The organism is Planctobacterium sp. R6, from assembly GCF_055755215.1.
Window position 1 is genome coordinate 115344 of the sequence record NZ_JBVTQY010000004.1, and the last position, 93172, is coordinate 208515.

General features: G+C 47.1%; 86 protein-coding genes, 1 tRNA gene and 1 other RNA gene (1 of these 88 running past the window's edge). 38 read left to right on the forward strand and 50 right to left on the reverse strand.

Annotated elements, in window-relative coordinates; translation table 11 throughout:
• The 3 genes from AC0J20_RS04375 to AC0J20_RS04385 all read right to left on the reverse strand — a co-directional run.
• A protein-coding gene (locus tag AC0J20_RS04375) for a DUF6844 domain-containing protein (RefSeq protein ID WP_473020757.1) crosses the window boundary here: on the reverse strand, positions 1–239 show its start. 1186 nt of this gene lie to the left of the window's left edge; only the first 239 of its 1425 coding nucleotides appear in the window; its start codon is at positions 237–239; its stop codon lies beyond the left edge, outside the window.
• A 75-nt stretch (positions 240–314) separates the two neighbouring features.
• Positions 315–935 carry a penicillin-binding protein activator LpoB gene (gene lpoB, locus AC0J20_RS04380; protein WP_473020758.1) on the reverse strand — a complete coding sequence of 207 codons (621 nt, stop codon included), beginning with the start codon at positions 933–935 and terminating at the stop codon, positions 315–317.
• Positions 936–950: 15 nt separating this feature from the next.
• A complete protein-coding gene (locus AC0J20_RS04385) occupies positions 951–2420 on the reverse strand; it encodes a COG3014 family protein (protein WP_473020759.1) in 1470 nt (489 codons plus the stop codon).
• 373 nt (positions 2421–2793) lie between these two features.
• Between AC0J20_RS04385 and AC0J20_RS04390 the strand changes: the two genes are divergently transcribed.
• The 4 genes from AC0J20_RS04390 (at position 2794) to AC0J20_RS04405 (ending at position 6693) form a co-directional block, all read left to right on the forward strand.
• Entirely contained in the window at positions 2794–3327 is a 534-nt protein-coding gene (locus AC0J20_RS04390; RefSeq protein ID WP_473020760.1) for a nicotinate-nicotinamide nucleotide adenylyltransferase, read from the forward strand.
• Between the two features lie 88 nt (positions 3328–3415).
• Positions 3416–4108: a substrate-binding periplasmic protein gene (locus tag AC0J20_RS04395; RefSeq protein ID WP_229528918.1), complete on the forward strand. Its 693-nt coding sequence runs from the start codon at positions 3416–3418 to the stop codon at positions 4106–4108.
• 213 nt (positions 4109–4321) lie between these two features.
• Positions 4322–6094 carry an aromatic amino acid hydroxylase gene (locus AC0J20_RS04400; RefSeq protein ID WP_473020761.1) on the forward strand — a complete coding sequence of 591 codons (1773 nt, stop codon included), beginning with the start codon at positions 4322–4324 and terminating at the stop codon, positions 6092–6094.
• Positions 6091–6693 carry an NADPH-dependent FMN reductase gene (locus AC0J20_RS04405; RefSeq protein ID WP_473020762.1) on the forward strand — a complete coding sequence of 201 codons (603 nt, stop codon included), beginning with the start codon at positions 6091–6093 and terminating at the stop codon, positions 6691–6693. The genes AC0J20_RS04400 and AC0J20_RS04405 overlap by 4 nt, the downstream gene beginning before the upstream one ends.
• Positions 6694–6747: 54 nt before the next feature.
• Here the strand turns inward: AC0J20_RS04405 and AC0J20_RS04410 are convergent, their stop codons facing one another.
• The 10 genes from AC0J20_RS04410 to AC0J20_RS04455 form a co-directional block, all read right to left on the reverse strand.
• Complete coding sequence (locus AC0J20_RS04410; RefSeq protein WP_473020763.1) at positions 6748–7026, reverse strand: GIY-YIG nuclease family protein; 279 nt, start codon at positions 7024–7026, stop codon at positions 6748–6750.
• Entirely contained in the window at positions 7026–8777 is a 1752-nt protein-coding gene (locus tag AC0J20_RS04415) for a hypothetical protein (protein WP_473020764.1), read from the reverse strand. Before AC0J20_RS04415 ends, AC0J20_RS04410 begins: the two co-directional genes overlap by 1 nt.
• Positions 8774–11053: a hypothetical protein gene (locus AC0J20_RS04420; protein ID WP_473020765.1), complete on the reverse strand. Its 2280-nt coding sequence runs from the start codon at positions 11051–11053 to the stop codon at positions 8774–8776. The genes AC0J20_RS04415 and AC0J20_RS04420 overlap by 4 nt, the downstream gene beginning before the upstream one ends.
• Complete coding sequence (locus AC0J20_RS04425; protein WP_473020766.1) at positions 11050–12153, reverse strand: BatA domain-containing protein; 1104 nt, start codon at positions 12151–12153, stop codon at positions 11050–11052. The genes AC0J20_RS04420 and AC0J20_RS04425 overlap by 4 nt, the downstream gene beginning before the upstream one ends.
• Positions 12150–13046, reverse strand: coding sequence for a DUF58 domain-containing protein (locus AC0J20_RS04430; protein WP_473020767.1), 897 nt, complete (start codon positions 13044–13046; stop codon positions 12150–12152). Before AC0J20_RS04430 ends, AC0J20_RS04425 begins: the two co-directional genes overlap by 4 nt.
• 16 nt (positions 13047–13062) lie before the next feature.
• Positions 13063–14073: an AAA family ATPase gene (locus tag AC0J20_RS04435; RefSeq protein WP_229528926.1), complete on the reverse strand. Its 1011-nt coding sequence runs from the start codon at positions 14071–14073 to the stop codon at positions 13063–13065.
• Between the two features lie 9 nt (positions 14074–14082).
• Positions 14083–14781, reverse strand: coding sequence for a DUF4159 domain-containing protein (locus AC0J20_RS04440; protein WP_473020768.1), 699 nt, complete (start codon positions 14779–14781; stop codon positions 14083–14085).
• 6 nt (positions 14782–14787) lie between these two features.
• Complete coding sequence (locus AC0J20_RS04445) at positions 14788–16155, reverse strand: TldD/PmbA family protein (protein ID WP_229528928.1); 1368 nt, start codon at positions 16153–16155, stop codon at positions 14788–14790.
• 31 nt (positions 16156–16186) lie between these two features.
• Entirely contained in the window at positions 16187–17815 is a 1629-nt protein-coding gene (locus tag AC0J20_RS04450) for a TldD/PmbA family protein (protein WP_473020769.1), read from the reverse strand.
• 185 nt (positions 17816–18000) lie between these two features.
• Positions 18001–18858: a DUF2306 domain-containing protein gene (locus AC0J20_RS04455; RefSeq protein ID WP_473020770.1), complete on the reverse strand. Its 858-nt coding sequence runs from the start codon at positions 18856–18858 to the stop codon at positions 18001–18003.
• Positions 18859–19031: 173 nt separating this feature from the next.
• Here AC0J20_RS04455 and AC0J20_RS04460 point away from each other — a divergent pair, with 173 nt between their 5' ends.
• A complete protein-coding gene (locus tag AC0J20_RS04460) occupies positions 19032–20117 on the forward strand; it encodes a helix-turn-helix transcriptional regulator (protein WP_473020771.1) in 1086 nt (361 codons plus the stop codon).
• A gap of 81 nt (positions 20118–20198) precedes the next feature.
• Positions 20199–20993: a hypothetical protein gene (locus AC0J20_RS04465; protein ID WP_473020772.1), complete on the forward strand. Its 795-nt coding sequence runs from the start codon at positions 20199–20201 to the stop codon at positions 20991–20993.
• An 87-nt stretch (positions 20994–21080) separates the two neighbouring features.
• Here AC0J20_RS04465 and AC0J20_RS04470 read toward each other — a convergent pair whose 3' ends face one another.
• Positions 21081–21974, reverse strand: coding sequence for a LysR family transcriptional regulator (locus tag AC0J20_RS04470; protein WP_473020773.1), 894 nt, complete (start codon positions 21972–21974; stop codon positions 21081–21083).
• Positions 21975–22076: 102 nt separating this feature from the next.
• On the opposite strand from AC0J20_RS04470, the gene AC0J20_RS04475 reads away from it, so the two are divergent.
• Positions 22077–22562, forward strand: coding sequence for an SRPBCC family protein (locus AC0J20_RS04475; protein WP_473020774.1), 486 nt, complete (start codon positions 22077–22079; stop codon positions 22560–22562).
• Between the two features lie 59 nt (positions 22563–22621).
• On the opposite strand, the gene AC0J20_RS04480 is transcribed toward AC0J20_RS04475, so the two are convergent.
• The 8 genes from AC0J20_RS04480 to AC0J20_RS04515 all read right to left on the reverse strand — a co-directional run bounded on the left by AC0J20_RS04480 (position 22622) and on the right by AC0J20_RS04515 (position 30490).
• On the reverse strand, positions 22622–23911 hold the full coding sequence (locus AC0J20_RS04480; protein WP_473020775.1) for a sensor histidine kinase: 1290 nt from the start codon (positions 23909–23911) through the stop codon (positions 22622–22624).
• 6 nt (positions 23912–23917) lie between these two features.
• Positions 23918–24616 carry a response regulator transcription factor gene (locus AC0J20_RS04485; RefSeq protein ID WP_473020776.1) on the reverse strand — a complete coding sequence of 233 codons (699 nt, stop codon included), beginning with the start codon at positions 24614–24616 and terminating at the stop codon, positions 23918–23920.
• A 42-nt stretch (positions 24617–24658) separates the two neighbouring features.
• Positions 24659–25780, reverse strand: a complete 1122-nt coding sequence (locus tag AC0J20_RS04490; RefSeq protein ID WP_473020777.1) for a type 1 glutamine amidotransferase domain-containing protein — start codon at positions 25778–25780, stop codon at positions 24659–24661.
• A 122-nt stretch (positions 25781–25902) separates the two neighbouring features.
• A complete protein-coding gene (locus AC0J20_RS04495) occupies positions 25903–27477 on the reverse strand; it encodes an ABC transporter permease (protein WP_473020831.1) in 1575 nt (524 codons plus the stop codon).
• Positions 27478–28372: 895 nt separating this feature from the next.
• On the reverse strand, positions 28373–29122 hold the full coding sequence (locus AC0J20_RS04500; protein WP_473020778.1) for an ABC transporter ATP-binding protein: 750 nt from the start codon (positions 29120–29122) through the stop codon (positions 28373–28375).
• Positions 29123–29264: 142 nt separating this feature from the next.
• A complete protein-coding gene (locus tag AC0J20_RS04505; protein WP_473020779.1) occupies positions 29265–29504 on the reverse strand; it encodes a TIGR02647 family protein in 240 nt (79 codons plus the stop codon).
• A gap of 235 nt (positions 29505–29739) precedes the next feature.
• Positions 29740–30102 carry an MmcQ/YjbR family DNA-binding protein gene (locus AC0J20_RS04510; protein WP_473020832.1) on the reverse strand — a complete coding sequence of 121 codons (363 nt, stop codon included), beginning with the start codon at positions 30100–30102 and terminating at the stop codon, positions 29740–29742.
• A gap of 31 nt (positions 30103–30133) precedes the next feature.
• The gene (locus tag AC0J20_RS04515) at positions 30134–30490 is read right to left on the reverse strand and encodes a winged helix-turn-helix transcriptional regulator (RefSeq protein WP_473020780.1); all 357 of its coding nucleotides are present in this window, start codon (positions 30488–30490) and stop codon (positions 30134–30136) included.
• 119 nt (positions 30491–30609) lie between these two features.
• Between AC0J20_RS04515 and AC0J20_RS04520 the strand changes: the two genes are divergently transcribed.
• The 7 genes from AC0J20_RS04520 to AC0J20_RS04550 all read left to right on the forward strand — a co-directional run bounded on the left by AC0J20_RS04520 (position 30610) and on the right by AC0J20_RS04550 (position 36979).
• Complete coding sequence (locus tag AC0J20_RS04520; protein WP_473020781.1) at positions 30610–31194, forward strand: NAD(P)H-dependent oxidoreductase; 585 nt, start codon at positions 30610–30612, stop codon at positions 31192–31194.
• A 56-nt stretch (positions 31195–31250) separates the two neighbouring features.
• Positions 31251–31634, forward strand: coding sequence for a cupin domain-containing protein (locus tag AC0J20_RS04525; RefSeq protein WP_473020782.1), 384 nt, complete (start codon positions 31251–31253; stop codon positions 31632–31634).
• 11 nt (positions 31635–31645) lie between these two features.
• Positions 31646–32299, forward strand: a complete 654-nt coding sequence (locus AC0J20_RS04530; RefSeq protein ID WP_473020783.1) for a DsbA family oxidoreductase — start codon at positions 31646–31648, stop codon at positions 32297–32299.
• Between the two features lie 130 nt (positions 32300–32429).
• A complete protein-coding gene (locus AC0J20_RS04535; protein ID WP_473020784.1) occupies positions 32430–33467 on the forward strand; it encodes an XdhC family protein in 1038 nt (345 codons plus the stop codon).
• A gap of 30 nt (positions 33468–33497) precedes the next feature.
• A complete protein-coding gene (locus AC0J20_RS04540; RefSeq protein ID WP_473020785.1) occupies positions 33498–33992 on the forward strand; it encodes a (2Fe-2S)-binding protein in 495 nt (164 codons plus the stop codon).
• Positions 33993–33995: 3 nt separating this feature from the next.
• Entirely contained in the window at positions 33996–36278 is a 2283-nt protein-coding gene (locus tag AC0J20_RS04545) for a xanthine dehydrogenase family protein molybdopterin-binding subunit (RefSeq protein ID WP_473020786.1), read from the forward strand.
• 11 nt (positions 36279–36289) lie between these two features.
• The gene (locus tag AC0J20_RS04550; protein WP_473020787.1) at positions 36290–36979 is read left to right on the forward strand and encodes a hypothetical protein; all 690 of its coding nucleotides are present in this window, start codon (positions 36290–36292) and stop codon (positions 36977–36979) included.
• Positions 36980–37091: 112 nt separating this feature from the next.
• Here AC0J20_RS04550 and AC0J20_RS04555 read toward each other — a convergent pair whose 3' ends face one another.
• The gene (locus AC0J20_RS04555; protein WP_473020788.1) at positions 37092–38240 is read right to left on the reverse strand and encodes an iron-containing alcohol dehydrogenase; all 1149 of its coding nucleotides are present in this window, start codon (positions 38238–38240) and stop codon (positions 37092–37094) included.
• A gap of 86 nt (positions 38241–38326) precedes the next feature.
• Between AC0J20_RS04555 and AC0J20_RS04560 the strand changes: the two genes are divergently transcribed.
• On the forward strand, positions 38327–39262 hold the full coding sequence (locus AC0J20_RS04560; RefSeq protein WP_473020789.1) for an AraC family transcriptional regulator: 936 nt from the start codon (positions 38327–38329) through the stop codon (positions 39260–39262).
• A gap of 88 nt (positions 39263–39350) precedes the next feature.
• Complete coding sequence (locus tag AC0J20_RS04565) at positions 39351–39788, forward strand: hypothetical protein (RefSeq protein ID WP_473020790.1); 438 nt, start codon at positions 39351–39353, stop codon at positions 39786–39788.
• A gap of 43 nt (positions 39789–39831) precedes the next feature.
• Here AC0J20_RS04565 and AC0J20_RS04570 read toward each other — a convergent pair whose 3' ends face one another.
• Positions 39832–41025: an MFS transporter gene (locus tag AC0J20_RS04570; protein WP_473020791.1), complete on the reverse strand. Its 1194-nt coding sequence runs from the start codon at positions 41023–41025 to the stop codon at positions 39832–39834.
• A gap of 117 nt (positions 41026–41142) precedes the next feature.
• On the opposite strand from AC0J20_RS04570, the gene AC0J20_RS04575 reads away from it, so the two are divergent.
• Positions 41143–42030, forward strand: coding sequence for a LysR substrate-binding domain-containing protein (locus AC0J20_RS04575; RefSeq protein ID WP_473020792.1), 888 nt, complete (start codon positions 41143–41145; stop codon positions 42028–42030).
• Positions 42031–42039: 9 nt separating this feature from the next.
• Here the strand turns inward: AC0J20_RS04575 and AC0J20_RS04580 are convergent, their stop codons facing one another.
• Entirely contained in the window at positions 42040–42990 is a 951-nt protein-coding gene (locus AC0J20_RS04580; protein ID WP_473020793.1) for a GlxA family transcriptional regulator, read from the reverse strand.
• 128 nt (positions 42991–43118) lie between these two features.
• Here AC0J20_RS04580 and AC0J20_RS04585 point away from each other — a divergent pair, with 128 nt between their 5' ends.
• Entirely contained in the window at positions 43119–43643 is a 525-nt protein-coding gene (locus AC0J20_RS04585; protein WP_473020794.1) for a cysteine hydrolase family protein, read from the forward strand.
• A 61-nt stretch (positions 43644–43704) separates the two neighbouring features.
• On the opposite strand, the gene AC0J20_RS04590 is transcribed toward AC0J20_RS04585, so the two are convergent.
• From AC0J20_RS04590 to AC0J20_RS04605, 4 genes are all read right to left on the reverse strand, one after another.
• Positions 43705–44238, reverse strand: coding sequence for a peroxiredoxin family protein (locus AC0J20_RS04590; RefSeq protein ID WP_473020795.1), 534 nt, complete (start codon positions 44236–44238; stop codon positions 43705–43707).
• Positions 44239–44338: 100 nt separating this feature from the next.
• A complete protein-coding gene (locus AC0J20_RS04595) occupies positions 44339–45109 on the reverse strand; it encodes a 2OG-Fe(II) oxygenase family protein (protein WP_473020796.1) in 771 nt (256 codons plus the stop codon).
• 8 nt (positions 45110–45117) lie between these two features.
• On the reverse strand, positions 45118–46455 hold the full coding sequence (locus AC0J20_RS04600) for an aldehyde dehydrogenase family protein (protein WP_473020797.1): 1338 nt from the start codon (positions 46453–46455) through the stop codon (positions 45118–45120).
• Between the two features lie 2 nt (positions 46456–46457).
• Positions 46458–47246 (reverse strand): CmcJ/NvfI family oxidoreductase, encoded by a 789-nt coding sequence (locus AC0J20_RS04605; RefSeq protein WP_473020798.1) that lies wholly within the window; start codon positions 47244–47246, stop codon positions 46458–46460.
• A gap of 86 nt (positions 47247–47332) precedes the next feature.
• Between AC0J20_RS04605 and AC0J20_RS04610 the strand changes: the two genes are divergently transcribed.
• Complete coding sequence (locus AC0J20_RS04610) at positions 47333–48220, forward strand: LysR family transcriptional regulator (protein WP_473020799.1); 888 nt, start codon at positions 47333–47335, stop codon at positions 48218–48220.
• Here the strand turns inward: AC0J20_RS04610 and AC0J20_RS04615 are convergent.
• Positions 48217–48795, reverse strand: a complete 579-nt coding sequence (locus AC0J20_RS04615; protein WP_473020800.1) for a TetR/AcrR family transcriptional regulator — start codon at positions 48793–48795, stop codon at positions 48217–48219. The two genes, AC0J20_RS04610 and AC0J20_RS04615, sit on opposite strands and share 4 nt — an antisense overlap.
• A 107-nt stretch (positions 48796–48902) precedes the next feature.
• Between AC0J20_RS04615 and AC0J20_RS04620 the strand changes: the two genes are divergently transcribed.
• On the forward strand, positions 48903–50060 hold the full coding sequence (locus AC0J20_RS04620; RefSeq protein WP_473020801.1) for an aromatic ring-hydroxylating oxygenase subunit alpha: 1158 nt from the start codon (positions 48903–48905) through the stop codon (positions 50058–50060).
• Between the two features lie 12 nt (positions 50061–50072).
• Positions 50073–51557, forward strand: coding sequence for an FAD-dependent oxidoreductase (locus AC0J20_RS04625; RefSeq protein WP_473020802.1), 1485 nt, complete (start codon positions 50073–50075; stop codon positions 51555–51557).
• Here AC0J20_RS04625 and arsB read toward each other — a convergent pair.
• On the reverse strand, positions 51529–52545 hold the full coding sequence (gene arsB, locus AC0J20_RS04630) for an ACR3 family arsenite efflux transporter (RefSeq protein WP_473020803.1): 1017 nt from the start codon (positions 52543–52545) through the stop codon (positions 51529–51531). The two genes, AC0J20_RS04625 and arsB, sit on opposite strands and share 29 nt — an antisense overlap.
• Before the next feature lie 274 nt (positions 52546–52819).
• On the opposite strand from arsB, the gene AC0J20_RS04635 reads away from it, so the two are divergent.
• Together AC0J20_RS04635 and AC0J20_RS04640 are read left to right on the forward strand one after the other, a co-directional pair.
• On the forward strand, positions 52820–53731 hold the full coding sequence (locus AC0J20_RS04635) for a diguanylate cyclase (protein WP_473020804.1): 912 nt from the start codon (positions 52820–52822) through the stop codon (positions 53729–53731).
• Between the two features lie 34 nt (positions 53732–53765).
• Complete coding sequence (locus AC0J20_RS04640; protein WP_473020805.1) at positions 53766–54473, forward strand: phytanoyl-CoA dioxygenase family protein; 708 nt, start codon at positions 53766–53768, stop codon at positions 54471–54473.
• A gap of 31 nt (positions 54474–54504) precedes the next feature.
• On the opposite strand, the gene AC0J20_RS04645 is transcribed toward AC0J20_RS04640, so the two are convergent.
• The 7 genes from AC0J20_RS04645 to AC0J20_RS04675 form a co-directional block, all read right to left on the reverse strand.
• A complete protein-coding gene (locus tag AC0J20_RS04645; protein ID WP_473020806.1) occupies positions 54505–55971 on the reverse strand; it encodes a tryptophan halogenase family protein in 1467 nt (488 codons plus the stop codon).
• A 13-nt stretch (positions 55972–55984) separates the two neighbouring features.
• Positions 55985–57004, reverse strand: coding sequence for a cupin-like domain-containing protein (locus AC0J20_RS04650; protein WP_473020807.1), 1020 nt, complete (start codon positions 57002–57004; stop codon positions 55985–55987).
• The gene (locus AC0J20_RS04655) at positions 57005–57730 is read right to left on the reverse strand and encodes a SapC family protein (protein WP_473020808.1); all 726 of its coding nucleotides are present in this window, start codon (positions 57728–57730) and stop codon (positions 57005–57007) included.
• Positions 57731–57817: 87 nt separating this feature from the next.
• Entirely contained in the window at positions 57818–60844 is a 3027-nt protein-coding gene (locus tag AC0J20_RS04660) for a TonB-dependent receptor (protein ID WP_473020809.1), read from the reverse strand.
• Between the two features lie 435 nt (positions 60845–61279).
• Positions 61280–62242, reverse strand: a complete 963-nt coding sequence (locus tag AC0J20_RS04665) for a Gfo/Idh/MocA family protein (RefSeq protein ID WP_473020810.1) — start codon at positions 62240–62242, stop codon at positions 61280–61282.
• The gene (locus AC0J20_RS04670; RefSeq protein WP_473020811.1) at positions 62239–63831 is read right to left on the reverse strand and encodes a sugar porter family MFS transporter; all 1593 of its coding nucleotides are present in this window, start codon (positions 63829–63831) and stop codon (positions 62239–62241) included. The genes AC0J20_RS04665 and AC0J20_RS04670 overlap by 4 nt, the downstream gene beginning before the upstream one ends.
• A gap of 34 nt (positions 63832–63865) precedes the next feature.
• Positions 63866–65056 (reverse strand): glycoside hydrolase family 26 protein, encoded by a 1191-nt coding sequence (locus tag AC0J20_RS04675; protein ID WP_473020812.1) that lies wholly within the window; start codon positions 65054–65056, stop codon positions 63866–63868.
• Positions 65057–65234: 178 nt separating this feature from the next.
• On the opposite strand from AC0J20_RS04675, the gene AC0J20_RS04680 reads away from it, so the two are divergent.
• Positions 65235–66851 (forward strand): glycoside hydrolase family 43 protein, encoded by a 1617-nt coding sequence (locus AC0J20_RS04680; protein ID WP_473020813.1) that lies wholly within the window; start codon positions 65235–65237, stop codon positions 66849–66851.
• A gap of 68 nt (positions 66852–66919) precedes the next feature.
• On the opposite strand, the gene xylA is transcribed toward AC0J20_RS04680, so the two are convergent.
• Positions 66920–68239, reverse strand: a complete 1320-nt coding sequence (xylA, locus tag AC0J20_RS04685) for a xylose isomerase (RefSeq protein ID WP_473020814.1) — start codon at positions 68237–68239, stop codon at positions 66920–66922.
• A 117-nt stretch (positions 68240–68356) separates the two neighbouring features.
• Complete coding sequence (gene xylB, locus AC0J20_RS04690; protein WP_229528955.1) at positions 68357–69811, reverse strand: xylulokinase; 1455 nt, start codon at positions 69809–69811, stop codon at positions 68357–68359.
• Between the two features lie 241 nt (positions 69812–70052).
• On the opposite strand from xylB, the gene AC0J20_RS04695 reads away from it, so the two are divergent.
• On the forward strand, positions 70053–71246 hold the full coding sequence (locus tag AC0J20_RS04695; RefSeq protein ID WP_229528956.1) for a XylR family transcriptional regulator: 1194 nt from the start codon (positions 70053–70055) through the stop codon (positions 71244–71246).
• Between the two features lie 115 nt (positions 71247–71361).
• On the opposite strand, the gene AC0J20_RS04700 is transcribed toward AC0J20_RS04695, so the two are convergent.
• Entirely contained in the window at positions 71362–72093 is a 732-nt protein-coding gene (locus AC0J20_RS04700; protein WP_473020815.1) for a 4'-phosphopantetheinyl transferase family protein, read from the reverse strand.
• 217 nt (positions 72094–72310) lie between these two features.
• Between AC0J20_RS04700 and AC0J20_RS04705 the strand changes: the two genes are divergently transcribed.
• Entirely contained in the window at positions 72311–72523 is a 213-nt protein-coding gene (locus AC0J20_RS04705) for a hypothetical protein (protein WP_229528958.1), read from the forward strand.
• A gap of 24 nt (positions 72524–72547) precedes the next feature.
• Here AC0J20_RS04705 and AC0J20_RS04710 read toward each other — a convergent pair whose 3' ends face one another.
• Positions 72548–74209 (reverse strand): response regulator, encoded by a 1662-nt coding sequence (locus AC0J20_RS04710; RefSeq protein WP_473020816.1) that lies wholly within the window; start codon positions 74207–74209, stop codon positions 72548–72550.
• A 247-nt stretch (positions 74210–74456) separates the two neighbouring features.
• On the opposite strand from AC0J20_RS04710, the gene AC0J20_RS04715 reads away from it, so the two are divergent.
• The 4 genes from AC0J20_RS04715 to AC0J20_RS04730 all read left to right on the forward strand — a co-directional run bounded on the left by AC0J20_RS04715 (position 74457) and on the right by AC0J20_RS04730 (position 78867).
• On the forward strand, positions 74457–75221 hold the full coding sequence (locus tag AC0J20_RS04715) for a substrate-binding periplasmic protein (RefSeq protein ID WP_473020817.1): 765 nt from the start codon (positions 74457–74459) through the stop codon (positions 75219–75221).
• Between the two features lie 143 nt (positions 75222–75364).
• Positions 75365–76666, forward strand: coding sequence for an amidohydrolase family protein (locus tag AC0J20_RS04720; RefSeq protein ID WP_473020818.1), 1302 nt, complete (start codon positions 75365–75367; stop codon positions 76664–76666).
• A gap of 345 nt (positions 76667–77011) precedes the next feature.
• Positions 77012–78175, forward strand: coding sequence for an AAA family ATPase (locus tag AC0J20_RS04725; RefSeq protein WP_473020819.1), 1164 nt, complete (start codon positions 77012–77014; stop codon positions 78173–78175).
• A complete protein-coding gene (locus AC0J20_RS04730; protein ID WP_473020820.1) occupies positions 78175–78867 on the forward strand; it encodes a hypothetical protein in 693 nt (230 codons plus the stop codon). The genes AC0J20_RS04725 and AC0J20_RS04730 overlap by 1 nt, the downstream gene beginning before the upstream one ends.
• A gap of 396 nt (positions 78868–79263) precedes the next feature.
• On the opposite strand, the gene AC0J20_RS04735 is transcribed toward AC0J20_RS04730, so the two are convergent.
• Positions 79264–79340: transfer RNA gene (locus tag AC0J20_RS04735), tRNA-Pro, on the reverse strand.
• A gap of 155 nt (positions 79341–79495) precedes the next feature.
• Between AC0J20_RS04735 and AC0J20_RS04740 the strand changes: the two genes are divergently transcribed.
• The gene (locus tag AC0J20_RS04740) at positions 79496–79669 is read left to right on the forward strand and encodes a DUF6435 family protein (protein ID WP_229529009.1); all 174 of its coding nucleotides are present in this window, start codon (positions 79496–79498) and stop codon (positions 79667–79669) included.
• Here AC0J20_RS04740 and AC0J20_RS04745 read toward each other — a convergent pair.
• Both AC0J20_RS04745 and dcd read right to left on the reverse strand, forming a co-directional pair.
• The gene (locus AC0J20_RS04745; RefSeq protein ID WP_473020821.1) at positions 79653–80852 is read right to left on the reverse strand and encodes a tetratricopeptide repeat protein; all 1200 of its coding nucleotides are present in this window, start codon (positions 80850–80852) and stop codon (positions 79653–79655) included. The two genes, AC0J20_RS04740 and AC0J20_RS04745, sit on opposite strands and share 17 nt — an antisense overlap.
• A complete protein-coding gene (gene dcd / locus AC0J20_RS04750; RefSeq protein ID WP_229529011.1) occupies positions 80842–81438 on the reverse strand; it encodes a dCTP deaminase in 597 nt (198 codons plus the stop codon). Before dcd ends, AC0J20_RS04745 begins: the two co-directional genes overlap by 11 nt.
• 206 nt (positions 81439–81644) lie before the next feature.
• On the opposite strand from dcd, the gene metG reads away from it, so the two are divergent.
• Entirely contained in the window at positions 81645–83672 is a 2028-nt protein-coding gene (gene metG / locus AC0J20_RS04755; protein ID WP_473020822.1) for a methionine--tRNA ligase, read from the forward strand.
• An 82-nt stretch (positions 83673–83754) separates the two neighbouring features.
• Here the strand turns inward: metG and AC0J20_RS04760 are convergent, their stop codons facing one another.
• The 4 genes from AC0J20_RS04760 to AC0J20_RS04775 are packed head-to-tail and all read right to left on the reverse strand — an operon-like array spanning position 83755 to position 88113.
• Positions 83755–84963, reverse strand: a complete 1209-nt coding sequence (locus AC0J20_RS04760; protein ID WP_473020823.1) for an FAD-dependent oxidoreductase — start codon at positions 84961–84963, stop codon at positions 83755–83757.
• Positions 84963–86198, reverse strand: a complete 1236-nt coding sequence (gene ubiH, locus AC0J20_RS04765) for a 2-octaprenyl-6-methoxyphenyl hydroxylase (RefSeq protein WP_473020824.1) — start codon at positions 86196–86198, stop codon at positions 84963–84965. Before ubiH ends, AC0J20_RS04760 begins: the two co-directional genes overlap by 1 nt.
• 29 nt (positions 86199–86227) lie before the next feature.
• A complete protein-coding gene (gene pepP, locus AC0J20_RS04770) occupies positions 86228–87535 on the reverse strand; it encodes a Xaa-Pro aminopeptidase (protein WP_473020825.1) in 1308 nt (435 codons plus the stop codon).
• 8 nt (positions 87536–87543) lie between these two features.
• Positions 87544–88113, reverse strand: coding sequence for a UPF0149 family protein (locus tag AC0J20_RS04775; RefSeq protein ID WP_473020826.1), 570 nt, complete (start codon positions 88111–88113; stop codon positions 87544–87546).
• Between the two features lie 171 nt (positions 88114–88284).
• On the opposite strand from AC0J20_RS04775, the gene AC0J20_RS04780 reads away from it, so the two are divergent.
• Positions 88285–88653 carry a cell division protein ZapA gene (locus AC0J20_RS04780; protein ID WP_473020827.1) on the forward strand — a complete coding sequence of 123 codons (369 nt, stop codon included), beginning with the start codon at positions 88285–88287 and terminating at the stop codon, positions 88651–88653.
• A gap of 76 nt (positions 88654–88729) precedes the next feature.
• Positions 88730–88911, forward strand: a non-coding RNA gene (gene ssrS, locus AC0J20_RS04785) — 6S RNA.
• Positions 88912–88953: 42 nt separating this feature from the next.
• On the opposite strand, the gene AC0J20_RS04790 is transcribed toward ssrS, so the two are convergent.
• Positions 88954–89646 carry a pirin family protein gene (locus tag AC0J20_RS04790; protein WP_473020828.1) on the reverse strand — a complete coding sequence of 231 codons (693 nt, stop codon included), beginning with the start codon at positions 89644–89646 and terminating at the stop codon, positions 88954–88956.
• A gap of 230 nt (positions 89647–89876) precedes the next feature.
• Between AC0J20_RS04790 and AC0J20_RS04795 the strand changes: the two genes are divergently transcribed.
• The 4 genes from AC0J20_RS04795 to AC0J20_RS04810 all read left to right on the forward strand — a co-directional run.
• Entirely contained in the window at positions 89877–90770 is an 894-nt protein-coding gene (locus AC0J20_RS04795; RefSeq protein WP_473020829.1) for a ribokinase, read from the forward strand.
• A 26-nt stretch (positions 90771–90796) separates the two neighbouring features.
• Positions 90797–91747 carry a nucleoside hydrolase gene (locus AC0J20_RS04800; protein ID WP_229529020.1) on the forward strand — a complete coding sequence of 317 codons (951 nt, stop codon included), beginning with the start codon at positions 90797–90799 and terminating at the stop codon, positions 91745–91747.
• Between the two features lie 714 nt (positions 91748–92461).
• The gene (locus AC0J20_RS04805) at positions 92462–92878 is read left to right on the forward strand and encodes a DoxX family protein (RefSeq protein ID WP_473020830.1); all 417 of its coding nucleotides are present in this window, start codon (positions 92462–92464) and stop codon (positions 92876–92878) included.
• A 130-nt stretch (positions 92879–93008) separates the two neighbouring features.
• Positions 93009–93172: transposase (locus tag AC0J20_RS04810; RefSeq protein ID WP_473020833.1), on the forward strand; the 164-nt coding region annotated here is incomplete at its 3' end.

The window sequence follows — 93172 nt, forward strand, 5'->3', positions numbered from 1 at the left end:
TTATCCCTGATGTATTGCTGGGCTTTTTCATCTACATAGGCTGCAGCATCCGCCGGTTTTTCTTCCTGAGCTTGCACGACTTCCTCACCGGTGGCTGCGGGTTGCTGTGCCTGTTCTTCAATCATCACGACATCGAGTATTTCTCCCGCCTGTGCCGAAGATTGCGCAACACTTTGGCTGGTGAACATAACAGGGGTCACCACCATAAACAGGGTTAAAAGTTTTTTAGTACAACACATAAGCATTCCTTTCTTTTTGTTTGTGGACAAACCGGAAAAAGGCTTGGGTAAGCCTTTTTCATCTGTTGCTCTTAGTTACCATGAAACTGAGTCGTTACGGCCCGTTTTGGCTATGGGGTATTCCCCTTCCCAATAGGCCAGCCCAGTTTCCAGCTGTGTCATGGTTAACTGAAAATAATACTCCACCAGTTGTTTTGAGTTGCTCACCTTGCTGGTACGCTGAATAATCTTGCCACTTAAGCTAAAGTCAGGCGCGTAAACCTGTCCATCTTTTTTGGTGGTATTTTGGTTCATCAGGCTGGAGTCTTGTAATTCCCGTGATTTAGCTGTGCTGCTGTCTTCGGGGCCAGCACCGGTAAAACTCACCGCCGTAGTGGTTAAAAACTTGCCGCTGTTTAACAGACCGACCCGGATCTTTTTCACCAGTTGATCAGTATCGATGCGCTGTGTGGTGTCGTTAATAATGTTGTAAATGGACAAGATATAACGCCCACCTTTATCAGCCTCAGGGTGAACTAACAATGGACTGGCAATAATCTCATCCAGAGCCTGGTTCGCTGCGGCCTCAAAATCTCTCTGCGACAGTCCCATTACAACGGTATCTTCATCATGGGTTGATACGTATTTAGTGGTTGACTGGCAACCTGACATCGCCAGTAAAACCGGTATAGTGGTAGCAATTAAAAGCTTTTTCATTTATTCAATTCCTTATTAAAGAGAGATAACTTCAATTCGAGGTGCAATATTTCGGTTGATCGCTTTCACATAAACAATGTTGTTTTTAGTAGGATCAATTTCAACACTCAAAGGTTGACTTAAGCCAGCTGAATCTATGCTGAGCGTAGATTGCCCGTCATTTTCCACCATCAAAGCCTGAAACGATTTAGGCAAAATACTCCAGGTGCGGGTATCGGCTTCGGTAGTCGCCGCCTGTAAAATGCCGGTGGCAAACCCCAGGTAGGCGTTGCTGTCATTCACCTGCTTTTGCGCCACGGTTTTTACAATTGTGCGGGTAATTTCGCGGGTCAGAATCAATGGAAACTCTTCTTTAAATTCCGCTTTGATGATCTTATCCATGTCAGCCACCACTTCCGAAGAAACGCCATTCACCATAAAGCCATTAAAATAATCAGGCTGGTCCACCAACTTCGGCAATGCCATTCCCACATAGTTCACATTACTGGAAACCAGGAACACCGGCAGATCAATACGAAACTCATCCAGTTTCGCCATTTCCCCGGCCTCAAAAATAACCCAGGTTTTATTAATGCTGTTAAGGTTAACATCACCAGACTGCACCTGTTCAGCAAGCGCCTGCGTATTGGCAGCAACTGCGGTATTGGTGATACCGGAAACCCGCTTGAAACTATCTACAGCTTTACCCAGATCCGCTGAATCTTGCGCGGTCAACATAAAAAACAAACCGTGCATGAAGGTAGAAAACGGGTTGATATAGCCATCGTACGCTGACCATTCCGACATATCGATGCCTTCTTTAGCCAGGATTTTTTCCGCTTCAGATAAACTCTTATCAACATTGTCATCAGACGATTTGTCACCTTCTGACTCCAACTTTTCCTTTTCTTCTTCAGCCGCTTTTGCCTGTGCGTCTTTTTTCTCGTTTATACGCTCAGCAAAAAAATCCGCAGCGCGACGCTGTCTGTCATCGGAGCGGTTCCATTCCACCCGGGCATTCGCGTGATCACCCAGCGCGGTAAAGTTAATCGCTTTGTAGGTGTTCACCATAATCGAATCGTACACCGACTGTTCATAGTCCAGGAAAGTATCATTGGTTAAAGAGGAAGCAATACTTTCGCCTGCCGACTCCACCATATTTTCCGTGTCTTCGCCGTACATAATGTCTTCTATGAGGTCAAAAAACTGATTGGATTGTACGTAATCCCCTTGCATGCGATAAATTGCTGCGGCCTGCATACCCCACAACTGGTCGTCCAGCAGCGATTTTTCGGCGTCGTATTCCGCTTCATCCAGTGCCAGTGTCAGCGCTTCATTGACGTTCCCGGCAGCAATGTGTTGACTAAATTTAGCGGAATCGCTGTCGGTCTTAAATGCCCCGCCTATTCCGGAGGTTAAACTGGAAAAGGGGCTGGAGCCGTTTCCTGTTGAGGCACAGCCCGACAGCGCCATTGCCCCCATCATGCAAAGAATTACTTTTTTCATGTTGTTTCCTAAAACTGGTGTTGAAAAACAGGGGGAAGGGTAAAGTCGAAAAGTCCCTTTCTTTTTGAATCCCTGAACGCAGCCTATTCACAATTGCTTACAAATCAGACCGACAGGTTGAATATACTCAACTTTTTTAAAGACTGTCAAATGGCATTGAGTGATCAGTCCTACCACTTATAAAAAGACAGACAATCAGAGCAATGCTGTTTTTTGCAAAACTTCCTTTGTTCACCGTGGGTTAAACTGCCTTTGCCCAACCAGATGGTTCGCGATAACTCAAGCATGAATTTTTAATGACAAGGACAATGGCTGATTGTGGTATCGTTGCACCACGATTATGGATTTCTGTTGTTACTCAATTTACCAAACGATGAAAATAGCAATTTTCGGTTCAGCCTTTAATCCACCGACTTTAGGTCATTGCGACGCCATCAACTATGTGCTGGAACAAGGTTATGAGCAAGTCTGGCTGATACCTTCTTTTCAACATGCCTTTGGCAAGCAAATGCTATGCTACGAGGCGCGCCTGAACTTGCTGAACGCCTTTCAGGAAGATTTGGCAAACCCTGCTGTAAAGGTGTGTGCCGTTGAGCAACACATTGCCAGGGACGAGCAACCGGTATACACCTGGGATGTCCTGAATCACCTGCAGCAGACCCACCCCGAAAGCGAATTCGCCTTTGTTATCGGACCGGATAATCAGGTTAACTGGCACAAATTCTATAAGGCCGATGAGATAACTCAGCGCTGGCAAGTTATTGCAGTTCCTGAACGTCAGGCCATCCGCAGTACCCTGGTGCGCCAGGCCATCAACGAAAATCGCCCGATTGCACAACTGGTCACGCCCTCTGTCGCAAACTTAATAATCACTAAAAAGCATTACCGACCCAACGCATCGCATTAAATATGTCATAAAAGCCACTTTTAATTGCGTTAATCTCAAGATTATACTTAACTAAATCTAAAACACCCTGCTGTGTAAGGTGTCGTCTGTGCGCATCAAAATACTGCCAAAATTGGCTGCCCTATTGTTATTCATCAGTTCGCCTGTATGGGCGGAATATCGTGTTGTGATGGAGCCTTCACCGCCGTTTCAATTTATTGTAGATAATGAGTTGAGAGGGCCGGTGGCGCTATCAGTTCGCGCTAAATTTCAGGCCGCCAATCTGACCGCCAGATTTGAAATGTATCCCTGGAATCGCGCCTACAACCTGGCTGCTACAGAAAAAAATGTTTTTATCAGCAATATCGCCCGAACACCTGAGCGAGAAAACTTATTCAAGTGGATTGGTGTGGTGCATTCTTTTAATTTTGCCCTGATCAGTATTAATGAACTTATCATTGCGGAAGAGCTGGACGACGTTCGCCCCTACACGATTGCCGTACAACGCAACGATATTGCGCACAACTATCTGAAAAAGATGGGGTTTTCTGAAGACAAAAACCTGTTCGTTACGGCTGACATCACGGAATCCTGGCGATTACTGAACAAGTTGAAAGTGGATTTTGTAGTAGAAGATATCGATATTATCGACGTGATGGCCAGAGACTACCTGACCGAAGGAAAGACCGTCGCCCATCGTCTGTTGCTGCCGGAAATGCGTTTTGACACCTGGCTGGCAGCCAACCCATCAATTAGCGATCAAACTATTCAATCCTTGACACAACTTTTCGAGCAGCCATGAGCCCTGCAAATGTAATAATGTAAATAATTCTTAACATTTAAAGTCAACGTCAAAGCCGCCGGTCTATTGTTGCAGCCGGCAAATTTCACTAGATTTGTGCCCCATTGTTAGCCGTCAGGTCTAAAATTAAACGACCAGCTGCAAATTGGCAGTATTCGCACTCTGAAAAGTGCGGCAGACGGCAAAGAGCCAATTTTATTCGAGGAATCCAAGGTGAATTCACAGCAAGAAATTATCGACAGCCTGCCCTCACATTTACGTCCCTTTATTGCATGGCAAGACTATCAGCTGTATACCCCCAGAGATCAGGCCGTATGGCGTTTTTTGATGCACCAACTGGTGCAAAATCTCAGTGAGTCAGCCCATCCAATCTATCTGGAAGGGTTGCGTAGAACCGGCATCAACATAGAAGAAATCCCCAAAATTGAGGTGATGAATGAACACCTTAATGACATCGGCTGGCGTGCAGCCGTAGTCGATGGTTTTATTCCTCCCGCCATTTTTATCGAGTTTTTAGCGCATCGGGTACTCGTGGTGGCAGTTAATATTCGTTCCTATGCGCATATGCTATATACACCCGCCCCCGATATTATTCATGAATCGGCAGGCCACGCGCCTTTCATAATCGATATTGACTATGCAGAATATCTGCAACGCATGGGTGAACTGGGTCGTCGCGTTATCACCAACAAAGGAGATATCGAGGTTTATGAAGCAATACGCGCTTTATCTATCGTAAAAGAAAGTCCCAATGCAAAAACTGAGCAAATTGATGCCGCAGAAGCTCACTTGAAAGACGCCATCGAGCGCAAAAAAGAAGAGCCTATTTCAGAGGCTGCCTTGATGTCGCGCCTGCAATGGTGGACCACTGAGTATGGATTAGTCGGTACTATTGATGATTACAAGATATATGGTGCCGGCCTGCTTTCTTCTCTGGGAGAGAGCTTAAACTGTCTGAACGATGAGAAGGTAAAAAAACATCCACTAACCCTGCGTGCCATCGCCACCGATTACGACATTACCCGCGAACAACCTCAGCTGTTTGTGGCCCGTAGTTGTCGTCACTTAAGTCAGGTAGCCGAAGAATTTGCCAGAAATCTGGCCTGTTACAAGGGCGGTAAATATGGACTGGACATGGCGATACAGGCTGAAACAGTCAATACCGCTGTGTATAACTCAGGTCTGGAAGTCAGCGGGTTGTTTACCGATGTGATGTACGATCCGATGGGCAACCCGGTTTACATTAAAACAACCGGACCAACACAACTGGCCTACGAGGAACAACAACTGAGTGGGCATGGCATCGAATACCACGAGCACGGCTTTGGTAGCCCGGTTGGCAAACTGGTGCAAATCACCAACTGTTTATCCACCTATCACATTGACGACCTGAGAGACCTGGGCATTGAAATTGGCAAACGGGTAACACTTAACTTTTTGTCAGGTGTTACCGTCAAAGGCTTACTGAAAAACATCACCCGTCGCGATGGTAAGAATTTGTTGTTCACCTTTGAAGACTGTCGCGTTTCTGATCTGGACAACAATACCCTCTTTGACCCCGACTGGGGCACTTTCGATATGGCCGTGGGCTTCAAAATAGATTCCGTCTACGGTGGCTCAGCAGACCCGGCCGCATACCCCTTGTATAACAATCCATCGGACACTGCGACTATTGCCGGGGATTATGATGAGAGTACGCAACAGTTGTTTAACTGGTATGAAAAAGCACGACGGTACCGGGAAGATGACAGCATAACCGCCGCTCAGGTGGAAGATTTGATCCGCTCCTGTCAAAATGCGGTAGAGAATGAGTGGTTATTGATTTTTGAGCTTTTAGAGCTGGCCGTAAAAGCCGGAGCTGATCAGGCATTAGCTGAATCTCTGGAAGCCAGATTAAACCACCTGTTAAACGATGAAACTGAAGAAAACCAAATTCTGATCCGCTATGGATTAAGCAGAATTGCAGCGCAAAAGGCAAATGCATGAATAAAATTACTATTATCTCCGGCAGTCACCGCAAAGGCTCTGAAAGCCTTAAAATTTCCCGGGTGATGAAAGAAAAACTGGAAGCCCATTCCAACTGTGACACGGTTGAGATTATTGATTTAGCTGAAGTTAAACTGCCCTTTTGGAGCGAATCGTACACCGCTGACGAGCAAGCCATCATAGATAAAGTTGCCGGGCAACTGGAATCCTCTGATGGTTTTGTGGTGGTGAGTCCGGAATGGCATGGCATGGTCACATCGGCCCTTAAAAACTTGTTTTTATTGTTTACCAGCAAACAGTTTGCCCACAAGCCAGGCCTGATTGTTTCTGTTTCTGCCAGCGTCGGTGGTAGCTATCCCATCAATGAATTACGTACCAGCAGCTACAAAAACAGCCGTCTGTGCTATCTGCCAGAACACTTAATTGTGCGCCACGCGGGTACTATCTTTAACGGTAAAGAAGACGACGACAAGAAGGCCGAAGCATACATTGGTAAACGCGCATTGGCTTGTGCCGGAATGCTTTTAGCTTATTCGGATGCGTTGCGCACTGCCCGTGAAATGATGCCGGATATGAGTGATTTTCCGAACGGTATGTAATACCAGTGTAAGCAAAATTAGCTCTCTAAAAGCACCACACATAGTGGTGCTTTTTTATTGCTCATCAGAAAAGTCAAAATACACGGGACTGGGCGCCTGTTTTACCAGCCTCTCCTTTTGTTTTTTGGTTAGCGCTTTAATCTGATATTCGTATTTTGATGCCAAGGAACGGCCATCGACGGCCATAAACCACGCCAGTTCAAAAGGTTTGTTGCGCAGGTATTTAGCACCAGTCCCTTTGCGATGGGCAGCCATTCGGCTCTCCAGATCGTTACTGATACCACAATACAGCGCCTGTGTTTTTTTCACCCTCAACAAATACACGAACCACATCAACGTTTTCGCCACCAAAGGTATGCGGCAGAAAATAACCACAACAGAGCAAACCAATAGGCTGCAAGCGGACGATAATAGGTCTCTGCTTTCTCCGGAGTTACCGAGCTGCGACGGTTTAATTCATCGATGATTTGATGTATCTGAAAGGCGCGGATATCAGCAAAGGCGTCAGGCTCATAGGCATAAACGGCTGAACTATGAGCCACATCTGCATTTTCTAATATCAACTGATACCAGCCGGATTGTGTTGGCCAGAAATAGCCACAGGCCATTGAATCTCGTTGAGGCGCTGCCGTCAGGGGAATAGCATATTGCTCAGTGCCGGATTTGATGCTGAGCCGGGCTTCTGGCGACGTTACCAAAGCACAAACCTTGGTGCGCCAGTTGACATGGTTAATGACATTGGGCTCCTGAGGCAAAATACGCCCATATGCATACAGTGGCAGAGCCGCGGAGATGAGTGTTTGCCAGTAGCGACTGTAAGCCGTACGTTGCTGTTCTCGCTGTAAGATAAAACTGTCTGACAACAGGCTAATGACAATACTGCCCGCCCCTAACCGGTGCTTCACCGCGACGGTCTGCCCCTGTCCGGTACGTATTAGTGTCTCCCCCATATCAGAATCCGGGAAACGCAGTTCGGCAACCTTTAGCGCTGCCTCAAACTGAAAATCAGATAGCCAGAACGGCTGCACATTCTGTTCACCCGGTTGATAATTTTCCAATTCTATGCCCAATTTCAATAACCAGTCAAAATCCACCAGGCTTTCATCCGCCAGCACAATGAGTCCTTTACCGGCACGCACCTCATTCTCAAGAGACCCCAGCTGAACCGGATTTAAGCGGCTCAGCTTGCGGCCATCCATCACCAAAAGTCGGCTGTTATCACGGTTTTGCCCGTCATCAGATTTTTGCGTCAGGGTTTTGTTTGTACTGATATCGATGTCAGTCATCACCGACTGAGCATCAGCCAATAACCAGTTTTTCAGATTATTGAGTTCTGCATTGGGGGCCGATGCCCAAATCAGGGTGTTTTCCTGAGTTCCGTTTTGTACGTATAAATGTAAATCTGCCAGCAAAGTATAGTCAGCACTTTTCAGTTGATAGTGTACCGGCCCCGCCGCTTTAGGAATAACCTGCAATCTAAAAGGCTCTCCTGATTTAACCGTAACACGCCCTACCGTTTCCCCTGCGATATCCAATAAATTCAGCTGCTGTAAAGACTTATCCAAAAAATGATAGCGACCTGCAATGGTTAACGTCTGGCCCAGATACAACTGTTTTTGCCAGTTGAGCTGGCTGAATCCCTGTTTGGGCACATTCTGCATAACACTGATGCTTTCGACGTTTAACTGCGCTACCTCTGATAGCGGAAATTGTGCACCATTCAACTGCAATTGCGACAGCGTTGGATATATCACTGACAGAGCCTCAAGGCTCATTACAGCAGACATATCAGGAAAATGAGGATTAACCCCCAGGCTGATGTTATCCCCTTTGGGTAACACCGGCATCGGATCTCCATCCGGCAGATGCAGGGTGACGACCTGCCCAACGGTATCCGCTATTTTGGGTTGCAGGATCAAACCACAGATCGCCAAAAAAATACCAAGATAGGCCAGTATCGTCAGGGTATTGGCAGCAACCGGGTATTGTCGGTGCTGCAATGTCAGGCGCACTGCAAAACTGCAAATCAGCAGAAGCCCTATTAACAACATCCACTGCCAGACAGAAGGCTGCTCGATAATCACTGTGCCTCCTGATACTGGCTCGTTGTCATTGTTTCGGTGCTCAAATAATTTCGCTGATGAATAAAGGGCTCGGCCTGTGGCTCAGCCAGCAGTTGCCAGAACTTTTGCACCAGCCGTTGCTGACAATCCGGACAACTCTGTGGTTGATATTGTTGATTGGCCAGAATCGTTTCTAATTGCACCTGGGTCTGAATCAAGGCGGGCCGATTGGGTACCTGAGATTTAATCCAGGCCAGTACCTCTGTTAACAATTTTACGGTATCAGTATCTGGCGAGCCACTGCCCATCGCAACGCCCTGGTAGGCACTTAGCAATAACGCCTGGCTGTTATCATCGGCCTGAAATTGCACGCCTGTTTGCGGGCTTAACACCTCATCGAGTTCGCCTGTTAATCTCTTCTCTTCTGAAACAGGTGGCGGTTCAAATCCCAACCGTTTAACGTAAATACGATCCGCCTGGCGGGCCAGTTTCAGGTATTTGAGCGCCTCTTCTTCAAAGGGCAGTGCCTTGTCCGGCTCTCCTAACATCAGGTGTAATTCGGCACTCCACATTTGTTCCACTGAACGCTTCATATAGGCCCTGGGATTATATTTAATGACGGGACCGATATCGGCGTCCCCATGGTTATGCCCATACTGACTGATCAAAGCCATCCTGCCACTCAAATCACCACTGGTGTTGTCTTCACCGTGCTCATGATGTGCATGTCCTGCCTGATGCGATAGCTCAGGCCAGGCGGATTGCTCTTCCTTTGAGTCATGCTCATGACTACCGGTGTTCAGATGCGGCGCAAACTGACTTTCTGACTCTTGCTCATGTGCTTTGTGATGCTGTTTTGAATGTTCGTGCTCATCCTCATGTTGCTCCACTTCCGACACCACATACATGTCCACACCTTCAAACTCATCACCTAAGTATTGTCCATAACGCTGCTTTAGGTCCGATTGAGCCAGTCCCAGCTGACGGGAGGTTTCATTAAACACGGTCTTGTCCAGTTGCTCTTTGTCCTGCATTAACTGCTTGGTCTCAATAATGATTTGTCGTTGGCTTTTGAAATACTCCAACTCGAGGTCTGTTACTATGCCCTCTGCAGTGATTACTGCGGCTTCTTCATCTAACCATTTCACAATCAGGGTAGGAGATTTACCTTCCTGTGCCCCCGAAGGTAAGTTGTCCCAGGCCACAATACTGAGATACAGTTCGTCGCCGGGTGTCATCTCAAGGTTTCGCAAATCCCAGTTTAGTTGCAAGGCCTGTTGTTTTTGACCTGACTGAAAGTTATCTAATGGCCGCTCCAGATCACGAAATTTCACCGCTTCACCACTGCCCCGGGCCAACGACATTCTCACTCTGGCTTCTGACAACCCAAAATCATCAGTGAGTACCACGCTCAACTGCAATTGCGGTTGCTGTTCTCTGGCAAAGACCAGGGTGGATGATGGCAACTCAGTAAAACGCACATTAGGCACTCTGTCAGGCTGTACCAGAATGCTGTAAAAGCCCTGTTGATACACCTCATCGCCTACCCGCAAATGATAACTCTGACTCTGGGTCAGCCGCGCATTAAATCGCGCTGTGTTACCCTGCCATTGGGGTATCAGAGTTTCACCGTCTGATAATTTTAAGGCGAGTTGTTCAACTTGCTGGTTGAAGCTCAACAGCCATTCAATATCGCTGTCCTGCCAGCTTTCGATGTTCAGCTGCTGAAACTGTTGTTCCGGCAGTTGCATGTAATCCGGAGCACTGACCCGCACCTGAGTCGATTCCAGTACCACAACGTTTGGATTATCGCTACGTACAGTGCTTATCGGAGTAGATGAAATTAACGGCAGCCAGAAAACAACTGCAGCGAATAGCAGCAGTACTGGCCACTGATACCGCACCGGCGGCAGTGTTTGGATAAATTGCGTTTTTGATATCTGCTCAAGAGCTTGTTGGGTCCGGGCTTTCTGCAGACTTTCCAATTGATTTAAAGCGTGCGGCTGCAACAACAATTGCGTGCTGTATTGCAGCGCATCAAAGTGTTGGTTTAAATGCCTGGCCAGTTGCGCCAGCGGTATCGCGCTAAACCCTCCGCGTAAAACCAGCACCAGAAACGTCAAGAAACTCAGGCACCCGGCAATGCCAAACCCCATCGAGAGTGAGCTTATCAGTTTCCAATCTATCAGTAGTTTGCACGTGGATACGAAAAATAACGAAAACGCCAGCCACATCAGAATTGTTTGTATCGCTCTACGTTTTCGCAATACAGACTGAAAAACTGTTAACCGAGTCATTCAGCCAACCTCTGTTTATTCAGTTTAAAACTCAGCAGACGCTCCCCTAACCACACCAGTAACAATGCTAAAATTAACAGTTCCTGCCAGGGCTGCTTTACCGGGTGACCTGATTGAGAACGCTGTAGTTGCTCACTCACCTGGTTTGCCGCAATTGCACCTTCGCGACCTGCATTGTGATACAGAGCCAATAGAGATGCCGCAAACCAGGGTTGCTCTGGCCATGAATCCAGTTTTGTAAGCAATTCAGGATGAAATAAATGATGTATCTGACCGGAGAAAAACCGGCGCAGTGTTATCGGCGAGCCATCGTCGTTAAACCCTGCCACCAGTGAGTGCACCTGAGGTTGTTCTGCATGGCTGAATATCTGAGCAGAAGCATTTAATAGGCTAAAATGCGATTCCTGCAATGGCTGTCCGCTGAGATTGATCAGCATGTCATAATTATGAGTTTCAGACCTGGTCGTTGAATACAACTGCACATCCACCTGTAACTTTGGCAAAGTCTGTAATTTCTGCGCCATTAGATTTGCCAGTGATTGCGTTGTACCAGAGGCTAAAATTAACCAATTTGCTGCATCGGCGGGCCCCCGATATTGCTCAGCGATATGCCAGAAAATATTGTCACGGCCTGCTACTCTGAATTCGGGCACCATAGCGGCACTATTGCGCACAAATACATGTTGAGAACTGGCAGCAGGCAACTGCGCCAGAGTGGCCATTAATTCAGCCCCACTTACGTCTTTGCGTATTAATGTGGCGCCCTCACTCAACAATTCTGCGTATTGGTTTTGTTGCTGCGTTGAGAAATACTGTGGCCAGTCTCCGGGCACCAACACATAAGATTGCGACGATTTAACTGCAGGTAATAACCACTGTGCCAGTAGTAACGCCATCAGCACAATCATCAAGCAACGCAGCAACAGCAACCACCATTGCTGAATCCGGTAATTGGGTTGTTGCGTTTGTTTAGCCTTCAGCAAAAATTGCAGGCTGCCCAGATAAATGTGTTTGCCTTTATCCGGATCTAACAAATGAATGATAACCGGCACCACTATCGCCAGCGCAAACAGCAAGCCCAGTGGCAATAAAAAGCTCATCGTCCTTGCCTCGTGCGTTGCTGCAAAAACTGGGTGATGGCTTCGCTAAAATCATTGTCCACCGACAGGCGTTGCAGATTAATGGCTCGCTGATCGCAATGACTGGCCAGTTGCTGTAGCCAGGCTTGTTGTTCTGCTAAAAAGCGCGTTTTAACGCTACTGGCATTGACCTTTCTGATCTCCCCGGTTTCCAGATCTTCAAATTTAATAAAGCCGCGGTAATCAAATTGCAGCTCCTCCTGGGAGTGCAGATGCAACAGCAGCACATCATTTTTCTGATGCTTTAACAGCGACAGGCAATCACTGATTTCGGAACCTGATTGATAACAATCACTGATAAATACCACCATGCAGGCTTTACTCACCAGCCCGGTTAAGTGTGATTGCCAGTGAGTACCAGGAAAAGCGCCGGTGCTATTGTGTTGCTGCAACGCATTCAACACCCGATACCAGTGAGCCCGGCCACTACCGGTTGCGGTAATATCCAGACCATTATTATCAATTAATGTCAGTGAAAAAGGATCGCCCTGTTTTTGTGCCAGATAAGCCAGCGCGCCAATCAAATACTTGCCGTAATTAAATTTACTGAGGGCCCCTTGTGACTGGCTGATGAAGTTCATGGAGGCGCTGCTGTCCAAAATAAAATGAATACTTCGTTCACTTTCCCGTTCGGCTTCCCGCACGAAGTACTTGTCACTACGGGCAAACAGCTTCCAGTCGATTTTGGCAGCTTCATCGCCCTGTTGGTACACCTTATATTGATTAAAATCGGTGCCTACGCCCTTGCGTACACTGGGATGATGACCACTTAAATAGCCTTCAGCGATGGTGCGGGAAATAAATTCCAGATCATCGTATTGCAGCAGTGCCAACAGCTCTTCGGGTAACGCCATGAAATTCAGGTCCGTATTACAAAAACGACTGGCCTTTGAGACTGTCTTGCCAAAGCTGTTCAACGATAGCATCTGCACTTTGTTTATCCGCTTCAGCATGGAAATTTAACAATATGCGATGTCGTAACACACTGGCAGCGACAGATTGTAAATCCTCCAGGGTTACTGCAAAGCGCCCGGCAATCAGGGCCTTCGCTTTAGCGCATAACACCAGTGCCTGCCCGGCTCTGGGTCCTGCCCCCCAAATCACATACTTATTCACCATGTCATGAGCGCTTTCTACCGGTCTTGTCTGACGTACCAACTGTACGGCAAATTCCAACAATTCAGGGGCAATCACCACCTCTTTTACCAGTTGTTGTAGCTCAATGATCTGTTCAGCATTCAACAGAGGTTTCAGCGTGGCCGAGTAGTTTCCCGTGGTTCGCTGCAGCACCTGCAACTCCTCTTCAGCGCTGGGATAATCCACTTTCACCAACATTAAAAATCGGTCCAGTTGCGCTTCTGGCAAGGGGTATGTGCCCGACTGTTCCACCGGATTTTGAGTCGCCAAAACAAAGAAAGGGTCAGGCAAGGCATAGCGCTTTCCGGCATAGGTAACCTGTTTTTCCTGCATGGCTTCCAGTAACGCAGCCTGTGTTTTAGGTGGAGTACGGTTGATTTCATCGGCCAGTAAAAAATGGGTAAACACTGGCCCTTTAATAAAGTTGAACTCACGCTTGCCGGTGGCGTGTATCTCCTCCAGTAATTCGGTACCTACGATATCGCTGGGCATCAAATCGGGGGTAAACTGCAGACGGTGAAAGCTTTGCTCCAGGGTTTCGGCCAATGAAGATGCCAGCAGAGTTTTTGCCAGACCCGGTGCGCCTTCCAGCAAACAATGACCCCGAGCCAACAAACACACCAGTACCTGCTCAATCACCGCTTTTTGACCAACGATACGCTTGCCAATTTCTTCAACGACGAGCTGGAGGCTATCAAGCGATTTGCGTTCCAGCGATGTGTGTTCCAACGGTTTGTTTTCCATTATTTATTCCTATGCGGTCAGTGCATACATGACGATATTGACAGCGAAACGAGTATTGTCGACGCGCAGCCAGCGCTTATTGCGAAAATCATAATCCCATTCGCAACCATAATCTTTATTGCTGTAAAGCACGGCGATTTTGCCGTTGATTTCTATGGCTTTGAGGTATTCATGCACCAAATCATCTCCCCAACCATTGAGTTCATAGGACGTCCGTGGCGGTCCGTCAAAAGCAAAAAAGCTGGAATACAATGGATGATCATTAGGGATTTTTTGTAACGCGGACTCACCAAAGATATCCGCCATTTGTTGCTCAAAGCTGCGGGCAAATAACCCGTCGATATCGTGATTGCAATCGTCCACAAACACAAAGCCGCCATTGCGCACGTATTGCTCAAAGTTATTGCGCTCTTCCAGGTTAAACTGCACCAGTTTATGCCCTGCCATATAACAAAATGGGCTGTGCAACATTCGAGGGTCCGCTAACGGTAAGATTAGCTCGGTTAAATCCACCCGCAAATGCGTATATTCAATGAGCGAGTTTAAGATATTTGCCGGCGTACGCTCATCCACATCCCAGTCGCCGGACTCATAACTCAAACGGGTAAAGTAAAAGTCGTAATCGTCAGCAAAACTCAGGGGTGGGAAAGCAGAAGCGGCCGATAAGGCCGCTAACTGTTGTAAAAAGCGTCGCCGCTCAGTGTGCATAACGACTTACACTGCGTCAGACAAACTACTGAAGGTAAAGTCGCGGATCTTCATGGGCGGAATCAGACCACCATTGATTCGCACCGGTTTACCCATGGCTTCGATGTTGTTCAACATGATGATAGGACTTTCATTGAAGCGGAAGTTCTTCACCGGATACTTGATTTCGCCGTTTTCCACATAGAAGGTGCCGTCACGGGTTAACCCGGTGTACATCAGAGACTGCGGATCGAGCTGGCGAATGTACCACAAGCGAGTGACCAGGATGCCCTTGCGGGTGTTTTTGATCATCTCCTCCAGCGAATCACTTCCGCCCTCCATGATGATCTGGGTATTACCGCCGAAAATGCCGCCCCCCGTATAATGAGTAGGCTTGTACTCCGTCCCGGTTTTTTGCGCCCAGTAACGGGAATTCGGCATATTCTTCACCACCCCTTTTTCAATCCACACGGTCTTATCCACCGCATGCCCGTCAGAGGCAAAAGGCGCAGTTGGGACTTCACTGTTTTGCGGATCAGAATACAGCGTGACCCGCTCATCAAACATTTTCTGTCCCAGCTTGTTTAGTGGGCCGTCTTCTTTGCGATCCTGGGGTTTGATACTCAAAAAGCTACGACCTTCATCGGCACTGCGCTGATCCATAGCGTTAAACATGTTGGAAATCAGCTGCACAGTGGCCGCTGGCTCCAGGATCACCGTGTATTTACCGGGTTCCATTTCCTTAGCATCCACTGAGCCTTTGGCCTTTTGAATGGCAATGTTAGTGGCTGACTTAGTATCCAGATTTGACGAGTCAGTGAAATCACGGGTTACCCAGCCAGAGCCTTTACCGTCTTCGGTACGCAATGTCGCGGTAAAATCAATGTTGGTATTGGTATCGTAGGCAAACAATCCTTTATTGTTCATGATGGCGACAAAGGATTCGCTGTCATTAATAAAGCCCGATACCACCAGCTTGCCTTTTTTCGACAGCGCAATGCTGTCATTGGCCATGTTAGCCCGGGTATCCGGGGTAATAGCCGCAGTAGTGGCGGAATGACCATTGACCTTTTTGTATTTTTGCGGCTCCAGTACCGGCATAAACTCCGGGTTTTCCGGGGCCAGCTTAGCCAGTTCTTCAGAGCGCCCAACCACTTTTTTCAGTGATGCATCGTCAAACTCATTTATCGTTGCCACACCGGTTTTCTTACCAAAAGACGATTGCACCACCAGGGTTACATCACTTACTTCGCCAGCGGTAGATACGGTATTCCTGGCATAACGCACATTGCCTTCCAGACTGCCGGATAAGTTACATTCACACTCATCGGCTTTGGAGAATGACAACACTTTCACCAATAATTCTTTTGCTTCTTTTTCGCTGATAATAGCCATTTTAAAAATCCTCTCTCATTGTTGTCAGTGCTTACACGTTACGCGCGGTGTTGATAACGTTGACATTGTTAAATCGGGTGGTGGGACAACCGTGCGATACGGCGCTCACCTGAGAGGGTTGACCTTTGCCATCAAAGAAAGAACCACCCAGGCGATAATCTGATTTACCGGCCATTTGGGCACAGCTGTTCCAGAATTCCTGAGTATTGGACTGGTAGGCAACATCTTCGATTTGGTCGGTGATCTTGCCATCTTTGATTTCATAAAATAACTGACCACCAAACTGGAAGTTGTAGCGCTGCTGGTCAATGGAAAAGGAGCCGCGACCGGCGATATAAATACCGTCTTCCACGTCTTTGATTACATCTTCTGCGGAGATATCTTTTTTATTGGGTCGCAACGAAACGTTTGGCATACGCTGGAACTGCACATCTGCCCAGCTTTGTGAATAACAGCAACCATGAGACTCTTTCTGATCAATCATGTGCACCTGATCTCGGGTGGCCTGGTAGTTCACCAGGATACCGTCTTTAACCAGGTCCCATTCTTTGGTTTTAACACCTTCATCGTCGTAACCCACATAGCCCAGAGAGCCTTCCTGAGTCTTGTCAGCAAACAGGTTGACGATGTCAGAGCCGTACTGGAATTTACCGGAGCGCCATTTATCCAATGTAGCAAAGCTGGTTCCGGCATAGTTGGCTTCATAACCCAGGACCCGATCCAGCTCCAGAGGGTGTCCTACTGACTCGTGGATGGTTAACATCAGGTGAGCCGGGTCCAGTACCAGATCATATTTACCTGGTTCAACGGATTTAGCCTTTAATTTGGCTTTAAGCTGCTTGCCAGCTTCGGCTGCATCTTCCAGCATATCGTATGAATTTTTATAGCCGATATTCGCGCCCTGAACCCGAATCTTGTCTTCTTCTTTTCCGTCCAGGTATTCAAAACCCATACCCACCGGATTACCCAGGCTGTTACGGGTTTTAAAGCCGCCCTCACCTACCGAAGTGGCGAAGAAAGGTGCCCATAAACGATGTACATCCTGATCAATGTAGGAGCCATCACTGGAGGCAAAATACTTCTGTTCATTCACGAGGAACAAAATTGAGGTGATGTAATTGGCGCCGTTAGCCATCGCAGCATCATTGACCGACAACAATAAATCCACTTTTTCTTTAATGGGAATTTCAATGGCGTTTTTCTTGATAGGCGATTGCCAGGATACCTCACCAACCCCTTTCACCGGAGCCAGTTTGACCGGTTCATCCTGAAATTTAGAGTTGGCTTTAGCGACAGCACAGGCCTGCTCGGCGGTTTTCGCAACTGAATCCGGGTCCATTTTAGAACTGGCAGCAAAGCCCCAGGTACCATTGACGATCACCCGAATACCCACGCCGGCAGACTCGGTATTAACGATATTGTCGACGTTCTTTTCTCTGGTGGTAACAAATTGATTCAGGTAGCGCCCTACACGCACATCACAGTAGGTAGCACCTTTTGCCTTAGCGGCATTTAACGCCACGTCCGCGAGACGCTTTTTAAACTGCACGTCCATGGGTTTATCCAGCAGTTGCTCTTCTGCCACTACGTTACCCATGACAGGTAACATCAGGGCGCCCGTGCCGACGCCGGCGATTTTTACAAATTCCCGTCTGTCCATTTCCAACCTCGTTGTCGTTAAGTGTTATTGTTCTATTTTTACTTTTTAGCAGCGTGTCAGACTGTCAGGATTCGAAACTTACGTCAACACAGGCTGTTGTCATTGGCGCAAGTTAATATTTTCAAAATGTTTCCACCAGTACTGAACACAACCTGAACAACAAATGAACCATCCCTGTTCAAACATTAAAGTAACGCAGTAACCGCAGCGATTTTGGGCCACCACATCATGATTGCGGCCGATATCACTCCAATCAGGGTAATAACAACACCTCCCCACATCAAAGCGGCAACACTCCAGACTCGCTCTGGCTGTTTTTGCTTCTTTGCCCAGAAATAGCATTCAGCAAGCAACATAGGTAATAAATAACAGGCAAAAGACAAAAAGATATCGGTTGGACCGTCCAGTTTGTTGCTATTGCCATTGGAGCCCTGATTGACCATATACCAGCCCATCAGATAGAGACGAAACGTCCACACGGCATTCACCAGGATAAAGCTGTGCACTGCCCACCGCATATGCAAATCCAGTCTTTTTTTAACGGCATAACGCCAGGCCATCGCGATAGCGAACAGGATTAATATTCCATTTAAGGTAATGCCCAATGAGCCTAAATCACTTAATCTTAAACCCGTAATCCATTGCAGATACAAACCGGTAACGGCACCGGAAATACCCAGTGAGAAAAACACCCGACCATTCCAGCGATGAAATGCCCGAAAGCGATTGCGAATCGCCGGGATCAGTTGCAAACAACCGAAAACAGACAGGTAAGCTGCCGGTAATATATGAGACAAAAAGACAACGAAATCGAAACCCTCAGCCTTTTTGTAACCTAAGGTAGGCGTTATCTCAGCGATATTTATATTGAGTGTCAGGGTTAAGGCATACACCATTAGAATGTATGTTGCGAATGCCCATTGACCTGCCAAAGCAAGTACCACCCAACTTTTTACACTTAATTCGAGAAATTTTCTGCCATGGGTTACCTTAAAAATGGCTTCGGCTTCACCAACATGCGATTGACTTTGTATACGATTCATTTTTCTATCCAGATGATTAAAGTGCCGTCAGTCTGTCGCCAAAAACACGTGATTACTCGCCGACTTCTGAATTCAGACCTACAAAGTTGATGTATTTTGTTGCAATAAGAAAATTGCCTGACATAACCTCAGTCGCTATGATGCCCCTACTGCAAGCACCAAAAACAAAGCCCATGGAAAAACTGACCAGCATTCAGCTAGCACTTTTAGCCACAACGTTAGGATTGTTGATGGCGCAAACCATGGTGAAGCAAAAACACACCATGCATTTATTGTTTGCTCTTTTTTTAGGCTCTGTGGCGATGGGCACAGCACAAAAATTATCCGGCGATATATTGGGGAACTATCGTTATCTGGTGGGCATGGGTGCCTGTGCCACCTGTAACGTATACTGGTTATTGTCACGTACGCTGTTTCGTTCGAAACAAGCCTTGTCAGCCCAGCACCTTTTGTTCGCCCTGGCCCTGGGCATACTCATCATGTTCAAACAAGGCTATCTGTTTCTGGACAACCTGTGGCAATTCGACAGCGCAACAAACCAAAATACCATTGCGATTCTTGGTGAGCTGACGATGATGTTGTCTTCCTGCGTGTTAATTCTCACAATATGGGAAGGTATCAATGGCTTTCAGCAGGCAACCAGCACTGAGAAACAACAACGCCTGCTGTTTATAATCACTATTACCTCGGCCATCGCTATCTGCAAAACCGTCACCTCCACGTCGTTTTTGACGCCTGATATGGCGCGATTTGTAGTAAGCGCTGTTGCTGTCTACGTAATTTGTACAACACAGTTGTTAATATTCTGGATTAGCCAGACAAGAAAGGCTGCACTAACAGGCTCCGGATTGACACAGCAGCATTCAGTCAACAATCCAATATCGGATACACAGTTAGCGGAACTGACAAAACGCCTGGATAACCTGCTTTGCGCTCAAAAACGCTTCTTACAACCCAATCTGAAAGTAGCCGACATGGCTCGCGAACTGGATGTTTCAGAATACCTGATCAGTCGGGCTATCAGGCACAATTCATACGGCAAAAATTTCAATCAACATATTAATGCCCTGCGCATCCAACATGCCCAAACCCTGTTACAGGATGCCGGTAAGCAACACTGGTCAGTGCTGGTGATTGCCCTGGAAAGCGGCTTCGCGTCAATTGGCCCGTTTAATCGGGCATTCAAACAAATATGCGGGGTTACACCCAATCAATACCGTCAGGAAGCATTACAACTGCAATCGCTCAATTGCCATTAGCCACGCTGTCGCTGTTTCACAAGGGTTTCACATTTACCCCATTAAGCTCAGTGTTTCTTCTTACCTGTAAAAGAGAACATTATGCTTGTGCAACGTAAAAAATGGCCCTGCGTCCTGCTCCTGGCCACACTGGCTTGCGGCCTGACAACAGCGGTTTCTGCGAGGGAAAATGTCAGTCCTGCCACTTTTTCTGCGACTAACTCCTTGCATCTGAAAACCATGATAACGGAGGCCATTAGTGCGTTTGAAAACACTGAGCGAAATAGCTGGTCGCACTACATAGACCGCTACGAAAACGAAGAAGGGGATATCAGCAGCAGCACTGAACACTATGATGCCGGGCAACCCGCTGGGCAGCGTTGGACACTACTAACACTCAATGGTGAACAGCCCTCTGACAAAGCCCAGCGCAAGTATCAGCAAAAACGACAAAAGCAACGAGAGAAGAACTCAGAAAACCAGGAGCAGAGCTTTTCGATCAGTTTACAGGAGCTAATTCAAACTGCTACGCTGACGTTAAACAGCGAAGATACACACTTTGTATACGCCAATTTTAAGGTTTCCCTGCCACGGATTGGTGAGGATGCGTCAAAGCACCTAACGGGATTGCTGAGCTATAACAAACAACATCAATTTATTGAATCCATCGAAATCAGCAACACGGCCCCCTTTTCGCCCATGTTCAGTGCAGAAATTACCGAACTTACCATTCAGTTTAATTTCCAGAAAATTGACAGCGCAGTCCTGCCTCTGTCAAACCAGATGACAATGAAAGGCAGTTGGGCATTTTTCACAGAAATTAATGAGGTTTCAAAAGATACCTATCGCGATTTCAACCGGATTTCAGACACCAAACAAAATGCTCAGGCCAAATGATACCGTTCTCTTCAATGCTGAAGCGCCCCGCCCGCAGACTCAACTCCCCGTTATAGTGTGGAGCCAGAAGCGGGGTGCTGTATCTGCTTAACCGGCACCCCGGTATTTATCAATGATAAAATTCTTAAAGGTTTGCAAATGCGCTGATTGATAACTCACTTTCCGGTAGACGAAGTAAAGCTGCTTGGCCGGCATCTTATTATCCTGAAAGAGAGGGACCACTGTACCATTGGCAATTAACTTAAAAAGACTTTGCGACAGGTGAAAACCAATACAACCGTGTTCAAGTGTCATTGATTTAATCGCATTTACATCATCCATGTAGTGATGTGTTCCGGACTGATGACTGAATCCATGCTTTTTGAGCCAGCCTCTTACCTCTGCGGACAGCATTTCGAAATGGGGTAACGCAACCCGATGTGTACTTAATTCTGACACCCCTGTTGGCTGCCCAAAACAGGCCAGGTAATCCGGCGTCGCATAAAACGTTGGCGATACCTGCATTAATTCTCGTGCAACAAGGCGTGTACTGTCAGCTAAAGTGCCTATCCTGAAAGCAAAGTCATAATCGCGTTCACTGAAGTTCTCCAGCATTTCGGAGTAGCTGATGGAAAAACTGACATTGGGAAATTTAAGTGCAAACTCATTGAGATATTGGGATAAGTTTGAGCCAATAAGTGATTTAGAAACCGTGATTCTAATTTGACCGGCAATGGTGCCCTTTTGCAGCTTTATTTGTCTTTCTGAATCTGCAATTTGCTTTAAAATTGCACTGCTGGATTGGTAGAACGTTGAACCATGACCGGTTAGCACCATCTGTTTATTGGAGCGATCAAACAACTGAACCTCAAGGTCTTGCTCCAGATTGGCAATGTGCTTGCTTAGCGCCGATGGTGTTCTGTTCAAACTTTCGGCAGCCAGTCTTAAACTTCCGGTTCTGACAATAGCGACAAACGATTCATATTGCGATAGTTTTGACACATCACTTTCCATTTAGGAAACACGGATGCAAGTATAGTTCACTTTTCGTTACCTACAAAGCCTCATATAGTTCGCCATAATTCAGGCAAACAGGAACTCTATATGAAGCAATTGGCAAACACTTCAATCAATGTGGCTGTCCCGGTGGACACTCTTTTTAACTTCGTAACCAATATGGAAAATTACGGGCTTTGGTTTCCCGGTGTTGTCGCGATCAGTTCCCACAACAAGTTAAAGCACGGCACCAAGGGTAAAATATACAAAGAGGTAATCGACATGCCGGATGGACAACACAACCTGCTGATAGAAGTCAAAGAAACCAAAACTAATGAGTATTTCTACACCGAGGGGGATCTGGCGCCACTGCTACCCGCTATGCAAATGCAGTTCAAGTCAATAAACCTGGAGCAGTCACAACTGAACCTGAGTTATTATTCAAGAAACAATAAATTGGATACCCATTCAGAATTGTTTAAAAGCATTACAGAAAATTTATCCGGGAGAGTTAACATCGCAGGGGTAAACCTACAGCAAATATTAAGCCCGCAGGGTGATCATGCTATCCAGGCCCTTAACAGACAGACTTAATTTGTGTGCACCATGTCAACTTCACGTAGCGTGATGTGCTCATTCAGCCAGGGTCAGATTCATTGTGCAAAACGAACCGTAACCCGGGTGCCCTGCTGGCTTTCCACCTGAAACTGCCAGCCCTGGTGCTCGCACAGCCGTTTTACAATGGACAACCCAAAGCCGAAACCGGTACTTATTGCCCCTTTAATACCGGCCTCAGTCAGCTTATCAGAAATTCCGGGGTCGATGCCGGGCCCGGAATCCTGAATGATTAAACTGTCATCGGCAAAGTCAATCAGCACTTCACCCGAATCCGTATATTGAAACGCATTACTGAGCAAATTATCCAGCAAGACTTTTAACATATCCGGAGAAGCATGAAGGAGCGTGTCACAGCGTCCGGAAACCTCAACGTCCACCGGCTTATCGTTTAGTAGCAAATGATTATCCAGTATGGATTTTTCTAAGACCGACAGCAATGAAATGGGCTGTTTTGCGGTGGCGCTATGCTCTTCTCTGGCCAGCATTAACAGCGCCTGCACCGTCCTTTCCATTTGCGTTGCGGCATCGTAAATGCGATTCAGAAGTTTTTCATTCGGCTGCGCCTCCTGCCCCACAACCCCGGCTTTCTGACTGCGCGCTAATTCCACGGCATTCTTTATCACTGCCAGTGGGGTGCGCAATTCGTGACTGACATCCCGTGTGAAGTGTTTTTCACGGCTCAGGGCAGCACTGATTCGGCCCAAAGTGTGTTCCAGCGTAACGGCCAGTATGCCAACTTCATTGTGCGGAAATTGTGCCGCAAATGATTTGGGAATCTGTTCAGGGGCGACACCGTCCACCAGTTCTGCCAGTTGTTTCAAGGGTTTGGTGGTTTTGCGAGCCACCAGCCAGGCCAACAGACAGGCAATCAACGACACCAGCACAGTACTGACAACCAGCAACACAATAATACCTTTGCGAATTTTGCGTACCTGCAGGTCCGCACTCACCTCTGCCAGTAAGTAAACCTCCGGATAGCCAGGTAACGCCATTGCGTGATAGTGTCGGCCCTGTTCACCATAAAACTCGATGCGTCTGGGTTCCAAAAGTGCCATCTCTTTGATTTCTTCCGGAAATGTGTGCTTAGAAAAGTGCAGGCTCATTCGCTCATTTTCCGGTTGGGACCACCTACCGGACGCCTCAAACTCAGTGATCAGACGGTTTGCCTGGCGCGCAATGTCTTTTTCGATAAAGTTATCCTCTAACACGTACATTAACAAAAAAGACAGTGCGCCAAAGATGAAAGAGAGCACCACAGTAAACAAGCAAAATTGCACAACAATGCGCGTACTCAGACTGTGATAACGTTTGCCATTAAACTGCATTGCCTGTCACTCCGACTGTTCAATATCCAGCGTAAATCCGACACCAAACACGGTTTTAATGACCGGTCTGGCGAAGGGCTTATCCAGAAGATTGCGCAATTGATAGATATGGGAACGCATCGCATCTGACTCGGTGGGTTCGTCGCCCCATAATTTATGACTTAGTTCAGAGCGGCTAACCACCTGCGGGTAGGCGTCAACCAGCACCATTAGAATGCGAAACCCCATGCTATTCAGGGCCACAGGTTGCCCGTCCCGCGACAGCGTTTTGCGCTTTCTGTCGATGCACAAGGGTCCCAGTTCAATCACATCATGGGTGTTTAGCCTGTGTCTGCGGGATAAAGCCAGGCAGCGAACTTCCAGCTCTTCCAGGGAAAAGGGCTTAGTCAAATAATCGTCTGCCCCACTGTGAAAACCCGAGACTTTATCCGCAATACTATCTCTGGCGGTCAACATCAAAACCGGCACATGACGATCGGCTTTTTCGCGGATATGTTTACACACCTCTACCCCATCCATACCGGGTAAATTGAGATCCAATATCACCAAATCATAATAATTGTTTAATGCCAATGCTAATCCCTGTGGCCCCTTTTCCGCAAAATCCATAACATGGCCTTTTTGCTCCAGAAACTCAGCAATGTTCCGCGCAATGCTTAATTGATCTTCCACGATCAGGATGTGCAAAGAAGGGGCTTGTGTCATTCTGTATTCCGTATTTCGGGTTATCCGTTCGACAATGCCAATTTACAGCGTTAAGGTTTTAACCAGTGCTTTGGCAGGCTCAAACTCAGGATTAGTGGCCAGTATGGCGTGTAAGGTAGTTAAAGCCGCCTGATTATCACCCAGTTTATGTTGAGTTTGCGCAATTTGCATGTCCAGTTGTGGGTTAGCAATGACTTTTTGAGCCACCTGCATCAGCTTCAGCGCATTGTGCAATTGCGAATCCGTTTCGGCAAGTGCCTGATAATAGTAGCCATACATACCGGCCAGCGGAAGGTGATAATAGGCTTCATCAGAGGCCAGAACCTGCAATGCCTCGCTGTCGCCTGCTAAAAATTTCGCCACCAGATCCAGGGTGCGGTCATCGCGAAAAGATTGCATCGGTGTCGGCGCAATGCCTAACGCTTTCACCAGCTTCTGTGCCACAGATATTGTAGAGGAAGGGTTTTGCCCGGTGATCAGACGCTCATCAACTGCCACATGATTCAGCATAATATCCGCAGACTGGAACTTCCCGCCGCGCTCAATGAGTTTATCCTGCAACAGAAACTCAAACTCAGGTAACCATTTTTTGCCAAACAATTGCTCTTCCTGATTAGTAAAGCCATTCACCGCTTTATTGGTCACCAGATATTTGCCATTTGCCAGTTTGACATCCACCAATGCCGCAGGCCCATGACACACGGCCGCAACCACACCCTGTTGCTGATAAATATCGGCAATCAGGGATTGCAGGTTTTGGTCTTTGGGTAAATCAAACATGGCACCTTTTCCGCCGACAATGAAGATGGCATCGTAGCGTTGCGCCTGCAGACTGGATAACGCCAGTGTGTCGTCAAGTTTCGCCATGATTTCGGTATCTTTTAACACCAGTGCATTGTAAGGTTTTTCCGGATCATACTTATCGGCTTCAACTTTCCCCCCCTGAGGACTGGCAATATCAACTGTCAGGCCATTTTGATTAAACACCAGATACGCCTTTGAAAATTCATCAAATTCATAACCGGGCTGCACGCTCCCCTGTTCCTGGCCATAGCCACTGAGCACCATCAAAACTCGCTTTTGCGCTGTCGCCTGGGCGTTACTTACTGTCAATAATCCCAAAAGCACTATCAGGACACTGAGTACCGATTTATGTAGGTTCATGTTCAAATCTCCGTAATTGTTGCTGTTTTAAACGTTAATAAAGATAAAGTCAGGAGCGTGAAACAGATGTGAAAAATGGCTCCTGAGTTGAGCCATTTTTAGATTGATAATAAAAGCCGGTATCAGTCTGTCATGAGTTCTCTGACGGAACTGGATAGACTGTGTTTACTGGCCAGTAGCCCTACTACCACCACCGAGCCGGTAATGATTAACAGGGTCAATCCCAACCACAGAAAATCCGGTTGCCAGGTCATGGAGAACTGCGACTGGTAAATCAACCAACCAGCCAACCAGGAGCCAAAAATGGCGCCACTTGCTGCAATAATTCCGGTGATTAACCACTCCAGAAATGTCAGTTGCAAACAGGTCTTACGTGAAAAACCAAAGCTCAGGATGATGCTGTTCTTCTTCCTGTCCTGGCGTTCGCCCGCCTGAATCGAAGACAAAATGACAATTGCGGCCAGCAATACAATTAATAATGCAAATCCGCTCACCACCTGAGTTACCATGTTCAACATGTTGTCAAATCGTTGCGTCATTTCCTGTAAGGAAACCATGCGCAATGACGGATGCTTTTGCCACAACTGTGACAGCATCGGAAAGTCATTGTCTTGCAGTTCCAGGCTCGCCATTGAATAGGCTACGCCGGACAAATGAGCAACGGCACTCGTCGGCATTTGAACCCAGAAGGTGATTGAGCCTGCGCCGGGTTTGTAACCATGGCTGGCCACGATATCGAATTCTGTATAGTGCTCGCCAATAGCAAAGGTCATTCGGTCACCGATTTCCAGCCCAAGATCGGTCAGTACCTCCTGTTCCACCGATATTTGCTGCCAGCTTTGCGCATTGGCGGTCCACCATTGTCCCTGCAACAATTCATTATTTGCAGGAATTTCATCACTCCAATGCAATCGAATTTCCCGTTGCAAGGTGGCCAGGCTGTCACTGGGTTTTTGGCTAAAATCTGCCAGCGATTGGCCATTTATGCTGATCAGTTTGCCATACATAAACGGCTTGCTCTGACGAATGCTAATGCCCCGATTATCAGCCCAATGCACAATGTCCTGCATTTGTGCATTGCTGGCCTGAGAAACCAACAGATTGCCGTCGTGCTGTCGCTGGTAATTGGCCATGCTGCTACCCAAATCGCGCAATAACATCAAGGTAAACAGCAACAGAAATGCACACAGTCCTACACCCAGGATCTGCGTGCTTTTGGTGATTAATCGCTGCTTCATAATAAAAAAGGCAAAGGGTAACAACCCCGAAACATTGCGGGTCAGCCATTCACCCAGAGTCATCACCAACCAACTCAACAGCACAATCAGCATAATGCTGACACCCATGGTGCCAAGCACCATCGCCGTTAACAATCCGTTATCTGAATAGGCTACAGCAATCCCCGACAGCGCCACCAGGGCACACAACCAGGCAACCCCCTGATTTAACCTCTGAGCCTGATTGAAGAGTAGTTGCAACACTGAGGACTTAGCCACGCCCAACCAAACGGGTAACTGAAACGCGGCAAATAGCATGATCAGCACAAAACTGGTGGACAAAGCTAATAGCCAGTCTGGTTGCCAGTTCAATCCGTAAAAAGTGTCAGCCAGCCACTGCAATAACGCCCAATGACAGCCCAAAGAAAGTAGTAGCACCCAGGGCACCATGGCCAGTGACTGCAGTAACCACTTAACCATTGAAATTTGAAAGATTGCAGATTTAGAGGCTCCCAGACTTTGACAGATCGCGCCAAAACACTGCTCTTTTTGCAGTTTTACTTTGGTGAGTTGCTGCAGTGCAATCGCCGCCATAAAAAACAGAATAATAGATGCCAAACCAATAAAGTTCTCGGTGCGTTGCCAGAACAAAGCCAGTGGATGCGCCCCTTTTTTATGGTAAAGAATAGCGGCGGGTAGCGCTTGCTTTTGCCAGTCCTGTAGTTGTTGTATCTGATCTGCAGAAGCCGCCACCAGGTAGCGATACGTAAACCTATCTTCTGAAAAATTAAGCAAGGCCAAATCATACTGATTTATCAGCGCCCGCATCTGCACGTTGTGCCCTTCCATCAGCCGATCTGGCTCATGCAACAACACTTTAGTTACCTTAAAATTCGTTCCGGCTATGCGGATCTGGCCGCCTGGCTGCGCTGACAACCCGGCCATTAATCGGGCATCCAGCCAGATTTCACCGGGAGCAGGCCCCTGCAACTGCCTTGCTCCGACATCAACAGAATCACCGGCGCGCAATTCACCTTGCAGCGGATAATCCTCTGCTACAGCCTTCAGTGTTGCCCGTTGCCACAGGTTATTACGGGTTAACGTGGTATCAATGCTCTGCGTTAACACCCGGTGTTCAGATAGCGAGTCAACGCTTTGCAGTTGTTGCACCGTCAATGGGCGGCTGTTTTGCAATACCAAATCAGCACCCAGTAAATTGTTCAGATTACCGGTAAGGTAAGATTGAATTGAGGCACTGGTTAAACTCAACGTCACCATAAATACCATCAAGATCATTTGAGTCCAGTTGATAAAACGCTGCCAGAGATGACGTTTTTCCTGATGATAAAACTGCCAGGCCAACCCTATATTTTGTTTAAGCATAGTGCACCGCCCTGGCGGCTACAGCCTGATCTTGCGCGGTGGATTGCTCAGTTGCCGTACATTCCTGTGACGCCCAATGTAAATTACCTTTGTTAAACGCCAGTACCTGTTTCGCCTGAGCGGCCAGCGATTCACTGTGCGTCACCATCACCAGCGCAGCGCCACGCTCCTGACAACAGGCAAACAGTATATCGGCCACTTCCTTTGCCGAAGCACTATCCAGATTGCCAGTAGGCTCATCGGCAAAGATAAACTCGGGTTCAAATACCAGCGCTCTGGCTATCGCTACCCGCTGTTGTTCGCCACCACTCAGTTGCGCTGGCTTATGAGACAGCCGATCCCCAAGCCCCACCCGTTCAAGCCACTCACCAGCACGTTTAGTGGCATGGCGTAGCCCACGCAATTTCAGGGGCAAGGCCACATTGTGTAGTGCCGTTAATTCCGGTAACAAATGAAATTGCTGAAAGATGAACCCCACTTTGTGTCTGATTTCTGACAAAGCCTGAATGCCGTGGCTACCGTGATACAAACAGGAGCCGGTGCTGGGCGGTGCCAAACCAGACATCAGAGTTAACAAACTGGATTTTCCTGAACCCGACGGGCCAGTTATAGCGTAAGAACACGTTGTATGTACCGTTAAATCGACGTGACTGAACAGGGTTATTTGACGTCCCTGGCTCTCAAAAGACTGGCTGACCTGGTTAAGTTCGATATAACCGGAATGGGCATTGCTGACTGACATATTTACGACTCCATTTTAAGGACAATGTCAGCGTAAATAACCGGGTGTGAAACAGTTGTGAAAATTGAGTCCAGTATATCCTGGCGAAATCGCTATTAGTCATGGCTACTCCGAAGTGAGCAGCCTGATATGTTCGGCGCAATTAGTGCCCTTTTAAGGCGGTGATGAGCGTAGTGGCGTGTTCCTGCAAGTCGTGCCCCAAATGGGTAAGATAACCGCCATCGACTTGGGTAATAATGCCTTTTTGGAACAGTCGCTGTGCGGCGTCAACCATGGCTGGATCTGCGTCATGATGAATTTTCAGGCCTTGATCCAAGCTTTGATTTGGGAATTTCAGAATCAACTCAATTTCATCTTTCATTTCTGGTGTTATCTGATTCATATAGTTCTCTTGTTGATAAAGGGAAATAATCGGCTTCTAGCATGTTACATCTTTTTAACAAATTCAAATGATTTCATTTTAGAAGCTGAACCTTTGTTGGTATACACTCAATTCTCAGGCTCTCAATATGTTATGAATAAAGACACTGCACCAGGAATACGGATATAGCTGTATTTACCCTAATCATGCTCAAAAGACGATTGCTTAATGCCCGAGGGTAAGCCTGCTAAAAAAGCTATTCCAGCAATCCCAACTCTCGTTGTTTTTTCTTTGTCAGCCCTTTTGCCACCAATACGTAAGAATCATAGATATACTCTTGCAGTTTTTCTTTGGATAAATAAGGCTCGCAATGATGTTGTATCCATTTAAATCCCCGAGATGCCAGATAAGGAGCAGGACGAAACCCGGGTTCATCTTTTAGGATCTCAAAATTCAGCTCAGAGGTTTTAAAGGTAATTGCGGGGCCATCCGCATTTTCCCAGCCGCCAATGGCAAATACTTTGTCATACACTTTCCATACGTGGCAACCGCCCCACTGCACCACATGACTGGTCTGTTGCAATGACGCGCAATAGTCATTGTATTCCTGATAGCTAATCATAACATTCCTCATTTACCGGGTTGTGCTGTCAAATTTGGTGTTGCTCAGACCAAATCCGCAACTGCTCTAAAATACTTAGTGCTGAGCGGCCAAATTCAGTCAGGCTATATTCCACTGCTAAGGGCCGGGTGTCCATCACTTCCCGGATTACCATGCCATTGCTCTCCAGCTCTTTTAAACGCTGATCGATCATTTTTTTGCTGGCGCCCCCCAGCATTCGACATAAATCGTTAAATCTCACCGGCTGATTTTTCAAATGATAGATAATAGAACCCGTCCATTTTCCCCCAATCATGCGCATTCCACGTTCTACTGAGCAGGGTTCTGTACAGGCATTTAAAACTATTTTCCGCCCCTTAGTATCTGTTTTTATTTCACTTTTCATAATTCTGCCTTCCTAAAACAGGTGGTTACCAAAAGTAAACTAATTGTTATTAGTATCGAGGTTACTAAAATATACCGCAATTAACCTGTTAATTCATCAACGAATTGGAGTAATTGACTATGAGTAACGTTTTAATCATCAATGCACACGAAAAATACCCTTTTTCAGAAGGCCGTTTAAATGCCACTTTAGTAGATAAAGCCGATAGCTTTTTGCGTGCTAAAGGTCACGATACCCGTATTGTAACTATGCAGAATGACATTGATGTCGAAAAGGAGTTGGAAAACCACACCTGGGCAGATGTCATCATTCTACAAACCCCTGTCAATTGGATGGGAGTGCCATGGTCATTTAAAAAGTACATGGACATTGTTTACACCGCAGGAATGGGCGGTGCCCTGTGTCACGGTGATGGTCGTACGGCAGAAAACCCTAAAGCAAATTATGGTGCAGGCGGCACATTAACCGATAAGAAGTACATGTTGTCACTGACCTTTAACGCCCCGGAAGAATCCTTTAATGACCCTGATGAATATCTGTTTCAGGGCAAAAGCGTAGATGACTTATTTTTGCCTATGCACATGAATTTCCGATTTTTTGGTATGCAAAGTCTGCCGACATTCGCCTGTTACGACGTAATGAAAAAAGCAGACGTTGAAAATGACTTCGAGCGCTTTGAAGCGCATCTGAAGCAAGTTTTTTAATGTCTTCCGGCTCACCATCAGGTGAGCCCGTCATTTATCTAACACGGAGAATTTGCATGACTGTATCGCGTTTAAAGACCTTCCTGTTCGCATTAGGTTTGGTTCCTGGTATTGCCACTATGGCGCAATCCGAATTGCGCCAGCAAGAGGCGGCCCATGAAGCTTCACCTCAGCATTACCAAAAATTATTGGAAAATGATCAAGTGCTGGTTTTAAAGATGGTTCTGAAACCAGGTGAAACGGACAACTGGCATTACCACAACAATGAAACCGTGTATTTCGAGCAAGGCGGGACACTGCGAATAGCAACGCCGAATAGCCCTGATATCCAGGAAGAGGTGCCCAATGGTCACGTTATGTGGCATCAGGCATGGCAGCATCAAGTAAGCAACCTGGGTAATAATGATGTTGTCGCCATTATTGTTGAAGCCAAACACTGAGCTACATCGCTATGAATAAAACGCTAATCAATCTTGATATCGTGTCGGATGTGGTTTGTCCCTGGTGCATCATCGGCTATAAACGCCTGGAAAAAGCACTAGAATCTTTTTCTGATGACATTCAGGCAAATTTGCAATGGCACCCTTTTGAACTCAATCCCGGTATGCCACAGGGCGGAGAAAACCTGCGTTCGCATCTGGCGGCCAAATACGGAACCACGTTGGAAGGCAGCATTAAAGCGCGAGCAAACCTGACGCAACTCGGCACTGAGTTAGGCTTTCGCTTTAATTATTTTGATGAAATGCGTATGTACAACACCTTTAAAGCCCATCAACTATTGCACTGGGCAGGTGAATATAACAAAGCACTACCATTAAAAATGCGCTTATTTTCAGCCTTTTTCTCGGAACGAAAAGCCATTGATGATCCTGAAGTATTAATTGCAGAGGCCGCAGCAGTGGGACTAGCTCCTGCCCAGGCAGAAGAAGTGTTAGCTTCTGAGCGCTATGCTCAAGCAGTACGTGATGAACAGCGCCATTGGACATCTCTTGGAATTCAGGCAGTGCCTGCATTTGTCTTTAATAAACAACAACTGCTATCTGGTGCACAACCCGTCGAAACCTTCCAACGTGTTTTGCAGCAGCTCGTCAAGGGCAAAAATTAGCCATGCCAAACAGAACATCAACCAGTTATTTCCCTGAGGGGTTACAAAAAAGTAACCGGTTATTTTTTATACCGCCACAGCTAATCTCAGATCTAATTCGAATGGCACTACACTTTAGCAAGAGGGGCAAATGAAAACCGTACATTCATTGCAGCAAATGCTGGCGAGCTGGGTGCCGGAAAAAGACAACGCCGACTGGGTATTGGGCGTTATCTACAAAACTGAGGGCTCATGCTACCGCAAATCGGGTGCCATGATGCTATTTAGCTCTGATGGTCATCAGTTGGGTATTTTAAGTGGTGGTTGCCTGGAATCCGACGTGCGCCGCAATGCCAGAAAAGTGATGCAGAGTCAGAAAAGTATAGATCTTCGCTATGATGACAGCGACGAAGATGACGCGGCATTTCAACTGGGCGTTGGCTGTGGTGGAGTGGTCTATCTACGTCTCCTGCCCATCAACAAAGACAACAATTATGCCGGCTTAACCCAAACCCATAAAGCTCTTCAACATGGTCAAAGTGTGCATTGGCAGCTGCAATTCGATAGAGCAGCTGAAGAGGTTAATGTGCGAATTGCAGAACATTCACTGGGCTCTTCAAAAGGCAACGGTTTGGTAGCAGAGGACCAGCAACAATGGCTACAAGTGTTTATTAAGCCTGAGCCTCATTTGCTGGTTGTTGGTGGCGGCACAGATGCCATTCCCATGACATTGTTTGCAGCGCAGTTAGGGTGGCGGGTGACACTGTGGGATCCGCGCCCCAGCCAGGCCAGAGCAGAACACTTTCCACATGTTTCTCAACGATTACAACTTACCTCTGCTGCAATGCTGTCTAACTTTGTTCGTGAGCAGCAGGTCAATGGGGCCATATTGATGTCTCATCATAAAAGCATTGATAGTGACGCATTACAGGCCATACACGATGCTCCTTTGGACTACATTGCCATGTTGGGGCCAAAACATCGCAAGCAAGAAGTGATGCAATTAGCTGGCGTACAAGAACATCAAATAAAGGCCCTTTTTAGTGGACCAGCGGGATTAAATCTGGGTGGAGAATTACCCGAAAGTATCGCGCTGTCTATTGTCGCCGAATGTCATGCCGTGTTGCACCAGCAACGGGGCAACATGCTCAGTCTGAATCTCGAAGATACCAAGGGATATGCAGCCTGACACACTAACTTTCCACCAGAGGAATAACCAATGCAGGAATTTACTTTAAACGGGAAACCGGTGCGCTCCGAAGTGAGCGATGATACACCGTTATTATGGGTGATCAGGGACGAATTTGGCCTCAAAGGCACCAAGTTTGGTTGTGGTGTCGCCATGTGTGGTGCCTGTACCGTTCACATTGACGGTCAGGCAATTCGCTCCTGTTCTTATCCGGTCTCCATGGTTAAAGGCAAAGCCATTACCACCATTGAGGGATTAAACAACGAACACCCATTGCAACAGGCCTGGATAGATGAGCAAGTGCCACAATGTGGCTACTGTCAATCCGGTCAGATTATGCAGGCCGCAACACTGTTGGAACGCAACAGCAATCCCAGCGATCAGGATATTGTTAACCACATGAGCGCTAACTATTGCCGTTGTATGGCTTACTCCCGCATTAAAAAAGCCATTAAAACCGCTGCTGATCGTCAACAAAGCGCAGTACAGCATTTTGACCCAAAGTCTGAGCTTGTCGGAGAATAAGTCATGAAAAACCCGTTAAGGAAAAAAGATACCATTAACCTGACTCGACGCAACTTTCTGATCGGCAGTGTCAATGCCAGTCTGATGATGGCATTTACGCCGGGTCTGGTTTCCACCGGTTTATCCGCCGCAGAATCCCTAGAGCAAAAAGTCTTCTCCCCCACTGTCTGGTTTGAAATTAATGACCGTGGTGAGGTATTAATTAATATCGCTAAGGCGGAAATGGGCCAGCACATTGGCAGTGCCCTGGCCAGAATTGTGGCTGATGAACTGGAATGCGACTGGCAAAAAGTTTCCATTCACCACGTAGACACAGATCCTAAATGGGGTTACATGGTAACCGGAGGCTCCTGGTCAGTATTCCATTCATTTAAGCCTTTATCTCAGGCTGGTGCTGCTGGGCGTATCGCACTCATCGAGGCTGGAGCAGCTATATTGGGTGTCACTCCAGAGCAATGTCAGGAAAAAAATGGCATGGTCAGCGCGGGTAATCGCAGCGTGAGTTATGGGCAAATCGTCAAAGAAGGTCAATTTAATCGTACCTTTAGTGCTGATGAAATTGCTGCATTGCCAATAAAAACCGCCAGCAAACGCCATCTTGTTGGCACCACCTATCAGGCCCTGGATATTCCCCCTAAAACCAATGGCAGTGCGGTGTATGGTATCGATGTAGAAGTGCCAGGTATGGTGTTCGCCCGTCCAGTACTTCCACCTACCCGATACGGTAGCAAAGTCACTAAGGTAGATGACTCTGCGGCGAAAAAACTGAAGGGCTATCAGGGATATCAGGTACTCACTGATCCAAGCGATACTTGTCAGGGTTGGGTCACTGTTCTTGCAGACGATTATTACACCGCTATAAAAGCCGGCGATGCCATAAAAGTATCCTACCAAGCCGGTGAAACTGCCTGGGTATCAGAAGAAGATATTCAAAAAGAGGGGGAACGGCTGTGCCGCGACCGCAATCAGGGTGCTTTTCTGGTGGATGATGGGGACGTCAGTGCAGCACAGGCGGAGGCAAAAAATACTATAGAGGCTTTATACACCACAGCAACCGCCAATCATTTCCAATTGGAGCCTCTCAATGCTGTCGCTGAATACAAAGAAGGTAAGTGGCATGTTCACACAGGCAATCAGTGGCAATCTCTAACTTTGCCCACGCTTGCCAAAGCCGCTCAGGTGACAGAAGACAAGGTTATTATGCATCAGTATTATCTGGGCGGTGGCTTTGGTCGCCGTCTTTATGGTGACTGGATTGTACCCGCCATATTGACCTCCAAGGCCATTAATAAACCCGTGAAGTTGATCTTCACCCGACCTGACGACACCTTGTTTGATCAAAGCCGCTCAGCGTCGACGTCTTTGTTACACGCATCTTTTAATAACAATGGCGAATTTACCGGTCTTGAGCACGCTTTTTCCGCCGGATGGCCAACTAAATCAATGGCGCCAGGGTTTATGGCCGATGGGGTACATAAAAAAGGCAAAATTGATATGTTTTCAGCATCTGGAGCTGACCACTGGTATAGCATGGAAAATCACAGGGCCCGTGCCATCAATAACCAATTGGCTCAAAAGACCTTTTTACCAGGCTGGTTACGCGCTGTAGGCCAGGGTTGGGTTGTCTGGGGACTGGAATCCTTCATTGACGAAATCGCTCACCAGGCAGGTAAAGATCCTGTGCAATTCCGACTGGATATGCTGGACGGGCAAGGCAAGCAAGCCGGCAATGCTCCGGAGAGTGTGGGCGGCGCGAAACGCTTACACAATGTGCTGAGCCGTCTCAGAGACAAGGTAAAATCTGTTCCTATCGGCACGGACGAAGGTATTGGTTTCTCTATTTCAGCCGGTCAGGAACGCACTATGCCAGCCTGGATTGCGACTGCCGCTCATGTTCATGTCAATCGTAAAAGCGGCAAGATTACCTTGAAGAAGCTGTACGCTGTGGCAGACGCGGGCATCATTATTCATCCCGACGGTGCAATGGCGCAAATGGAAGGTTCATTACTGTGGGGCACCAGTTTAGCGTTACATGAACATAACCGTTACCAAAATGGCCAACTTAAATCCCGCAATTTTCACAGCTACCTGCCCCTGCGCATGAACGATTTACCAGACATGGATATTGAGCTGGTAGACAGCGACGAATTCCCGGTTGGCCTGGGCGAGCCCGGCGTTATCGGTGTAGGCCCAGCTATCGGAAACGCGGTTTACCAGGCTGTGGGAATTCGCCTGCGCGATTTACCCATGCTTCCAGAGCACGTAAAACAACAGTTGAACGCCTGATGGAGAAGAGCATGAAAAAACTAAAAATCAGTTTCAATCGCTGGCTCTTAGCTGCCGCACTGCTGACTTCGCCATTGGCATCTTTGGCTGACCAATACAGTGAATTTAAAAAATCACCGGATGCCGATAAGGCATTCAAATATCTGCATCAGGTGGCCACCCACCCGCGTTGTGCCAATTGTCATGGTGTTGTGGACAATGGTATCCATCATCCCACTGTGGGTGATGAGCGCCGCCCGCATCCCATGAACATCACCAGTCTGAATAACCTGAAAATGGGGTTCAAAGACGGTGAATTTGTTCAGCTGGGGGAAGCCAATGCAATAAATTGTCGTGGCTGCCACCAAAACGACAATGGCAAGGAGCCGGGTATGCCACCGGGAGCTGCAAATGATTTGATGCCGGGGTTTGTCTGGCACATGCCACCGCCGACGATGGCAATTGAACCAGGTCTGTCCGCACAGGAGCTGTGTAATAACTGGCTAGATCCGGCGAAAAACTCTTTTCTGGCATTTCGCGGAAGTCGCCACCAGATGGATATTTTCAAAAAAGAATTTGAACATCATGTTAAAGATGATCCTCTGGTGAGATGGGCCTGGCAACCTGGCCCCGAAAGAACACCTGCTCCGGGCACCCATGAGGATTTTGTCAAGGCGATGAAAATCTGGATAAAAGCCGGGGCGCCCTGCCCCAGTGCTTAACAGCGCAGGCTCTTAATAATATCAAAACTAAAGGCCAGCAATGCTAATTACTGGCCTTTGCTTTTTCATGGGCATTGCGCCGGATATGCGGCTCTTTGCCCAGATATGTTAGTTAAGCGATAGCTTTTTCCAAAATCTCACGCGCGATATCCGGGGTGATATTTTGGTTTTCTGATAAAGCCGTCATATTGTGTTTTTGTAACTGCTCAAGCACCGCCTCTATCGCGGCATTCTTATCATCACCGTGTTCCGTCAACTGCGTTGCAACTCCCAGAGAATGATAAAAAGCTTCAATTGCATCGATAGTCTCATTGGCCAGATCATCACTACTTTGCAAGCCAAACACATTACGCCCCATTTGCTCCAGTTTTTCGCGTTTAAATTCAATCTGATTACGCAGTAACGAAGGCTGTACTATTGCCAAAGAACGCGCATGATCAACGTGCCAAAGTGCAGTTAGTTCATGGCCTATCATATGCGTGGCCCAATCTTGAGAGACGCCGCTACCAATTAAACCGTTGAGGGCCTGATTGGCCGCCCACATCAGGTTACTGCGCCAAAGGTCAGAATCTCGCTGCTCAAACTGTTCGCCTAATTGCTTCAAGGTTTTCAACAATCCTTCAGCGTAAGCATCCTGCACCAGCGCTCCTTCAGCTTTAGTGATGTATTGTTCACAAACATGCACCCAGGCATCTACAATACCGTTTGCCAGTTGCCTTTCCGGCAGGGTTTTCATTACATCCGGATCCATCACAGCAAATCTGGGTTGCACGCAGGCCGCGGAAAAGGGCAGTTTTTCACCGGTTTCTGCTTTGGTGATTACCGAATTAGTATTTGATTCAGAACCGGTTGCAGGAATCGTTAAGATTACCCCTAATGGTATGGCCTGTTGCGGTTTGTATGTATTGGTTAAAATGTCCCAACCATCTCCCTCATACAAAGCTGATGCAGCCACATATTTAGCACCATCGATAACTGAGCCTCCACCGACAGCCAGGATAAAGTCGACTTCTTGCGCTTTAACCAGTGAAACCGCTTTATCCAGCGTTTCTTTGGTTGGGTTGGCTTCCACACCAGAGAATTCTATCCAATCGGTGTTAGCCAGGGCTTCAGTAACCTGTTGATAAACCCCATTGCGCTTAATGGAGCCTCCCCCATATATCACCATGACTTTGCGATAATCGCTAACGGCCTGGTCAATGCTCTGAATCTGACCTTGTCCAAAATGGATCTCTGTGGGGTTGTGAAAAGTAAACTTCATTAATAACTCCGCTTGCTAACAAATGACAATGATATGCATAATAGTCTCAGCAAGACAGAGATAACAGACCAAAACATTTAAAAAACATGCCTATTTCTACTAAAAACGACATTTCCACAAAGGCTCACAGCCTTCAACCTCTGATGCAGCGTTATGTCGAATACAAAAACCTGCATTCGCTGGAAGGGATAGTCTCTACCGCCATAGCCGAAGTGCGATTTTTTCGACGAAGCACTGGCTATCCCCGCCAGCCTATGACCCACGAATCCGGTATCATTATCATGGGACAGGGTTATAAGCATCTCTATGCTCAGGGTCAGGTGCTTAAATACGGCGATGGCGATAGCCTGATAATAGGTGCGCCACTACCGCTGGATTGTGAAGCCATAAATGCACCCGGTGCACCTTTACTTGGTATCACCATCAACGTCAGTACAGTTACTTTACAAAAACTGGCTACAAAACTAAGACAGCACCCACAACGTCCCCCATTAGATAAGTCACAAGAGCCAATGTTGTTGCGTAGCAGCAAAATGACAACGGACATGCTTGATGCCACGATTAGGTTGCTAAAGGCTATAAATGACGATTTAGAAGCGGAACTATTTGGTGATAGCTTAGTGGAAGAAATCATTTATAGGGCATTGCTAAGTCCTGCGGGTTTACCATTGATGTCGCTTGCTGACCAGGAAGGCCGCTATGCCAGAATCGCCCGAATTCTGGAAAGTATTCATAAAAACTACGCCGAGCCACTAAACGTTGACGAGCTGGCTTCCAATGCCAACATGAGTGTCTCAACCTTTCACACCACCTTTAAAAAAGTTACTCGGGAGTCCCCCATTCAATACATTAAAAAGCTGCGTCTCAACAAAGCACGAGAATTGATATGTTTCGAGGGAAAGCGGGTCAATGACGCTGCACACAGAGTGGGATATGCCAGTACTTCCCAGTTCAGTCGGGAATTTAAGCGGTACTTTAATGAATCTCCCAAAGAAGCCGCGCAAACAACGGCTACAATTTGAGATATAGACTATATTTAGGAAGTTAATTAAATTTCGACATTTGCAGCGAGATTTTTAAGCTATTCAGAAGAAGTTATTTTGAGAATTAATGATGAAAATCTTTGCTAACCCAAAAGCGGCTGTAAAAAGTAGATATGGTCAATACCAGATTGCGGTTTTGAACAATATCATTGCTGTTTTCGCGGAAGGCGTTGCCAGCAAAGAATCCATTGAACGTTACGTACAAGATATATCCGAAATCGTTTTAAATATGGAGCAAAAGCCATGGGCCTTTTTGGGTTTTCTTCACGGCACGGCTTTGCTCACCAAAGACGCTGAAAAAGATCTACATAAATCCGTATTATGGCGAGTCAGCCGTGGCATGACGACCAGCGCCCTGGTAACGCAAAACACCACTATTGAAGCCATGGTTAAAGCCCAGTTCGAAAGAGTGTACGAAAATGCTCAGGTTAAACTCGGTATTTTCAGCACGGAAAAAGGCGCCATAGACTGGCTCGCAGAGCAAGGGTTCGTGGCAGATATATAACCCTGGTTTTGGGATAAATATCTGCCAGATTTAAATAACTGGATTAATTATCCCACTTTGGTGAGAAATCCGGATTTGTCTGGCGCCTGTCTAAGGCACCTGAATAGCGAGTAACCAGTAAGGCACTCACCGCGATAGCAGCACCAATCCAGGCGGTATCACGCAAAGACATACTATCCACAATCAGGCCGCCACTGACCGAACCCACGGCGATACCGATATTAAAAGCAGCAATATTAAGACCAGACGCCACATCCACTGCTTTAGGCGTATAGCGCTCAGCTAACTGCACCACATACACTTGCAATCCGGGCACATTACCAAAGGCAAACGCCCCCCAAATCAGTACCGTGATAACCGCAGCAAACTTAAACGACATGGTAAAACTGAATACAAATAGTACCAGGGCCAGGCCGGTAAAGATCAGGCTCAGGGCTTTTATGGGACCGTGTTTGTCTGCCAATTTACCGCCCCAGATATTGCCCACAGCAACTGACAAACCATACACCAGCATGATCCCGGCGACTGCCGAAGAGGCAAATCCGGCCTCCTGTTCAAGAATGGGGGCTAAAAAAGTGAATGCGGTAAACGTACCACCGTATCCAAGTATCGTCATGGCATAAACAATCAACAGCCTCGGTTCAAGCAACACCTGTAACTGCTCTTTGATGCTGGCACTGGCAGATTGCTTAAGATTGGCAGGTACTAACAAGGCGCTACCAATCAGCGCGATTAACCCCAACGCTGATACAGTTAAAAAAGTGGTTCGCCAACCAAATCCCTGTCCAATCCAGGTGCCCAACGGCACACCTGTGACTAACGCCACGGTCAGTCCGGTAAACATAATAGCTATGGCACTGGCTTCTTTCTCTTTGGGCACCAGGCTGGTCGCAATAGTAGAGCCAATGGAAAAGAAAACGCCATGAGCCAATCCGGTTAAGATCCGGGCAATTATCAGCGTGTTATAACCTGGCGCTTGCCAGGCAAACAGATTCCCCACCACAAACAAAGCCATCAGCGACAGCAAAACATGTTTGCGATTCCATTTACCGGTAAGCGCAGTTAGCACCGGCGCACCAACTGCAACCCCCATGGCATACAGGCTCACCAATAAACCGGCAGAGGGCAAGGAAACCCCAAGGTCCGTGGCAATCGTCGGCACAAGACCGACAATCACAAACTCCGTGGTTCCGATAGCAAAGGCGCTGAGCGTCAGTGCAAAAAGAGCTAAAGGCATAAATACTTCCTCATAAACAACGTTAATTTTTAATGAGGCGTATTTTGCAGCTCATGACTATTGCAAAAAACACCAACAATGACAAAATATTTTTGTCAATTTTGCAAAGGTTTAAACATGCCGGTTAAATCCAAAACAGAAGATTTGGAAGCATTTATCGCTGTAGTAGACAGCGGTAGCTTTTCTCACGCTGCAGACTTGCTGGACTTGCAGGTGGCGAAAGTATCCCGGGCGATTTCCAGACTGGAAAAGGTGCTCAACTGTACCTTGTTAAATCGCACCACCCGACGGCTCGAACTCACCGAAGAAGGCAATGTATTTTTAGAACATATCCGTAGTGGTCTGAATGCCATTGAAAGTGGAGAAGAAGCTATCAAGCTGCTTAAGGGAACACCTTCGGGCCGGTTGCGAATTGATGCCGCCAGCCCTTTTGTCCTGCATCAAATTACCCCACTGGTGCGTGACTTTAATCAGACTTACCCCAAGGTGGTTTTAGACATCACCTCAAACGATGACATAATCGATTTACTGGAACGCAAAACCGATGTGGCCATTCGTATCGGCGAACTGGAGGATTCCAACCTGCATGCTCGTCTATTAGGTAGCAGTAGCCTACATTTGGTTGCCAGCCCGGAGTATCTGACAACAAATGGCAGTTTAACCGGGCTCAATGATTTAACTCGCCATCAACTTATCGGTTTTTCTCGTGTGCCCAAACTCAATAAATGGCCGCTGAGTGAAGTGCTGGATTTGGAGTTTCACATGTTTGCCAGTAGTGGTGAAACCGTGAGACAACTGTGTCTGGCGGGACTGGGAATAAGTTTATTGTCTAATTTTATGTGTCGCAGTGATATACAAAAAGGAAATCTGGTAGAGGTATTGCCCGGAAGTGTGGTGTCTCCCAACCGGCGGGAAAGTGTCAATGCCGTGTATTACCGAAACAGTGCTGTATCTTCACGCATACAGGCATTTCTGGATTTTATTCAGCCCAGATTGTCACTGTAGCAACATGACCTAACTTCGAAACGCTTTGCGCCATTCTCCGGGCGTCACCCCAAAGCGCTGACGAAAATGATTGCGCAAACTCAGGGCGGTGGCAAAACCACTGCGTTCGCTTACGTCTTCTATAGATAAATTACTGCTTTCCAATAAAGACTGCGCATATCGCAATCGCTCCCCGAGCAACCAGTCGCCAAAAGACACTCCGGTTAGTGCCCGAAAATGCCGGGTGAAGGTACGCCGACTCATGTTCATTGTTTCAGCCAGCAGATCAATCTGATAGGAGCTTGCCAGATCTTTGCGAATATCATCCAATAGAATTGCCAGCTTTTCATCACGCACCGCCTGAGGCACAGGTAACTGAATAAATTGTGCCTGGCCCCCCTGTCGCTGGGGTGCAGTGACCAACAGCCGCGCTACACGATTAGCAACTTCAGCGCCCAAACGCTGACGTAATACATATAAACAACAATCAATGGCCGCGGCTGTGCCCGCCGACGTGAGTATATTATCCTGCTGATGATATAACTGATCTACTACTGTACTCACCTGCGAAAAGCGTTGCTGAAAATCCTCTACATAAGCCCAGTGTGTCGTTGCCTGTTTTCCATCCAGCAAGCCGGCGTATCCCAGGGCATATGCCCCAATGCACAAGCCAATCACCAGCGCTCCACGAGCATAGGCTTTACACAGCGCTGACTGCAATTCATTGGAAGGTTTTGTATCTGCCTCTGGCCAGCTGGGCACCACCAAAATATCCCCTTGCGCAAACCGCGCTAAGTCGCCTTTCGCCTGAATGGCAAAACCTGACACACTGTCTATCTGGTCAGCTTCCTCGCTGCACACCTCAACAGCGAACTCATCAATACCCGCAGCTTTTGCGGCATCGCCAAATACCATACAAGGCACCGACAGGTGAAAAGCACTGATATTCTCAAAAGCCAAAATCGTCACCAATGTCGTCATAAATAACCTCGTTACACAGTATGACCCAATAGTAACCAAACATGACCTATGGGTCACTATCTGCAAAAGCCTTAGTCGCCCACAATCCCCTATCCCTTCACCAATCATTTAAAACAGGAGATTTTCTTATGACTGATACCGCATTGCTGCTTATCGATTTACAACAGGACTATTTTGAACAAGGGGCTTTTCCATTGTGGCAAGCCAGCGAAACCAAAAACAAACTGGTAGAAATTATTGCTGAGGCTAAAGCAAAGGGAATTTTACCTGTGCACATTCAACATATAGCTGACCCCGCCCAGGGAGTAGCCCCGTTTTTCAACGAAAATACGCCTGGCGCAGAAATCCACCCGGATATCCTGGCTGCGGCTCCGGATGCACCGATTGTCATTAAATCTTATGCGGATAGTTTTGAGCAAACCCGACTGGAGCAGGTTCTGACAGAGAATGGCATTAAAAAACTGCTGATTGCAGGAATGATGACGCAAAATTGTGTAACCCACACCGCCATTTCTAAGGCTGCGGAAAAATATCAGGTTTCAGTGTTTACCGACGCCTGTACAACGGTCAGTGAAATGTTGCATTTGATCGCACTGCACGCTTTATCCCCCCGTATTACACTGCTGGATTCAGCAACCGAACTGCAGCCCTGATGACCTTTCACTAATTCAATATCCCCGGCCTTAACCGGGGATATTGCTGAAGTGATGCGTTTTAGTAAGCTAATGTACCCCGAATAGGATAGTGGTTGTTTGGATCACGTATCCAGGCCAAACCATTAGCCAACGCTCCCAGCTCCGGACGTACAAATGGATTGTTGGAAATATCCACTACATGCAAGTTGCCTTGCTCGTTAACCACAAACAAGCCTGGTTCAGCAAAATTATGATCGGTTTCCTGCTCGGAGCGCGGTACTGAGATATATACACCCAGTTGCTTCATGCTATCTTCGCTCAATCCGTAAGCAATAGGAAAATTAATATCAACCTGTTGCAACTGCGCTTCCAATTGCGCTTTTGAATCGGCAGACACAGCAATGATATCAACACCCGCATCAGCAAAGGCTTGTTGATATCCCGCTAATTGATTCAGATAGCGAGTACACAGTGGACAATGGCGCCCGCGGTATACAAACACCGCCTGCCAGCTATAACCTTCGCGTGGCTTGCCTAAAGTCACTTCTGAACCCTCCAAGGCCGTGGCAGTAATGTGTGGAAAGCTATCTCCGGCATTAAGTTTTAAAGACATATCAAATTACTCCTGTGAATTAATTAAAATTTTAAACATGTTCAGTGTTGTGCTAATGAGCATAAAAAACAACCAGTGTTATTTTGGTAACTACCCGGATTTACAGCTCAAATAATAAATCCGTGCGAATGATGTACTTGACCCCTTCAGTGATGGCCAACGAGCTATGCAAACAGTGCAATTCGTGACGACCGTGAGGGAACAACAGCACACCACCAGCGGGGGTTCTGACATCCACTTCGGCGGTTTTGTCGCCTCGGCGGTTTGGTTTTCCGGGATTATCTGCATTCACTAAGAAGCGTGTTTCTCCACCGCGGAATTCATCAGTAAGCAAAATTAAAAAGGTCATTTTGCTGTAGCGATCCGGGTAGCCATTGTGCTGTAGTTTGCCATCGACGATCCTGGAGCCTGGCCAGTCACCATCAATGTGAAATTTAAAGTAATCCCCTTGTTGATAGCGATAAAAGCGAAATCTGGCATTGATGCCCAATGGCTGCTTGTTTTCAAAAATTTTCAAGTTTTGCGCCACCCAAGGGGCTACCCGCTGCCAGATTAAGCGCTCAGTGACTTCATCCACAATTAAGGTCACATTGTCGTTGTGACGCACTTCTCGGGGTAGCGACACAGCTGCATCTTTCAGGTATCCAAGCGATTCTGATTGCTGAATAAGGCGAGCACATTCAGCTTCAGTAAAAACATTCAGTAACTGATAGGCACCTGGTACCTCTTTAACTTCGCGTCGCACCACCTGCTCTGCATTCAATTGCTCATCCAAATCAAAAACGTTGTCTCGTGCAGATGCCCAGGTTGGAATGGACGGGTTTTGTGCACCTGACTCTCGGGCGACGACATAAAAATCATCTTGTTGCATAATTCCTCCTATGCACTGATAACGCGTAATTGCGTAAACTGGCGATGTCCTTCCACCCCACCATGAAATCCAAAACCACTTTGCTTTGCGCCAACCCACGGGGCTTCGCCACTGCCGACACCGCCATTAACTCCAATCATGCCGGCTTCTAACTGTTCAGCTACCTCATATACCCCGTCCATACCAAATACCACTGCCCCTAACCCATAAACCGAATTATTGGCTCTGGAAATGGCCTGTTCATGACTCTCCATAGCCGCAATCGCCACTACAGGACCAAAGGTTTCCTCGCTTTCCAGCAACATATCTGGCTTAATCCCGGTCACCACGGTGGGCTGAATGTACGGAGGCAAATAGTGAGCCTGCCCTAACGCAAAATGAGCACCTTTAGATTGAGCATCTTGCAAATGACGCAGTACCTGCTGATGCTGCTTCTCGTTGACCAAAGGTCCGTAATTCACTCGAGGCATATCCCAGGGGCCCACTTTGTATTGCCCGGCAATTTCCACTACTCGCTGTACAAATTCCTCATAAATATCCTGATGTACATAAACCCGCTCAGTGGATGTACACATTTGCCCGGCATTTTCAAAAGAACTGGCCACTGCAAATCGCGCAGCCGCGTTAATGTCTGCGTCCTTCAGCACTAACATGGGATCATTGCCTCCTAACTCCATAACCAGGCGGTGTAACCTGGGGGCGGCACTTGCCATAATGTGTCGACCAGCCTGAAGTGATCCGGTAAAGGCCACCATATTGATATCGCTGGCAACCAGTGTTTTACCCGCCTCAGCATCACCGTGAACAATATCGATAACGCCCTCGGGTAAACGGGCCTTCAATGCCTGAATAAATTGCTCAGCTACCAAAGGTGTGTCTTCTGAAGGTTTGAGAAGCACGGTATTTCCCGCCACCAACGCCGGAATCAACAAGTTGTTTGCCATGGCCAGTGGATAATTCCAGGGCGCAATTACGGCGACAACACCAAGCGGCCGATACTGGATCTGTGTACCTCCTGGACGACGCATTGGTGCAATTGCGCGCACCACTTCATCGGTCAGATAGGGGGCACTTTGGAGTACCCCCATGACTTCATACCCCGCTCGGCGCTGATCTTTACCCATTTCCTGAGAAATCAATTCGCTCAAGGTGGATTCAAGCCCTTTGAGATGGGCAAAAGCATTATTTACCTGACGCTGCCGCTCCTCAGGGGCAAGTTTCCCCCAGGCCAGCCGTGCCTGACGGGCCTTTTGCACCAGCTCCTTTATTTTCTGCGGCGAGCTGATTTCTACCCGGCCCACTTCCTGATTATCCAGTGGGTTTCTGGATATAAGATATTGCGTCATTATCAGTCTCCAAACACGATGGCACGCAGCTCCAGGCTGCTACGCGGTGTTGCTGGGGCGCCGTTTCTTTGAGCGAAATCAACAGCCGAATGCGGTACTCCAAACACACCGTCACGCATCTGAGAATCAAACACTTTAAACAGCAAGGCTTCACCTGGTGCCATTTGTGACTGATAAAACCAACGATGCTCAGGATTGTGTTTAATAACGGAGATTTCACCAATACGGTCCGGATAAATCAGCTTTAGGCGTCTGAAGTCTTCAGCTTTTACCGTAGATAAATCTATCAGAGCCAATGGCGACTCTTGCACAACCTGGTGCACTGGAAGCCATAAATTCAGCAACTGATAAGAGCGGTTGCGCCATTCTGGATGACTTTCTGTCTCGGCTAACATACGATCATGAGCTGATTTATCAGTGTAATCGTTGTGCACCGTCTTCACCGGCGCCCGGTTATAAATCGTTTGTGCTTTGCGCGTAGTTGAGCGGAAAGTATGATCAAAAATACGAATATCGCGACGCGCTAATTCCTGTTGCAAGAATTCGATCACCTGCGGATACAAAACCTGTTGGATCGCGCTATCATCATCAAAGGCAGTAAATTGGGTTTGGAATTTAACCGGCTTAAACCCCTGCTCTTCTAGTGAAAACGGTTTCTCCTGAGTGCGCATGTCGGCAATATCCACAAGACGAACGTCAACCGCATCTGTTAGCGATGTTGCCCCTGGCCCTTTGTATGTTTGGTCGTACTCCAGTTCAGCATTTTCCTGAACATAATTTACTGAGAACATGATCTTCTCCTAAACAAGATTTGATGCCATGATCATAGAGACCTAAGAGAGGGAACAGAAACAAGTAATCCCTGTAAGAGATACAAATGAATTTACTAAACCGCTTAGATATCAGACAGTTAACAACGCTCGATGCGTTATTGCGAGAGAAAAACCTGTCGCGGGTTGCCGATCAGTTGGGGATCACACAACAGGCGGTCAGTGATCATCTTAAAAAACTGCGTAATACCTTTGACGACAGGCTGTTTATTCGCAATGGCACCGGAGTGCAACCTACGCCATTTGCTTTGTCCTTAGCCCCGAAACTACAACAAGTGATGGCATCACTGGAAAATCTACTCACGCCGGAAGAGTTTAACCCGGCCACTACGTCGGCGACCTTTATCATTAGTTGCACCGATTATGAGCAAACCTCATTGCTGCCACATGTATTGCATGAAGTCCGGCAAAAAGCCCCCAACCTGAAAGTCGCGGTGAAAAAACTAGAACTGGATAATATGGCAGCCGAGCTTATGTCGGGAGAAGTGGATTTAGTATTGACCAATCCAGCGTTTGCTCCTGCGCAATACCCCTCTGAAGTAATTTATGCCGAACATTACGAGTGCGTCGCCGCTAAACAAAATACCAAAGTTCAGGAAAACATGAACATTGCTCAGATAGCGGCTATCCCGCAGGTAGTCGTGTCGCCATCTCGGGGAGATTTTACCGGTGCTGTGCACCAATGGTTTGAAGACAAAGGACATCCCAGAAATGTATTAATGACCTTTCCTACTTTCAGCGCAGCCATTGCCACCATTGCCAAAACTGATTTGTGTGGCTTTATCCCCTCCCGGCTGTTACCTGACCCCCGACTACAGCGCATAATCCTGGACACCAATGTACCGGGATTTGACGTTATTTCGGTGTGGCATCAACGCTCTTCGCAAGACCCGTTAGCGTTGTGGATGCGAGATATGATCAAGGCTGCGGTTTAATCCAGCATCGCCTCCAGCAATCGGATATGTTGCTGCTGATGCAGCGTTCGTTCAGCCTCATCATACAAGCGCTCCAGCGTAGGCTGTGACACCAGATAATATTGTGCAGCTCCCAGCAGCTGATAAACAAAGGCCAAAGAATGTTTGTCGCCAAAATGACCGCGCTTTTTGCCTTCCTCAACAATATCAGTCAATGCGTCTAAAAATGGACGCAAAAACCACTGCTGAGCACTCTCAGCCCGCTCACGGTTATCCAGCAATTCTCGAATCAGCAAAATTACAACCTGCATCAGCGGGGTATCGGTATTCGACATTTCCAATATTACAGCCCGAAGCTGCCCTCGTGGTTCAGACATTTTGTCCCGGATACTGGCGACAAAATCCTGCAACTGCTGCGCAGCACGTGCCAATACAGCCGCATACAACTTTTCCTTGGAAGGAAAGTGATGCAAAACCGCTTGTTTGCTTACGCTCAGGGTAGTCGCGACATCATTAATACTGGTGCCGTAAAAGCCATTTTTAGCGAACAAAAGCTCAGCCTGTTGCAGCAATTTTTCTCGGGTGTTTTTCTTCAAGGTCTGACTCTGAGTTAAGAAATTGTTGACAGCTTACCACCTGGTAAGTATTTTGTAAAAACCTACCGACTGGTAAGTTTTTACATTTTACCTACTTGAGGCCAGATATGAATACTGACATTGAGATTGAATTGATTGAGAGTGCACGTCGCAATATCGCCAACAAAACCACATCGCTACGTGGCTCAGAGCAAAAAGTAGCAATGGAACGCTATATCTCAGAAGAGCGACTCAACGCAGAGCGACAAAAGATTTTTAATCAACTGCCCAGCCTGTTGCTCCATGCCTCAGAATTACCCACTCCTCATAGCTATCTTTCAGTGGAAACCACCTTAGGATCACTTTTGGTAACCCGTGATGCTGAAGGACAAGCCCATGTGTTTCGCAATAGTTGTCGTCATCGCGGTGCGAAACTGGTTACTGGCAAAGGCTGCAACAAACGCCTGGTTTGCCCCTACCACGCCTGGTCTTACAGCACGGCCGGAAAACTCAGCAATGTGCCAGGCCAGAGTCAATGCTTTCCTTCCCTGGATAAAAATCAAAACAGCCTTATCAGTATTCCTTGCGCGGAGAAATACGGTTTCATCTGGCTATGTCCCCAAGCAGCAAACACGGAACACGCGGAACTGATGCTGGACTCTCACCTGGGGGACATGACACCCCACCTTAAATGGATGCAGGGCAACAAGCTAAAAGCTTTCAAACGCTTTGATAAAGTCTGGAACGGCAACTGGAAGTTGTTTGCTGAAGGTGGATTGGAAACCTATCATTTTGCTTTTGCTCACAAAGCAACAATTGCTCCTTTTTTCCACAACAATATCGCGGTGATTGATCAAATCGGACTGCATTTCAGAGTTGTCATGCCCACCAAAGCTTTAGCTGCTAACGCTAATTCATCTGAGCAACCACTGTCTTTACATGATTGTAGCCACACCCTGTTTTTGTTGATGCCGGGCGTCGCCATGTTGGTACAAAAAGAACATGTAGAATTGATCCAGTTTCGCCCCATCAGCGTGGATAAAACCGAAATTTCCGTCACCACACTCATACCAGAGTCTGCCGACCTTGAGGATGATAAACAGCGCGCTCATTGGCAAAAGAACCACGACATCACCAATGCTACACTTAATGAGGATTGGGAGTTGGGTGTATCCATTCAGGCATCGATTAACAGTGGTGGCTTACCTTATCTACAGTACGGTCAAAACGAGTGGGCATTGCACGAATTCAATCAGGTAATTGCTCAGCTTTTGGAAAATAGCTAAAGGAGTTTAAACATGTCTGATTTCAAAATCTGGGAATGTCAGGTTTGCAACTGGATATATGATGAAGCTAAAGGTTGCCCCGAAGAGGGTATTAAACCTGGCACCCGCTGGCAGGATATCCCTGATGACTGGCATTGTCCGGAATGTGGTGTAGGCAAAGCCGATTTTGATATGCTGGAAGTCAGCCAATCAGACAGGTCGCAACCATCAGAGGACACGCCAGCGATGCAGCAGCAAACAGATACAACGCCGGTGCCACAAGTAGCTGAACAATCACCGCTGATTATCATCGGCAGCGGTCTGGCAGCCTATCAATTATTGAAAGAAATTCGCAATCAGAATTCACAACTCAACATAGTATTATACACAGCCGATGATGGCAGTTATTACTCCAAGCCACAGTTATCAAATGGTTTTTCCGCCAACAAAAGTGCCGCCGCTCTCATTCTGTTTAGCGCTGAAACAATGGCACAAAAATACCAAGCCGAAATCAACATTTATACTGCTGTAACTAAAATAGACAGCCATAACAAATGCATTCATCTTAGCGAGGGTGGCACCCGTAGTTACAGTAAACTGATATTAGCTCTGGGCGCTCATAGCACTCAGGTGCCCCTTGCCGGAAATGCGGTAAGTAAAGTTCATCGGGTTAATGATTTGCAGGACTATGCCCGCTTCCGCACCTTGCTCAAACCCGACAGTAGGATATTGATTTTGGGGGGCGGATTAATCGGCTGCGAATTTGCCGATAACCTCACCCGCACCGGTCATCAGGTTTCGGTTGTCGATCCCTTATCCGGCCCACTGGCTGGTTTGCTGCCAGCTGAGGCGTCACAACACCTCCATAGCCAACTACAAGCCGCGGGAATTAATTTTCATTTTAAGCAGGTGGTTAGCGCCTTAAACCACGATACGAAACACCAGGTTATTGCAGAACTGCAGGACGTCAACAAAGAACAGGGAAATGGTAAAACAATCGCTGCTGACATTGTACTGTCAGCAATTGGTCTGCGCCCCAATTTAAATCTGGCTGAAACTGCAGGTATTGAATGTGAACGCGGCATCGTAGTTAATAACATTATGCAAACCTCACAACCCGATATTTATGCGTTGGGAGATTGCGCTCAGTTTAACCAACAGGTTTTGCCTTATATTGCCCCGTTGAATATTCAGGCCAAAGCACTGGCAAAAACACTGTGTGGAGATATTCAGGAAGTGCGCTATCCGGTTATGCCGGTGATGGTGAAAACAAAACTTTGTCCGGTAGTGGTTGTGCCGCCATCTGAGCAAGATAAAACCAACGGACAATGGCTAACGGACACGCAAACAGAAACGGGCGTTCTGGCCCGCTTTGTAGATGCCGACGGTCAACTAAAGGGCTATGCCCTTACAGGTGACCAATGCCGATTTAGCAACAAGCTGGCCAGGCAGATGTCAGGGCCGCATCAACCGTCGGCCCCTCCCTTCGCTATTGAAACCAATGGCGAGTGCGATTAGCAAACCATACTAATGACAACATCACAGGTACTTCCACCAGCACGCCCACTACGGTAGCCAACGCTGCACCGGAGTGCAGACCAAACAGAGAAATCGCCACCGCCACGGCCAGTTCAAAGAAATTGGAGGTGCCAATCATGCAGGCCGGTGCAGCCACATTGTGCGGTAACTTCATTTGTTTTGCCGCAAAATAGGCAATCGCAAAAATGCCGTAAGTTTGAACAAGTAACGGGACAGCAATCAGGCCAATTACCAGTGGTTTTTCGATAATGGTTTGTGCCTGAAAGCCAAACAACAACACCACGGTAGCCAACAAACCGATGATGGACCAGGGTTTGAAATTTGCAATAAAGGCATTTAATCGGCTGTGATCATTGGCTTTATCCAGCTTTTTACGGGTAAGTGCACCGGCAATGAGTGGCAATACCACATACAAGCCCACAGATAACAGCAATGTTTCCCAGGGTACCTGAATATCGCTGATCCCCAAAAGGAACGCCGTGATAGGCGCAAAGGCAAAGATCATGATGATATCGTTAATGGATACCTGCACCAGCGTATAGTTGGCATCCCCTTTGGTCAGTTGGCTCCAGACAAATACCATGGCCGTGCATGGGGCAACACCCAGCAAGATCATACCGGCAATATATTCACTGGCTGACTGCGGGTCCACCCAGTCGGCAAATAGGCCTTTAAAAAACAACCAACCCAACAGCGCCATAGAAAAGGGTTTAATCAACCAGTTTATCACCAGGGTCAGCACCAGACCCTTGGGCTTTTTGCCGATATCCTTCAAGGAAGCAAAATCGATTTGAATCATCATCGGATAAATCATCAGCCAGATGAGCACCGCCACTACCAGATTAACGTGCGCATATTCCAGTTTTGCTAACTGGTTAAACACGTCTGGTACAACATTGCCCAGTATCACCCCGGCGGCTATGCAAAGTGCCACCCATAGTGACAAATATCGTTCAAATAATCCCACTGACCTTCTCCATCACTGATGCGAAAACATTAATTCATTATGCAACACTAACTGGTGTTAATGACCCCTGTGGCTGGCAAACAAACCAGCGACACATACGAAAAATCATATATATGTTTTTTCATATGTCAAATGTTATATCGCGAATCTTATCTACGTCCTGAAATCATCGTGACGAACAGCTCGTTTACCGCGATTGACCAAGGTAAAGCAATCTACCGGGAACAAAAAATAACAAGTTGATTACGTTTTTTTGACATAGGAAAGCAGCCCATTGTTGCGCAAACTTTCAGAGTCGAAATTACATAACAACGCTATGAAATTACCTTACATTGCCCTGTTTACTGCACTGATAACTGTTCATATAACGGGTGCAGCAAGCCCGCTGAAAATACCTGGCTCGTCAAAAGTGAGTACTTTGCCTACTGATGTATTACACGAAGTCGTAAAGCGCTCAGACAAATTTAGCCGCATTGACTATGTGTATGGCGAGCAGGGAGATGCCTCTTTCTCCAGAACCCAGGAAGATGTTATCCAGGGCAAACTGGATCTTATGTGGACAGCCACCTCAGAGTTTTACGAAACACATTACAGCGCTATCTATTTTCCTATTTACCGGGGCAGCCTCGGGATCAGAATTGGCATCATTAAGCAGGAAAATGCCGCACAGTTTGCCAACCTGACAAGTTTGCACACGTTAAAAACCTTTACCGCTTGTCAGGGAAAGCTCTGGGCAGACACAAAAATACTCGAAGCCAACGGAGTTAATGTGGCCGCAAGCCACAAGTACTTTAACCTGTTTCCAATGCTTGAAGGCGGACGTTGTGACTATTTTCCGCGTGCCTTTTTTGAACCCTGGAGCGAAATTGAACGGGAGAGCCAGTACCGGCTGACAGTGGATGAGCACATGCTGATCCGATACAAACTGGCGAATTTTTTCTTTGTTAGAAAAGGTAACCTGGAACTGGCCAGACACATCTATGACATCCTGGTGCAAATGCACAGGGATGGCAGTTATGAAACTATGTTCAGGGCCGACCCCGATGTGCGGCGGGGGCTTCGCTTTGCCAAGCTCGGCAACAGAGAGGTGTTCGATTTTAACAATCCATACCTGACTGATGCAGTCAGAGAAATCCCTGCAGAGTTTTGGTTAAACCTGGAGGATGAGGCGTTTTCCGCCCCCTAATGTAACCTATCCAAAAACACACAAAGGTAAAGTTATGCAGCAACAATACAAGCAGTTAATCGCGCAATTTTGGCATCAAGGTTATCTGGTATTGGAAAACTTTTTCGAGGATGAACTGATGCAAACTATGCATCAGGAAATCCTGGCTCATTTTGGCCAGGCGCCGGAATTTCAGCACTCTGAAGAGTTTCTTAAAAAGTCGGCCACTGAAGTGATCCCCTGGTTCCCGCAACGCGAAGGAAACCCGCTATTTGACAGTATCGAAAAGCACGCAGGATTCTGTCAGTTAACCTCTGCGATTTTGGGGCCATGGCAATCCCAATATTCGATGGTGATGTTTTCAAAAATGGGCACAAAAGGTCAGGCCTGGCATCAGGACTGCCCACCTGAGCAGAGTACCCAGTTTAATCTCAATCGCCTGGTTTACACCATGGACATCAATGAAGATACCGGTGGACAGGTGGTGATCCGTCCCAAAACGCACATGAACGGTGCTCTGTCTGCGGGTCCGGTGAATGAAGACTTTGAAGATCAGTTAGTGCTAAGCCCGAAGCGCGGCACATTAATATTATTGCATGGCCATTGCTGGCACAGAATTACCCCCATTAAAGGGCCGTATCGGGTGTCCACCAATTACCGTTGCGCCCCTGAAGGCGTTCCGGACGACATCACGGATATTTGTGTTTACCGCAATATGCGTTTTCAGTTTTCCACCAATTTGGTACTGGAAGAAAGGGCCTGAGCCTGAACGCCAATAGCCCTTTGGCCGAGGGCTACTGGCAATAGCGCGTCAGGTACTGCTGGTGTTCGGGTAATGCCGACACCTGACGGTGGTGTGAATTGACAATATTATCCAAAAAAGCCTTTAGTTCATGAGCTTGCATTTCATCTGCGATGCGATGATATTTTTCCGGAATAAGCCCCTGCCCAATCATAACCTGCAGCCAGGAATCCACGAAGATCTCTTCATGGCGCACAATAAACCGGCCGGTTTTGCGAAATAAACTCATGCGCTCCTGCAAACTTTCGGGTATTTCCATCTGTTTGCAATAGCGCCAAAAGTCAGAATCATCTCGCTGCGTCTGGCAATAGTGAAGTACAATGAAATCTCTGATTTGTTGATAATCAGACATCCCAGACTTATTAAACTCATCAATATCGAGCTGCTCAATGCCCTGCGATGGAAAGAGCTTAATTAAGCGCAGGATCCCCTGCTGAATCAAATGAATCGCCGTGGACTCCAAAGGCTCAATAAAGCCTCCCGACAACCCGATCGCCACACAGTTTTTATGCCATAACTGTTCTCTGTGCCCCGTCTTAAATCCGATTAATCTTGGCTCGGTTATCGGCTCCCCCTCAACCGTGGACAACAGCCGCTCGCGCGCGGTGTCATCATCCATATATTGGGAACTGTACACGATGCCGTTGCCCATACGATGTTGCAATGGTATGCGCCACTGCCATCCTGAATCATGCGCAATGGAACGGGTGTAAGGCACCGGCGTATTACTGGTTTTCGTTTGCACAGCCCAGGCCCGGTCACATTTTAACCACTGACCATAGTCATTAAAGGGAACTTTAAGTGTTTCATTGATAAGCAGCCCTTTAAAACCGGAACAATCAACAAAGAGATCACCGGCCACATGCTCCCCACTTTCCAGTAATAAGGAAGAGATAAACCCCGTCCCGGCCTCACAGTTAACCTTTGCCACCTTACCTTCAATACGGGTCACGCCTTGCTTTTCCGCCACACTTCGCAGCAGTTTCGCGTACAAGCTGCTGTCCAGATGAAAGGCGTAATTCAGACCATTTTTTGACTGTGCAAACCGGTTCGCACCCGCTGCAACAGCTTCGATGTTATAGGCGCTAAAATTGTCACTGATCCCCAGCTCCAGCCCCTTTCGCCAAAAATCGTGAAATCCGGCCGCCCATAAACTGCGGCCCGTAGAGCCAAATGCATGGAAATAACTGTGCTCCTGCGCTGCCCAGTTTTCAAACTGTATACCCAGTTTATAGGTACCCCGGGTGTGTTTTAAAAACGTATGGGAATCAAGATCGAGCAAGCCATTAAAAAACTGCATGGTGGGGATGGTCGCCTCACCAACCCCTATCGTTCCGATTTGCTCAGACTCCACCAGCGTAACCTTGACGTTTGACAGCACTTTGCTCAGTGCCGCGGCTGTCATCCATCCGGCAGTTCCGCCCCCTAAAATAACCACATTGTTTACGATTTTATTCATATTTTTTGTTCGCTTAACGATTTAACGCAGCCAGTATCTGCGCCCGTAGTTTTCGAGCCGTAAGCTCGTCCAGTTCCCCCAATACCCCTTGTACAGAATGAGGAATATGCGCAAAATTTCTGTCTTCAAACACAAACTGCTGAAACAGGTGTTGCCACGCCTGCTTTTGCTCTGCCGGTAGCGCCTTCATTGTCATTAAGGCTAAGTTTAACGCCTGCATCGGTGATGGCATCCAGGCGGGTGTCGGTTTCCACCAGTAGTTCATCAGCAAATTAAAGTCCGAACAGGCACGTATCTGATGCCACCACATACTGGGAATAAATAAGACATCACCCGGCTCAAGTACAACTTCAATACTGGCAGCTATAGCCTGTTGATATTTTGGATATTTGTCAAAGTCCGGCGCATCCGGATTTACCAAACTGATAGCCGGACCGGCCGGATTGAAATCCAGTGGCCCGATATAAAGATTATCCACCTGCTCCGGTGGAAACAAAGTAACTACCCGGGTGCCAGAAAGATTGCAGGCAAAATTATTCGGGAAATCGAAATGGGCAGCGATTAACGACTGATTACCCAGCCACAGGTTCGCCACTGTATCAGTTTTCGAAATACCAAACTCCAGTTCGTTTTCATCACGCAAACCGGGAAAATATTTTTGGATATTGGTGGACCCCATGTACAGTGTCTGATGTTTTTTAGCGATGGCCGTTAAAAATGCTGGCAGGTTCATCGTCAGCTTCTCAAAGTTCATTCCACTAAAGTCATCATTGTAAAAAATACGCCCATCAAAGCGTTTTTCCAATGCAAAGGTTAACATTTCAAGGCCGGCGTCAAAACGACGCAAATAAGCCTCTAAATCCAACTGCGATTGCTGCGCCGCCTGCACAATTGGCCAGTCTGCAATCTGTTGTTTTAACAATACCGGAGCCTGTGCTTTAGTGGCGATAAGCTGCAATTCTCCATTACTGCGTTTTCGGAAATCGTTATCTCCCGCAACCTGGTGCATTTTTGCTGACAGGACAGAAGTCACTTAACGGGTAACTTGCTGTAGGCGCTTTCGACTTAGCAAGTCAGAAAAGGCGGTTAAAGAAGCCATGCAGAAATACGCCAGCTGCAGAAAGCCCGACTGATTCAACTGCTGTAATTGCCCGGCATTTAGTCCGGCCAGTTTCTCCTCATCAATACTCAAAAAACCCGACAAGCGAATATTGTTTTGCTCTGCCAGTTGCGCTTCCAACACGAACGGCTGCAACAAATCATGCTGTTGCAATTCCTCGCAAAATTGCCCGGTTAGTGCTCGTTCTTCATGCAGGCGATACAGCACTTCGGCCATAGACTGAGTATAAGGAGCGTTGCCGCCATGCGCTAAAAATAGCGCCTCACCGACTTTGTCATTTATCCTTGTATCGGATAAATCCACACTGATCACCCTACTCTCCGTACCGTCAGATTGACGCTGATGGCCAATCTGAAATGGGCCTTTGCGCAACATTAACGGCTGATAGATGCCGCCTGGCCATTGCCCATCCCGAATAAACAGGTTTTCCCCTTGTTCAAAGCCAAAAATCGCCACCGGGAACAGCTCACCACTGTCGGGCTTCTGGTGAAATACAATTGGAAAATGTCGCAAGGCCTCTCTTAATTCACTGAGTACCAGAGATGTACAAGCGGGTGCAGATGAATCGTCAACCAATACCTTATCAAGTACTTTTAAATTCAGGTGCTCAACATTGTTTAAAACTACATATTCACTCATAACGTACTTTATTTAAAACCCTTACCAAGAAACACAAAAACGGCCAGCCACCTGACGTGACTGACCGTTTAACTGCATTACACTAACTTAAAAATCATAGCGAACGCCGAACGCATAGCGCGCACTTTGTTCATTGGCATAGATGATCATGTCATCACCCCGGGCATGAACCCTTCGATTTTCTTCAGTGATGTTAATGCCTTCAAAAGCGAGGGTCAGATTCTCGGTCACACTGTATGAAACGCTCAAATCAAGCTGTGCGTAAGACTCGGTGTATGCCGGTTCTTGCTGGCCATTGCCACCGGTGGTGGAATTCAGGAACTTATCCCGCCAGTTATAGGCCAGTCGAATTTGCAGTGCATCCTTTTCGTAAAATGCCACCAGGTTTGCAGTATCACTCAACCCCAATAAGGCAAATTGGTCTTCGCCAATGGTAGTGTTGTCATAAGTCACGTCACCATCAACCGTTGTATAGTTGGCCTGGATACCAAACCCGGATTCCCCAAAAATGTGCTGAGCGGCAAATTCAAAGCCGTCAACAGAGGCGTCATCCTGGTTTACCGGGATGGTAACCGTATAATCCAGCGGATCATAAACACTGAGATCACCGGTTAAACTGCCATCCGTAGCTACCCAGCCCTGATCCACATAGTATTGTCTGATTTCCTGTGCCGCATTGCCCGGATTAACCACCGCACCCTGCGCTTCTTCGAACCGCTCGCCCGATGCAGGGTTAACCAAGTTCGGATAGATAACCTGATTAACGACACTGGTACCGATAAAGTTCTTCACGTCTTTTTTGTAGTAACCAATGGCGGCATAACTACCCTCACCATAATAGTATTCCAGTGAAATATCGAAGTTATCGGATTCAAAGGGTTCCAGATTTGGATCGCCGGAAGCCGCCGTAGAATTATCGAAGGTTCTGGCCTGACTACTGGCCGGTACCGCACCTGCCTGCAGGTCGTCATAGGCGGGTCGTGCGATGGTTTTACTGACTGAGATACGACCAATCAGATCTTCAGTCAAATCAATACTGAAATCCAGGTTGGGTAACGTGTGACTGTAATCCCCTTCCCCTTCGGCAAACACGCCTCCATTTTGTTGCAGGATGAGTTCGTTAGCCGTAAGCCACGACAAACTGGTATAGTTAGGGATTAGCGACTCAGATTTAACATCGGTTGCTTCATGTCTTACGCCCACAATCAGCCGTGATGGCATGTCACCAAGTTCAAACTCAAGGTTGGCCTGAACGTAAAAAGCCAGTTGCTCTTCTTCCAGCCGTAAGTCGTTGGCGTATTCCGGGTTAGTACACAAAGTTCCGGCGGCGCAGTTCCCAAACACATTCCCAGGCAAAGTGGGATTTGCCGCATAAAGGGCAGCAATGTCACTGCTAAACTGATCAAAATCAACCCATACCATCTGCCCATTGGCACCAATATTGTCACCGGAAAGGTCATTCAGATCGGCGACCGTAAAGGCACCATCTGAAAAGTTACCGTCACCATCACCCGCTGGCGAGTTCCAGCCACCGCCTGTGGTATGGCCGGTAAAGCCCATTCCGCCCCAGTCTCCCCCCTGATTAAGGCTAAAGGCTGTACGGTTGTTCATGGTCAGATGAGAAACACCAAAGTTCACCTTGCTGACAATTCCGGCGTCGAAAACGTACTCACCGTTTAATTGCACCTGGTCAATCTCGGTTTTCATGTAACCGTTTCTAAAACTATTGCCCGATGCGATAATAAGACCAGGGTCAATGGCTTCATTGCCTGACGCGCCGGCATCAAAAGGGGCTTCCGTGGGGGTCAGAAAGACCTGCATTTCCGGCACATATTGGGAGAAATCAACGGTGGTCCGGTAGCGACGGAACGTACTGGCCGTCACAACATTGTTACTCCCCCGGTGATCCTTTGGCTTTGCTTCTGCTTTGGAGCTATGAGCATCCAAAGTCAATACCAGGTTGTCATTCACTTCATATTCGAGATTCAGACCGATGGAGTCATTCTGATTGGTAGTCCCCCAGGCACCCACTCCGTAGGAAAGATCACAACAATCGCGATTATTCAGCATCAGTGGCGACACCACCCCGTTGCTGTCCACTTCGGTAAAGACCGTATCGGCATAGCTGCCTGCCCCAAACCAGGCTGAAAACTCCTGACGGCCAACATCTTGCTCCAGTTCGGAATAAGTATAATCCAGCGTCGCTTTCAGCTTGTCTGAAGGGGCAAACTGCAAGGTTAACTGTGCGTTGGTGCGTACCCGGCTGAAATCTTCAAACACGTACATGTAGTTTTGCGGAGCAGCAAAAATAACACTACCGCTACCAGCGTTGTATACCTCATTACCAAAATTATCCAGTTGTTGTCCGCTCAGATTGCTGGTGTTCCAACCCGATGTCACCTGACCGGATGCAATGTAATTGTCCCGCTCAGAGCGACTGGCAACCAGTGATATCCCCACCTTATCATCGTTAAAGGTATTGGAAATAATGCCCGACACTTCCGGGGTGATATCATTGCCTACGCGGGTATCGTCACTGATTGCTTTAGCGCCGATACTAGCCATAAAACCGGGATTGTTAAAAGGCTTGTGAGTTTGAATATTGATTGTTGAACCAATGCCGCCCGTAGTTAAATGGGCCTTACCGGTTTTGTAAACCTCAACCCCCGACACGGACTCTGAGGCCAGATTCGCAAAATCAAAAGAACGGTCAGTGTTGACATTCAGACCGCTGAGATTTGCTGCAGGCATCTGACGACCATTCAGGGTGATCATATTAAATTCCGGCCCCCAGCCACGTACAGTCACTCGTGAGCCTTCGTTGTTTTGGCGGTCAATGGCCACCCCGGTAATGCGTTGCAGCGATTCAGCGAGGTTAGTATCCGGGAATTTGCCGATGTCCTCGGCAGAAATAGCATCAACAACACCATCGGAGCTACGCTTAATATCCATCGATTTAATTAGACTGCCGCGAATACCGGTAACTTCGATCACTTCAGTGCCATCGTCTTCGACGGTTTCCTGAGCCAATACAGCTTGTGGATTCGTCAGACCAAATACCGCCGCCACTGACATGGCAACAAAGCTTGGCCTGAAATGTTTTTGTATCTTCATCAATATGTTCTCCATCCACTTTCATGCGATTTCAGTTGCAGGTCGGTAACTGACATGTCAGCGGAAACATTTATAAATTTTTTAAGTGTGTTCGTTAACCCGGTTTAAAAAGAGACGACGTAGCATTGCCGTTGTAAACCAAATGTTAACAATGACAACATAACGCGACCTGACAACAGGATCGATTACGATATTTTTTGCTTTGTTATGTTTTTTCACAAATAGTTAAACACATGAATTTGCTGGGGTAAAAAGCGATTTTCATAACGAAAAAACAAGAGAAATTATTTTCTTTAGTGGTATTGGGCTATCTCAAATAAGCACGACAACACTGCAGGCGTTAACAACCTTGTAACAGGTTCTGAGTTAAAAAAAACCAGGTCTTGCCTGGTTTTGCTCTTTTAATGAAGGCGATAATAAACCGCCAGTAACACGTCAGAATGCCGCTAATATTTGTTGAATATCCTGCTGAAACAGCAAACTGTCTGCGTGAGTTACCACGGATGACTCTTTTTTGTTGTTCAAAATACTATCAACTGTGTGCTGAATCTGATATTCGAAACCACTGCCTGAACGGTTATCAACAAAGCTGTCGATACAATTGTCCAACTCGTACAATTCCGCGGTAGTCGCCCGCCAGAAATCAGGGATAGCAATATAGCCTTGTGTGCCAACAATGTACGCCCAATTGCGCAATTTACTCTCAAAGCTGGCGCCCAGTAACGCTGAGCTGGCATCGAAGTCAAACAGCACATTAATTCGCTTATCAGCACCATTGTCAGCGCGTTTACCAACGACACTCATCCGCACGGGGTCGCTGCGATGGAACAGGCGATTCAATGCAACCGGATAAATGCCCATTTCAAACGTACATCCCCCTGCCAGCTCTACATTCCATTCGCGCTTATCTGGACCATATTCTATGGGATAACCAAAATCGGCCTGGATTTGCGTTATTTCTCCAATTCGGCCCTGTTCAACCCAGCGCTGCGCCTGTTTTATGGCCGGTAAAAACCAGGTCCACATGGCTTCCATTAAAAACAATCCCTTGTCTCTGGCGAGGCTTGTTAAAGTTTCGCACTGCTGTGGTGTTACCACAAAAGGCTTTTCACAGAGTACGTGTTTTCCCGCTAACAAGGCATCACGGGTTTGTTCAAAGTGCAGGGTATGGGGTGTAGAAATGTAAACGGCGTCGATGTTGGGATCGGCGAACAAGGTATCATAACCTTCATAAGCACTGGCAATGTCATGCTTTGCAGCAAACTGCCGGGCATTGTTTAGTGAGCGCGCAGCCACTGCAGTAATTTTAGCGTGTTCAACCCAGGTCATATCCTGCACAAAAGTGTTGGCAATTCTGCCTGCGCCTACCAAACCCCAGCGTATTGTATTAGTACTCATTTGCCTGTTCCTAATTCCAGTTCCAATTGTTCCAGACTCTTGCCTTTGGTTTCAGGAAATAAACGCCAAACCAACAACAGCCCCACCAATGCAAACATCCCATAAATGATGAACGTCAGCGCTGCCCCGATATTAAGTAACTCCCAGGGGAACATAAATTGTACCGCAAAGCTGGCGATGCTATTGATAACTCCCACAAAAGAAACGGCCAGCCCTCGTACGTGGTTCGGGAATATTTCAGAAAACATTACCCACATTACCGGCCCCAGTGAAATTGCAAATGAAGCCATAAAGCCCAGTATGCCTGCCAGAATTAGTTTTGCATTCATGCTGGTTGCCAGTTGCAACAGGTCGCTCTGTATTTTGTTAAAATTTTCTGTGCCAATCTGCTCCATAACACGGGCCTTAAACACCACATCGGAATCAAATTGCCTGTTTTGCAATTGCTTTAGCGGTGCAAGTTGCAGGTTTTGATGCTTGTTTTGCAATATGCTGATGTGAGATTCATCCAGGCGGTAACTGGCTTTGTAAAACCCATAACCGCACAACGACATGCTCAGGAATACTCCCGACAAGCCTATTATCAACAGGGGTTTACGGCCCAGTTTGTCGATAAGAGACATCGCCAGCAAAGTAAAAATAATATTAATAATGCCAATCCAGATAGCCTGCGCAAACGCCGCGTTAGTACCAACACCACTTTGTTCAAAGATGGTGGGGGCGTAAAACGACACCGCGTTAATGCCCGTTACCTGCTGAGTGATGCCAATAATGACCCCAATTACAACGGCGAATCGCATCTTATTGCTGAACAGAAATTTGATTCTGTCTGCTAAGCCAGATTGCGTTTTTTCCTGGGTGGTTGATGGCTCAGATCGCATCTCACTGAGCACTGGCGCACAGACCTCATGACTGGCATTGCGGGTTAAGCCCAGCTTTGCCAGCGATAATCTCGCTTCGGTTTCCCTGCCTTTTTGCAATAGCCAGCGGGGACTGCGTGGGATCAGAAACAGTAACCCAAACCAGAGGATGGCCGGAAAGGCTTCAATGCCCAACATCCAGCGCCAGGTGTGCTGCTGAATACCGATCATGGTGCCCCATTCACTCGCAGACTGAGCCCACTGTAAAATGTAGTAATTGGAAAAATAGGCAACAGAAAAGCCCAACATAATATTCAGTTGATTAATGGACACCATGCGTCCCCGCTCTTCAGCCCGGCTAATTTCAGCAATGTACATAGGCGCAATCATCAGCGAACAAAACGCCAGACCGCCAATAAATCGCGCAGCGACGAGAAAGTTGTAACTGGGTGCAAAGGCGGAAGCCACAGCAGATACTGAATACAAAAAAGCGATAATAATCAAAAAATTGCGCCGCCCTATGGCATCGCAAATTATCCCGCCGGTTAAGGTCGCTATGATAGCGCCCAGCGTTGGTGCGCCCACCACCAGCCCTTGCTGCATCGGGCTAAGCTGAAATTCATTGACGACAAAGTTCAATGTGCCGGAAATCACGGTGGCATCAAATCCGAAGATAAACCCACCCAATGACGCGATCAGGGTATAAATTAGCACTGGCGATATTTTCATTTTTATCCTTTGCGTAAGCGCACTTTCAGCGGCATTAGTAAGCACCGCTTTGGATCCACAGCGCATCATTGTTAACCTGCTCTAACCACTGAGCCTTAATAAAGGGGTGGCCTTGTACTCTGCTGTCACCCCAATTACCTTCCGGGCACTGGGGATCAGGAGGGCTGGTATCAGGCGCACAGTACCAGCGGGACTGACTTTCCCAATGGGTATTAATGTAAGCTACAGCACGAATTACATCCCGGTTGTCGTATATAAAATCAAAAAAGCGTTGATACCAGTCCTGCCAAATCTGTTCCGCGGGTAAAGGAGTTTGGGTATTTAATGCGATAAAACTCTGAGTTTGTTTTTCTGTGCGGTATGACTGTGGCGCGGCTTCAGAAATCATCAAGGGGATCTGTTTCGCGCGGGCAAAATCCACATATAACTGTTGCGCCTCAACCGGATGAATTGTCAGCTCAAAGTTAAAACGGCTGTCATCGCGATAAAATGAGGAGATACTGATCCAGTCCACTACATCATCACCCGGGTACCATTTTGCGATGTGCTGTGGATCGTTGTGATCATACAAATGGGTACGGTCACCCGCAAATTGCGGTGCTGGCCAGGCAGCCGACTGCCAAACCATGGCAACGTTATCAGCGGCTTTCATCGCTTGCGCGATATGGCGAAAGGCCGCTTTATAGGTTGCTGGCTCATAACAATTCCACATGCCGTCGAATTCATACCCGGCCCGCAACAGCACTTTTCGGGGCGCAATGGATTGCAGATAGTCCACCAGGGTTTGCAGTGACTTATCATAATGACCGGCAGCAATATTGGCACTGTGGTCCTCGTCATTGCAATCGTCAAACGCCAGCCCTATGGCCAAAACGGCATCAGGAGCAGCCTGCAAGGTATCTCCAAAATTAACATCACCTGAGTTCCAGTTTCCGGTGGAGAACACCCCGTGAAGTGTTTGCTTAGGGTCCGGTGATTTAAGCATGGTGTAGAGTGTCACGCCTTCCAGATTATCTTGTGGCACGGCACGCTGATAGTCGGCAATGGTTTCGCTGTCCTGACCTATGATCATCAGGGTTTTGCCCTCTGGCGGTGTAAATTTGCCCGTGATGATGGGCTTAGCCGGGTCCGATGTTGCTGACGCCGGTTCGCCGGAGCAACCGCCCGAAACCAGCATTAAACAGGACAATATTAAGATACAATGGGTTTTTGGAAACCATTTCATACAGCGTACTCATTTGTTGTGTTTTTGTTGTTTTAACCCGAACTGTCGACACTATCCAGTGGCAATTCGCGGATAATTAAAAATGGTTATAGTATTGATTAATATGATAATTGAGAGGCGGCGCTAAATTACCCACTCTTCCGGAAACCCTTTTATCTGAAAGAGAACATTGCAGAGCATGACAGTGATTAACAATCCCATTTTACCCGGTTTTCACCCGGACCCTTCGATACTGAGAGTCAAAGACGACTATTATATTGCCACATCCACATTTGAATGGTATCCGGGCGTGTGCATCTATCATTCTAACGATTTAGTTAACTGGCAACTGGTGGCATTACCCCTGAACCGCTTGTCGCAACTGGACATGCGAGGTAACCCGGACTCCTGTGGTGTCTGGGCGCCCTGCCTGAGCTATAAAAACGGCCTGTTTTATCTGGCATTCACCGATGTAAAGCGCTTTGCCGGTGATTTCAAGGACACCCACAATTACCTGGTGACCAGCCCCTCCATCTGCGGCGAATGGTCTGAACCGGTATATTTGAATTCCAGCGGGTTTGATCCGTCGTTTTTCCATGACGACGACGGCAAAAGCTATTATCTGAATATGCTATGGAACCACCTGCCGGCTGCGGGTCGCAATAACTTTTCTCCCGCCAAATATTTCGGCGGTATTGTGATGCAGGAATTCAATACGCACACCCAGCAACTGACCGGTGAATCAAAGTTAATCTATTCCGGTTCACCCATTGGCCTGTCAGAAGGACCACATCTCTACAAACGCGATGGCTATTATTATTGCTGTGTCGCCGAGGGTGGCACCGGTATCCATCACGCATCCACCTTCGCCCGCAGTAAAAAACTCTGGGGGCCATATGAAACCGATCCGCAAGGCCCGATGGTAACCAGCCATTATGCGCCACAAGCGTCACTCAAACGCGCCGGACATGGCGATTTAGTCGAGTCAGCGTCCGGAGACTGGTACTTTGTGCATTTGTGTAGTCGTCCATTGCCCTATCGGGGGCGTTCAGTTATGGGCAGAGAAACCGCAATCCAGCCGGTGCGATGGTCAGAGGATGGCTGGCCAAGATTAACAAGTGGTGGCCAGTATCCTGACTCGCAAGTGACTGTCGCCAGTTCTGCAAAACCCCGGACTCATCGTGATCAACGCATCGAGTTTAATGGCGCGCCTTTGCCTCTTAATCTGCAGTCACTACGCTATCCCTTGCCAGAAAACGTAGCAACACAAGCCGAGCGACAGGGCTATCTGCGTCTGTACGGCAAAGAGTCCCTGGGCTCCTGGTTTGAACAAAGCTTATTAGCCAGAAGACAGCAGGCTTTTTGTTTTAGCGCGCAAACGCAATTGGATTTTGCCCCTTCGTCTAAACAGCACATGGCGGGTCTGGTGTGTTACTACAACAGCAAGAAATACTTTTATCTGCATATAACCCACGACAAAAAGCTGGGCCGGGTGTTGGACGTTGCAATGTGCTGCAACAACTGGCACAGCCAGTATCCACTGGCGTCGCCAATTCAATTACCAGAATCCGGTGAAGTTACCCTAAAAGCCGATGTGGTCTACGACCGCCTGGTTTTCAGCTATGCTACCGGTGATAAATTCACCGAGCTGCCACTGGAACTGGACTACAGCGTGCTGTGTGACGAAGTGGGTGACGGTGGCGCAGACGCCAACTTTACCGGTGCCTTTGTAGGGATAGGTTGTCAGGATCTGGACAATCAAACCCGGTACGCCGATTTTGCCTGGTTTGATTACAAGGAGCACCCGCCTGCATAGCTGGTGCCAACCGCAAAAAGCCTGTCGATGACAGGCTTTTTTATGGGTTTCAAGGGTGACGGAAATTGTCAGGGGTATAAAACGCCGTTGACATGGTTTTCCAGCAACTCCTGCTGACCACTTTGATGTTTTGGCGCAAGGGCTTTATCCGCCACCAATTTTCGCAAAGCGGCAATGGATTGATTACCCGACATGATTTGTTTCCCTAAATCACCGCTCCAACCCGCATAACGACGGGAAACCGCCTGTGCCAGAAAGTCGCTTTCGATCATTACCGCCGCCTTTTTCAGTGCGATCGCAATAGTATCCATGCCACCGATATGACCATAAAACAAATCATTCGGATCGGTGCTTTGTCGGCGCAACTTGGTATCAAACATCATTCCACCTGTGGTAAAGCCGCCGGATTTTAGGATCTCATACATGATCAGCGTCATTTCTTCCACGCTGTTGGGAAATTGATCCGTGTCCCAGCCCAACTGAGGGTCGCCACGGTTGGCATCAATACTGCCAAACAATCCCAGCGAAAACGCTGTTGCAATTTCATGCTGAAAAGAATGGCCGGCCAGGGTCGCATGGTTTCCTTCGATATTCACCTTGAATTCTTTTTCCAGGCCAAATTGCTTGAGAAAGCCATATACTGTCGCCGTATCATAATCATACTGATGTTTGGTGGGCTCCTGAGGTTTTGGCTCTATTAACAAAGTACCTTTAAAGCCAATCTTTTCCTTGTGTTCTACCACCATCTGCATAAACCGGCCCAACTGCTCCCGCTCCTGACGTAAGTCGGTATTGAGTAGCGTTTCGTATCCTTCCCGGCCTCCCCAAAGAACATAGTTCGCCCCGCCTAAACGATGGGTGGCCTCCATAGCATTACACACCTGACCGGCGGCATAAGCAAAAATCTCAGGGTCAGGGTTTGATGCAGCGCCTGCTGCAAAGCGCGGATTACTGAAGACATTGGCTGTACCCCACAGGAGTTTCAGGCCCGTTTCTTCTTGTTTTTGCGCCAGTACCTCTGTCATTTCCGCAAAATTGCGTTGATATTCAGCAAAGCTGTCGCCTTCCGGACTTACGTCAATATCGTGAAAGGTATAATAATTAACGCCCAATTTTTTAAAAAACTCGAAAGCGACATCAGCTTTTTGTCTGGCTCGCTGCATTGGCTCTCCTGCCTGTAGCCAGGGTCGACCAAAGGTTCCCTGACCAAACACATCGGCACCATCCCAGCAGAAGTTGTGCCAGTAGCATGCCGCAAACCGCAAATGCTCGGCCATGGTTTTACCCAGAACCACTTCATTTGCGTCATAGTGCTTATAGGCTAATGGGTTGCTACTCTGTGGACCTTCGTACTTGATAGCATCCACATTTTCAAAATACTGCGACATGACTTTTCCTCTTTTTATCTCGCGTTTTCGTCCTTGGATAATGGAAGTAAAGCGACACGGCCTCAATTACGATTTTTCCATTCCTGTTTGAGCTTTTTGGGTAGCAAGCAGAGTGAATCAAAATAAGTCTTTAACCCTGTGATAAATCTGCTGATAGCGAATAAAGCGCTCAGCAAACAATTGACTGCGGGCCGCATCGGGTTGATGGGTTGCAACCAGTGGCGGAACCGGGCAGATTTGGCGAATATCGGTGCCGGGTTTATGCCCTAACAACGCCAGTCTCGCGGCGCCAAGCGCGGGGCCAACTTCGCCACCACTGCGACATTCCAGCGTCAGGTTTAACACGTCTGACAGCATTTGCCGCCAGTAACCACTTTTACTACCACCGCCAATCAGGGTAATGGAGCCGGGTTTCTGCGTCGCCTGATGCAGCGCCTGTGCCCCCTCTTTTAACGCAAAACTCACCCCCTCCAGAACTGCGTAAAGCAAATGTGTGCGATGGGTTTCATGGGTTAGTCCAAAGAACATGCCCCGGGCATTGGGATCGTTATGTGGAGTGCGCTCGCCCGACAAATAGGGAATAAAAACAGGACACTGCTCTGTATTGATTTCGCTGTTTTCTAACTCTGCCAGCAGGGTATCCAGAGGGGCTTTGGCAATGGCATCGGCAAACCACTGCAAACAACTGGCCGCGCTCAGTACTACCGACATTAAGTGCCAGGTATCAGGTAAAGCGTGACAAAAACTGTGCACCGCTGAATCAGGATTGCTGGTAAAGCGCTCGCTCACCGCAAAATAAACGCCTGACGTTCCCAACGACAACATGGCCTGGCCGCTGTGAATTACCCCAACGCCGATAGCGCCTGCGGCATTGTCTCCGGCACCCGCCACCACCGGCACCGACTTCATTCCCCATTGTTGCGCAACGTCATCAGACAAATATCCGGTTATTTCCGACCCTTCAAACAAGGCTGGCATGTGATTTTTATTCAGCCCACAAGCTCTTAGCATTTCGGGCGCCCAGTCCCGTTTAGCCACATCCAGCCAGGCGGTTCCGGCCGCATCAGACATATCAGTTGCAAAATCACCACACATTCGGAAGCGCAAATAATCTTTGGGTAACAGAATCTTGTCGATGCGGGTAAAGTTTGCCGGTTCGTTTTGCATCAACCACAATACTTTCGGCGCAGTAAACCCTGGCATAACGATATTGCCGGTTATTGCTCGGGCTTCAGTGATTTCCTGTTCAATCTGGCGGCACTGCTCAGCACAACGTCCATCGTTCCACAAGATTGCAGGCCGAATAACACTCCCCGCACTATCCAGAAACGTAGCGCCATGCATTTGCCCTGACAAGCCGATAGCGGCAACCCCGGAAAGATCACCTGCACCAGCCAGTTGCTGCATACAATCCTGCAATGCCCGCCACCAGGCTTCCGGGTCTTGTTCTGACCACAGCGGCCTGGGACGACTCACCGTCAACTCGCTGCTGGCAGTTGCGGCTATTTCGCCATCGCCGGTCATCAAAATCACTTTGATACCGGAAGTACCTAAATCTATGCCTATATACATTCGCCTTCGACCATCTTTTTAACTAGCAATATTTGTTCACATAGTGACGAGCAGAACGGCGCCCGGCAATTACGAAATTTCATAAAAGGATTGTTAATTATTTGTAAAGAATTACAATGCAAGCCAACTACAATAAGGCCTGCATCAAAAAAGCAAAAAACATAATACAAAGAAAAGATAATATACAAAGAAAAGAAAGTATCGTGAGTCAGGCCCAGAAGATTGTTAGAGCGAGGTAAATATGTTTGATACCAGACACAGTATTACATTGTTATTTAATGCCAACAAAGTTTACGACCGGCAGGTGATTGAAGGTATCGGGCACTATCTACAATCATCCAAAGTAGACTGGGACATTTACCTGGAAGAAGACTTTCTCTGTCGCCTTGAAAACATCCAGGACTGGGCGGGTGATGGCATCATTGCTGACTTTGACGATATTGATATTCAACGGGCTCTGGAACATAGCGATATTCCCGTAGTGGGGGTTGGCGGTTCATACCAAAATCCGGAGGATTACCCCAAAACCCCTTATATCGCTACCGACAATTATGCCATTGTCAAAGCAGCATTCGAGCATTTACGCCACCGAGGCCTGGAGCGCTTCGCCTATTACGGTGTACCTACTGATCAGCACCATCGTTGGGCCAATGAACGGGAATTAGCAATCCGTCAAATCACCAAAGAAGAAGGCTACGAATTGCAGTGCTACCGCGGTCATACTACCCACCCGGAAACCTGGCAATATTCCATGAACCGGCTAACAGACTGGATTCAAAGCCTGCCAACTCCCATTGGTATCGTGGCAGTAACCGACTCGCGGGCCAGACACGTTTTGCAGGCCTGTGATCACCTGGGTATTGAAGTGCCGGACCGTATTTCTGTGATTGGGATTGATGATGATGATATCGCCCGGCACCTGAGCCGCATCAGTTTAAGCTCAGTGACTCAGGGCTGTTTCGAAATGGGTTACCGGGCAGCAAAATTGTTGCACAAACGCCTGAACAATATCGACGTACGTGGCAAAAAAATCATGATCCCACCGGTGGGCGTTGCCAGTCGTCAATCCACAGATTTTAAGTCGTTAAAAGATGCGAATGTAATTCAGGCCATGCATTTTATTCGCCAGTACGCCACAAAGGGCATAAAGGTCGAACAGGTAACCGATTATGTGGGAATCTCACGCTCTAATCTGGAAAATCGCTTTCAGGCAGAGCGCGGTCACAGTATTCACACCGAAATTCACAATGAAAAACTCACCAGAGCCTGCAAGATGCTGGAGGAAACCAGTGTATCCCCGGCTGAAATTGCCAATATTTGCGGTTACCCTTCTTTGCAGTATATGTACGCGGTATTCAAGAAACACTTTAACCAGACACCCAAAAGTTACCGGGAATCCGTTATTAACAGTCAGAAACGGGTGGCTAATTTTTGAGTGTGTAACAAACGAGTTCAGGTATTTACCAGGGTTATCAACCCCGGTGATCACCTGAATAGGCAACGCCAATAATTGGCGACTACATGGCAAATGCGAACATAATGCAGTGCAGTTAAGCGGCTTGCAGCAAACACCAACTGTACAGCAGTGACGCCTGAACACGGAAATGTACCGCAATCTTTGCGCCTACCCCGTAGCCCGCTGCCAGCGACTCTGTCACTTCAAATTGCAAGAGTTCCCGGTCAGCATCGATGCCTGTCAAGTTCACCGCACTAAAATCAAAAAAGCGACGCACACGGGGATAAAGGGCTTTGTAAATTGCCTCCTTTGCAGAAAAAACCGCGGTAAACAGGACATTGTCCGCCAAAACGCTGAATTGACGCATCAGCAGGGACTCCTGCTGATTGACAATAGAAGTGCGGATTTCCTCAACGGTTTTTACCGCCATGATGTTTTCTACATCAACTCCCACTCCCTGAAAAAGGGTATCCGGTGCGGTGATACAACAGGCGACCGCATCAGCGTGACTGATTGACCCAACCACGCCTTTTGGCCATTGTGGACAGCGCATTTCATCGTTAACAATGTCAAACCCCCGCACGCCCATTAAAGCCAGGTTATGCCCGGCCAGAATGCGGCCTGCCAGAAACTCTGATTGCCTTTTTGTTACCGAGCGACGGATATCTTCAGGGAAATATATCTCATGAGTGTGAAACAACTGCTCGCTAAACTCACCTTGCCCGAACCTGGCTCCTATCCCTGTTACCCCCTGGGGTAATATTGCGGGAAATGGCTGTGGCCTCAGAAAATCAGTGGTCGGCAGGGCGATGTTCGGGGAATTCATTGTATCCTTGCAGAATCAGATGGTGTGCTCAACAGGCAAATTGTCTATTGCACAAATTGTTTATTGCATAGTTAGCGCGCATTTATAGCAATTTTTTACCGATAAGAACAATTTTCAGTTTGTTGGCGGGTTACAAACTTTTAATGTTTACTATTTGACCAAAATAAGTTTTTGGTTTATTTTTTTACCCCAACTCTGTTTTCGGTAGAGGCGAAGTATGTCTTCTTTTATTGTGAGTTATGAACTAAATTCAGAACAAAGCGACTGCACCGAATTGCACAATCGCATCAAATCTTATATTGCCTATTACCACTGCCTGAACTGTACCTGGATCATCAAGTCAGAATTTAGCGTCGAACAAATTCGCGAACATCTGCTGGCGGCACTGCATAAAAACGACCGATTACTGGTGGCCAAGATTCAGGCATAGCGGCAATGCGGGGCTATGCCCCATTTACTGTAAACTGGTAGAGAGTAAATCCAGTTCATTGATCTCACCAATTTGCTGCCGATAATAACTAAATTCTTTTTGCTGCTCGTTATCCAGGTCAGATTTTCTCAGTAAGATAATCGCATTGTTGATCGTGCGTTTTTCATCATTATTCAGGGTTTCCCGCTCACTCATAGACATGCCCACTTTCATGATATTCATTGCCAACGCGGTATTCTTCGGCGACAAACGAAATGCCTGTGACAGCATCGCAATGGCCTGATTGTACTTTTCCTGGCTGTGGTAGGAAGCCGCCATCGCCGTTAACTCTTTGGGGGTAAAATGGATACTGCTGCGTTCATCAGTTTCCTGCTCAATATATTTGTTGAGGATCTGACCTGAGAAGGAATCGTTTTCCACCAACACCTCCGATTCGGCCAACAAGCGCAGGCAACCCTCTCTGTCTCCGGCTTCATGCCTGGCTTTGATCAAATCAAAATTCAAATCCAGGTTGTTCGACTCTTCCGGCTCGATGTTTTCCAGCACTTTTTCAGCTTTGCGTTTGTCTCCCTGAGCGCACAAAATTCTGGCATTAATAACGTCTATCGCGACTTTTAACAGTCGATATAACTTCGGATTGGTGCTCAGTTGCGTAAGCTGCTTTTGCGCCTTGTGCAACCAACTATTGCATTCATCATCCTTAAGACTGTTGGCTAAATCAATGTAGGAACGGATCACGTTGAGTGTCAGCTCCGGTGAATCATGAATGCTGTTTTTGGCATACTTTGCCATATTGATGGTGGCTTCCAGTTGCCCTACTCTGTCGTGATTTAGCCTGGCTAAATCCCAACTGCGCTTGTTGCGCTCAATGTTTCTGGGTGCCAGTTTTGCCGCTTCAATAATTTCGGTATAAGCCTGTTCATAGTCGCCTTTTTCCACATAATGTTGCGCCAGCAAATCGTGAATCGCACAGCGACTGTCCTCCCGGAGTTTGAGCTTATCCACCAACTCCTGTGCCTGCTGATACTTTTCTTGTTTTAGCAAGCTTCTGGCAAGACCAATATAAACCCAGTTGTATTTATATTTAGCGAGCACCGCATTGAAATGCTTTTCCGCGTCGGCGTACTCCGACAGAGCAAACAGGCAGTTGCCTTTAATACGATGCAATCTGGGATGAAACTCTTTTAGCTCACTCAGCGCCAACAGCCGATCTGAGTAATAAATGGCTCTGGAATAGTCCATTTGATCGGCAAAATACAGTGGCTTATGCAGCTTTTCTTTGATGCTCAATAAAAAATCCAGGCGTCTGTTAACACTTTTAATATCGAAGGGCTTCAACCAAAAATCATCGGGCTGCATTTCTACTACACTGTGCACCAAACCTTTTTCGGTATCTGCGCTTAAAAACACCACTATGGTCTGGTTGGTTACATAGCCTTTAAACTTTAGCTCTTCCAGCAGGTGAAATCCGTCTTTATCGCGACTCAGGTTGAACGACACAAACACTAAATCAAAAGGCTCAGTGCGAAATGCCGACAAGGCCTCAAACGCATTCGAACACAGCACCACACTTCTGACACCGGCCTGCAACAACACAGACTTGAGCGAATCTCGAATAATAGCTTGCTGATCAATCACGATGGCGCTGGCTTCGTTGATTGATTTAGGCGCGGGGATTTCAAACATCTAATAAACCCTGAAATTGGTGCCAATTAGCGAACGTGAGTGAACTTAAGCGATAAAGGCCTGACACCAAACTTCACAAATATTGCCTTTATCTACCCCGATATTAAAACAAAACCATGGCCTGCTAACAGCCTGTTTATTTCTGATTTATTTCTACCATTAACAAGACAAAGATGTTGTCCCGATCTTGAGAAAAATGTTTTCCTTAACTAAAATTTTAGCTACTCAGTAGCTCGAGATAATGTGTATGCGGCAACGGCTGCCTCTACTTTTATGCTTCATATTTTCCTTGTGCTCACAGGCAGAAACACTACGCTTTGCCACAGATTCCTGGTGCCCTTACATCTGTGATCCTCAGTCACCACGACCTGGCATTTTGGTGGAAGCCACCAGTGAAATTTTGCTCTCCACCCGGTATCAGCCTGAATATATCCGTATCAACTGGGCGCAATCAATCAAACAGGTACGCTGTGGCCAACTGGATGCACTGATGGGCACCTATATCTCTGATGCGCCGGATTTCATCTTTGGCAACACGGCCTTTATGCAGTCGCAGATGTGTTTTTTTGTGCCACAAACTGATACCTGGCAATACCGCAATCTGCTCGATTTGGACAACCGCCGAATCGCCATCATGAATGGCTACAGCTATGGCGTACTCATGGACAGTTACATTCTCAACAATGAAAACAGTGGCGAGCAGAACATTATGCGGGTCAGCGGTGATGAAGACCTAAAAAGACGCTTAACCCTGCTAAATCGCGGCCGTATCAACACCATTATTGAAGACAAACGGGTGTTTTCATACTTCGTTTCCCAATCAGGGCTTGGCTCGCAATTTAACACAGCCGGATGCCTGAAACCGGAAGCGGTACACATTGGGTTTTCCCCCAACCTTGAAAGTTCATTGCAGCGGGCCGCGATACTGGAAGAAGGTATCAAACAACTGGAAAAAAACGGCCGTCTGGAGCAAATCATTCAGTCGTATCTCACAGTGCACCAGGCTTTTTAGTCATCTTTGTGGGTAGGCTTTGATTTCTTTGCAATACCAGGCAGCCGTTTTGGCCAGCCTGCATGAGTTTACATCTGCTGATTTGTCTATAACATGCCCACTGAAATTAACATTACATGCGCAGTATCAGCAGAGGAACATTGATGAATCGTCAGGCCAACAAAAACAGGGAATATCTCAGAACAACACTGCTTTTTATCAGCATTTTGGTTTTGACCTTTTCAGGCATTGCCAGTGCCAAAGACCTCGATAAAACTCTGTTGTTAAACCTCAATATCGTAGATGTTGAAAACTCAGTATTGCTAAAAAAGCACTCGGTATTAATTGCCGGTGACAAAATACTTGCCATAAGTGACGACCCTAAAGATTTTGCACAACAAGCCACTACCACCATTGATTTGGCAGGTTATTATGCCCTGCCGGGTTTGTTTGATATGCATGTGCATCTGGCAACCTCCCCGTCCTCTTACGACAATATTGAAGACGTTAAAAAACGGCTGAGCTTTCTAGCAAAAAAAGGGGTAACCGGCGTAAGAGACATGGCAGGAGATGTCAGACAGCTGAGCTATTTAGCCCGTCAGGCCATGCTGGATGAAATCACCGCCCCCGATATTTATTATTCTGCGTTAATTTCCGGCGCATCATTCTTCTCAGATCCCCGAACACATGCATCAGCGAAAGGACTCATTCCAGGTCAGGTGCCCTGGATGCGGCAAGTTACAGACAGCAGTGATTTTCAGGCCGTGGTGGCAGAGGCAGCCGGTACAGGTGCATCAGGTCTGAAGCTTTATGGCGACCTGACGGGAGAACAGGCCCGTCAGGTAATCAATGCGGCACAAAAAATCGGACTGCCCACCTGGGGACACGCCGCAGTTATTCCGGTAAAACCGCGTGAACTGGTCGATGCGGGTATTTCCAGTGTGTCTCATGCCAGTTTGCTTGCCTGGAGTTCCAACAATCAACAACCGACAGCAGCAACAGCACGTTATAGCGATTTTGAAATCGATTTACAAAACCCTGTGTTTAATAGTGTACTGGACGACATGGCAGCTAAAAACATCTACCTGGATGCCACCATCACCACCTTTGCAGACCACAATTCCGAATTTGTTTACAGTAATGGGATAAAAGCGGCAAAAGCCGCATTCCAGAAAGGTGTGCCCTTTGTTGTAGGGACAGACAACCGCTTAAACTACTGGGCAGACTATCCTTCGCTGATTGACGAAATGCTATTCCTGCAGTCTGAAATCGGCCTCTCTGCGATGCAAGTTATACAGGCCGCCACGCTCAATTCAGCAAAACTGTTAAACATTGATGCCCGGTCAGGCTCAATTGCACCCGGTAAAAAAGCGAACTTAGTCATAGTACAAGATAACCCTGTTACCGATCTGGCAACACTGAAAAAGGTAAAAATGACCTTTAAAAACGGCAAGTTGATTGATTAGAGCGGGTTGAGACAAGCATTCGCTATCGCGAGCTGTAAACAGAAAACTTGACCAGTTGGGTGTCCCTAAGTTTGTACCTCATGACTTACGTCGAACACTTGCGACGAGGTTGGGCGATGCTAATATCGGAGCCGATCCGATAGTGGTTGAAAAAATACTGAACCATCAACTTCAAGGTGCTCAATAAGTTTACAATTTGCAGGAATATATGGATAAACGACTCATAGTCCTTGAGCGATGGGCAATTAAGATGCAGACTAGTGAGTCAACAGAGTTAGATAAAATATAACTTTCTAATGAATGCTCGAGTCATTCGAACCACATTAATAAAGGATTTTTAGTAAAATGATAATCAAAAGCTTGTTTTTTAAAGACGACATTAACGGGCTTTGTATTGAAGAAACCTCTTTTTCAGACCTTACTATTTTTGTAGGTACTTCTGGCGCAGGTAAAACCACAATAATGGACTCTTTGGCCACGGTAGTGGGTATTGCGAAAGGCCTCTCTTCACCTGGCGATGAATGGGACTTAAAATTTTTTGACAATGAGCATCGAGATATTAGATGGCAGGGAAAATTTTCCAGTGAAGTGGAACAAATACAGTCAGACGAAAATTATGAAGATGATGATGAGGATGTTGCGAAAGTAGAGAGTGAACGTCTTACTATCGATGGTAAAGAAGTCTTTAAACGAAATGATAACGTAATCACATATAATGGCGAGAAGCTTCCACAAATAGAGAAACACAAAAGTTTACTATACGTCTTTAGAGACGATAACCTTATCGAAAAAGTTTACTCTTCACTGATTTCAATAAAAATTGCATCAAGTCACTCTCGTGAGTTTACTGATTTACGATCAATTCCGCTGGTTTATATTAAGTCTGAATCAACAGTAAACGTTCTGATTAATACCGGCAAAAAGGGTATTATTGGCCTTACTGAAAAGTATCCAGAATTAAATTGCCGAGAGAAACTTTACTATGCAAGTAAGTATGACCCGAGCGCGTTTGAAGAGTTCGAGTTTATTTATAGCAATATATTTCCCAATGTAAAAAAAGTAAAAATTTCGCTACTCGATAGCATCCGAGGAGGCGTTCCAAACAAAAACAAAAATGGAATTCACATAGAAATTGAACTTATTTGTGGGACAAAAGTAAATCAAGGATCAATGTCATCAGGCATGTTCAAAACATTGACAATTTTAGCCGAACTTTTATTTTCTTCTGGAAATGAAGTGTTAGTTATTGATGAAATCGAGAATAGCTTAGGTGTAAATTGCCTTCCTGAAATACTTAGTTATATTCAGGACAATGATTCTCAAATTGTTTTAAGCACTCACCACCCTAAAATCATTAATAATATTCCTGCTAAGTTTTGGAGAATAGTGACAAGAAAAGGTGGATGTATATCAACTCAATATGCGGAAGCAATATCGGAATCTACAAGTAAGCACGATAAATTCCTTCAGCTTATAAACAGTGACATTTATCTGCACGGAGCAGATTAATGAAGATGTATTTCTTAGTAGAAGGGAATAGCACTGAGAAAAAAGTTTACCCTAAGTGGCTAAAAATTCTAATCCCCGGTATTGAACAACACCTTAGTTACGATGATTTTAAAAAAAGTGAACACGGCTTTTTTTTATTTTCCGGGCAAGGCTATCCTTCTATACTAAACCATATTTCAAATTCAGTGTCGGATATAAACGATGCTGGTGATATTAACTTTTTCTTAGTTGTATTAGATTGCGATGAAAGTAGCGTTGAAGAACGAGAAAAAGAGGTTATTGAAAAGGTTACGAGCGCTAATTTAAGTGAAAATACTGAATGTCATGTGATTGTGCAGAAACGATGTTTCGAGACGACGCTGCTTGGCAATAAAAAAGTAATATCGAGGCAACCTAGCACTGATAAAATGCGCAGATATTCGCAATATTACAATGTAGTTTTAAATGACCCAGAAGAGATGGGTAACTACTCAGATAGATTCACACATTCCCAATTCCACGAAGCCTATATTAGAGCGGCACTTGTTGAAAAGCGTGTAAAATATAGCAAAAGCAATCCTAAGGAAATAATGTCTAAGACATACTTTGATGAACTAATAAAAAGGATATCTTCTACAGAACATCTAGAGTCATTTAACAATTTTTTTTCTAAAATATCTCAAATTAAAGAAGCTTACATGCCAGAAAATTAATTCAGTTTTGATTAAGTCTTCATTAAATAATTTTTTTTGAACTCTTCTACTTGCAGTGTTTGCAACCTGTTACATTTTTTAAAAAGTAGTGAATTGAGTTGGTCGCTTCGAAGATATTAAAAACAACCGCCCTAATTACGTTAGAAGTTCTGCTAGATGACCCGTTAAGTGGGTAGATCCGAAAATTACAGGTTAAGAGTAATGACTCATTGTGGTTGGGATGGAATAATCAATAGAACAAGATGAATGCTGATCCCCCGTTTATGGGGTAGAGCCGAAATTATGTAAGAGTAAACCAAGCTACATATATGCTACATGGTTTAAATTATCAGAATTTCATTTGCTACATATATTGGGGTCATTATCTGTAACTTTCTGATTACTATAGATATAGATTGGTCGGTGTGAGAGGATTTGAACCTCCGACCCCTGACACCCCATGACAGTGCGCTACCAAGCTGCGCCACACACCGACCGAAGGCCGCACATATTACTCAAAAATTTTTGAATTGCAAACACTAATGCCCATTGTTACATTCGACTGCTGAAACAATCATCAAATCAGTTACTGGAAGTGAACTTCTGGCCTGTTCGTTCAGTAAAACGGTATAAAAGTTGAGGTGCACTGATGTTTGGTTTATTTAAATCTGATCCTGTGAAAAAGCTGCGTAAGCAATACGACGACAAGCTGGAGAGTGCCATGTTGGCGCAACGGCGTGGCGATATAAAAAGCTATTCGCTGCTGACCGCTGAGGCAGAAAGCCTGTGGCAACAAATCGAAAAACTCAAAGGCTCGCATTAAGGGCGTGCAGTTTACGGCTGTAGCGCCGCGCAAAACCTTCGCTATTAGCGGTTTCTCTGGCTTTGTTGAGGTAGCGCCTGACTGATTCCTCATCCTCTTGCTCTGCTGCCACTCTGGCTAAGCCAAACCAGGCGTAATGGTTGTTTTGTTGCAGCCTGAGGCTTGCATAAAAGGCGCTTTCAGCTTGTTCGTACTCACCGTTTACCAGATAACGGTTACCCATGCGCACATGGTAATTGGGGTTTTTGTTGCGCACCCTCGTCAGGCGCTGACTTATCTGGTCAGCATCTTCGGTATTGTCGATCTTGCGGTATAAGCCTGCCAAATTTTCCCATGCGGTGTAATTATCGGGGCGCAATTCTGTCGCCACTTTAAAGGCATCCACGGCTTCAGAGTTGGCGCTCTTACGGCTTAGCAGTAACGCCAGATTATTCCAGGCTGAAGAGTCTCGGGGATACAACAACAGTGCCTGTCGAAAGTTTGCCCATGCTTTGTTGTAGTCTTCTTCGATGAGTGCTTTAGCTCCGAGATTGGAATAAAAATATGATTTGATAGCGGTCTGGCTGAGTTGTTTTGTTTTAACCCGCCCTTCGCGGGATTCCGGAAAAAAATCCACTGTGTAGGTCAGCTTTCTGGATGGCAGACCGGGCACCTGTGAAAACCGGGGTTTGCGGGCAATCAGTAAATTGACATGACCATTGGCTAAATCAAACTCTCCTGCCTGATTCCATGATTCGTCTTCAAACACTTCCTGAAAACTCACTTCCAACCCGGCCTCCTCGGCCATGGCGTAGGCCAATATAGTTAAACTTAAACAGTTTGCCGTGCCATTGTCGAAGGTTTCCTGGGCCACGGTATTGGCACCATAAACATAATCCAGTGCCAGTTGTGAGGGTGAAAACAGGTCATTGATTAAAGCTAAGGCTTTGTCATCGGTAGTTTCCGCTAATGCGGCACGTTCCCGCACGTACGCTTTAGCGTCGTTATTAAGCCAGAATATCTGGGCATCAGGCACGATGTCTGTTGCCTCAAAACCGGGAAAGTAATGATCGTATCTCTGCGGCTGAAAGTTAACCTGCACTGGTTTTATGGCGGCACAGGCAGATAACAAAAGCAGTAAAACAAAGGTGCAGGCAAACCGAATAGTTTGCCCGATATTCGAGTTTGGGACGTTAGGATTCACCCTTTTCATCATCGCTGATGCGGCTGGCGATAGCACCGTCCTGGCCTTTATATTTGGCGTCCAGACGGGCATTGTAAGGACGCTCGGCGTAATCGGATAACACTTCGAAACTCAATGCACCGATTTTCATTTTTGGGCGCAACGCCAGGGGTAATTTACCGCTGTTAAAAAATTCCAGCACGATATTGCCTGACCAGCCCGGATCAATGCGATGCGCGGTAACGTGCACCATCAAACCCAGTCGCGCCAGCGATGAGCGACCATCTAACCAACCTACGATATTGGCGGGCAAGGTTACTGATTCATAGGTAACCGCCAGCGCCAGTTCTCCAGGGTGTAAAAAGAACGCTTTGCCGTCTTCCAGCTCTATTTCATCGCTCATCACCGCTTCTAGTTGCGCGGCTACTTCGGCTTTGGGGCCACTGAGATCGATATAGGGCGCCTGATGATCCTCAAACACCCGAAACTTGTTGCCCAAGCGAATGTCTACCGTCACACCACTCACCATGTTATCTGTGGGAGCCGGGGAAATTTTGATGGAACCCTCATTCAGGTGTTTGATTATGTCCTTGTCGCAAAGCCTCATTCGCTTGAGATCTCTTATTTCAGTGGATTGTTGGGGCAATGATCAAATGCCAATGGCGCTGCGTCAACTGATTTTTGTTACCGGTTTTGTTTGAGCAGAGTAACTTCGCCGGATTTACCTGAAATCAACCCATATTCTGTGATGAAATCAGCGGCTTTTTTCTGTAAACTCTCGCCCTCTTTATCCAGTAACAATTTCAGGTAATCATGACCACAGAAACTCGTAAAATTCTGGTAACCAGTGCTTTGCCCTATGCCAATGGTTCGATTCACCTTGGCCACTTGCTTGAGCACATCCAGACAGACATCTGGACGCGATTCCAAAAACTACGTGGCCACGAGTGCTACAGCGTGTGCGCTGACGATGCCCACGGCACTCCTGTCATGTTAAAAGCGGCAGAGCTTGGTATTACCCCAGAAGAAATGGTGCGCCGCACCCAGGCCGAGCACCAACAAGACCTGGCGGACTTTTTAGTGTCCTACGACAACTACCACAACACGCACTCTGAAGAAAACAAAGAGCTGTGTGAAATGGTGTATTTACGCGCCAAAGAACGCGGCTTTATCAAGCAACGCACCATCAGTCAGTTGTTCGATCCCGAAAAGCAAATGTTCCTGCCGGACCGTTTTGTCAAAGGTACCTGCCCGCAATGCAACGCCGAAGACCAAAATGGCGACAGCTGCGATAGCTGTGGTGCAACCTACAGCCCTACCGAATTAAAGAATCCAAAATCTGTGGTATCCGGTGCCGAGCCAGTATTAAAAGACTCTGAGCACTACTTCTTCGACTTACCACAGTTTCAAGACATGCTGCAGGACTGGCTGAATGGCTCATCCGTGCAGGCAGAAATTGCCAACAAACTGCAGGAGTGGTTTGAGCAAGGCTTACAACAGTGGGATATCAGCCGTGATGCCCCTTATTTTGGCTTTGAAATTCCCGGTGCACCCAACAAGTTTTTCTACGTTTGGGTAGATGCGCCTGTGGGTTACATGGCCAGCTTCAAGAACTTCTGTGCCGGTAACAATCTGGATTTCGACAGTTTCTGGAATAAAGATTCCGACGCCGAGCTGTATCACTTCATCGGTAAAGATATCACCTACTTCCACTGTCTGTTCTGGCCTGCCATGTTAGAAGCAGCAGAATTGCGCAAACCTACCGGCGTTAATGTGCACGGTTTTGTGACGGTGAACGGTGCCAAGATGTCAAAGTCGAAAGGTACGTTCATCAAGGCGCGCACCTATCTTGATCACCTGGAGCCGGAATATCTGCGTTATTACTTTGCCTCTAAGTTGAATGATGGTGTTACTGACATCGATTTAAACTTTGAAGACTTTGTGCAAAAGAACAATGCCGATCTGGTAGGTAAGGTAGTGAATATTGCCAGTCGTTGTGCCGGTTTTATCAGCAAGAAGTTTGACGGTAAGTTGGCCGAAACCTTGTCGGATGATGCCCTGATTAAAGAATTCCAGGCCGCATCGGAAGGTATTGCGCAATCATTTGAGTCTCGTCAGTACAACCGTGCTATTCGCGACATCATGGCACTGGCCGATAAAGCGAATCAGTATATTGATGCGCAGTCTCCCTGGGTGACTATTAAAGATCCGGAGCTTCAGGAGCAAACCCATCAGGTGTGTTCGTTAGGTATTAATCTGTTCCGTATTCTGATGACCTGGCTGAAGCCGGTATTGCCAGTGTTGGCAGAAAAAACCGAGCAGTTCCTGAATACCGAACTTACATGGCAAGGTATTGAAGCACCACTGTTAGGCCATGAAATCAATAAATTTAAAGCATTGATGCAACGTATCGATGCGGAAAAGGTAGAGAAGATGGTAGAAGCATCGAAAGAAGATTTACAGGCGAAAACCACGCTGGATCCCAACAGCCCGTTAGCTAAAGATCCGATAGCAGACACTATCGAATTTGCTGATTTCGCGAAAGTGGATTTACGCGTGGCGCGCATTGCTAAAGCCGAACACGTCGAAGGTGCTGACAAGCTGTTGCGCTTTGAACTCGACCTGGGTGGTGAAACCCGTCAGGTGTTTGCTGGTATCAAGAGTGCTTACCAGCCAGAAGACCTGGTAGGTAAAATGACGGTGATGGTGGCCAACCTGGCACCGCGCAAGATGCGCTTTGGCATGTCAGAAGGTATGGTATTAGCCGCAGGACCTGGTGGCAAAGACTTGTGGATAATGGAACCTCATGAAGGCGCTCAGCCCGGCATGAAGGTAAAATAAATCAATTTTATAACGACAAAGGCCAGCAATTCGCTGGCCTTTTTGTTTTCTGAGTTTAAAAACAGTGAATAAACAAAAACCTCTAGCTTTGCGCCAGTTTTGGCAGCTTGCCGGATAGGCCCATCGCCTGACGGATAATGTCAGACTTTAATGGTGTGATTTCATTCACCAGTGACATACCAGCACCTCGCAACAGCTTTTTAACCGGCTGGTCATCCGAAAACAAACGTTTAAATGCTTCCATAGTGGCAGTCATTTTTGCCGCTTCGGCCTTACGCCAGCGCTCAGTGGGACGAAGCTGACGCACAGCGGCAAAGTCTTTATCTACCGTCACCAGCTCATTTATCCGTTCAGCTAATGCCGCTGCATCCAAAATGCCGAGATTAGCCCCCTGTCCTGCCAGGGGATGAATAGTATGCGCAGCATCACCAATAACCATGGCACCATCGGTCAGCCATTGCCGGGCGTAGCGCATTTTAAGCGGAAAAGATTTACGTTCAGAGACAAGTTTTACCTGGCCCGCCTGCATATCGAAGGTCGCGGCCAACAATTTAGCAAAGGCTTGCTCATCCATGGCCAATAACTCTGTTGCTTTATCGCTATCCTGCGACCATACAATAGAGCACTGATTATCCTGCCACAATGGCAACAGAGCCAATGGACCACTGGGCGTAAATACCTGGCGGGCGGCATTATTATGGGGTAGTTCAGTTTCTATGGTGGCCACAATGGCGGTTTGCTCGTAGTCCCACCAGGTTTGCGCAAAGTTCGCGGCTTTGCATACCAATGAGTTGGCACCATCGGCACCCACTACCAAACGGCTGGTCAACAATGTCCCATTTTGCAGTTGCACCACCTGGGTACTGTCGCTCAGTGATATTTTATCGATGGCACTTTCAAACAGTAGTTCAATATTCGCCACTTGTAGCGCCGCAGTAACAAGCGCAGACGTCAGGTGGCGATTTTCAATAATGTGCCCCAAGTCATCACTGTACACCTGCTGAGCTGAAAAACCGATTTTGGCAAAGCTATCCTGCTCCCAAACCGTCATTTCGGTGTAAGGCCTGATTCGCTTTACGTCAAGGTGTTGCCACACCGACAGTCTTTCAAAAATCCGTTGACTGGCTTTGCTGATAGCGCTGACCCTCAGATCCGCCTCACCTTCTGGTTTGCCGGGTATTGGCGCAGCATCCACAACCGCAATATTCAGCCCGGATGAAGCCATGGCAAGTGCGCATGTCAGTCCGACAATACCCGCTCCAACAATAACGATATCTTTTTGTTTTACCATTATTCTGTTCCGCTTTGTTGTCCCATGGCTACCCGGGCAAAATTATCTTTTAAAAAGCTGAAATTATTCATTAGCAATAATCCTGCATTGCGGCCAGCGGTCAGTAAGGGGTTATTATTTGAAAAAAGATACACCAGAGAATCCGTTAATCGGATTGTTTGCTGCTGGTCTTTTTTACGCGCCTGCTTTAATGCCGATAATAGCCGAAAGCTTCCTGCATCTTCGTTGTTGTTCTTACTACGGCTAACATGCGCAGCCAGCTGCCAGGCATCTCTCAGGGCAAGATTAAAGCCCTGCCCGGCAATGGGATGCAAAGTTTGAGAGGCGTTGCCAACACAGACAACCCGATGGCAAACAGCATCATCCGTGGTGATTAGTTTAAGTGGATAAGCCTGCCGTTTTCCGGTTTTCACCAGTTTGCCTAATCGACAGCCAAATTGAGTTTGCAAGGCGCTGAGAAAGTCCTCATCTGACATTGCCATAACCCGTTCAACATCTGCAGAATCAACCGACCAGACAACGCCACTACGCTGTTCTGTCATGGGTAAAAAGGCCAGAGGGCCAGCCGCGGTGAAGCGCTCAAAAGCGGTATTATCGGGGGAATTTTCAGTGACAACATTGGCGATAATGGCATGTTGCTGATACTCGTTAACATGGGTGTCCATGTTAAACCATTGCTTGCTTTCTGAGGCACTGCCTTCGGCCAGCACCAATAATTTGGTTTCCAGCGAGTGTCCACCTTCGGTTTCGATTTGCACCTGGTTGCGATGGGTGTCAGCTTTAATAATTCTGTCGGGTTGCAGGCGCAGAAAATCAATATAGGGTGATTGCGCCAGTTGTGATTCGGCCGCATTGAGTAAAATGGCCCCCAACTGCTGGGCTTCCATAACGATCCCCAGCTCCTGCTCATGATAAGACTGATGATCCAGCACCACCTGACCCGCTGCGCCGCGATCGCTCACATGAATACGATGAATCGCTGTGCCGCTGTGCTTTATCACATCGGCAATGTTCATTTGCTGGAAATAGCGCAGTGACTGTTGCGACAGCGCCAGTGCGCGGGCATCAAAGCCTGGATGCGGATTTATCTTGCTGCTATCAAAGCTATCAATCAACGCTACTTTGAGTTTTGCCTCTTGAGGTGTAACAGGTAACTGTGCCAGAAGCGCTAAGACAACACTCCAGCCGGTAGCGCCACCGCCAGAAATAATGAGGTCAAACTGTTGCTTTGCCACCTGAGAATCTCTCTGTATTTCGGTTAGAGCTAGCGCGACATAAACTGCTCAATTTCATCAACCGTGCGCGGTAAACCATGGGTTAACAGCTCATAACCCGAATCGGTGATCAGCACATTATCTTCAATGCGAATGCCGATACCTCGCCAACGCGCTTCCACATCGGCATCCGGCGCTACATATATGCCCGGCTCTACCGTTAATACCATACCCGGCTGAAAAGGCCGCTCGGCACCATTTACCTTGTAGTTGCCCACATCGTGCACGTCCAGCCCTAACCAGTGACCCAAGCCATGCATATAAAACTGCCGGTGATTCATGGCTGCGATGTTTTCAGCGACATCGCCGGTCAATAAACCAAATCGAATTAATCCTTGCGTAATCACTTCGATAGCCGCATCAGCCGCAGCTTTCAAGGTGTTGCCCGGTTTAATGCTATCCAACGCCACTTGTTGCGCATTCAGTACCAGATTGTACAATTGCTCCTGTTCGTAACTGAAACGGCCACCGACCGGAAAAGTGCGGGTAATATCTGCGGCATAACCACAAAATTCAGCACCGGCATCAATCAGCACTAACTCGCCTTCTTCCAGCACATCGGCATTTTCGGTGTAATGCAATATACAGGCGTTATCACCGGCCCCCACTATGGTGTTATAGGCGGGTTGTCTTGCGCCCTGCATGGCAAACTCGTGGTGAATTTCTGCTTCCAGTTGATACTCCATTGCACCCGGCACACAAAAGCGCATCGCGCGTTTGTGAGCAGCCACGGAAATTTTGGCTGCCTGACGCATAATGGTGAGTTCCGCCGGAGATTTAAACAGGCGCATTTCATCCATCAATGGTTTGGGCTCTACCACTGACATAGGCGCCTGTTTTGATTGTTTCGGCGCTTTGCGCAGTGCCTCCACAGCGCCTAACACCATATTCTCCAGCTCGGCGTCATCACCCAGGGAAAAATACAGTTGCTCACTGCCATCCAGCACATCTAACAAGGCTTCGGGTAAATCGGCGATATCATAACTCTCAGCAATACCCAGCTTTTCCGCAGCGGCATCCACGCCCACTCTGCGCCCTTGCCAAATCTCCGCCTGCTTATCAGTGGGGCGACAAAAGATTAAATCCTGATACTCACCACCCAGATTACTCAAAATCAAACAGGCATCCGGCTCGGTGAATCCAGTGAAATAGTAAAAATAACTGTTTTGTCGAAACAGAAATTCGGTATCGTTGCTGCGGGTAACTTCAGTGGCAGAAGGCAATACAAACACCGAGTTGTCGGGCAATTGCGCCACCAGCTTTTGTCGGCGGGCCTGATATTCGCTGATACTGATCATATTAAAACTTAATGGATGGTTCTGAAGGAAGACAAATCGGTTTCGCCGGTTTTACCCAACTCACCAAAACACAGCATGGCGGATATACGCACATATTCTTCCACTTCAAACAGAGCCTGTTCTGAATCTTCCGATTCCGGCATGTCGCTGTCCATACGGGCGATTTCAGCAAAATCCGTCAGCGCTTCCTTCACTTCTGCCGACAAGCTGTGCTGACCGTCCTGCTGCACGCCAAAGCCCAGCAAAAAACCCTGTACCCAGGATATCAGGCTTTGCGCTCGCTCGATAATGGGAGCAACATCTTCCGGAAGCAGTAACTGAAAGGAAAATTCCCCATCCAGCAGTTGCTCACAGGAAGTTTCGAAAACCTGGTAAATCAGGGTTTCAACCTCGGAGGGAAACTTCTCACCGGTATTAATAAAATCTGACAGGCTGTTGATCCAATCCTGATTGTCCAGGCTCATGCCACCGGACAACATACCGCATAAAATGCCGTGCAATTCTGACGGATCACTGGCCACTTTATTGGCCAATAAATCATTGGCTATTTGTTCAAAACTTAACTCTTTGTCTTGCAAAACAATTCCACCTTGTTATTTGCGCATATCCTACCATATAAGAAAGAGTTGTAACTATCCGGGCTGACAAACTCGTATACAAAATCACGGCTTGCAAAGATAAAGGGCTTAATCCACAATCAGGATCTTATCCAGCAAGAAAAACGTGGTTTGTTTTTAAGATAAAACGCAATGGCAGTAGCGAAAACTCAGTTTATTACATTATTTGGCCGACAATACAAAGTGCGTTGCCCTTCGGGCGAAGAGAGCGTGCTCAAACAAACTGAGGATATGTTGAATCAGCAATTGTTGAACACCAAAAAGGGGTCCGGCCTCACCAACCGTGAAGACATCATTATGATGACTGCGCTGAACCTTTGCCGCACCATTATCGAACAACAGAGCAGCGACAAAGTGGCTAACGAACAACTGGCCCAAAGCCAGGCTTCGGCCATGGTTAATGCTAAAGACGCTTCCGTGAAAGCAAACCGGGCACCGGGTTCAGCCATTGCCGATGCTGCCAGCAAAGCAGCGCAATTAATGAAAGAAAAACGTACCTAGTTACAATTGCTTGCGTGAAAACTGCGCAAACGAACCCTTACCCCTTTGTAAAACTGTTCATTTCCTTTTAAACTAAAAGCTCCTGAGATGTTTGTTAGTTCAGTTATGTCCCGAGCCGATGCTAACATCCAAGGAAGTTGGTTGCGTTGCTATTGAGCAAGCCTGGCTAGTACCATGAAGCCTACGGTGACGATAAGACTTCCGCCCTGAACTGAACGGTTCTGGGTACCCCTGAACGACGACATTTTTGGGAATGAAAAAGAGCGGATTTATCCGCTCTTTTGCTTTTTTAGGGCCCGATTAAACCTCGAACAACAAAAATTCCACATTATCAGTTTTTGCCCTGGCAACAAATTCAGTTTCGGCACTGATTTTCAAACCATCACCCGCTTGCAACGTCTGACTCTGATTAATACTCACCTCGCCTTTCACCATATGAATATAAGCTTCAGGTGTTTTAACCAATGGATAAGACAAATCCTCCCCTTCGGACAACCTGACTCTGTGCAACCAGGCATTCTGTTTGATATTCAAGCTGCCATCTGCACCGTCCGGGGAAAATATCAGCTGCGCCTTCTCGGTTTGAACAAAGGCTTTTTGCTGGTAACCGGGTTCTGTCTCAGTGACATTTGGCATTATCCAAATTTGCAGAAAGTTTAAGGCCTGGGTTTTAGAAGGATTAAACTCACTATGGGTAATGCCTTTTCCGGCGGACATTAGCTGAAAATCCCCCGCCGGCACCTGATATTCATTGCCCTCTGAATCTTTGTGGGCAATTGCGCCGTCGATCACATAACTCAGTATTTCCATATTGCGATGCGGATGCGTACCAAAGCCTTGTCCGGGCTGCACGTAATCTTCATTAATCACCCGCAAGCTGCCGTGATTGGTATGGTTAGGATCGTGATAACTGCCGAAAGAAAAACTGTGATAGCTTTCCAGCCAACCGAAATTAGCCCCGCCTCGTTCGTGTGAAGGTCGATATTGCATCATAATAAAGTTCCTGATTCGTGATTTGATGGGAACATTATCAATTCCATTAAAATGAAAATAAATCACATTAATTTGACCAAACCGTTCCAATAATTAGAATATTAGAATTAAACACCCACAGCACTTGACCAACTGGTCAGGATTTATGCTAAATTCGGCAAATTGTCATAGTTGAACGTCTCGAAATGTTCTACAGTAAGTACTTAAACTTAGGAAAATAATTAAATTGTATGGCGATTATTAATTTTGGCTCCATCAACATCGATCATGTGTATCAGGTGGAGCATTTTGTGCAACCCGGTGAAACACTCGCCTCCAGAAATTATCAAAAATTGTTAGGCGGTAAAGGAGCAAATCAGTCTATCGCTTTAGCTAAGGCGGGGGCTGACGTTAAACACGTGGGTCTGATTGAAGAAAGTGATTTTGCCATGAAGCAAACACTGATCAAGGCCGGGGTAGATTGCAAATACGTTCGAGGTACCGAAACACCCACCGGTCATGCCATTATACAGGTGGCCGACTCTGGCGAGAATTCCATCATTCTGTTTGCCGGTGCCAATCACGAATTGTCCGATGAATTGATCAAACAGGCGCTGAGTAATAGTGAGGCAGGCGACTGGGTTTTAATCCAGAACGAGACCAATGCCATTGCTGATATTATTGAAAGTGCCCATGAAAAAAATCTGAAGGTGGCCTTTAATCCCGCGCCAATGACCGAGTCAGTGAAGAGTTTGCCGTTACACAAGCTGGGGCTGTTGATTGTCAACGAAGTCGAAGCGGAAGCATTAACCGGCAGCAGCGAACTGGAAGCGATGGAAGCCTGGTTTAAGCAACATCTCCCGGATACTGAAGTGATTATCACGCTGGGATCAAAGGGCGCCAAACTGGTATCAGCTAGTAGTAGCGCCTTTGCTGAGGCCTTTAAGGTTAAGGCCGTTGACACCACAGCCGCAGGCGACACCTTTATCGGTTTCTTTTTAGCCGCTTACATGCAGGAAAATGAAGCGGAGCAATGTATTCGCAGAGCCTGTGCAGCATCAGCAGTGGCCGTTACCCGAGTTGGAGCGGCACAATCTATTCCTACCCTTGAAGAAGTCGAAGCATTTTTGGCTGAGCAAGCGTAACGAACCACTTTTATTGAGGAATTACCATGGCAGAAAAAATTATCATTGATACCGATCCGGGTATCGACGACGCAATGGCCATCTTTTTCGCTTTCCAGTCTCCTGATCTGGATGTTTTGGGTTTAACATCAGTATTCGGTAATGTACCGGTTAAAATGGCAGCCAGAAATGCAGTAACCCTGTGCGATATCGCCGGAAAAGATATTCCGGTGTGTGAAGGCATGGGCTTGCCCTGGGTTGGTCCGGAATCAGGCTACGCGCACTTTGTGCATGGCGACGATGGCTTCGGTAATATTCACCCGAAATTGTCCGACAAGCCATTGGATCCCAGAAGTTCAGCACAGTTTATTATCGATACCGCAAAACAATATCCTGGCGAAGTCACTTTGGTCGCTATTGGACCATTAACCAATCTGGCCCTGGTATTAAAAATGGAACCGGAAATCACCAAACTGCTTAAAGGCGTGGTGATCATGGGCGGTGCGGCACAGGTACCAGGCAATGTGACGCCGGTGGCCGAAGCCAATATCTGGAACGACCCCCATGCGGCTGATATCGTATTCGCAGCAGACTGGCCATTAACTATGATAGGTCTGGATGTCACCTACGCCGTATCTTACAACCAGGCGTATCTGGCCAAACTGGGCGAAGTAAACCCAACGCTGGGTGGCTTCGTACATCAGGCAGCGCAGTTTTATGCCAAGTTCTATTCAGAAGTCTTCCAAAGCAGCGACGAAGAAGTCTGTTATTTCCATGATGCCATGGCGCTGGCCTACGTGATTGATCCTACGTTGTTCGAAATGAAACAAGGGCGATTCAGAGTGGCTACCGATGCGCTGTGCTACGGACAAACCACCTTTGCCCCACTGGATAAAATGATGTCGCCTGAATGGGAGAGTGCGCCGGTTATGCAGGCCGCCCTCAAGGTAGATGAAGAACGCATTAAGAAATTATTTATGGACACTTACGCCCTGTAACTCTGCGTTGCAAACACAATGATTAGCAGCTTTCGGGCTGCTTTTTTATTACCCGAAATGCCGCACTCCCTCGTTAACAACAGGTTAAGCCGAAGATTTTTGCGATAATTCTCAGCTTGCCACAAAGCCTATTGAGTCTGCTGGCTCATCCTGTTTTCCGATGAGGAATTAAAAGGGTTTGACGGTCGATAAAGATTATCGACACTGCTATTCCAATCAGGACCAATACCCGCTGTTAAAAACTACTTCTTATAGCCGCATTGAGCACAGGGGCCTTGAAAAGCGTTAAATTCCTGCAACGAATAACTCATTTTGTCAGGAATTTTATTACATTTAGGGCATGGCTTTATTTGCAGGGATAGCAATTTCCCTAAAATACCAAAACTCATACATACCAACAGCGTCATCACCGCGAGCAATTTCAGGAAATCATGTATTTCAGGAATAAACAACAACGCCGCACAAACAATAACAATTACAACGACAAACTTCATTGCTCAATCTCACCATCAATATTAACAGCCCGGAAGATTAATATTTTACACAATGTTGTTGCCCGATTAAAAAGTTTCACAGGGTATTTGCTATAAAACCAAACTTCACAAATTCGATTTATTAGAATCTTTAAAGCTATTTATTGCGATTTTATTTTTATTTAAACGAACTATTATTATCCCTGTCGCAACGATAAACCTAAATTCTGAGGAGAATGACATGAAAACTGAAATCTTAACGTTTAATCAAAACGGTGCTTTGGCTGCTTCAATCGACCTGGTTGGCAGAGTGTTAATCGCTACCATTTTTTTACTGGCAGGGATGAACAAACTGAGTGCTTATGAAGGCACGGCGGGCTGGATGGATGCGATGGGTGTCCCCGGTGGTTTATTGCCACTGGTAATATTTGCTGAGATTGCCGGCGCACTGGCAATCATCATTGGTTTTCAGACGCGGTTAGCTGCGCTGGGATTAGCAGTATTTTCCATTGCATCAGCGTTGATCTTTCACAACAATATTGCTGACCAGGCGGAGTTTCTGAACTTCTTTAAAAATCTGGCCATCGCCGGTGGTTTTTTGGTGCTAACCATCAATGGCGCGAAACGCTACAGTGTGGATGCCAAACTGAATAAATAAGGGTAAACATCCAAATCCAGTATCCCCCGAAGAAACAGCCGCCTTTGTGCGGCTTCAGACTGTTGAAAAAGGCCTGGACGCAGATCCTGGCCTTTGATCTAATAGGCATATAGAAATCGGAGATTTCAATATGCTCAAAGACCCGTCCCCTCATCAAATCCAACTGGAAATGGTCAACATCGAATCGCTGGTACCTCAGGACCATCTCGTCCGTCTTGTCGATGCAGCGATTGATTTTGATTTCATTCGTGATGAAGTCGCTCACCTGTACTGTAAAGACAATGGTCGTCCAGC

Excerpts from the sequence above, each read along its gene's own strand:
- lpoB (WP_473020758.1), bottom strand. The coding sequence starts at position 935 with ATGAAAAAGCTTTTAATTGCTACCACTATACCGGTTTTACTGGCGATG.
- AC0J20_RS04385 (WP_473020759.1), bottom strand. The coding sequence starts at position 2,420 with ATGAAAAAAGTAATTCTTTGCATGATGGGGGCAATGGCGCTGTCGGGC.
- AC0J20_RS04390 (WP_473020760.1), top strand. The coding sequence starts at position 2,794 with ATGAAAATAGCAATTTTCGGTTCAGCCTTTAATCCACCGACTTTAGGT.
- AC0J20_RS04405 (WP_473020762.1), top strand. The coding sequence starts at position 6,091 with ATGAATAAAATTACTATTATCTCCGGCAGTCACCGCAAAGGCTCTGAA.
- AC0J20_RS04410 (WP_473020763.1), bottom strand. The coding sequence starts at position 7,026 with ATGTGGTTCGTGTATTTGTTGAGGGTGAAAAAAACACAGGCGCTGTAT.
- AC0J20_RS04420 (WP_473020765.1), bottom strand. The coding sequence starts at position 11,053 with ATGACTCGGTTAACAGTTTTTCAGTCTGTATTGCGAAAACGTAGAGCG.
- AC0J20_RS04425 (WP_473020766.1), bottom strand. The coding sequence starts at position 12,153 with ATGAGCTTTTTATTGCCACTGGGCTTGCTGTTTGCGCTGGCGATAGTG.
- AC0J20_RS04430 (WP_473020767.1), bottom strand. The coding sequence starts at position 13,046 with ATGGCGTTACCCGAAGAGCTGTTGGCACTGCTGCAATACGATGATCTG.
- AC0J20_RS04435 (WP_229528926.1), bottom strand. The coding sequence starts at position 14,073 with ATGGAAAACAAACCGTTGGAACACACATCGCTGGAACGCAAATCGCTT.
- AC0J20_RS04440 (WP_473020768.1), bottom strand. The coding sequence starts at position 14,781 with ATGCACACTGAGCGGCGACGCTTTTTACAACAGTTAGCGGCCTTATCG.
- AC0J20_RS04445 (WP_229528928.1), bottom strand. The coding sequence starts at position 16,155 with ATGGCTATTATCAGCGAAAAAGAAGCAAAAGAATTATTGGTGAAAGTG.
- AC0J20_RS04450 (WP_473020769.1), bottom strand. The coding sequence starts at position 17,815 with ATGGACAGACGGGAATTTGTAAAAATCGCCGGCGTCGGCACGGGCGCC.
- AC0J20_RS04455 (WP_473020770.1), bottom strand. The coding sequence starts at position 18,858 with ATGAATCGTATACAAAGTCAATCGCATGTTGGTGAAGCCGAAGCCATT.
- AC0J20_RS04460 (WP_473020771.1), top strand. The coding sequence starts at position 19,032 with ATGGAAAAACTGACCAGCATTCAGCTAGCACTTTTAGCCACAACGTTA.
- AC0J20_RS04465 (WP_473020772.1), top strand. The coding sequence starts at position 20,199 with ATGCTTGTGCAACGTAAAAAATGGCCCTGCGTCCTGCTCCTGGCCACA.
- AC0J20_RS04475 (WP_473020774.1), top strand. The coding sequence starts at position 22,077 with ATGAAGCAATTGGCAAACACTTCAATCAATGTGGCTGTCCCGGTGGAC.
- AC0J20_RS04480 (WP_473020775.1), bottom strand. The coding sequence starts at position 23,911 with ATGCAGTTTAATGGCAAACGTTATCACAGTCTGAGTACGCGCATTGTT.
- AC0J20_RS04485 (WP_473020776.1), bottom strand. The coding sequence starts at position 24,616 with ATGACACAAGCCCCTTCTTTGCACATCCTGATCGTGGAAGATCAATTA.
- AC0J20_RS04490 (WP_473020777.1), bottom strand. The coding sequence starts at position 25,780 with ATGAACCTACATAAATCGGTACTCAGTGTCCTGATAGTGCTTTTGGGA.
- AC0J20_RS04495 (WP_473020831.1), bottom strand. The coding sequence starts at position 27,477 with ATGGTTAAGTGGTTACTGCAGTCACTGGCCATGGTGCCCTGGGTGCTA.
- AC0J20_RS04500 (WP_473020778.1), bottom strand. The coding sequence starts at position 29,122 with ATGTCAGTCAGCAATGCCCATTCCGGTTATATCGAACTTAACCAGGTC.
- AC0J20_RS04505 (WP_473020779.1), bottom strand. The coding sequence starts at position 29,504 with ATGAATCAGATAACACCAGAAATGAAAGATGAAATTGAGTTGATTCTG.
- AC0J20_RS04515 (WP_473020780.1), bottom strand. The coding sequence starts at position 30,490 with ATGAAAAGTGAAATAAAAACAGATACTAAGGGGCGGAAAATAGTTTTA.
- AC0J20_RS04520 (WP_473020781.1), top strand. The coding sequence starts at position 30,610 with ATGAGTAACGTTTTAATCATCAATGCACACGAAAAATACCCTTTTTCA.
- AC0J20_RS04525 (WP_473020782.1), top strand. The coding sequence starts at position 31,251 with ATGACTGTATCGCGTTTAAAGACCTTCCTGTTCGCATTAGGTTTGGTT.
- AC0J20_RS04530 (WP_473020783.1), top strand. The coding sequence starts at position 31,646 with ATGAATAAAACGCTAATCAATCTTGATATCGTGTCGGATGTGGTTTGT.
- AC0J20_RS04535 (WP_473020784.1), top strand. The coding sequence starts at position 32,430 with ATGAAAACCGTACATTCATTGCAGCAAATGCTGGCGAGCTGGGTGCCG.
- AC0J20_RS04540 (WP_473020785.1), top strand. The coding sequence starts at position 33,498 with ATGCAGGAATTTACTTTAAACGGGAAACCGGTGCGCTCCGAAGTGAGC.
- AC0J20_RS04545 (WP_473020786.1), top strand. The coding sequence starts at position 33,996 with ATGAAAAACCCGTTAAGGAAAAAAGATACCATTAACCTGACTCGACGC.
- AC0J20_RS04550 (WP_473020787.1), top strand. The coding sequence starts at position 36,290 with ATGAAAAAACTAAAAATCAGTTTCAATCGCTGGCTCTTAGCTGCCGCA.
- AC0J20_RS04555 (WP_473020788.1), bottom strand. The coding sequence starts at position 38,240 with ATGAAGTTTACTTTTCACAACCCCACAGAGATCCATTTTGGACAAGGT.
- AC0J20_RS04560 (WP_473020789.1), top strand. The coding sequence starts at position 38,327 with ATGCCTATTTCTACTAAAAACGACATTTCCACAAAGGCTCACAGCCTT.
- AC0J20_RS04565 (WP_473020790.1), top strand. The coding sequence starts at position 39,351 with ATGATGAAAATCTTTGCTAACCCAAAAGCGGCTGTAAAAAGTAGATAT.
- AC0J20_RS04570 (WP_473020791.1), bottom strand. The coding sequence starts at position 41,025 with ATGCCTTTAGCTCTTTTTGCACTGACGCTCAGCGCCTTTGCTATCGGA.
- AC0J20_RS04575 (WP_473020792.1), top strand. The coding sequence starts at position 41,143 with ATGCCGGTTAAATCCAAAACAGAAGATTTGGAAGCATTTATCGCTGTA.
- AC0J20_RS04580 (WP_473020793.1), bottom strand. The coding sequence starts at position 42,990 with ATGACGACATTGGTGACGATTTTGGCTTTTGAGAATATCAGTGCTTTT.
- AC0J20_RS04585 (WP_473020794.1), top strand. The coding sequence starts at position 43,119 with ATGACTGATACCGCATTGCTGCTTATCGATTTACAACAGGACTATTTT.
- AC0J20_RS04590 (WP_473020795.1), bottom strand. The coding sequence starts at position 44,238 with ATGTCTTTAAAACTTAATGCCGGAGATAGCTTTCCACACATTACTGCC.
- AC0J20_RS04595 (WP_473020796.1), bottom strand. The coding sequence starts at position 45,109 with ATGCAACAAGATGATTTTTATGTCGTCGCCCGAGAGTCAGGTGCACAA.
- AC0J20_RS04600 (WP_473020797.1), bottom strand. The coding sequence starts at position 46,455 with ATGACGCAATATCTTATATCCAGAAACCCACTGGATAATCAGGAAGTG.
- AC0J20_RS04605 (WP_473020798.1), bottom strand. The coding sequence starts at position 47,246 with ATGTTCTCAGTAAATTATGTTCAGGAAAATGCTGAACTGGAGTACGAC.
- AC0J20_RS04610 (WP_473020799.1), top strand. The coding sequence starts at position 47,333 with ATGAATTTACTAAACCGCTTAGATATCAGACAGTTAACAACGCTCGAT.
- AC0J20_RS04620 (WP_473020801.1), top strand. The coding sequence starts at position 48,903 with ATGAATACTGACATTGAGATTGAATTGATTGAGAGTGCACGTCGCAAT.
- AC0J20_RS04625 (WP_473020802.1), top strand. The coding sequence starts at position 50,073 with ATGTCTGATTTCAAAATCTGGGAATGTCAGGTTTGCAACTGGATATAT.
- AC0J20_RS04640 (WP_473020805.1), top strand. The coding sequence starts at position 53,766 with ATGCAGCAACAATACAAGCAGTTAATCGCGCAATTTTGGCATCAAGGT.
- AC0J20_RS04645 (WP_473020806.1), bottom strand. The coding sequence starts at position 55,971 with ATGAATAAAATCGTAAACAATGTGGTTATTTTAGGGGGCGGAACTGCC.
- AC0J20_RS04655 (WP_473020808.1), bottom strand. The coding sequence starts at position 57,730 with ATGAGTGAATATGTAGTTTTAAACAATGTTGAGCACCTGAATTTAAAA.
- AC0J20_RS04660 (WP_473020809.1), bottom strand. The coding sequence starts at position 60,844 with ATGAAGATACAAAAACATTTCAGGCCAAGCTTTGTTGCCATGTCAGTG.
- AC0J20_RS04665 (WP_473020810.1), bottom strand. The coding sequence starts at position 62,242 with ATGAGTACTAATACAATACGCTGGGGTTTGGTAGGCGCAGGCAGAATT.
- AC0J20_RS04670 (WP_473020811.1), bottom strand. The coding sequence starts at position 63,831 with ATGAAAATATCGCCAGTGCTAATTTATACCCTGATCGCGTCATTGGGT.
- AC0J20_RS04675 (WP_473020812.1), bottom strand. The coding sequence starts at position 65,056 with ATGAAATGGTTTCCAAAAACCCATTGTATCTTAATATTGTCCTGTTTA.
- AC0J20_RS04680 (WP_473020813.1), top strand. The coding sequence starts at position 65,235 with ATGACAGTGATTAACAATCCCATTTTACCCGGTTTTCACCCGGACCCT.
- xylA (WP_473020814.1), bottom strand. The coding sequence starts at position 68,239 with ATGTCGCAGTATTTTGAAAATGTGGATGCTATCAAGTACGAAGGTCCA.
- xylB (WP_229528955.1), bottom strand. The coding sequence starts at position 69,811 with ATGTATATAGGCATAGATTTAGGTACTTCCGGTATCAAAGTGATTTTG.
- AC0J20_RS04695 (WP_229528956.1), top strand. The coding sequence starts at position 70,053 with ATGTTTGATACCAGACACAGTATTACATTGTTATTTAATGCCAACAAA.
- AC0J20_RS04700 (WP_473020815.1), bottom strand. The coding sequence starts at position 72,093 with ATGAATTCCCCGAACATCGCCCTGCCGACCACTGATTTTCTGAGGCCA.
- AC0J20_RS04705 (WP_229528958.1), top strand. The coding sequence starts at position 72,311 with ATGTCTTCTTTTATTGTGAGTTATGAACTAAATTCAGAACAAAGCGAC.
- AC0J20_RS04710 (WP_473020816.1), bottom strand. The coding sequence starts at position 74,209 with ATGTTTGAAATCCCCGCGCCTAAATCAATCAACGAAGCCAGCGCCATC.
- AC0J20_RS04715 (WP_473020817.1), top strand. The coding sequence starts at position 74,457 with ATGCGGCAACGGCTGCCTCTACTTTTATGCTTCATATTTTCCTTGTGC.
- AC0J20_RS04720 (WP_473020818.1), top strand. The coding sequence starts at position 75,365 with ATGAATCGTCAGGCCAACAAAAACAGGGAATATCTCAGAACAACACTG.
- AC0J20_RS04725 (WP_473020819.1), top strand. The coding sequence starts at position 77,012 with ATGATAATCAAAAGCTTGTTTTTTAAAGACGACATTAACGGGCTTTGT.
- AC0J20_RS04730 (WP_473020820.1), top strand. The coding sequence starts at position 78,175 with ATGAAGATGTATTTCTTAGTAGAAGGGAATAGCACTGAGAAAAAAGTT.
- AC0J20_RS04740 (WP_229529009.1), top strand. The coding sequence starts at position 79,496 with ATGTTTGGTTTATTTAAATCTGATCCTGTGAAAAAGCTGCGTAAGCAA.
- dcd (WP_229529011.1), bottom strand. The coding sequence starts at position 81,438 with ATGAGGCTTTGCGACAAGGACATAATCAAACACCTGAATGAGGGTTCC.
- metG (WP_473020822.1), top strand. The coding sequence starts at position 81,645 with ATGACCACAGAAACTCGTAAAATTCTGGTAACCAGTGCTTTGCCCTAT.
- AC0J20_RS04760 (WP_473020823.1), bottom strand. The coding sequence starts at position 84,963 with ATGGTAAAACAAAAAGATATCGTTATTGTTGGAGCGGGTATTGTCGGA.
- pepP (WP_473020825.1), bottom strand. The coding sequence starts at position 87,535 with ATGATCAGTATCAGCGAATATCAGGCCCGCCGACAAAAGCTGGTGGCG.
- AC0J20_RS04780 (WP_473020827.1), top strand. The coding sequence starts at position 88,285 with ATGGCAGTAGCGAAAACTCAGTTTATTACATTATTTGGCCGACAATAC.
- AC0J20_RS04790 (WP_473020828.1), bottom strand. The coding sequence starts at position 89,646 with ATGATGCAATATCGACCTTCACACGAACGAGGCGGGGCTAATTTCGGT.
- AC0J20_RS04795 (WP_473020829.1), top strand. The coding sequence starts at position 89,877 with ATGGCGATTATTAATTTTGGCTCCATCAACATCGATCATGTGTATCAG.
- AC0J20_RS04800 (WP_229529020.1), top strand. The coding sequence starts at position 90,797 with ATGGCAGAAAAAATTATCATTGATACCGATCCGGGTATCGACGACGCA.
- AC0J20_RS04805 (WP_473020830.1), top strand. The coding sequence starts at position 92,462 with ATGAAAACTGAAATCTTAACGTTTAATCAAAACGGTGCTTTGGCTGCT.